Raw genomic sequence first — 112,091 nt, 5'->3', positions numbered from 1 at the left:
GGCGCTGAAATCGTTGCCCGTGCAGTAGCCGGCGAGATAGTCGAGGGCGTCCGCCTCGGACACGTTCCGGCACTCGCGGCCGAACACCATCACCAGCTCGGTCTCGTAGTCGAATTCCCGCGCCGCCTGGGTCGGCAGCGTGATCGTGCCGCCGTGGTGGTTCAGGGCGTTGTTGTACTTGTTGAACAGCGGCGGGTCCTTGGGGATCGGTGTGCCGGTCTCCTCCGCGTGGCGGCGGTAGTTGAAGCCCATCATGATGATCTTCTCGGGCCGCGTGACCACCGGCGCGTAGGCGATGCCGGATTCCGCCAGCATGAAGCGCCCGTCGGGGGCGGCCTCGACCGCGTCGATCAGCGCCCGCAGCGCCGGGCCGCGCCCGTTCTGGAGGAGGTCGTCCATGTCGGCGGGGGCCGGCATCCCGAGCGCCCGGCCGGCGGCTTCGACGTCGAGCACGCCGTCCCTGGTCTTCACGCCCAGGGCGTAGCCGTCGCCGCGGCGCATGTTGAGCAGGATCATGTCCCGAGGCATGCCGAAGGGCGGCGGCGCCGCCGGCGCGGTGTTGGGCGCGGTCTTCGGAGCCGCCGTGCGCTCCTCGGCGGCCCGGGCCGGCGCCGCGGCGGCGGCGAGGCCCGCGGCCGTGGCGGTCAGGAATTCGCGTCGGTTGCCCATGCTGCCTCTCCTCCGGTCGGCCCGTCTGGTCGCGGGCGTGATCCGGGCGGGAGCCTGCACGGCCGGCGGCGGCGCCGCCAGGACCCCGCGGCGGGGGCCGGTGACGGCTCAGGCCGCCTGTGAGGCGGCGCCGAGCCCCCAGGCCTGCGCCAGCAGCGCATAGGATTCGTGCCGGGCGGCCTGGTCGGGGATCGCCGTGACGATCATCAGCTCGTCGGCCTGCGTGCGCTGGACCATGTCGGCGAGCCGGGCCCGCAGGGTCTCGGGGCCGCCCACGTGCAGGCGGTCGCGGCCGCGCGCGATCTGCATCCGCTCGGCGTCGGAATACGGGTAGGCCAGCGCCTCGGCGAGGCTCGGCAGCGGCCGGTACTCGCCCCGCTCCCGCCGCAGCGTCGCCAGCCGCGCGCTGGAGGCCAGCCGCTCGGCCTCCGCATCCGTGGGGGCGCAGATCGCCGCCACCGCCAGGATCGCGTGGGGCTTCGCGCCGAGCCGCGTCGGCTGGAACCGGTTCCGGTAATCCAGCATCGGCGGCTCCGCGGGCATCGCGGAGAAGTGCTGCGCGAAGCCGAAGCCGCAGCCGATCTCGGCGGCGAGGCGAGCGCTGTAATCGGAGGAGCCGAGCAGGAAGATCGGCGGCAGCGGCACCCCCGCGGGGCTCGCCTCGATCCGCGCGAACGGATGCCCCTCCGGGAAGCCGCCGTCCCAGAACAGGAGCTCCTGCAGGCGGTCGAGGAAATCGTCCCCGCCGCCCTCCCCCGGCGCCTCCCGGCGGCGCAGCGCCCGGGCGGTGAGGCCGTCGGTGCCGGGCGCGCGCCCGAGACCCAGATCGATCCGGCCCGGGAACAGCGCCTCCAGCACCCGGAAGCGCTCGGCCACCATCAGCGGCGCGTGGTTCGGCAGCATGATCCCGCCCGAGCCGACCCGGAGGTCGCGGGTCGCGGCGGCGATCTGGCCGATCATGATCTCGGGGGCGGGGCTCGCCACGTTGGGCAGGGCGTGGTGCTCGGCGAGCCAGTAGCGCCGGTAGCCGAGGCCGTCGACGTGGCGGGCGAGCGCCAGGGTGTCGTGCAGGGCCTGCGCCGGGGTCGAATCGGCGCCGACGAAGGAGAGGTCGAGGACGGAGAGCGGAGTCATGGACAGGATCTGGTAACGACGATCCCGCAAAGCGAGAGCGGCCGCGCAGGCGAGACCTGCGCCGCGCGCCCGGCGCGAGATCCGGCTTCGTGCCGCGCACCGCCTTGCCGGCTCAGCGTCCCGGGCCTAGGGTCCGCCGCGCCGCAAAAAAGGGGCGGCGAACGGGCATTCCTCGCCCACGCAATCCGGAGCACCGCACGCCATGGCTCTCCTCGCCGACGTCCTCTCGCGGGTGAAGCCGTCCGCGACCATCGTGATGACCCAGAAGGCCCGGGACCTGAAGGCCTCCGGCGTCGACGTCATCAGCCTGTCGGTGGGCGAGCCCGACTTCGACACGCCCGAGCACATCAAGCAGGCCGCCATCGCGGCGATCCACCGGAACGAGACCCGCTACCCGCCGGTCTCCGGCATCGTGCCCCTGCGCGAGGCGATCGTGCGCAAGTTCAAGCGCGAGAACGGGCTCGACTACAAGGTCTCGCAGACCATCGTGGGCACGGGCGGCAAGCAGGTGCTGTACAACGCCTTCCTCGCCACCCTGAACCCCGGCGACGAGGTGGTGATCCCCCGCCCCTACTGGGTGTCCTACCCGGAGATGGTCGGCCTGTGCGGCGGCACGCCGGTCTTCGCCGACACCGACATGGCCAACGGCTTCAAGCTCCAGCCCGAGGAGCTCGACCGGGTCCTGACGCCGAAGACCAAGTGGATCGTCCTCAACTCGCCCTCGAACCCGTCCGGGGCCGCTTATTCCCGCGCCGAGATGAAGGCGCTGACCGACGTGCTGCTCCGCTATCCGGACGTGCACATCCTCACCGACGACATCTACGAGCACCTGACCTACGGCGATTTCGAATTCGTCACCCCGGCCCAGGTCGAGCCGGAGCTCGTCGAGCGGACGCTGACCATGAACGGCGTCTCGAAGGGCTACGCCATGACCGGCTGGCGCATCGGTTACGCGGCCGGGCCGGAGACGCTCATCAAGGCGATGGATTTCGTCCAGGGCCAGCAGACCTCCGGCGCCAGCACGATCGCGCAATGGGCCGCGGTCGCCGCCCTCGACGGCCCTCAGGATCACCTCGCCACGTTCCGGGCGGCCTTCCAGGGCCGGCGCGACCTCGTCGTGTCGATGCTCAACCAGACCAACGGCCTGACCTGCCCGACACCCGAGGGCGCGTTCTACGTCTACCCGTCCTGCGCGGCGCTGATCGGCAAGAAGACGGAGGCCGGCAAGATCATCGAGACCGACGAGGACTTCGTCATGGAGCTGCTCCAGGCCGAGGGCGTGGCCGCGGTGCATGGCTCGGCCTTCGGGCTCGGCCCGAACCTGCGCATATCCTACGCGACGTCGAACGCGGTGCTGGAGGAGGCCTGCCGGCGCATCCAGCGCTTCTGCGGCTCGCTGCGGTAGGGACCTCCGGGCGATCCTTCCCGGTCGCGGACCCCAGTCCGCGCTCGGCGTGACGGGGCTCGCGCCCGCGCTCTTGCCCGTGCTCTCGGGGGCGCCCTCCGGTCGGCCGCGGGGCCCGCTGATACGCTTCGCCGCGGCCGCGGCGGCGCACGGATCGCCGCGCGGGCCACCGAAACGGTCCCGCCTCTGTTGCCGGCTCGGCTGTCACCCTCTACACGGGCTGTCCCCAGCGGCCGATGCGCCTGAAGGTTTCGCGAGCCCGCTCGGGCCTGCATGGCAGCGGGGTCGGCAGTGACGGGGCGGTCCGGACCAGTTCTCTGGACCGTTCCTGTGAGGCTCAGTGGGCCGAGTCGCTGCAGGAGTGTCGGGAGCGCGGGGAACAGGAACCGCGGGTTCGGCGCAAGGCCCACAAGATTCCCCGTCGACCGAGCGCCGGAGCCGTCCCGACGCCGCGATCTGACCCGTTCCGGGACAGGGCCGAACGCGACGGTTGCGGCTTCGTTCACGCTCCCGCGCGATGATGCGTCCGGGCCGGGGATCCGGTTCCGCGTAACCGCGTTCTCTCGGGCCTGACGACCATGCGAGCCCTGCTCACCAGCGGCATCAAGGCGATCCTCGGCATCGCCGCGCTCTCCACCGCCGCCCACTGGACCTTGCGCGTGCAGCGCGAGTCCGCCGCGCCCGCCACCGCGACGGCGCGCCCGGCCGAACCGACCGTGACCGGCTCCATCGAGCCGCGCCGGGTCGAGCGGGCCGCCGCGCTGGTCCCCGCCTCGGTGCCGGCCCCTGCGGCGGCGGTTCCGGTGGCGGCCGCGCGCGCCGCTCCGGGGCTCGACCAGTCGCATCTGGCCGCCCTGATCGCCGGCGCCACGCCGCCCAAGCCGAAGCTCGCCAAGACCGCGACCAAGACGGCCTCCGCCGAGAAGACGGCCTCCGCCGAGAAGGCCGCGGTGAAGCGCTGAGCTCCGCCCCGGCCCGGGCGATCGTGCGGGCTGCATGGTTCCCCTGCGCGGCGGCGGATACCGGCGAAGCGCCGGGCGTGGCAGTGAACCGGCCTCTACCGAGATGGGTCAGGCATGAGCACGCAGGTCGCGACCTCCGTCCCCGATGACATCGGCGCGCCGCGCGCCGCTCCGGAGGTCGACCTCGCCGGCCGCCGACGGATCATCGGCATCGCGCTGATGTGCGGGGCCGTCGCCTTCTTCGCCAGCCTCGATGCCTGCGGCAAGACCCTGGCGCGGGCCGGCGTCGACCCGCTGGTCACCACCTTCATGCGCTACGCGGCCAGCGTCGCCATGATCTCCCTGTTCATCAACCCGGTGCGCACGCCGGGCGTGGTGAAGAGCCGGCGGCTGCCGTTGCAGATCGTCCGCTCGCTGCTGCTCTTCGCCTCCACGGCCCTGAACTTCCTGGCCCTGCGCTACCTGCAACTCGCCGAGACGATCTCGATCCAGTTCGCCGCGCCGCTCACCGTGGCGCTGCTCGCCGGGCCGCTGCTCGGCGAGTGGTCGTCGCGAGCGCGGCTCATGGCGATCGGCGTCGGCTTCCTGGGGGTGCTGGTGATCGTGCGCCCGGGCGTGGGCGGGATGCATCCGGCCGCGCTGCTGTGCGTCGCCAACGTCGTGGTCTACGCCTTCTACGCGATCATCACGCGCAAGCTCGCGGCCTACGATTCGACCGCCACGACCATGTTCTACACGGGGCTCGCGGGCCTCGCGCTGATGGCCCCGCTCCTGCCCTGGATCTGGACGAGCCCGGCGAGCCTGACCCACTGGGCCCTGCTGTTCGGGGTCGCGCTGTTCGGGACGCTGGGCCACTGGCTGCTGGTGATGGCCCATGCCCGGGCCCCGGCCAACGTGCTGGCACCGTTCATCTACACGCAGCTGCTCTGGTCGGTGACGCTGGGCTTCCTGCTGTTCGGCGACGTTCCGAGCCGCTGGACCGTGGCGGGCGCCATGATCGTCGTCGGCTCGGGCCTGTATCTCCTGGCGCAGGAGACGATCCGCCGGGACACGCGTCCGGCCGCCTGAGGCGGCCGGACGGTCCGGTGACGGATCGGGTCAGCGGCCCATGCGCTCCTGGCGCTCCATCCGCTCCTCGCGGCGGTTCTCGCGCGCACGCCGGGCCGGATCCGGATCGGTGCCGAGCACGCCGCCGACCGTGCCGGTGGCTGCGCCCACCGCGCCACCGACGACCCCGCCCACAGGACCGGCCGCAGCCGCGCCATCCTCGGCGCCCCGCTGGGCGCCGCGGGCCGTGCCCTGGGCCTGCGCGGCGCCGGCAAAGGCGAGGGGCGCGAGGGCGAGGGTCGTGATCAGTAGCTTCTTCATGGGTCTGCTCCGGTCATACGGTCTGGGAGTCTCCGCGCCGCCTCGGGGCGCGGAGGATGTGCCTGTTCAACGGTTCAGGCGCCGATTGGTCCCATCCGCGGTCACGGGCGCGTGATCCGCGCTGCCGCTGGCCTCGGGCCGGAGCGGCTGATAGAGAACGGGTCATGCACGCTTCGCGCGCCCTGCGCGGCTTCGGCCGCCCGATCCGAATTACCGGCCCGGCCTCCGCCTGAGGGCCCGCTTCGGCGCGGCCGCGCGGAGGTCCGGGATCCTCCTGCCGCCTGACCCGATTCCGCCGGCCTTTCGCCGGCCCGACCGCCGATGCGAGATCCGATGACGACCCCCGAGACCGCGCCCGCCCGCGACTATTCCAAGACCCTGTTCCTGCCGCAGACCGAGTTCCCGATGCGCGCCGGCCTGCCGGTGCGCGAGCCGCTGTTCATCGAGCGCTGGAAGCGGATGGACCTCTTCGGGAAGCTGCGCGCCGGCGGCCAGGGCCGGCCGAAATTCGTGCTCCACGACGGCCCGCCCTACGCCAACGGCAACATCCACATCGGCACGGCGCTCAACAAGATCCTCAAGGACGTGGTGGTCCGTTCGCAGACCGCCCTCGGCTTCGACGCCAACTACGTCCCGGGCTGGGACTGCCACGGCCTGCCGATCGAGTGGAAGATCGAGGAGCAGTACCGCGCCAAGGGCCGCAACAAGGACGACGTGCCGGTGATCGAGTTCCGGCAGGAATGCCGGACCTTCGCGGCCCACTGGCTCGACGTGCAGCGCGAGGAGTTCAAGCGGCTCGGCGTCACCGGCGACTGGGACCATCCCTACGCGACCATGGCCTACCCGGCCGAGGCGGTCATCGCCGACGAGCTGATGAAGTTCTCGATGAGCGGCCAGCTCTATCGCGGTTCGAAGCCCGTGATGTGGTCGGTGGTCGAGAAGACCGCGCTCGCCGAGGCGGAGGTCGAGTACGAGGAGCACGTCAGCGACACGATTTTTTGTGCTTTTCCGATCCGGTCCGGCGCCGAGGGTGATCTCACGCAGGCCCGGGTGGTGATCTGGACGACCACGCCCTGGACGATCCCGGGCAACCGCGCGGTCGCCTACTCCAAGAAGATCGCCTACGGCCTCTACCGGGTCACCGAGGCGCCGGCCGACAACTGGGCGACCCCCGGCCAGACCTATGTCCTCGCCGACAGCCTGGCCGCGACCGTGTTCAAGGCCGCCCGCGTCGAGGCGTTCGCGCGCGTCGGCGACGTGAGCCCGGCGATGCTCGCCGCCCTCACCCTGGACCATCCCCTGGCCCAGCGCGGCTACGGCTTCGCGGTGCCGATGCTCGACGGCGACCATGTCACGGACGAGTCCGGCACGGGCTTCGTCCACACGGCGCCGAGCCACGGCCGCGAGGATTTCGAGCTCTGGATGGCGAGCGGCCGGTCGCTGCGCGAGCGCGGCATCGACACGACCATCCCCTACACGGTGGATGCGGACGGCGTGCTCACCGAGGCGGCCCCGGGCTTCACCGGGACCCGCGTGCTCACCGCCAAGGGCGAGAAGGGCGACGCCAACAAGGCGGTCATCGCCGCGCTGACCGAGGCCGGGGCGCTGATCGCCCGCGGGGTGCTGCGCCACCAATACCCGCATTCCTGGCGCTCCAAGAAGCCGGTGATCTTCCGCAACACGCCGCAATGGTTCATCGCCATGGACCGGCCGGTGGATTCCCTCGGCGACCGGACGCTCCGCGAGGTGGCCCTTCAGGGTATCGACGACACCCAGTGGGTGCCGGCCCAGGGGAAGAACCGCATCACCGGCATGGTCGCCAACCGGCCGGACTGGGTGGTCTCGCGCCAGCGCGCCTGGGGCGTGCCGATCACCGTGTTCGTCCACCGGGAGACGGCCGAGATCCTGAAGGACGAGCGCGTCAACGCCCGCATCCGCGACGCCTTCGCGGCCGAGGGCGCCGACGCGTGGTTCCAGGACGACGCCGCCCAGCGCTTCCTGGCGCCGGACCACGACCCGGCCGCCTACGACAAGGTCACCGACGTCCTCGACGTCTGGTTCGATTCGGGCTCGACCCACGCCTTCGTGCTGGACGATCCCGAGGCCTTCCCGGGCCTCGCGGGCGTCACGCGCATCCGCGACGGCGGGCGGGACCGGGTCATGTACCTGGAGGGCTCCGACCAGCACCGCGGCTGGTTCCAGTCCTCGCTGCTCGAATCCGCCGGCACCCGCGGCCGGGCCCCCTACGACATCGTCCTGACCCACGGCTTCGTGCTCGACGGCAAGGGCCTGAAGATGTCGAAGTCGAAGGGCAACGTCGTCGCGCCGCAGAGCGTCATCAAGGATTCGGGGGCCGACATCCTGCGCCTGTGGGTCGCCGCCTCCGACTACACCGACGACCTGCGCATCGGACCGGAGATCATCAAGACCTTCGCGGAGACCTACCGGAAGCTGCGCAACTCCCTGCGGTGGATGCTGGGCTCGCTGGCCCACCGGGTTCAGGGCGACGACGTGGCCTACGCGGACATGCCGGAGCTGGAGCGGCTGATCCTGCACCGGCTCGCCGAGCTCGACGGCGAGATCCGCGAGGCCTACGCGGCCTTCGACACCAAGCGGGTGGTGGCGCTGCTCAACGGCTTCATGACCGGCGACCTGTCGTCCTTCTACTTCGATGTCCGCAAGGATGCCCTGTACTGCGATCCGATCTCCTCAGTCCGCCGCCGGGCGGCGCTGCAGGTGATCGACGAGGCCTTCCGGCGGGTGGCGATCTGGCTCGCCCCGGTGCTCGCCTTCACGGCCGAGGAGGCGTGGCTCGACCGCTACCCGTCCGAGGACGGATCGGTGCATCTCCAGACGCTGCCGGAGACCCCGGCCTCTTGGCTCGACGCCGGCCTCGCGGAGCGCTGGCACAAGATCCGGCGGGTGCGGCGGGTCGTGACCGGCGCCCTGGAGATCGAGCGCGCGGCCAAGCGCATCGGCGCGAGCCTGGAGGCGGCCCCGCACGTCTACGTGGCGGATCCCGAGTTGCTCGCCGCGCTGGAGGGTTGCGACTTCGCCGACACCTGCATCACCTCGGACATCACCGTGGTGGCGGGCGAGGGGCCGGCCGACGCCTTCCGGCTCGACGAGGTGCGCGGCGTCGCCGTGGTGCCGAGCCCGGCCGAGGGGCGCAAATGTGCCCGCTCCTGGCGGGTGAGCCCCAGCGTTGGCAGCGATCCGAACTATCCGGACGTGACCCCCCGCGACGCCCGGGCCCTGCGCGAGTGGGACGCGGCGCATCCGGAGGCGAGCGCGGCGTGAAGAGGCGCGCGACGGTGCTCTCCCTCTCCTCCCTGCGGGGGAGAGTGGCCCTCGCGTCCGCGAGGGTCGGCAGAGAGGAGCCCGGCTTCCGGTTGCGGCGCGACCGTCTTGAAGCCCACAGCCTTTCTCTGCGCCGTCGCTCCCCTCTCTCCCGCTGCTGCGCAGGGTACCCTCCCCCGCAGAGGGGAGAGGGCGATGCGCCCGCACGGCACGGGTCGCGGGGTCGGCGCCCGTGACCCCCTTCCGCGCTGGCCTTCTGGCCCTCCTCCTCACCCTGGTCCTCGACCAGGCCTCGAAGCTCGGCCTCTATTTCGGCACCGACCTCGTGCTGACCCAGCCCTGGCGGCTGGCGCCGTTCGTCGACTTCGTCGTGGTCTGGAACCGGGGCGTCTCCTACGGCCTGTTCCAGCAGGAGGGCGGGGTCGGGCGCTGGCTCCTCGTGGTCCTGTCGCTCGCCGCCGCGATCGGCCTCGGGATCTGGATGCGCCGGGCCGGCTCGCGGCTCCTCGGCGTCGCCCTGGGGCTCATCGTCGGCGGGGCGCTCGGCAACGCCATCGACAGGGCCGCCTACGGGGCGGTGTTCGACTTCGTCCACCTGCATGCCGGCGGCTGGTCCTGGTACGTGTTCAACGTCGCCGATGCGGCGATCGTGGCCGGCGTGATCGGCCTGATCCTCGACAGCCTGTCCCCGGACAGCCGCAAGGAGCGGCCGCTTCCGTCGCAGGGCGACCCCGCGCCGCGCCTGTGATCCGCGCAACACACAGGTCCACCTGCATGCCTGCCCTGGCGCAACGTGGCCAAGGCGCCATACGATCGCCGGAAACCGGTCTCAGGCCGGAACCCGTCGGATCAGGCCGCGCCGCGGTCATCCCACAGCCGGACGCTCCGTCCGGAACCCGTGAGGCAGCATGACCGGGCATAGCAGGCTTCGTCCCCTCCTCTCCGCCGCGGTCGTCCTGGCCCCGCTCTGCGCCGGCACCGCGCAGGCGCAGGAGCGCGGCGAATTCATGCGCGACGCGCTGTCGGGCATCGGCCTCTTGGAGAAGCGCCAGGATCCGATCGACTATCACGAGCGCCCGCCGCTGGTGATGCCGCCCAAGATCGACGGCAAGGCCCTGCCCCAGCCCCGGGCGCGCTCCACCAGCACCGCGTGGCCGAAGGATCCCGAGATCGTGGAGCGCGAGCGCGCCGCCGTGGAGCGGCGTAATCCCAGGGGCGCCCAGGCCCAGGGCCGCTACGACGACAACAACGCGACGCTCTCCGTGGATGAGATGCGCGGCGGCCGCCGCGCCGGGGCGGGCCTCACGACCACGGCCGAGCGGAAGCCCGGCGACAACAACCGCGACGACAGCCTGCTCAGCCCCTTCGAGCTCCTGAAGGGCAAGAGCGCCAATGCCGAGCCGTCCGACATCGAGCCGAGCCGCGACACGCTCACGGATCCGCCGACCGGATACCGCCAGTCGCCCAAGAAGCTGGCCCGCCCGCCGTCGAGCGACCCGATCAACAACGCCAGCCGCGAACGCGAAGAGGCGGATCCCGGCGCGTATCTCCGGAAGCGCGCGCAGCAGTGACGGGGGCGCCGTGTCGCCGTTGCAACGACGACGCGGCATGGCAACATGAGATGATCGTCCCGGTACGGCTCTTGCCCACCGGAGACCAGGACGGCCCCGAACCACGAACGCGTCCTGTCGTGGAACGCTTCGATCCGGGGCCGGCAGAAGGAAAGCGGAATGCACCTGTTCAGGAAGGCGACGCCCCACCTCTTCCCGCTGCGTCCGGGTTCGTCCTTCGGCGGCAGCGCCGGCCGGGGCGAGGCCGCGCCGTTCGGGCGTTCCGAGGCGGGCGGACCGGAAGTGACGGCCTTCACCCTCGACAACGGCCTCGACGTGGTGGTCGTCCCCGACCACCGGGCCCCCGTCGCCACCCACATGATCTGGTACCGCAACGGCTCGGCCGATGATCCCCTCGGCCAGTCGGGCATCGCCCACTTCCTCGAGCACCTGATGTTCAAGGGCACCGAGAAGCACCCCGTCGGGGCCTTCTCCAAGGCGGTGTCGGGCCTGGGCGGCCAGGAGAACGCCTTCACCAGCTACGACTACACGGCCTATTTCCAGCGGGTCGCCCGGGATCATCTCGGCACCATGATGGCGTTCGAGGCGGACCGGATGAGCGGCCTCGTCCTCGACGATGCCGTCGTGGCGCCTGAGCGCGACGTGGTGCTGGAGGAGCGCCGCATGCGGGTCGAGACCGACCCCTCCGCGCAGCTCTCCGAGGCGATGGCCGCCGGCCTGTTCGTGCACCATCCCTACGGCATCCCGATCATCGGCTGGATGCACGAGATCGAGGGCCTGAACCGCGAGCATGCGCTCGCCTACTACAAGCGCTTCTACACCCCCGAGAACGCCATCCTGGTGGTCGCGGGCGACGTCACCCCGGACGAGGTGCGTCGCCTCGCCGAGGACACCTACGGCCGCGTGACGCCCCAGGGCGCCCGGCCCGAGCGCCTGCGGGCGCGGGAGCCGGAGCCGAAGGCGCTGCGCCGCGTCGCCGTGGCCGACCCGAAGGTGGAGCAGCCGACCCTGCAGCGGCTCTACCTCACGCCCTCCTGCATCACCGCCCGCGACGGCGGCTGCCACGACCTGGAACTCCTCGCCGAGGTGCTGGGCGGCGGCTCGACCTCCTACCTCTACCGCAAGCTGGTCATGGAGAGCGGCCTCGCGGTGAATGCCGGCGCCTGGTACATGGGCTCGGCGATCGACGACACCCGCTTCTCCGTCTACGCGGTGCCCGCCGAGGGCGTGCCGCTGGAGAAGCTGGAGGAGGCCGTCGACAAGGTGCTGCGCCGCGCGCCCGCCGAGGCCCTGGACGCCGAGGCGATCGAGCGGGCCAAGACCCGCCTCGTGGCCGAGACCGTGTACTCCTCCGACAGCCAGTCGTCGCTGGCGCGCATCTACGGGTCTGCGCTCGCGATCGGCGAGACCATCGAGGAGGTCCGCCGCTGGCCGACCGATATCGAGGGGGTGACGCAGGATCGCCTCAAGACCGCCGCCGAGCGCTGGCTGACGCCGGCCCGCTCGGTGACCGGCTACCTGACCAAGGCGCAGGATCCGGACGCCCCGGTCGCGATGGCCGCCGAGTAGCCCCGGGCGCGTCCCGCCCGGCCCTCGGAGGGCCGGCACGGGGCGTGTGCCGAACGGGAGCCTTGGCCCGCTCCGCCGTCGCCCGAGAAAGAGACAAGAGGTTCCCATGAGCTTGGCCGAGACTCTGGTCGAGACCGCCGCCCCCGCCGCCACGTCGCCCACGACGGCGCTGCCGGTGACGACCGCCCCCGGCATCGAGGCGTGGCACGTCGAATCGCCGGTGGTGCCGATGATCGCCCTCGCCTTCACCTTCGAGGGCGGCGCCGCGCAGGACCCGGCGGGCAAGGCCGGCTGCGCCCAGATGCTGGCGCGGCTCCTCGATGAAGGGGCGGGCGACCTCACCTCCGATCTGTTCCAGGAGCGGCTGGCCGCCCGGGCCATCGAACTGTCCTTCCATGCCGGCGCCGACGCGGTCGGCGGCTCGCTGAAGATGCTGGTCAAGCATGCCGACGAGGGCATCGCCCTCCTCGCCCTGGCGCTGGCCAAGCCCCGCTTCGATCCGGACGCGATCGAGCGGGTTCGGGCCCAGATCATCGCCGGCCTGCGCTACCAGCAGAACGATCCGGGCGTCCTGGCCTCGCGGCGCTTCTTCAAGGAGGCCTTCGCCGGCCACCCCTACGCCCGACCCTCCTCCGGCACCGTGGAGAGCGTCGCGGCGATCACCCGCGAGGACCTGCTGGAGATGCATGCCCGCATCATCGGGCGCGGCCGGGTCAAGGTTGCGGCCGTCGGCGCCATCGGGGCGGAGCAACTCGCCGAGGGTCTGAACCGCGCCTTCGGGGCGCTCCCCGAGGCCGGGGCGCTGAAGGCGGTGCCGCGGACCGAGGTCCAGGATCTCGGCCGCCGCATCGTCGTCGACCTCGACGTGCCCCAGTCGGTGATCCGGTTCGGCATGGCCGGCGTGCCCTGGCGGGACCCGGATTTCATCCCGGCCTACGTGCTGAACCACATCCTCGGGGGCGGCGCCTTCACGTCCCGCCTGTTCCAGGAGGTGCGCGAGAAGCGCGGGCTGGCCTACTCGGTGGGGACCTCCCTGGTCAGCCACCGGTCCGCCGCGATGACCTGGGGCTACACCGCCACCAAGAACGAGCGCGTCGGCGAGGCGCTGTCGGTGATCGGCGACGAGATCGGCCGGCTCATCACCGACGGGCCGGACGACGACGAATTGCAGAAGGCCAAGGACTACCTCACCGGCTCCTACGCCCTGGGCTTCGACACCTCGACCAAGATCGCCCACCAGCTGGTGCAGATCGCCTTCGAGGAGCTCGGCATGGACTACATCGCCCGCCGCAACGCCATGGTTTCGGCCGTGACCCAGGCGGATATCCGCCGGGCCGCCGCCCGCACCTTCGCGGACGGCAAGATGCTGGTGGTCGCCGCCGGCCGTCCGGTCGGGCTCTGAGCTTTCGGAGCGGACCATCGCGGCGGTCGACCGCGAGGCCGTCCGCTCCAACCCTTCATCCTGGAGGCTGAACGATCGTCGATCGTTCAGCCTCCAGGTGTTGTCCAGGGCCCGCACGGCTGGCTGGAAGACCTGTCCCAGTCCCCGCGCACGGCGTCGGCATCTCCGGACCGGATTGCGCCCGGACGAGGCGCCTTCCGACGCGATGTCGATCGGCCCGGAAGCCTCGGTGCTCGCAGTGCCGGCGGGGATCCCTACCTGAGACGCATCGGCGTCAACCCCCGGATCGACATGCACCTCACCGGCCTCCATCACCTCACGGCGGTGACCGCCCGCGCGGCCGAGAACGTCGCCTTCTACACCGGGACGCTGGGCCTGCGCCTCGTCAAGAAGACGGTGAATCAGGATGACGTCTCGGCCTACCACCTGTTCTACGCGGACGGGCTGGCGAGCCCCGGCACGGACATCACCTTCTTCGACTGGCCGGCGCCCCCGGAGCGGCGGGGCTCCAACAGCATCACCCGCACGCATCTGCGTGTGCCCGGCGAGGGCGCGGTGGCCTGGTGGCACGCCCGGCTGCGCGAGGCCGGGATCGTCGAGGCCGAGCCCGCCCTGCGCGACGGGCGCCTCACCCTCGACTTCGAGGATCCGGAGGGTCAGCGCCTCGCCCTGGTCGATGACGGCGGGACCGGGCCGGAGCATCCCTGGGACGGCTCGCCGGTGCCGGCAGCCTACCAGATCCGCGGCCTCGGCCCGATCCGGCTCTCGGTGCCGGACCCGGCCCGCACCGCCGCGGTGCTGACCGAGGTGCTCGGCATGCGTCGGGACCGCGTCTTCGAGACGGGCGACGGGCCGGTGGCGGTCTACGCCATGGGGCCCGGCGGCCCGGCCGCGGAGGTCCAGCTCCTGGCCGATCGGTCCGCGCCGGCCCGGCAGGGCGCGGGCGCGGTTCACCACGTCGCCTTCCGCATCCCGGATGCGGATTACGGCGGCTGGGCCGACCGGCTCAAGGGTGCCCGGGTTCCGACCAGCGGGCCGGTGGACCGCTACTACTTCCGCAGCCTCTACTTCCGCGAGCCCAACGGCATCCTGTTCGAGATCGCCACGGATGGGCCCGGCTTCACCGCGGACGAGCCGCTGGAGACCCTGGGCGACCGCCTCGCCCTGCCGCCCTTCCTTGAGCCGCGCCGGGCCGAGATCGAGGCGGGATTGAAGCCGCTCCACCCCGGAACCGCCGGCTGATCGCGCCGCGCGAGGCCCGGCGGGCGGCAACCCTCCCATGTCCGGAGCGGTGCTGCAGACCTTCCGCGAAGACGCTAAATATTCGAACGATTCCAGGCCGTTCACTTCTTTCGCGAGTGTGATCCCGGCGCGCCTTGACGGGCGTGCTGCAACTGCGAAAGAAGCAGCGCGCGTGTGTCATCCGGATCCGGGCGGGCTCTCTCGTCGAGGATCCACCCCCGCCCGAGCGGGGCGGCGGGGATCCGCCGAACCACGGCCCCCGAATCGTCGGGACCGTGAGCCGAGCATCAGAGGATTCGAGGGCTGATCCGTCGATGAGCAAGTTCTACGAGGAGCGCGTCCTGTCGGTCCACCATTGGACCGACAATCTGTTCTCGTTCCGCACGACCCGCGACCCGGCGTTCCGGTTCCGCAACGGCGAGTTCACCATGATCGGCCTGGAGGTCGAGGGCCGGCCGCTGCTGCGCGCCTATTCCGTGGTCTCGGCCAATTACGAGGAGGAACTGGAGTTCTTCTCGATCAAGGTCCAGGACGGCCCGCTGACCTCGAAGCTCCAGCACCTCAAGGTCGGCGACCCGATCATCGTCGGCAAGAAGCCCACCGGCACCCTCGTGCTCGACAACCTCCTGCCGGGCAAGAACCTCTACTTGCTCGGCACCGGCACGGGGCTCGCGCCGTTCCTGTCGATCATCAAGGATCCGGAGGCTTACGAGCGCTTCGAGAAGGTCGTGCTGGTCCATGGCTGCCGGCAGGTGCAGGAACTCGCCTACGGCGAGACCATCACCGAGACGCTGCCCAAGCACGAATTCCTGGGGGAGATGATCTCGAACCAGCTGATCTACTACCCGACCGTGACCCGCGAGCCGTTCCGCAATCGCGGCCGGATCACCGACCTCATGGTCTCGGGCAAGCTGTTCGAGGATATCGGCCTGCCGGACATGTCGATCGAGAACGACCGGTTCATGCTGTGCGGCAGCCCCGACATGATCCGCGACACGCGCGAGCTGCTCTCGGGCCGCGGCTACGAGGAGGGCAACCACGGCGAGGCCGGTCACTACGTGATCGAGAAGGCGTTCGTGGAGAAGTAGCCCGCCGCGCAGGTCGGTTTCGGGTTCAGCCCGGTGCGGTCCGCCGCGCCGGGCTTTTCTGTGCCGGCCCGTCCCCGGATCCGGTCGCGGGGGCGGGGCGCAGGATCGCCCCGTATCCCTCCTGATCGTCGCCGACGAAGCGGATGCCCGCCCCTTCGAGGACCGTGCGGATCGCCGCGAGGGTCCGGTTGCGGGGCTGGACCTGTTCGCTCTCGATCATGTTCAGGGTGACGACGGAGACCGCGGCGCGGCTCGCGAGAACCCCTTGCGTCCATTTGAGAAGTCCGCGGCCGGCGCGGATCTGGGCGGCAGTGATCATGGCTCCGGCATCGCCCGAACTGAAAGAATTTTCAAGTTTCCGGTTGACGCAGGTCGAGCGCGGCCGTATCCACCCCGCCATCGGCCTGCCGGGCCGGTGATCCGAGGTTATCGCACCCTTGGGACGTCCGCGGCCGGCGAGCCGCGGGGGTGAAACGCCCAGTCCGCCTCGATCGGACATGACCGGCAGGCCCCTGACATTCACCGGCGCGGGCCGGAGACGCTCGGTTATCCCTGTCACGGATCCCCCCGAGCCTCATCGACACGCCCGCGTCACCCGCAGCCCCGTTCGGACGGAGCCTGGCATGAAACAGCACGACGGAATCGGCGTCGCGGCGTTCGCCCGTCCCGGGCTGATGCGACCGTTACGGTCGTATCGCGGGGCTCTCGGCCCGAGAGGCTGAGCGCGTCCGGGCGGAGCCCGGCGCCGCCGACGCGGTTCCCACGCGCGTCTCGAGGACCCTGCGGGCCGGCAGGGGACGGTTATCATCGGTAGAGCGCCGCGGGCTTGTCCCGCGGAGGTTGCGGGTTCGATCCCCGCCGGGGGCCGCGAGGTCGCCGGAGCTCATGCCCGTCCCCGACACCACGACCGCAGGGCCCCGCGAGACGACCGTGGAGCCGACCGTGCGCGGATCCCGACCGACGATGCGGGCCGGAGAGGAACGGTTATCCTGACGCAGGAGGAGGTCGCGGGTTCGAATCCCGCCGGGCCGCGAGGCCCGTAGCTCAGCCCGGATAGAGCGCCCAGACACCGTTCCTCACGCCACGACCGCATCGCCCGGACGCGGGCCGGAAGACGAAGGTTCTCGGGATCCGAGGGGTGCGGGTGCAAGTCCCGCCGGGCCGTCAGGCCCGTCGCTCAAGCAGAGCATCGGACAAGCCCTTCGTCGCCGCCACGCCCGCAGCCGGACGGAAACCCGCCCCCGATGACACGAGAGACCGGCCGCCCGGCAGCGGCGGAGGACGACGCGCTGCGGCCGCGTCCCCTGCCCGTCCGCGCGCGCCGAAACGCGCCACCGGCCGGCGATCGGCCGCGATGGAGAGAGGAGAGACAGAGAGGAGCCCGCCATGACGAAGCTTGCACAGATGTTCCGGCTCCGAGCCACCCCGCAGGCGGAGCCGATCCCCGGCACGGTGCCGAATGCCGCCGGGGGCCACGCCTTCGCGGTCGGCGACTGGGCGCGGTTCGACCGCTTCCTGGTGCTCGGCTCCGAGGGCGGCTCGTACTACGCGAGCCCGCGCGCCCTGACCGCCGAGAACGCGGCTTCCGTGCAGCGGTGCATCGCGCAGGACGGCGCCCGCGCGGTCGCCGCCATCGTGGCGGTGAGCGAGGGCGGCCGGGCTCCGAAGCAGGATCCGGCGATCTTCGCCCTGGCGCTGGCGGCCGCTTCGGCGGATCTGGCGACCCGGCGCGCGGCGCTCGCGGCCCTGCCCCGGGTCTGCCGCACCGGCACGCACCTGTTCCAGTTCGCCGCGTCCGTCGAGGCGATGCGCGGCTGGGGCCGGGGCCTGCGCCGGGCCGTCGGCGGCTGGTACTGCGCCAAGCCCGTGGAGGCCCTGGCCTTCCAGGCGGTGAAGTACCGGGCCCGTCAGGGCTGGTCGCACCGCGACCTGCTGCGGCTGGCCCATCCGGAGACGGAGGAGCCCGCCCGGAAGGCGCTGTTCGACTGGATCTGCCGCGGCACCGTGACCGAGGCCGCCCCCGGGATCGTCCACGCCTTCGCGCAGGTGCAGGTGGAGGGCATCGACGGGGCGGTGGCCGCCGCCCTTGTGCGCTCGCACGGCCTGCCCTGGGAGGCGCTGCCGACCGGGCTGATGGGCAGCCGCGCGGTGAACGAGGCCCTGATCGAGCGGATGCCGGTCGGAGCCCTCGTGCGCCAGCTCGGCCGCCTGACGGCCGCGGGTGTGCTCGCGCCCTTCTCGGAGGGCACCGAGCACGTCCGGTCGGTCCTGTCGGACCGGGAGCGCATCCTTCGGGCGCGCCTCCACCCGATGGCGCTGCTGCTCGCCCTCAAGACCTACGCCTCCGGGCGCGGTCAGCGGGGCACGCTCGCCTGGGAGCCGGTAGCCGCGATCGTCGAGGCGCTGAACGCCGCGTTCTACACGGCGTTCAGCGCGGTGGAGCCCACGGGCCGGCGCCTCGTGCTGGCGCTGGACGTCTCGGGTTCGATGGGCGCCAGCACGGTCGCGGGCTCGACGCTCACGGCCCGGGAGGCGGCCGCCGCGATGGCGCTCGTCACCGCGGCGGCCGAGGAGCACTGGCAGGTGCTCGGCTTCACCGACGGTCTGACGCCCCTGGCGATCGGCCCGTCGATGCGGCTCGATCAGGCGGTGCGGGCGACCGCCGACCTGCCGTTCGGCGCCACCGACTGCGCCCTGCCGATGCGCTGGGCGCTGGAGCGGGGCGTGAAGGCCGACGCGTTCGTGGTCTACACGGACTCGGAGACCTGGGCGGGGCCGGTCCACCCGGTCCAGGCCCTGCGGGCGTACCGGGAGAAGACCGGGATCCCGGCGAAGCTGGTGGTCGTGGGGCTGGTCTCCAACGGCTTCAGCATCGCCGACCCGGCGGATCCCGGCATGCTCGACGTGGTCGGCTTCGACGCGGCGGCGCCGGCCGTGATCGCGGAATTCATCCGCGCGTGAGACCGGGGCGGGCGGCTCTTCCGGGCTGCCCGCCCTATTGCTGCGGGACCCCCTGCATCCCGTCCGCGAAGGGGCCGCCGCCGGCGCTGAACAGCTTGCGCAGGAAGCCCGGGGCGATCGCCGAGAGCGGGTTCACGCTCACGTCCGGCGAGGCGAGCTTGCCGGAGACGCGGAAATTGACCGCGAACAGGCCCTCGTTGTGCCCGCCCCCGAGCAGCGGCCCGAGCAGGGGCAGCTGCGAGGCCACGTTGTTCAGGCCGTAGAGCGGCACGAAGGTGCCGGTCATGTCGGTGCGCTCGCGGCCGGTATCGAGCCAGCCCGACAGGGTGAAGCCCATGGCGGCGTTCGAGATCGCCGCGTCGCTGAAATCGACGCGGGTGCCGGTGCGCACGAAGTTTGCGCGCATGCGATCGAAGGTGACGTCGCCCGCCCCCCGGCCCGGGGCGACCCGGCGGCCGCGGGCCGTCTCCGTGTCGGTCGGCTCCGGGCCCTGCGCCATGATGCTCGACAGCGCCGGCTCGTTGCGCAGGATGAAGTCGCGGATCTGCACGACGCCGGATTGCGGACCGTCGTTGAGGCCGATCCCGGCATTGAGCCGGCCGCCATACATGCGCCGGTACACGTCGACGAACCGCAGCGTCGCGCCGGCATCGGCCGAGTCCACCGCGAGCGTCGGCACGCCGCGCTCGCCGCGGGTGACCGTGGCGGCGAAGGGCGCGGCGCGGAACCGCCCGGTGATGGTGGCGGCGCGCAGCGTCTTCCCGTGCAGGGCGAGCTTCAGGTTGGCGCCGGTCAGGGCCTCCTCGTTGAAGCCGGTGACGATGGGCACCTGGATGTCGGCATCGACATCCTTCGGGTTCGCGTCCTTCGCATCCCGGCCGCCCTTGGGATCGGGGGCGCCCAGGGATTTCAGGAACGGCCTTGCATCGACCACCGCGCCCCGGACCACGACCTTGTAGCCGCCGCCGGTCCGGTCGAGGCTCACGCGCAGGTCGTCGCCGGGGGAGAGCTTGACGTTGGTGAGATCCGCCCGCTCCAGGCCGCCCTCGGGCGTGATCGAGACGGTGCCGCGCGCGCTCGCGGGGGCCGCGTCGAGGGCGAAGTCGCGCAGGTCGAAGCTCTGGCCGCTGTCGACGAGGGTGAAGCTGAGCCGCCCCGGCTTGCCCGCGGGCTTCATGAGCCCCGGGATCAGCCCGTCGATCCCGGCCTTGGCCAGATCCGCCTCGACCCGGATTGGTGGCTTGCCGGATCCCGGCCGGCCGATCGGCACCACCGCGCGGACCGGGATCGTGCCGGTGAGCTGCGGCGCGGTCGGCAGGCCCTTGCGGCCGCGGACCGCCTCGTCGAGCGAGACGTTGACCACCGCCTCGCCGGGCTGCCCGACCTTCGGCTGGCGCAGGTCGACCGACATGGGGGCGCCCGCGACCCGGCCGTCGCCCTTCAGCGTGAAGGCGCCCCGGTCGTAGGCGAGGTTGAACTTGCCCGACTCGAGCCTGTCCCGGCCCATCACCTTGTCGACCGAGAGGTCGGCGAGCGTGCCGATCAGCGTCACCGGCAGGTCCGGCAGATCGGGGATGTGCTTGAGATCGAGGGGGAAGTCGACGCGCAGGTCGGCGCTGCCCTTGATCGTGGCGGGGTCGAGGTCGACGCTCATCACGCTCTTGAACAGCTTGGCCTGGAGCACGGAGGCCATGCCGTCGGCGCCGCCGGAGAGCCGCATCCCGATCTGCGCCACGACCCGGTCCGGCGTGATCTGCGGGATGACGAAGCTGCCGTCCGTGATGGCGAGCCCGCGCCCGTCCGGCCCGTGGACCTCGGCGGTCACGTTGCGCACCGTGGTCGAGCGCCCGGTGATGACGCCGGTGACGTTGCCCTTGGTCACCGGCGGAGCGTCCGCGGTGACGTCGATGGCCGCGTCCGAGACGTGGAAGTCGATATGGACCGCGTCGTCCGGGGCCGGGTCGCCCCGGGTCGCGGCGGCCAGGACCGAGCCCGACATCTTCACCTTGATGTCGACGGAATCGACCCGGCCCCGGCGGAGCTGGTCCACCAGGTAGGTGCGGGCCGGCGGCGCGATGTGCTCCGGCCAGAGCCGCAGCCCGGTGCGGACCTCGCCGTCGTGGCCGGCGAGGTGGAGCGTCAGGCCGCCGTCGTCGGCGGTGGTGCCGATCGTGCCGGTGATCGAGCCCTTCACGCCGGGGCCCGACAGGGTGAGCGCGTCGATGGCGATCCCGCCGTCGCGGCCGGAGAGCTGCGCGTCCAGGGCGTCGATCTTCACCGGCGCGTCCTGCGGGGTCGCCCCGCGTAAGGTCGCGTCGCGGCTCGCGAGGGTCGCGGTCCAGGCCGTGCTCGCGTCGGCGAGGTTGCCCTTCCACGTCCCCGTGAGGTGCACGGCGTTGCCGGCCCCGCGATAATCCAGGCCGGTGAGCGACATGACCCGGTTGGCCTCGTCCCAGTCCAGGGACGCGTCGAGGCTCTCGACGGTGACGGGGTTGAAGTCCTTCTCCTCGATCAGGAACGTGCCGTCGCCGGTATGGAGCTTGGCGTTCATGGTCCGGATGCGGCCGGCCGTCAGGCTCACGTCGGCGCGAGCCGAGACCTTCAGGTCCGTGGTCAGCGGCATGCCGGACTGGCCCGAGAGCAGCAGGAGATCCGTGACCGGCAGGTCGTCGAGGGTGATGACGCCCGAGCGCTCCTGCCCGTCCGCGCCATCGCGCAGCGTGCCGCCGAAGCGCCACTCGCCGTGCGGCCCGTCGAGCCGCAATTCGAAGTTCCGGGTCCCGTTGACCGGATCGCGCCCGAACAGGCCGTTGACCCGCGCGAAGACCGCGCGCTCGTGGCCGTCCTCGTCGATCAGCCGCAGGCGCGCGTCGGTGACGCGGGCGCGGTCGAGGGCGCCGACCACGCCGCCCGAATCGAGGACGACACCGAAGATCGACGCGATCGCGGCCGAGAGCGGCGAGACGGTGCCGCGCACCCCGTCCACGCTCGGCGGCGTGTGCGGCGCGATATCGACCGGATGGTTCGCCTCCGAGGCCGCGAAGGCGATGGAGCCGTCCCGATGCAGCAGCGCGGTGGTCTGCGTCTCGCGGAACTCGATCGAGCGCGGCTGCACGTTGAGCCGCAGGAGTCCCCAGAGGTCGAGGCTGACGAGCGCCAGGGGCGCACGGACCACGAGGTCGCCCTGCGGGTTGCGGATGTCGAGGCCGGAGAAGCGCAGGCTCAGGGCGTTCTCGCGGTCGAGCTCCAGGCTGCTGCCGCGCAGCCCGATGCTCCAGCCGGGCCCGATCCGCTCGGCCACGGCGGCGGCGACGCGGCGCGACAGGCCGTCGATCTGCAGCGGCCCGTTCGACAGGCGCAGGGCCACGAGGCCGACACCGGCGCCGAGGAGCAGCACCAGCGCGAGGGCGCTCACGAGGCAGAAGCCACCCACGCGCCGCGCCCGCCCCCGAGGCCTGCCTGCCGACGTTGTCTCGTCCGCCATCGGGACCCTTGTTCCGGGGGCTCTGCGCGCGGCACCCTCGGGCACCGCGGCCGGTGGATCGAAGCACGCCCGCGCTTTACAGCGGCGGCGACTCCGGGCTTGGCTCGGACGTGCGCGGCGCAATCGCTTGAGGCCGCGCACGAGATCGGTTGCACATCATCAATCGGCCGAAAGGAAGGCACGATGCCGCTGTCAGAGGGGGATCTCGCCCCCGATTTCGACCTTCCCGCCTCGGGCGGAGGGCGCGTCGGATTGTCCGCGCTCAAAGGTCACAAAGTCGTGCTCTACTTCTACCCGAAGGACGACACGAGCGGATGCACGCTGGAAGCGCAGGACTTCAACGGTCTCCTGCCGGCCTTCGCGGAGGTGGACGCCAAGGTCGTCGGCCTGTCGCCGGACCCGGTGAAGAGCCACGACAAGTTCTGCGGCAAGTACGGACTCGCCTTCCCGCTCGCCGCCGACGAGGACAAGGCCGTGCTCGAAGCCTACGGCGTCTGGGTCGAGAAGAGCATGTATGGGCGCAAGTACATGGGCGTGGAGCGCACCACCGTGCTGGTCGACCGCGAGGGGCGTATCGCGAAGATCTGGCCGAAGGTGAAGGTCCCGGGGCATGCCGAGGCCGTGCTGACGGCCGCCCGCGCCCTGCCCTGACCGGCCGGACGACCCGGCCCGCGACGGATCCTTAACCCTACTGAGGTCTGAATGGCGGCTCCCCCGGGGCCGTCCCGATGCATCCTCCGAAGTTCCACATGCTTCCCAGGCCGCGCCGGCCGGCCCCCTGGCTTGCCGCCGGCCTCGCCCTGGCGCTGGTCTGGGCGCTCGGCGCCTCCTACCTGATCGTGTTCCACGACGACGTGCTCGCCGGCTTCGTAGCCCGGCAGGCCGCCCTGCGCGACGCCTACGAGGCGCGCATCGGCGAGTTGCAGGACCGCCTCGACCGCGACCGGCGCGACAGGGTGGGCAGCGAGGCGGGACTGGCCGAACGGGTCGCGGCCGCCCTGGAGCGCCAGGCCGAGCTGGAGCGGCGCACCGCGGCTCTCGGCGACCTCGAGCGGCAGGCCCTGTCCGAGCCCTCCACCACCGGCGCCCTGCCCGACCGGTCCGACGGACCGCGCAGCGGCGGCTATGACGGGCTTCTCCTGCGACCGACCGAGGGGCCGGCTCCGGCGCGGTCCGCCATCGAGCCCCTGCCCCGCCGGAGCGCGCGCGAGGCGGAGACCGGGCTGATCCGGCTGGAGGCCCGGCTCGACGGCCTGCAGGCGGCCCAGGGCGAGCGCCTCGCCCGACTGGCCGCCCGGGCCGGGGACGCGGTGCGGGGGCTGCGCGGCCTGATCGGCCGCACCGGCCTCGATCCCGACCGCTTCGATGCGGCCGTGCCGGCCGCCGGACTCGGCGGCCCGCTGGTCCCCCTGAATGGCCGCTCCCTGGACGGCAGCGGCTTCGCGGAGGGCCTCGCGCTGGCCCGGCGGACGCTCGACGACGGCGAGCGCCTGCGCCGGGTCGCCGCGACCCTGCCCCTGGCCCGTCCGATCCGGGGGGCCTCGATCGTGTCGAGCCCGTTCGGCACGCGCCTCGACCCCTTCACCCGCGGCCTCGCCCTGCATACCGGGCTGGACCTGAAGGCGGAGTACGGCGAGCCCGCCCGCGCCACCGCGCCAGGCCGGGTCGTCACCGCCGAGGCTGCGGGCGGGTACGGCAACATGGTCGAGATCGACCACGGCCACGGCCTGACCACCCGGTTCGGCCATCTCGCCCGCATCGGGGTGCGCCCGGGGCAGCGCGTGGCCGCAGGCGACGTCATCGGCTCGGTCGGCTCGACGGGGCGCTCCACGGGGGCGCATCTGCATTACGAGACCCGCATCGACGGCGCGCCGGTGGATCCGCAGCGCTTCCTGGACGCCGGCGCGACCGTCGCGACGGCCCGGCTCGGAGCCGACTGAGTCCGCCCCCTGGAGGGCCGCATCGTGCGAGCCTCCGCGTCGCGCTCGGAGGCCGCCATGGCATTGGCCGTGAAGCGCGACGCGCGCATGGGCGTCGCCGAAGACATGCGATGGCTGAAGCCGTGCTGGGACGAGGGGCGCGGGGACGTCCTCGACGGTGCTGAGGGCGCCGCCGCGCGCGCGGCTGATCGTTCTCAACGGTCGCCCGAAGTCTCGACGCGATGGCCCGAGAACGGGGCTGCGGCGCCTATCCGGGGCTCGCGATCCGCAGCGCCGCGATCGACGATGACGCGCCCGGATGACCTTCTGAGCCGGCGCTGTTGCGGCCGGCCGCCCCGGTGCTACGATCGGGTCGGGATCGGGGATCGGCGATGGCTCTGACCGCGAAGCGCGACGCGCGGATGGATGTGTCCGAGTTCAGGCTCTGGGTGGAGAGCCGGCCCGCGCACGAGCGTCGGGAACTGCCCGACGGCGGACCCGTGCTGATGGCGCCGCCGCGGGAGCGGCATCGGGCGATCGTCGCCAACCTGATCCGACGAATCGGCGATCTCGCGGACGGCAGGGGCTGCCGCACCATGCCGGATCTCGGGATCCCCCGCGCCGCGAGGGACGATTTCGCGACGGTCCCCGATGTGGTGGTGCGGGCCGGGCCGCCCCTGCCGGAGGGCGATGCCACGGATCCGCTTCTCGTCGCCGAGGTGCTCCTTCCCGCGACCATGAGGCTCGACCGCGGCCGCAAGATCGATACCTGCCGGACCGTGCCGCGCCTCGCGGTGCTGCCGATCGTCTATTCCGACGCGGCACGGGTCGAGGTCTGGCGGCGCGCGGGGGACGACCGGAGCGTCGCGGCCCTCGGGCTCGACGGCACCGTGCCGCTGCCGGAACTCGACGGCGCGGTGCCGGTGCGCGACATCTACCGCGGCCTCGCCTTCTGAGCGCCCGCACCCCACCTGATCGAACGGCGACGCATCAAGGCACCGAGACTTGCCCCATTTCGAAGACTTCTACGCGGCCAAGCTGCGCGGCTCCCTCGGCGTGACCGACGCCGAGTCGGTGCTCGACCTGCGCGGCGCCAACCGGGCGACCGCCGAGGCCTCCCTCAAGGACATGCTGGAGCGCAGCCGCTTCGCCAAGGGCAAGACCGTGGCGATCCGGCTCGATCCGCCGCCGGAGGGCGGGGGCGAGACCCTGTTCCAGCCGGCCGGCCGCCTGCTCCTCGACGCGAAGCGCCGCGGCCTGATCGAGCGCCTGCAGACCCTCCCGGCCCAGGACGGGCTGGGCTTCTACGTGGCGCTCACGGGCCGGGCCGAGCGGACGCCGATGTAGGCGGCCGGAACTCTGCGCCGGCAACGGATCGCGCGCGGGCCGGCGGGCGTTGACGAGGCGCAGCGTCACCGGACGTCGCTCAGGACGTCGCTCATCGAGGCAGCCCGTGACGAACATCCGTATCCCGGCTTCCCAGGTCTGCCGATGAGGACGCTTCCCGGGGGCCGCAACACGATCGAGCGCATCGCCCGCTTCGGCTACGGCGCCCGCGGTGTCGTCTACATCGTGGTCGGCGGCCTCGCCTTGCTGGCGGCCCTGGGGCATGGCGGGCGGGCCGGGGACAGCAAGGACGCGCTCCGCGCCGTGATGGCCGGGCCGTTCGGCGCGGCCATCGTCGGCCTGATCGCTCTGGGCCTCGCCGGATTCGCCCTCTGGCGCCTCGTCGAGGGCATCACGGATGCCGACCGGCGGGGCACCTCGGCCAAGGGCCTCGCCGTGCGCGGCGCCCACCTGATCAGCGCCGTGCTCTATCTCGGTCTCGCCGCCAGCGCGGCCTCGCTCAGCCTCGGCCTGGGCATGAGCGGCGGCGACGGCGTGCATGACGGGACCGCGTGGCTCCTGAGCAAGCCCTTCGGCCGCTGGCTCGTGGCCCTCGTCGGCCTCGCGGTCGTCGGAGGCGGCTTCGGCTTCCTCGGCAAGGCCTGGCGCGGCGACGTCACCGACCGACTCGCCATCGACCCGCAAGCCCGTGACCGCTGGGCCGGCCCGATCGGCCGGTTCGGCTACGCGGCGCGGGGCCTCGCCTTCCTGATCATCGGCGGGTTCCTCGTGGCGGCGGCGTGGCACCAGCGCTCCTCGGATGCCAAGGGCTTGTCCGAGGCCTTCGCGCTGCTGCGGGCCCAGCCTTACGGCTGGGTGCTGCTCGGGCTCGCCGCGGCGGGCCACGCGGCTTTCGGTGCCTTCGGGCTGATTCAAGCGCGGTACCGGCATATCGAGGCCCCGGACATCGACCGTGTGGACGATGCGGCCGGCGCCGCGGCCCGGGCGCTGACCTAAGCCTGGCAATTCTGAGGCTGCTCCGATTGTAATCGGCTGGCCACACACCAAGTAAAACAGACCCTCCGCGCGATCCTGTGCCCTGGGCGATGTTGCGGAGGCGAAGATGGCTAGAATTCTGATCACCGGTCGGGCACAGACCGTGACCACGGAAGACTTCAATGAGCGCGTCAAAATTCTGATGGTCGACAAGGCCGACCCGGTGAAAGGGCGCACTTATCAGAAGAATTTCAAATCCGGGTTCGGCGGCAGTCTCGGCAGGTAATACGCCCAGCGGTCGCGCGTCCGTGTGGCGCGGGGCCGGAGCGGCGCGTTGACAGGGCCGGTGCCGCGGCGGATACCCCGCGGCATCCCATCCGGCACCCGATGCAGCAGCGCCTCTACAAGACCGCGGTGATGGTGACCCACGACCTCGCGGCGACCGCTGCCGCCGTGGTGCTCACCTTCCTGTTCCGCTTCCAGGGCGGCATGCTCGCCGAGCGCCTGCACGCCCTGCCCCTGCTGCTGCCGCCGTTCCTGGTCTTCGCAGGCCTCGTCTACGGCCGGTTCCGGCTCTACCGGACCAAGTGGCGCTTCGCCTCGCTGCAGGATCTCGCCGGCATCGTCCGGGCGGCCAGCGTCCTGGCGCTGGCGCTCCTGGTGACCGACTGGGTCCTGGTCTCGTCCGACCTGTACGGCTTCTACTTCTTCGGCAAGATCGCGATCCTGCTGTACTGGGTCCTGCAGATCTTCTTCCTGGGCGGTACCCGGCTCGCGTTCCGCTACCTCAAGGATACCCGCTCCCGGCAGACGAGCGCGCGGGCCGCCACCGTCCCGACCCTGCTCCTCGGCCGTGGCGCCGACATGGACGTGCTGCTCCGGGCGATCGAGACGGGCTCCGTGAAGAAGCTCGCGCCGCGGGGCATCCTGTCGCCCCGGGCGGACGAGCGCGGCCAGTTCATGCGCGGCGTGCCGGTTCTGGGCGGGTTCCCCGATCTCGAGCGCGTGGTCGCCGACCTCGCGAACCGCGGCGCGCCGGTGCGGCGGCTGGTGGCGGCCCCGAGCGCCCTCGTGCCCGAGGCGGCCCCCGACGACCTGATCGCCCGTGCCCGGCGCCTCGGCCTGCCCCTCGCCCGCGTCGTCGGTCTCGGCGAGGGCGTCCAGGGCCCGGAACTGGCGCCGCTCGAGATCGAGGATCTGCTGCTGCGGCCGACCGTCGCCATCGACCGCCCGCGCCTGGAGGCGTTCCTCGCCGGACGCCGGGTCGTGGTCACCGGCGGTGGCGGCTCGATCGGCTCGGAGATCTGCCTGCGGGCCGTGGCCTTCGGGGCCGCCGCCGTGCTGGTGCTCGAATCCTCCGAGCCGGCCCTCCACGGCATCCTCAGCCACCCCGCGATCCTGGCCGCGGAGGCGGACGTGACCGGCGTGCTGGCCGATATCCGCGACCGGGAGCGGACGCACGCGGTGATCGCGGCGTTCCGGCCGGACTACGTGCTCCACGCCGCCGCGCTCAAGCAGGTGCCCTACCTGGAGCGGGACTGGCAGGAGGGCATCAAGACCAACGTGTTCGGCTCGATCAACGTGGCCGAGGCCGCGGTGGCGGCCGGCGCCCGGGCGCTCGTGATGATCTCCACCGACAAGGCGATCGAGCCGGTCTCGCAGCTCGGCGTCACCAAGCGCTTCGCCGAGATGGTCGCCCAGGCCCTCGACGCCGAACAATCGGTCAGGCCGAATCACGCGACCCGGCTGATCGCCGTGCGCTTCGGCAACGTGCTGGGCTCCGCCGGCTCCGTGGTGCCGGTGTTCAAGGCGCAGATCGCCCGGGGCGGCCCGGTCACCGTCACCCACCCCGACATGGTCCGCTACTTCATGACCGTGCGCGAGGCCTGCGACCTCGTGCTGACGGCGGCCTCGCATGCCGACGGCGAGGCCCGGGCGGGCGCGGAGCGTGCCGCGGTCTACGTGCTCAAGATGGGTCAGCCGGTGCGGATCGCCGAGCTCGCCGAGCGGATGATCCGGCTGGCCGGCTTCGAGCCCGGCGCGGAGATCGAGATCGCCTACACCGGCGCGCGTCCCGGCGAGCGGCTCAACGAGATCCTGTTCGCCCGCGAGGAGCCCCGGATCGCCCTGCCGGGCATCGACGGGGTGATGGCGGCGCGGCCGGTCTTCGCCGACCGGGCCCGGCTCGACGGCTGGGTGGTGCGGCTGCGCGACGCCGTGGCGGCGGGCGACCGGGCCGCCGCCGAGGCCGTGTTCGAGGCGGCCATCCCGCATTTCCGCGAGCGCGCCGTCCTCCGTCCCGGGCCGCCCCAGGAAGCCGCGGAGCCGGCTGCGGAGCCGGCCGCGGAGCCGGTCGGCGACCCGCCGCGCGCCGCCGCCGCGCCCGCCGCCCTCGGCTGATCCGGTCGGCATCTGAGTCCGCCCCGATGCTCACACCGTGGCGATCGGCGTCGTCGGCGAGCCCACCGCGCCGGGCAGGCGCAGCGGCGGGGCTGTGAGCAAAAAGCGGCTCCGTCCATGGGCGCGCAGCCACGCGGCCAGCGGCGTCAGGTGCCACAGTTCGCCGAGATTGACCCCGAGCTTGAACAGGCAGTGCTCGTGGAGCGGCAGCGTCGCGCAGCAGGCGGGACCGGGTCCCGCCGGGTAGGCCTCCACGGCGTAGTTGTCGGCGATCAGCGCGCAGAGCCCGGTTCGGGTGATCCACTCGAGGAGCCGCGGGTCCCGCCCGTCGAGGCCGGCGCAGAGATTGTGGACCAGCTTCGGGTCCGGATCGCCGCCCATGACGATCAGCCGCTCGGCAAAGCCCGTATGCAGGCAGACCATGTCGCCGGGCTCGATCACGACGCCATCGGCCTCCAGGATCCGGGCGAGCTGGTCGTAACCCACCTTGGTCTTGGCGTCGCCGAGATGGGCGCGCAGGTCGATCATCACGGCGCGGCCCTGCATGCCGGTCTCGGCGAGGCGCTCGATCCCCAGGCGCTTCGCCCGGGACGGCTGATCCGCCGCCTCCGGCGCGCTCGGACCGACGATGTCCCGGCCGCCGCGGAAGCCGTTGTAGTAGGTCGGCGTCGCGCCCGTGCCGTCCGCGTCGAACAGTGACCCGACATGGGCGAGCGAGTCCCACTGCGTCGAGTATTGCAGGTGGATCAGCGCCCGGTCGTCGCAGATCACGTCGGTGGCGCCGTCGACCTCCTCGCAGACCGGGAAGTTCATGTTCGGCCGGCCGTCGGCGCGGCGGGTCGGGGTGATCTGGGGCGGGTGGCGGCGCGGGTTGAGGACGTTGCCGCCCGGCAGGTCCAGCGGCAGGCTGAGGCAGAAGGTCAGGCCCGCGCGCACCTCGGCGACGCCCTGCAGCACCTTCTCGGGGGTGAGCAGGTTCAGGCGCCCCAGCTCGTCGTCGGGGCCGAAATCCCCCCAGGTCGAGCCCTCGGGCCGCCGGGTCCAGCGCAGGGTCATGCCTGTGGTCCCCCTGCCCGCGCCGGCCGCTTCCCGAGGCTCCAGGGCCGCGGTCCGGGGCGAACCCCGGCCGCGGCCGAGCGTGCGTTCCTCACCAGACCGTGCCCTTCTTCGAGGCCGCCGGGCCCGCGCTTCGCAGGGCCGCTGCGAGCCTAGGACGCGGCGGCGCGCCGCGATACCCCGGGCGGAAAACGACTCGGTGCAAACGTCACCGGCCGGTCCCGATCGGCCCCTTGTGATCCGTCGGAGCGCGGGTACAGTCCCTCCCCAAGCCCGCGAATATAAAATTCGGGCACTGGGATGAGGAAGCGCCGATGTCCGAGACCGTGCGCGCCGCCGCTCGGGTTGCCCCCATTCGGCGCATGTTGCCCGCGCTGATCGCGGCGGGGCTGGTCGCCGCCGGGCCCGTCCGGGCCGCGGATCCGATCAAGATCGGGGTGATCGCCGAGGCGCAGTCGGTCGCCGGGGCCTCGATCCCGCAGGCGGTCCAGCTCGCCGCCGACGAGATCAACGCCAAGGGCGGGATCGACGGGCGCCAGATCCAGGTCGTCACCTACGACGACAAGTCCTCCGCCTCCGACGCGGTCCGCGCCTTCCAGCGGGCGGTCTCCGAGGACAAGGTCAACCTCGTCATCGCCAGCTACATCTCGGAGGTCGTGCTGGCGCTGATGCCCTGGGCGGCGCGGCTCAAGACGCCGATGATCACGCCCGGCGCGGCCTCCAACGAGATCAGCGTGAACGTCCATAAGGACTACGCCCGGAACAAGTACACCTTCCACGGCTACCTGACCTCCCACGCCCTGGCGCAGGCGGTCTGCGACTCGGCCAAGGAGGTGCTGGTCGGGACGCTCAAGGCCAAGACCGCCGCGATCATGAGCGAGGACGCCGCCTGGACCCGGCCGCTGGACGCCGCCTACCAGGAATGCCTGCCGAAATCCGGGCTCAAGGTGGTGGAGCATGTCCGCTTCTCGCCGGACACGGGGGACTTCACGCCGATCTACAACAAGATCGAGGCGGCCAAGCCCGACCTGATCGTCACCGGCATCGCCCATGTCGGCGTGCAGCCGACCGTGCAGTGGCAGAACCAGCAGGTGCCGATCGCCATGACCGGCATCAGCGGCCAGGCGACCTCCTCGACCTTCTGGGCCAACACCAACGGCGGCACGCAGGGCGTGCTGTTCGACAGCGTGGCGCTGCCGGGCGTGGCGCTCACCGAGAAGACGATCCCGTTCTCCGAGGCCTTCACCAAGCGCTTCGGCGGGGCGCCTTCCTACGCGGGCTTCATGGCCTACGACGCCGTCTACTACACCGCGGAGGCGATCAAGCGGGCGGGCTCCACGGAGGCCGACAAGCTCGTCGAGGCCCTGGAGAAGACCGACTATGTCGGCACGGTCGGGCATCTCAAGTTCTACGGCAAGGACGACCCGTTCACCCACTCGATCCAGTACGGCCCCGGCCTGATGACCAGCGTCCTCGGCCAGTGGCAGAACGGCAAGCAGGTGGCGATCTGGCCGGCGGCGACCGCCAACGGGACCATGATCCTGCCCCCTGCGGTGAAGGCGGCGGTCCCGTAGTCGGACAGGGAGAGCGCGATGATCGGCCTCCAGATCCTCGTTGACGGTTTCGCGATCTCGGCCCTCTACGCCCTCGGCGCGATGGGCTTCACCCTGATCTTCGGGGTCTCGGGCGTCCTCAACCTGACCCACGGCGCCCTGATGGTCATGGCCGCGGTGGCGGCCTGGGCGGCCTCGGCCCTGTTCGGGCTCGGCTCCTATGCGGGCGCGGCGATCGGCGTGCTGTGCGGGCTCGCGGGCGCCCTCGTCACCTATTTCGCCGTCGTGGCGCCGATCGAGCGCAGCCGGGCGATCCCGCGCGAAGAGAAGGAAATCTTCGTGCTCACCGGCACGCTGCTCTGGGGAATCATGATCCAGGAGCTGGTGGCCTACTTCTTCACCGACAACCCGAAGACCGTGCTGCCGCTCATCGAGGGCGTGGTCGAGATCGCGGGCGTCCGCACGCCGAAGAACGAGCTCTTCACCGCGCTGATCTGCTGGGTGGTGATCGGGCTGCTCTGGCTGTTCGTGAACCGGGCGCGGGCCGGCAAGGTCCTGCTCGCCGCCTCCATGAACCCGCGCGGCGTCACGCTGCTCGGCCACGACATGGCGAAGATCTACGTCGCGGTCTGGGCGATCTACGGGCTTCTGGCCGGCATCGCCGGGGTGCTGCTCGGGATGTTCCTCGGGGTGTCTTCGTATTCGGTGGGGCCGCTCACCGCGAGCGCCTTCTCGATCGTGGTGCTGGGGGGCTTAGGGAGCGTCACCGGCTCGCTGATCGCCGCCTACGTGGTCGGGTATCTGGAGACCGCCACCGCCTACCTGATCTCGCCGGCCTACCGGGTCATCCCGGCGCTGCTGCTGCTCGTCGCCGTCATGTACCTGCGCCCGCAGGGCCTGCTGGGGCGGCGCTGATGGCGGTCCTCGAGATCAGAGTGTCCGCCGGGCGCGTGATGAACGCCCTCCCCTGTGCTGGCTCCCGGATTCGAACGGCGTGTGCGCCGCCGCGGCGGCGGCAGGACGAGACGCGGGTCCCCTCTCCCGTGCGGGAGAGGGATAGGGTGAGGGGCGTGCGGCGCCCGGAGAAGGCGGGACGCGAACGCGCGTCGAGGACGTGCTCCAGCCTGACGCGTCCCGTCCCTCACCCCAACCCTCTCCCGCACGGGAGAGGGGGCGCGTCGCGTTCCCTCATCAGCGTTGAAGCCCTGATCATCAATCCTGGTGCGGCTCATCCATGAAGCTCCTCACCACCCCCGGCTTCTGGATCGCGATCCTCGCTGTCGCGGCCGCCGCCGCCCTCCCCTGGTATGTCTCCGGCTACATCCTGGGCCTGCTCACGATCGCCTACTATTTCGGCGTGTTCTCGATGGCCTGGGACCTCCTCTTCGGCTTCGCCGGGGAGGTGAATTTCGGCCCGACCTTCCTGATCGGGCTCGGGGCCTACGGCGCCGGCATCCTCAACAACCGCTACGAGCTGCCGATCCCCTACTGCCTCGCGGCCGGGACCGTGCTCGCCGTGGTCGGCGGCCTCGCCCTGGCGCTGCCGGCGCTGAAGGTCCGCGGCCCCTATTTCGGCCTGATCACCCTGGTGGCGGTCCTGCTCCTGCAGAACATGATCGTGGTCTTCTCCGACCTCACCGGCGGCGAAATCGGCCTGACCGTCCCCGACGTCATCTCCATCGACGCCGACACCAATTACTGGCTGGCACTCGGCTTCATGGCGGTCTCAGGCCTCATCCTCACGGCCATCGCCCGCTCGCCCGCCGGGCTGATCCTCCAGGCCGCCGGCCAGGATCCGGTGGTGACCGGGGCGCTCGGCTTCAACGTCGCCAAGCACAAGCTCGCGGCCTTCGCGGTGAGTGCCGCCTTCTCGGGCCTCGCGGGCGGGCTGGTGGTCTTCTACATGGGCACCGCCTCGGTCGGCACGCTGATCAACACGTCGGTGGGCGTGCAGGTGATCATCGCGGCGGTCCTCGGCGGCCGCCGCACCATCGTGGGCGCGGCGCTCGGCGCCGTGTTCCTGATCGCGGCGGGCGAGCTGCTGCGCCCGCTCGGTGGGCTCTCGACCTTCGTGGTCTCGGCGGTGGCGCTCCTCGTGATCCTGTTCGTGCCCTCGGGGCTTCTCGGCCTCGCGTCCTTCCGGAGCGCCCGATGACCGTCGCCGTCGCGCCCCCGCCGGCCGTGTCTCCCGTCCTGGCCGAGCCCTGCCTCACCGTGCGCGGCCTGACCAAGCGCTATGGCGGCCTCGTCGCCGTCAAGGAGGTCGATCTCGACCTGCGGCCCGGCGAGATTCTGGGCCTGATCGGCCCGAACGGCTCGGGCAAGTCCACCGTGATGAAGCTGATCATGGGGCTGGAGCGGCCGAGCGCCGGCTCGATCCGCCTCGACGGCGCCGAGATCGGCGGGATGCCGGCCCACCGGGTGGCGCGCTCCGGGATCGGCCTCGTGTTCCAGCACGCGCGGCCGCTCCAGCGGCAGACCGTGCTGGAGAATATCAGCCTCGCGCTACTGCCCGACAGCCTGATCCGATTGGTCGCGGATCCCCACGTCGCGCGGCGCGCGAAAGAAATCGCCGAGCGCGTCGGCCTCGGTGCCGTGGTCGACCGGCGGCCCGGCACCCTGCCCTTCGCGGATCTCCGCCGGCTGGAACTCGCCAAGGCCATCGCCCGCGATCCCCGGGTGGTGCTGGTCGACGAGCCCTTCGCGGGCCTGACCGGCGGCGAGGTCGCGGCCTTCTCCGAGCTGATCCGGGGCTTTCGCGACGAGGGCAAGGCCGTGCTCCTCGTCGACCACAACGTGAAGAGCGTCGCGGCCCTCGTGGACCGGGTGTTCGCCATGTATCTCGGCGAGCGCATCGCCGAGGGCTCGGCCGAGTCCGTGATGGCCGACCCGACCGTGCGCCGGGTCTATCTCGGCGGCAGCATCGAGACGGCGGCCCGGCCCGAGGCCGCGTTCAAGCCCGACTCGCTTCTGACGGTCGAGAACGTCGACGTCCTCTACGGCAAGGCGCAGGCCCTGCGCGGCGCCGCGATCCACGTGCACGAGGGCGAGTTCGTCTCGGTGGTGGGCCTGAACGGCGCCGGCAAGACCACGTTGTTCAACGCCATTTCGGGCCTCGTGCCGCATACCGGCACGATCCGGTTCGGCGGCCGGGATCTCGCGACGATGAAGCCCGCCGCCATCGCGCGCGCCGGCATCGTCCAGGTGCCCGAGACCCGCGAGCTGTTCGGCGACCTCAGCGTGCGCGAGAACCTCGACCTCGGCGGTCAGCATTTCCCGAAGGCCGAGAGCGCCAGGCAGCGCGACTGGCTCTACGAGCTGTTCCCGATCCTGAAGGCCCGCGAGACGCAGAGCGCCCGCACCCTGTCGGGGGGCGAGCAGCAGATGCTGACCATCGCCCGGGCGCTGATGATGCGGCCGCGCCTCCTGATCCTCGACGAGCCGACTTTGGGCCTCGCCCCGGTGATCCTGGAGCTGCTGTCGAAGGCCTTGGAGAAGCTGCGGCAGACGACGCCGATCACGGTGCTGCTCGGCGAGCAGAACGTCACCTTCGCGCTCCCGCACGCCGACCGGGTCTACGTGCTGGAGCAGGCCCGGATCGTCTGGGAAGGGCCGCCGCAGCGCTTCGCCAGCGAGATGGGATCGGCCTATCTGTGAGGGGTGGCGTGATCCGGGTCGATCAAGATCCACGTTCGATTCGGGTTGGAGCGCAGGTCCCCTCTCCCGTGCGGGAGAGGGACAGGGTGAGGGATCAGGTCTGTCCGGAGGCGGCGCGCCAGGGACGCGCGTCGCTGGGTTGCTTGATCCTGAGAGTTCTCGTCCCTCACCCCAACCCTCTCCCGCACGGGAGAGGGGGCCCGTCGCGCCGCGGGTGAAGGCAGTGGGACGGCGGGCAGCCGGCTCGCACAGCTTGGTGCGCTGGCCGGCAGGAAAACCCTAGGGAGCGGACACCGTGGACTTCAACCTCTCCCAGTCCCAGACGCACTGGCTGAACCGCGTCCGCGCCTTCATCGCCGCCGAGATCCTGCCGGCCACCGCCGCGGTCGCGGCGGAGCGGACGGAGAGCCGTGCCCCCTCGCCCACGATGGAGCGGCTGAAGGACCGGGCGAAGGCCGAGGGCCTGTGGAACCTGTTCCTGCCGCCCTCCCCCGAGCACGACACGGTAGAATACCGCGGCGCCGGCCTCACCAACCTCGATTACGCGCTCTGCGCCGAGGCGATGGGCCGGGTCGGGATCGCCTCGGAAGTCTTCAACTGCGCGGCGCCCGATACCGGCAACATGGAGGTGCTGCACCGCTACGGCAGCCCGGCCCAGAAGGAGGCGTGGCTCAGGCCCCTGATGGCCGGCGCGATCCGCTCGGCCTTCCTGATGACCGAGCCGGAGGTCGCCTCCTCGGACGCCACCAACATCGCGACGTCGATCCGCCGGGACGGCGACCACTACGTCATCGACGGCCGCAAGTGGTGGTCGACCGGCGTCGGCGACCCGCGCTGCAGGATCGCGATCCTGATGGGCAAGACCGACCCGGACGCCCCCCGCCACCGGCAGCAAACGCAGATCCTGGTGCCGATGGACACGCCGGGGGTGCGGGTGGAGCGGCTCCTGCCGGTCTTCGGCTACGAGGACGCTCCCAAGGGCCACGGCGAGGTGGTGCTGGAGCATGTCCGCGTGCCGGCCGGGAACCTGATCCTGGGCGAGGGCCGCGGCTTCGAGATCGCGCAGGGAAGGCTCGGGCCGGGCCGGATCCACCATTGCATGCGCACCATCGGGGCCGCCGAGGTAGCCCTGGAGGCCATGGCGCGCCGCCTCGTGTCCCGGGTCGCCTTCGGCAAGCGGATCTCCGAGCAGTCGGTCTGGGAGCAGCGGGTCGCGGAGGCGCGGATCGACATCGAGATGGCCCGCCTCCTCTGCCTGAAGGCCGCCGACATGATGGACAAGGTCGGCGCCAAGGGCGCCAAGCTCGAGATCGCCATGATCAAGGTCGCGGCGCCCCGGGTGGCGCTGAAGGTGATCGACGACGCGATCCAGGCCCATGGCGGGGCCGGCGTCTCGGAGGATTTCGGGCTCGCCAGGATGTACGCCCATATCCGCACCCTGCGGCTCGCCGACGGGCCCGACGAGGTCCACAACCGCTCGATCGCCCGGCTGGAATTCGGGCGCTACACCAATGCCCGGCCAGGAGCCCCGGAGGCCGAGCGCGCATGAGCGAGCCCGATGTCTTCTCCGGCGTGAAGCCGGTCGAGCCGCGCCACCGGATCGACGAGGCGAAGCTCGCCGCCTGGATGGTGGAGCATGTGCGGGGCTACGCCGGTCCGCTCACCGTCCAGCAGTTCCGCGGCGGCCAGTCGAACCCGACCTACCGGCTCGACACGCCCGCCCAGGCCTACGTGCTCCGGCGAAAACCCTTCGGCCCGCTCCTGCCCTCCGCGCACGCGGTGGATCGGGAGTTCCGGGTGATCGGCGCCCTCTACGGCGAGGGTTTCCCGGTCCCGCGGCCCTTCGCGCTGTGCGAGGATCCGGAGATCATCGGCGCGGCCTTCTACGTGATGGAGGCGGTGGACGGCGCCGTGCATTGGGACGGGGCGCTGCCGGGCCTCGACCGCCACGCCCGCCACCGCCACTACGCCGGCATGATCGCGACGCTCGCCCGCCTCCACGCCATCGACCCGGAGGCGGCGGGGCTCTCCGATTACGGCCGGCCCGGCAACTACTTCGCCCGGCAGGTCGACCGCTGGACCCGCCAGTACCGCGCCGCCGAGGACGGGCGCCTGGAGGACGTCGAGCGGCTGATCGCGTGGCTGCCTCGGACCGTGCCGGAGCAGCAGGGCGCCTGCGTGGTCCACGGCGATTACCGCCTCGACAACCTGATCTTTTCCCGCGACGGCGGCGTCAGCGCGGTGCTCGACTGGGAGCTGTCGACGCTCGGCGACCCGCTCGCCGATTTCAGCTACCTGCTGATGCAGTGGGAGTTGCCGGCCGACGGGCGCAGCGGGCTCGGCGGGCTCGACCTGCCGGCTTTGGGCATTCCCACACGGGACGAGGCGGTGGCGCTCTACTGCCGGGCGGCGGATCGGAAAAGCCTGCCCGACCTCGACTGGTACTTCGCCTACAACCTGTTCCGGCTGGTCGGCATCCTGCAGGGTGTGGCCGCCCGCGCCAAGGCGGGCAACGCCGCGAGCGAGCACGCCGCCGCCATGGCGGCACGCGTCCCGAAGCTTGCCGAAGCGGCCTGGGGCTTCGCCGAGCGGGCGGGGGCCTGAGCATGGAGCTTTCCGGCCGCGTCGTCGCCGTCACGGGGGCCGCCCGGGGCATCGGCCGGGCGCTCGCCGGGGCGGCCCGGGCCCGGGGCGCGACGGTGGTCGTCCTCGACCGCGACGGCGCCGGGGCTGAGGTCGTGGCGGCGGAACTCGGCGGGCGCGCCTACCCCCTCGACGTGGGCGACCCGGAGGCGGTCGCCGCTGCCCTCGCAGGCATCGAGGCCGAGATCGGTCCCGTCGCGCTCTACTGCTCCAATGCCGGCATCCTGGAGCGCGACCCCGATCCGGAGCTGGCCACCTCCGCCGATCCGGAGAGCTGGGCGCGGTCGTGGTCGGTGAACGTGATGGGCCATGTCCACGCGGCGCGGGTTCTGGTCCCGCTCTGGCGCGCCCGAGGCGGGGGCGCGTTCCTCGGCACCGTCTCGGCGGCGGGGCTCTTGAGCCAGATCGGCAGCGCCACCTACTCGGCCACCAAGCACGCGGCGCTGGCCTTTCTGGAGCATCTCGCCATCGCCCATGCCGCGGACGGGATCCAGGTCGCCGCCCTGTGCCCGCAAGGCGTCGACACCGCCATGCTGGGGGCCGCCAGCGCCGCGTCGCGCGACGGCGTGCTGTCACCCGAGGCCGTCGCCGAGGCCGCCCTGGATGGGCTGGCATCGGGGCGCTTCCTGATCCTGCCGCACCCGCAGGTGGCCGAATACGCCCGCCGCCGGGCCGAGGATCCCGAACGGTGGCTTGCCGGCATGGCGCGCCTGCGCCGGTCGATGCGGGCGGGGGCGTGAGGATGGGCGGCGTCCGGAGACACCAGCGGTGGCCGCGTGAGGCGCTGGTCCCCTCTCCCGTGCGGGAGAGGGACAGGGTGAGGGATCGGGTCTTTCCGGACAGCGCGCACCCCTCACCCCAACCCTCTCCCGTACGGGAGAGGGGGCGCGTCGCGACCGTCAGATCCCGCGGAACCAAGCTGGCGGGCGTGTCCGGCCCTGCGCAGCGCGGAGGCGAGCCATGTCCCTGTTCGATCTGACCGGCAAGGTCGCGCTCATCACCGGCTCCTCCCGGGGCATCGGGCGGGCGATCGCCCTGCGGATGGCCGAGCACGGCGCCCGGGTGGTGATCTCCTCGCGCAAGCGCGAGGCCTGCGACGCGGTGGTCGCCGAGATCGAGGCCGCGCACGGCGCCGGCCGCGCCGTGGCGATCCCGGCGAGCATCTCGGTGAAGGACGAGCTGGAAGCCCTGGTCACCGAGACCGAGGCGCGCCTCGGCCCGGTGGACGTGCTGGTCTGCAACGCCGCCAGCAATCCCTATTACGGGCCGCTGGCCGGCATCTCCGATGCGCAGTTCCGGAAGATCCTCGAGAACAACGTCCTGGCGAACCACTGGCTGATCCAGAGGGTCGCCCCCGGCATGGTGGCGCGGCGGGACGGCGCGATCGTCATCGTCTCCTCCATCGGGGCGCTCAAAGGGTCGCCGGTGATCGGCGCCTACAACGTCTCGAAGGCCGCCGACCTCCAGCTCGCCCGCAACTACGCGGTGGAGTACGGGCCCGCCAACGTGCGGGTGAACTGCCTCTGCCCGGGGCTGATCCGCACCGATTTCGCCCGGGCCCTGTGGGAGGATCCCGAGATGCTGGCCGCCACCACGGACGCCGCGCCCCTGCGCCGGATCGGCGAGCCCGACGAGATCGCCGGCGCCGCCGTGTTCCTGGCCTCCGCGGCGGGCCGGTTCGTGACCGGTCAGGCACTGGTCATCGACGGCGGCGTGACCATCGCCCGATGAGTCTCGACCCCCGCATCCCCGCCGGCTGGCCTTCCCTGCCCTTCCGCGAGGCCGAGGCGCGGCTCACCGCCCCGGGCGCACCCTTCGCCATCGCCACGGTGCCGATCCGGGGCGTGCCGACCCGGATCTGGGAGAAGGCCCCGCCGACCCTGCGCGACCTGTTCCGGATCGCCCGGGGGCACGGAGAGAAGACCTTCGTGGTCTATCAGGACGAGCGCGTGACCTTCACGGGCTTCGCCCGGGCGGCGACCACCCTCGCGCGGGCCCTGGTGGAGGCCGGCCTGCGCAAGGGCGACCGGGTCGCCATCGCGCAGCGCAACCTGCCCGAATGGCCGGTGAGCTATTTCGGCGCCCTGCTCGCCGGGGCGATCGCGACGCCGCTCAATGCGTGGTGGACCGGGCCCGAGCTCGCCTACGGCCTGCAGCATTCGGGCGCGCGGGTGCTGATTGCCGACGGCGAGCGCTTCGCCCGGCTCGCCCCGCATCTGGGCGAATGCCCGGCCCTGGAGCGGGTCCTCACCACCCGGATGGAGCCGGACCCCCGTGCGATGCCGCTCGCCGAGATCGTGGGGCCGGTCCGGGACTGGGCCGCCCTGCCCGACCTGCCCCTGCCCGACATCGCTCTCGATCCGGAGGACGACGCGACGCTGTTCTACACCTCGGGCACCACCGGCAAGCCCAAGGGGGCGGTCGGCACCCACCGGGCGGCCGCCACGACGGTGATGGTCTATCCCTACTCGGCGGCGCGCAGCGCCCTGCGCCGGGGCGAGAGCCCGCCCAAGCCCGACCCGTCCGCGCCGCAGCGGGCGGCGCTGCTGGTGATCCCGCTGTTCCACGTCACCGGCTGCCACGCGAGCCTCGGGGCGGCGCTCTACGGCGGCCACCGGCTGGTGATGATGCACCGCTGGGACGCGGACGCGGCCCTCGACCTGATCGAACGGGAGGGCTGCACCAGCGCGGGCGGCGTCCCGACCATTGCGTGGCAGCTCGCCACCGCCGCCCGGGAGGCCGGACGGCCGCTGCCGAGTCTCGAGGGCGTCACCTATGGCGGCGCCCCGGCCGCCGGCGACCTCGTGCGAACGCTCGGCGAGGCCTTGCCGAAGGTCGTCCCCGGGACCGGCTGGGGCATGACCGAGACCTCGGCGACCTTCACCCACCACCAGGGCGAGGATTACCTCGCGCATCCCGAGTCCTGCGGTCCGCCCCTGCCGGTCTGCGAGGTGCGGATCGTCGACCCCCTCGGGGACGTGCTGCCGCCGGGCGCGGTCGGCGAGCTCTGCGTGAAGGGCCCCAACGTGGTTCGCGGCTACTGGGACGACCCGACGGCCACCGCCGAGGCCCTCTCCGAGGGCTGGCTGCGCACCGGCGACCTCGCCCGCGCCGACGACGAGGGGTTCCTGACCATCGTCGACCGGATCAAGGACATGCTGATCCGCGGCGGCGAGAACATCTATTGCTGCGAGGTCGAGAACGCCCTCTACGCCCATCCGGACGTGATCGACGCCGTGGTGCTGCCGGTGCCCCATCCGACCCTCGGGGAGGAGCCGGGCGCCATCGTGGTTCTGGCGGAGGGGTCGAGTGCCGACGCCTCGGAGATCCGCGCCTTCGCGGCCGCGCGGCTCGCGGCGTTCAAGGTCCCGGTGCGGATCGTGATCCGGGACGAACTCCTGCCGCGCAACCCCGCCGGGAAGATTCTGAGGGCCCCCCTGCGGGCGGTGTTCGCAGGCGTGTCAGATCAGAACGGCTCACCCTCTGGGTCCGGGCGGTAGACCCGCAGGGTCCGGCCGTCGGGGAACTGCACCGTCCGGCGGCGGACCACGACGTAGCCGGCGGCCTGCGCGCTGCTCAGGCGATCGAGGCGGTCGTCGGTGTCGTCCGGCGCGTAGCCGTACCCATAGCCGGGCCCGTAATTGTAGGCGCGGTAGCGCGCGTAGCCCTCAGGCGGAGGCGGGGGCGCCGCGGCGATCTGCGGGCCGCTGCGGATCATGCGGGCCGGCGCCGCGGTGATGCGGGCCCGGCGCGGCGCGGCGGCGAACCGCTTGGCGGTCGATGATGGGCCGCGTGCCGCCTTCCGCTCCGGCTCGCGCCGCGCCGCGACGGCCGTCCGTTTGGCGGGCGTCGGCCGGGCCTTCGTCGCCGCCGCGGGGGTCGAGGCGGCCGTTGCCGGCGCCGCCGCCTTCTGATCCGCGGCCGGCGCCTTTTCGGTGGCCGGTTTGTGGGCCGGTGGGTCCGTCCAGGTCGTGGCCACGGATTCGGCGGATGCGCCGCCCAGGCCGAGGGCCAGGATGAGGGCGGCGAGGCTCGTTCGCGCACCGTGCAACATGGTGCCCTCCTGAAATCGCGGCGTTCCCGACTGATCCGCTAGGCGATGCAACAATAGATCGAACTGCCGCACAGGGGAATTCCGTCGCTGCATTTCCATGAAGATCGTCGAAGCACGTTTAATACCGATGACGCTCCGCTCGGGCGATCCGTGTCGGGGCGGCCGCGGTCCTGCCGGCCGGGAGCCGCTGCCGGACCGGCGCCATCGGAGCCTGCCGATCGATGACGGATCCTGGGGCCGGACAGGCTCGCGCTCGTGGCGCAGACCGGACTGATCGTCGGGCCGACCGCCTGCTCGCCCCTGCGGCCGGACACGGGCTGCTTCAGGCGGGTACACTACAGCGTGACCGGACAGCCGTGAACAGTTGAGTTGCTGTCCCGTCTCGAATAGAATTAGATACTAATCTATGTAAATTTACTGAGATAGGCTGATTTCACGGGGCGCCTCTCGACATCCGCCCTCATGGTTCCGGCTCTCGGTCGCGAATTTTTGCGATTTACTAACCCGATCGCGCGAAAGTGGCCCGATGCAGCGCCGACGGCGACCCTGTTCCGGCAGGCTGCAGGCGTCCTCTTCCGGTGCTCGGATGATTCCCAACCAGACCAGCCGCCCGTCCGCCGACCGTGCCGTGCCGTGGCACAGTCTCGCCAACCTCAAGCTCCGCCACAAGCTGGCGGCCGTGATGGTCCTGGTGCTCGTGGCCATCGGCGCCCTGAGCGCGCTGAGCTACGTCGACATGCGCAGCTCGGCGCTCGAGGATCGCGCCCTGATGACGAAGCGCCTCACCGAGGTCGCGCAGAGCCTGCTCGGCCATTACGAGGCGCAGGCCACCGCGGGCCAGATGCCCCTCGCCGAGGCGCAGAAGGCGGCCCTCGCGGCGATCACCGCCCTGCGCTTCGGCAGCGAGGACTACTTCTTCGTCCTCGATGCCCAGGGTCACCTGATCGCCAACGCCTTCAACGCCAAGAACGTCGGCAAGCGGGTGGTGGACCAGACCGACGTCCCCGGCGGAAAGCGCTACTTCGCCGAGATGGTCGAGACCGCCACGCGCGACGGCTCCGGCTTCGTCGACTACATGAAGCCGCGCGCCGGCGGGTCCGTGGCGGTGGAGAAGGTCGCGAGCGTGCAGATGTTCAAGCCGTGGGGCTGGATCGTCGCCACCGGCCTGTACCGGGACGATGTCCACGCGGCCGTACGCGACCGGGCGGTCACCATCGCCGTCTGGTCCGCCGGCCTCGCCCTGCCGATCCTGGCGCTGCTCCTCCTCGTCGGCAACAGCCTGGCGCGTCCGATCACCCGCCTGACCGCGGCGATGCGCGGCCTCGCGGACGGCGATCTCGCGGTGACGGTCGATGACCAGCGGCGCGGCGACGAGGTCGGCGCCATGGCCCGCGCGGTCCAGGTGTTCAAGGACGCCCTGATCGCCAAGCGCGCGGCCGACGCGGCCGCCGTGGCGGAGAACGACGCGAAGATGCGCCGCGCCCAGATGCTGGACGCGATCACCGCCCGGTTCGACACGCAGGTCGGCGCGCTGACGCAGGGGCTGTCCTCGGCCGCGGTGGAGATGGAAGCCACCGCCCGGGAGATGACGCGCACGGCCGCGCGGACCACCGACCAGTCCGTGCGCGTGGCCGCTGCCTCCGAGCAGACGTCGAGCAACGTGCAGACCGTGGCGGCGGCCAGCGAGGAGATGGCCGCCTCGATCCACGAGATCGCGGCCCGCGTCGCCCAGTCCTCCGCGATGGCCGACCGGGCCAGCACGGATGTGACCCAGACGAACGCCCTGATGCAGGTGCTGTCCCGCGGCACCGATCAGATCAGCGAGGTGATGGGCCTGATCGCCGGGATCGCCGGACAGACCAACCTGCTGGCCCTCAACGCCACCATCGAGGCGGCGCGCGCCGGCGAGGCCGGCAAGGGCTTCGCCGTGGTGGCGGGCGAGGTGAAGGCGCTCGCTTCGCAGACGGCCCGGGCGACCGAGACCATCGCGGCGCAGATCGCGGCCATACAGACCGAGACGCGGCAGGCGGTCGAGGCGATGCGGACGATCGGGGGCACGATCGACGAGATGCGCACGGTGGCGCTCAGCGTGGCCGCCGCCATGGAGGAGCAGGGCGCGGCCACCAGCGAGATCGTCCGGAACGTCACGCAGGCGGCGCAGGGCACGCAGGCGGTGAGCACCGATATCGCCGACGTCCGGCAGGCGGCCCGCGACACCGGGACGGCCTCCGGACAGGTCCTGAGCGCCGCGCAGGAACTGGCCCGCTACTCGGCGAGCCTCGGCGCGGAGGTCACGACCTTCCTCGCCGCCGTCAAGGCCGCCTGAGGGGCATCGTGCGCCGCCGCCCCGCCGGCCCGGCGGCGCCTCACGCGATCCCGTCGATCGCCACCCGCAGATGCTCGGGCCCGCGGAGCGCCGCGCCCGACCGGTAGGGCGGCGGGTCCTCGATCAGCCGGGGCGCCTTGAGCCGGCGGGCAAGGGCGGTCAGCGCCGCCTCGGCCTCGAACCGGGCAAGGGGTGCGCCGACGCAGTAATGCAGGCTGCCGCCGAAGCCGAGATGGCGGAGTCCGGCGCGGTCGGGGTCGAACCGGTCGGGATCCGGGAAGACGGCCCCGTCGCGGTTGCCGGAGGCCAGCAGCAGCACGAGGTCGGCGCCCTCGGGGATCGTCACGCCCGCGATGTCGATGGCCGAGAGCGTCCGCCGCGTCCGGAACTGCACCGGCGGCTCGTAGCGCAGCAGTTCCTCGATCAGCCGCGGGGCCCGGAGCGGATCCTGCCGCAGGCGCTCCAGCTCGTCGGGATGGCGCAGCAGGGTCAGCAGGCCGTTGGTGATCAGGTTCACGGTGGTCTCGTGGCCGGCCACCAGCATCAGGATCGAAGTGGCGATGAGGTCGTAATCGCCCATCTTCACCCCGGCCGGGGTCGCGTGGTTGGCAAGCCCCGACAGCATGTCGTCCCCCGGGTGCTTCCGCTTGTCCTTGATCAGGTCGGCCATGTAGCCGCCGATCGCGTCGAAGGTCCGGCTGTTCTCGGCGCGGATCTCGGGATCGGACAGGCTGTCGGGCTCCAGCGCGGTGGCGAGCTGCGTCGCCCAGCCGTGGAACTTCGGCTCGTCCTCCCGGGGCACGCCGAACAGCTCGCAGATCACCGTCACGGGCAGCGGGTAGGCGAGGTCGTCGACCGCATCGATCTCCCGGGCGCCGCATTTCTCGTCGAGCAGATCGGCGACTAGCCGGTCGGAGCGGGCGCGCATCGCCTGAACGCGCTCCCGGCTGAACTGGTGCATCACCGCGGAGCGCAGGGCATCGTGGTCCGGCGGGTCGCGGAAGATGAAGACCCGGTGCCGGTCCATCATCCAGTCCTTGAGCGGCTTCACGATCAGGTCGGTGAGGGGGTTGCCGGTGCGCGGCCGGTCGGCCGGGGGCAGGGTCTCGGAGCTGACCCGCGGGTCCTGCAGCAGGCTGGCGATGGTGCCGTGGGTCGCCGCAACCCAGGTGCCCTCCTCGGTGCCGTCGTCCTGGCGCGAGACGGGGTTCTCCCGCAGCCGCGCATAGATCGGATAGGGATTCGGCCGGTTGGCGAAATCCTTGACCTGATTGAGGAGGGTGGCGTCGGGCATGCGGGTTCCTTAGGGCAAGCCCGGCTCGAGGATCGTGACGGCCTTCGGCCGGTCGGTCGCGGCGCCGTGCGGCGGGAACGGGGCCCGGGCGGCGACCAGCTCGGCATGGGCCGGCAGCCAGCGGGCGGAATCCACCGAGACCGCCGCGATGCAGCGTCCTTCGCGGCCGTAGAGGGCGACGAAGCGGCCGGCGGCCGGATCGCCCTGCGTGATCGCCACGGCGTCGGCGCCCTCGGTCAGACCCGCGGATTTCACCACGAGGTCTCCTTGCGTCGACCAGAAGGTCGGCAGGGCGCCGTAGGGCACCTCGGGTCCCGCGCCGGCGAGCAGCCGGCCGGCATGGATGCCCTGCGCCACCGCGTGGCTCCAGTGCTCCAGGGCGACGCGCCGGCCCCCGTAGAGGGGATGGGGAAAGCGCGCCACGTCGCCGGCGGCGGCGATGTGCGGATCGGGCTGTCCGTCGGTGTCGAGGACATAGCCGCGCGCGTCGCAATCGACCCCGCCGCAATCCGCAGACAGGCCGGACCCTTCGAGCCAGTCGGTGTTGCGCACCGCGCCCAGGGCGATGACGGCGATGTCGGTCGCGATGCTGCCGCCGTCGACCAAGTGGGCCCGCACCAGCCGGCCGCCCTCCGCCTCCAGCCACTCGACTTCGCTGCCGCAGCGCACCGCGACCCCGTGGCCCGCGTGGATCGCGCCGATCAACCCTCCGACGGTGCTGCCGAGCACGCGGGACAGGGGCGTCGGGCCGGGCTCGACCAGGGTGACGGGAAGGCCGAGCTGCCGGCACAGGCTCGCGACCTCGCAGCCGATGAAGCCCGCGCCGATCACCAGAACGTGCCTCGGGCCGGCGGCCAGGGCGCGCCGCAAGGCGGCAGCATCGTCCCGCCCGCGCAGGGTGAAGACGCCGGAGAGCCGGCCCTCGTGGGGGTTCGGCCACGGTCGGGCGCGGGTGCCGGTGGCGATGAGCAGCCGATCGTACGGGAGGGCACGCCCGTCGGCGAGGCGGACCGTGCGGGCTTGCCGATCGAGGCTCACGGCCGCCATGCCGAGCTGCCAGTCGGCCGCGAGGCCGTGGCGTCCCGGCAGCGTCGTCGCGTCGGCCGCGACGGCACCGGTCAGGACATGCTTCGACAGCGGCGGCCTGTCGTAGGGAGGATGGGGCTCGTCGCCGACGATGGTGAGCGGGCCGGAGAACCCCGCCGCGCGCAGGGCCTCGGCACCGCGCAGAGCCGCGAGGCCGGCGCCCACGATCAGGGCCCGCCCGGGGGGCTGCGTCATCAGGTGCCCCGCTCCGGATCCTCGACCCGGATCGCCTGGACCGGACAGGCGACGCGCGCCCGCTCGATGTCGTCCCGGTCCTGCGCGGCGGGCGCGGGATCGTAGAACAGGGCCTCGTGCCCCTCGATGCGGAAGTGCCGCGGCGCCGCGTAGCAGCACTGGGCATAGGCCTGGCACAGGTTGAGATCGACGCTCACCCGCAGGCCGGACGGGGGACCGGAAGACGCATCGGCAGAGGGGGACATGGCGAGGCAACCGCGGGCGGGCGCTGCGGGTTCCGCGGGCCGTCGTCGCGGCCCGATTCGCCCGACCCTGGACGCCGATGCCTGGCAGCCTCTGGCGGCGTGGAGACGGCGGCCGCCCGCCGCATCGGCGCCCCGTCAGGGGATCGCCGTCCGCGACCGATGCCGCGCCTCAGCGCCCCCCGGCCACCCTTGCCCGGTGCCGCGTCGCCGCGGCCGTCCCGAAGGCCTCGAACAGGGCGCGGTTGAGCGGGTTGGTCGCCGGATCGTGCTCGGCGTGCCACTGGACGCCGAGGGCGAAGCCCGCCGCGTCGCGGACGCGGATCGCCTCGACCGTCTCGTCCTCGGCGACCCCCTCGATCACGATCCGTCCGCCCGGTTCGAGGATGCCCTGGCCGTGCAGGGAGTTCACCCGGATCGTCTCGCGTCCGAGGAGACGGGCGAAGGCGCCTCCGGGCGTCAGGCGGACCTCGTGACGGTCGGCGAAGATCACCTCCAAGTCCGGATGGATCTCGCCGTTCGGGAGGCGCGGCATGCGGTGGTTGAGCCGGCCCGGCAGGTCGCGGATCTCCGGGTGCAGGCTGCCCCCGAAGGCGACGTTCATCTCCTGAAAGCCGCGGCAGATGCCGAACAGCGGCACCCCGCGTGCCACGCAGGCCTCGATCAGCGGCAGAGCCACGGCGTCGCGGTCCTCGTCGTAGGGCTCGTGCGCCGCGCAGGGCTCGGTGTTGAACCGGGTCGGGTGGACGTTGGCGCGGCCGCCCGTGAGCAGGATGCCATCCACGGTATCGAGGAGGTCGCCGAGGTCGGTGATCGCCGGGGCGGCGGCGAACATCAGCGGCAGGGCTCCCGCCACCGCGGCCACCGCCCGCATGTTGTTCTCGCCGACGATCTGCGCCGGAAACCGATTGTCGATCAGGCGGGCATTGCCGATGACGCCGATCACGGGTCTCGCCATCGTCCCGGCTGCTCCTTGTGCTGGCTAATTGTGCTGTCTAAGCGGCAGGCCCTTGCGGCCCGCGGCAGGCTCTACGACCCACGCAAGGCCGACGCCAGTCCCGTCCGGGTCACGGCGGCGACAGAAGGCCCGCGTCCAAAGCCTCCGCGCGCAGCACCTCGGCCACGCGCTCCGGCGCCTCCTCGTGCGCGAGGTGGCCGAGACCCCGGATCAGGCGGACGCGGGCGTCGGGCAGGCGGTCGCGCAGGGCGAAGGCGGTGTCCGGCAGGATGGCCCTGTCGTCGCCGCCGACGATCAGCACGGTCCGGGTCGCGAGGCCGGGCAGCGCCCGGTGCAGGCCGGCCAGATCCCAGTTCGCCATCATCCCCAGCGCACCGCGGACATGGCCGGCCCGGGCGAAGAGCCGCCGGTAGAGATCGACGCCCTCCGGGTCGAGGCGCGAGCCGGTCCCCTCGATCAGCCGCTTGGCCGCGGCGCGGTCCGCCGTCCAGGCGAAGATCTTCGGGGTGAGCGGGTTGAGGAACAAGAGCCGCGCCATGCCGGGGAACAGCAGATTGGCCGCCCCCGGCAAGGGCGCCAGGGCGCCGTTGAAGGCCGCCAGCAGCCGCGGGGCGATGGCGCCGTCGAGGCACATCCGTGCCAGCACGGCCGCACCGGCCGAGTGGCCCGCCGCCAGGACGGGCGGCCGGCCGAGCGCCGCCACGAGGCCCGCCACGGCCCGGGCCATGCCGGGCAGGGACAGGTCGGCGTCGGGCAGGGGATCCGTGAAACCGTGACCCGGCAGGTCCGGGGCGATGACGCGGAAGTCACGGGCGTGGAGCGGCGCCAGCCCGCGCCAGGAATGCGTGGCCGCCCCCGTCCCGTGCAGGAGCAGCAGCGTCGGGGCATCCGGGGACCCGAATTCCTGGACGTGCCAGCGCAGGCCCGCCGCCTCCACGAAGCGGCTGGCCTCCCTATGGGGCCAGTCGCGACCCTCCACGGCCCAGTCCGGTCGGTCGGTCGCGACGCCGGTCAACATGCGTCCGCATCCCGCAATGCGGCATGACCGGAGAGGCCGGAGGGGCCAGAGGCGGCGGCGGTGCTATCGTTCATGGCCGGAAGTATTTCGTAGCACTGCATAATCCTATGCGGCGGCCGCATGCCACCGGTGAGAGGAAGCGGATTGCTGCGCCGCAACAACGGCGGCATATCACGGGCGAGCAAGAGCAACACGCGTCCCCGGACTTTGGAGAAGGCCATGATCCTGTTCACCTCCTCGACCCAGAACATCGCCGCCCCGGTCTCCGGCGGCTGGAGCCTCAAGGCTGTCATCCGCGAGATGCTGAACTCGTGGCTCGCCCATCACCAGCGCCTCGCCGACAGCGGCATCGGCGGCGACCTCTGAGACCCCGCCCCGGGGCTGAAGAGCGGGGCGCTCAGAGCGCCGCCCGCACCGCTGCGCTGAGCTGACCGGCCTCGGCCCGCGGCAGCTTCAGGTAACGGGCGCCCATCGCGTCCGCCACCGCCCGGGCGTCCTCGCCCCGGGTCCCCGTATCGACCACCAGGGCCGCCAGCCCGGCCGCCCGCAAGGTGCGGGCCGCCTGCAGGGCCTCCGCGGCCGCCCGGGCCCGTCCCCCCTCCCCCGACCGGGCGACGTTGGCGCGCCCGTCGGTCAGCAGCACGATCGCCGGCCGGCTGCCGCCGCGGCGCACGCCCAGCGCCACCGCGACCGCGGCATCGATCCCCGCCGCGAGCGGCGTGCCGCCCCCGCCGGGCAGCCCCGAGAGCCCGCGCTTGGCCCGGGTGAGCGAGCGGGTCGGCGGCAGCACCAACTCCGCGCCGGTGCCGCGGAACGCCACCAGCGCAACCCGGTCGCGCCGGACATAGGCCTCGGCCAGCAGCAGCTCGACCGCGCCCTTGGCTTCGGCCAGCCGCTCCAGGGCGGCCGAGCCCGAAGCATCGACACAGAACACCGTGGTGGTCTCGGTCCGCTGCTTGAGGATCCGGATCCGCAGATCGTCCCGCCGCACCACGATGCGGCGCGTCTCCTCCCCCGTGCGCCGCAGGGCCTGCCAGGGCGCGGCCGTTCGCAGGGTGGCGAGCAGGTCCAGGCGTCCCCGCCGCGGATCGCCCCGCCGGCAGCCCACCGGGCGCCCGGTGCGGGCGGCCGCCGCCTGCCCCACCCGGCCGGACTTCGCGGCCGTGAGCCGCCGACCCCCCGCCAGCAACTGGTCGAGGAGGTTCGGCGGGATGGCGGCGCGCACCGCCTCCAGCACGACGTCGTCGGGGGTTTCCGCGGCGGACGGATCCGTCGTCTCCGCCCTGGGCTGCTCCTGAGGCGCGTCCGCGGGTGGCGCCTCGGCGGTCTCGGGGCGCGGCTCTTCCGGTGCGGGCAGGCGCGTGGCGCGCGGCGCCAGGACGAGGCGCCCGGCCGCGACGATCTCCGCCCGGTCGATCGGCCCGTCGCCCGCGAGGGCGCGCGCGACCCGCACCGCCAGGATCGGGCCGCGCAGCGACGCGATCCCGAAGGCCTCGGCCAGGGCGCAGAGGCTCCCGACCGGATCGGGCTCCGGAGCGTCCGAGACGGGTTCCGGCTCAGCCGGGGGAGGCTCCGCGAGGCCGTTCAGGTCGATCCGGAAGGCGAGGCGATCGGCCAGCGCCTCGGCCACCGTCTCGTCCGCCTCGCCCTCGTCGAGGAGGATCAGGCCGAATCGGGCCGGCCGGTCCACCGCGGTGCCGGCATCCAGGGCGGCCGCGAGGCGGGACGCGGTGCCGGCCGGCAGGCGCTCGGCCATGGGGACGACGACGATCCCGCCATCGGCCTCCGCCAGCAGACCGGCCCGCGCGATGGGGCGGCCCGCCGCCAGGGTCGCGGCGAGATCCAGGCCGCCGAGAAGGCTGTCGTCGCCGATGCCGGGCGGAAGTCGCCGCCAGGGCGTTCCGGAGGGCAACGCGGACCGCAGGGTCTCGAGCCAGCGCTCGCGCTCCGGTCCGGGAGGGGCGCGGACCACCGCGCCACCGAGCCCATGCGGGTCGGCGGCGAGGAGCCGGGCGGCGCGATGCGCGTCGGTCCAGGGATGCGACGCGCTGAAGAGCCTGTCCTGCAGAGGCGCGTCCTCGCCCTGGGCGGCCGGTTCGGCCTGCCCGGAACGCGACGCGACGACCCCTGTCTCCCGTGCGGAAGAGGGTCGGGGTGAGGGAGGAGACCTTTCCGGATCGGGCACGTCCGTCACCCTGTCCCTCTCCCGCACGGGAGAGGAGACCCGCGCGCCATCCCGACCCGGTCGGGCGCGGTCCGTCCGGTCCACGACAGGCGGACCGGCAGCGCGACCGTCACGAAAACATCTCCGCCAGCGCCCGCTCCACCCGGGCGGTGGATCCGGATTCGTCCAGCGGGTTGCGGCGCAGCCGGTGGCGCAGGGCGGCCGGGGCGATGCGGCGGAGGTGGTCGTCGGTAACGGCTCCGGCGCCATCGAGGGCCGCGAGCGCCCGGGCGGTCCGCATCAGGGTCAGCTCGCCGCGCAACCCGTCCGTGCCCAGGGTGAGACAGAGCTGCGCCGCGCGCTCCAGGGCGGCATCCGGCACGGTGACCGACGGCAGGCGCTCCCGCGCCAGCAGGAGTCGCTTTCGAATCGCGGCCTCGTCCCGGGCGCGGGCGGCGCAGAAGCCCTCCGGGTCGCGCTCGTAGGCGTCGCGGGCACGCACCACCGCGATGCGGGTCGGGATGTCCTTCGGGGTCACGACCTCGCAGGCCAGCCCGAACCGGTCGAGGAGCTGCGGGCGCAATTCGCCCTCCTCCGGGTTGCCGGATCCGACCAGCACGAACCGCGCCGGATGGCGCAAGGACAGGCCCTCGCGCTCGACGGTGTTGACGCCGGAGGCCGCCACGTCGAGCAGCAGGTCGACGAGGTGGTCCTCGAGCAGATTCACCTCGTCGATGTACAGGAAGCCGCGATTGGCCCGGGCGAGCAGCCCCGGCTCGAAGGCCTTCACGCCTGCGCCGAGCGCCCGCTCCAGATCGAGGGTGCCGACCACGCGGTCCTCGGTGGCGCCGAGCGGCAGGTCCACCACCGGCACCGGTGTCTTGTGACTCTTTCGCGGGCCGCCTTCCGCGCAATGCGGGCAGGATGCGGCCGGGCTGTCGGGGTCGCAATTGTAGGGGCAGCCGGCCACCGCCCGCATCGGCGGCAGCAGGGCGGCCAGCGCCCGGATCGCCGTGGACTTGCCGGTGCCGCGGTCGCCGAAGACCAGCACGCCGCCGACGGACGGGTCCACCGCCGCGATCAGCAGCGCCTGGCGCATCTCGTCCTGGCCGACGATGGCCGAGAAGGGGAAGGTGGGCACGGGGTTCTGGCTCTGGCTCCTCTCCTCCCCGCGTGGGGAGGAGCCGGAGATGGGGGGTGCAGGATGGGTCGAGGCGGTGCCGTCTGCACCACCCCCACCCCTACCCCTCTCCGCAAGGGGGAGGGAAGAGCGCCTTACTCCGCCGCCTTCTGCCGAAGCCCGATCCGCCCCCAAATCGTGGTCAGGGCCTCGACGAGACGGGCGATGTCGGCATCCGTGTGCAGCGGCGACGGGGTGATCCGCAGGCGTTCGGTGCCGCGGGCCACCGTCGGGTAGTTGATCGGCTGCACGTAGATGCCGAACTCGTCGAGCAGGGTGTCGGAGATCCCCTTGCACAGCACCGGGTCGCAGACCATCACCGGCACGATGTGGCTGTCGTTGGGCATGGTCGGGATGTCGGCGGCCTCCAGCGCTTGACGGACCTTCGCCACGCGCTCTTGGTGCCGGGCGCGCTCTTCGCCGCTCGTCTTCAGGTGGCGGATCGACGCCGCCGCGCCCGCCGCCACTGCGGGTGGCAGGGAGGTGGTGAAGATGAAGCCCGACGCGAAGCTGCGCACGAAGTCGCAGAGCTTCTCCGAGGCCGTGATGTAGCCGCCGTGCACGGCGAACGCCTTGCCCAGCGTCCCCTCGATCACGTCGAGCCGGTGGGCGACGCCGTCCCGCTCCGAGATGCCGCCGCCGCGGGCGCCGTAGAGGCCGACCGCGTGGACCTCGTCCAGGTAGGTGAGCGCCCCGTGGGCCTCGGCCACGTCGCAGATCTCTCCAATGGGGGCGATGTCGCCGTCCATCGAGTATACGGATTCGAACGCCACGAGCTTCGGCCGGGCCGGATCGACCAGGGCGAGCTTGCGGTTCAGGTCCTCCGGGTCGTTATGACGAAAAATGTGGCGCTCGGCGCGGGAGAACCGGATGCCCTCGATCATCGAGGCGTGGTTCTCAGAATCGGAGAAGACCGCGCAGTTCGGCAGGCGTGAGGCCAGGGTCCCGAGCGCCGCCCAGTTCGACACGTAGCCGGAGGTGAACAGAAGGGCCGCCTCCTTGCCGTGGAGGTCGGCGAGCTCGCGCTCCAGGAGCACGTGGTAGTGGTTGGTGCCCGAGATGTTGCGGGTGCCGCCGGCGCCGGCGCCGCAGCGGTCGATCGCCTCGTGCATCGCGCCGGTCACGGCCGGGTGCTGGCCCATGCCGAGATAGTCGTTGGAGCACCACACCGTCACGGGACGCGTGCCGCCGGCATGGTGGTGCGTGGCGTGCGGGAAGTTGCCCGCGTGGCGTTCGAGGTCGGTAAAGACCCGGTAGCGCCCCTCCCGGTGGAGCCCGGCGATCTCAGCCCCGAAGAAGGTCTCGTAGTCCATGTCGCCTCTCCCCGAACAAATCCTGCGGGTTGATCCCGCCTGTGACACCGGACTTCGCACAAGACCAGTTCCAGATTGGTGGACGTGCGTCGCCCGTTCGTGATCCCTCGGCCTACACGTGATCCGGCGGTCCGGCCGCTTCCCCGGGCGCCCGGGCCGGCAGGCTCCAGCGCCACAGCTCCGCCGAGGGCAGCGGCAGCATCAGGAACCAGTGCTCCAGCGTGGCGAGCGCCGTGAGCGTCGCCAGGACCGTGAGGCCGATCAGCTCGTGCTCCAGCAGGTCCGTCCCCAGGGCCGCGCGTCCGAGCAGCGCCGCCGCGATGGTCCCAAGGCTCACGGAGACCGGGAACAGCAGGTTCATCGGCTTCCGGGACAGGTAGCAGGCGAGGTAGCCGAGATGGTCCGGGAGGAACTCGGCGTGGAGGTTGCGCACCCCCAGGAACAGGTTGAGCCGCGCCGAGAGGTTCATCACCACCAGGGTGCCGTAGGTCCACAGGGCGAAGCGGTTGGGGCTGCCCCAGACCAGGGCCAGGATCGCCAGACCCCCGATCACGATAGCGAATTCGTGCCACAGGCTGGTGGCGAGCGCCGCGAGGAACCGGTCGAACCCCCGCACCCCCGGCGCGCAGGCGGCCGGCTTGGGGCCGGACAGGAAGCCCATGTAGTAGCTCATCTCCTGCCAGCCCCAGACGACGAGCGCCGCCGTGAAGGCCGTGTAGGCCCCCGTGGCACTCGTGTCCGCGGCGCTGGACCGGATCGCCAACAGGGCGCCCGCGAGCAGCAGCGTCGCCCCGGCCATGCTCCACGCATGCGTCCGCCGCGGGGCGTGGTCGAGCAGCAGGATCAGCCCGGTGGAGAACCACCAGAGCAGGACCGCGTAGACCACCGGGGCGGCGTAGGTCCCCATGCTACCAGACCGGCTGGAGGCGGATGTCGGCCGGCAGGGCGTTGGCCTTGACGGGGAGGAGATAGAGCCGGGCGAAGGTCGTGGCCGCCCGCAGCACCTGCACGCCGTGCTGCACCGTGCCGACGACGCCGCCCCGCGCCTTGGCGTCGGCGATCGCCCGCGAGCAGGCAAGCAGCCGGTCGAGCCCCGCCTTGAACTTCGGGTTGTCGAGGTCGAGCTCCAGCGGGAAGGTCTGCCGGGAGATCTCCGAGGTGATCCGGAAGACCTTGAAGTCGTAGTCGGTGGGATCGACCCCGAGCGCCTTGTGGAAGGCCGGCCGGTGATGGTCGCGCACGTACATCGTGGCGAAGACCGCAAGCAGGAAGAACCGGATCCAGTAGCGGTTCACGCCGCTCGTCAGCTTCGGGTTCGCGCGCATCAGGAGCGCGAAGGCCTCCCCGTGGCGGAACTCGTCGTTGCACCAGAGTTCGAACCACTTGAAGATCGGATGGATGCGCCGCTCCGGGTGCCGCTCCAGCTCGCGGAAGATCGTGATGTAGCGGGCGTAGCCGATCTTCTCCGAGAGGTAGGTGGCGTAGAAGATGAATTTCGGTCGGAAGAACGTGTACTTCTTGGATTTGGTGAGAAACCCCAAATCCACGCCGATGCCGAAATCCTTGAGCGTATCGTTGATGAACCCGGCGTGACGCGCCTCGTCCCGGCTCATGAAGCCGAACAATTCCTTGATATCTTTGTTCTTTGCCCGCTTCCTCATCTCGGCATAGAGGACGCAGCCGGAAAACTCCGCCGTGATGGAGGAAACCAAAAAGTCCAAAAACTCCTTCCGCAATTCGGGCTCCATCTGCGACAGGTCGCAGTCGAACTCCTCGTTGCGGGTGAAGTGGCGCTTGTTCGGGTCGGCGCGCAGCTCGGCAATGAGCAGATCCCAGTCGCGGCGCACGGGCTCGACATCGGTGCGATCGAGCTCGTCGAAATCCGTCGTGTAGAAGCGCGGGCTGAGGAACGTCGTCTCCTGGGCGGCCCGCGTCGATTCGTTGACCGGGACCTTGGGGACAGGCTGGCCGGAGGGCGGCGGGACAGATGCGTTCACAGCTTCCTCCTCTCGGAAAAGCTGACCTCGTAGAGTTCGGTCAGCTCGAGATGGGCGATGAGTTTGGTCCAGGCCCGCTCCAGCGCCCCGGCCCGGGTGACCGTGGCGGTGCGGCGCACGGTCAGCCGCTCGCCGTAGGGCACCGAGGTCGGCGCGTCGTGGACCTGGACCTCGTCGCCGGGTTCGATCTCGAAGCCGGCATCGAGGGTCACGTGGGCGTGCAGGCTCTCGGGGGTCTGCTCGATCTCCACCGTGCAGGGTACGGTGACGGTGCGGCTGCCGAACAGGCCCATCACCGCGTCTCCGTGGCGGGTACGCCCGGCGCGGGCATCAGCCGGGCGAAGGCGCCGGCATTGGTCGGCCCGAAGGCCTCGAGCGGCACCCGGCGGCCGGTGGCCTCGTCGGCGAGCGCGAGCCGGCCGTCCTCGTAGCGGGTCAGGCTGAACGGTTGCTCGGGCCCCAGGCCTTCCCGTTGGCGGGCCTGGGCGAGGCCCCGCAGGGTCCCGCGCAGGAAGCCGTCCTCGCCGGGGCGGATCCAGGCGACGATGTGCCGGTCGGCGATGTCCCGGAGGGCGATCGAGCCATCGACCTGATCCTCGGCGCGGAATTCGAGCCGCGCCACCGCTTTGGCGGGCGGCAGTGCGACGAGGCCGACCTGCTCGCTCCGGCCGATCAGGACCGCCAGCATGGTGAAGCCCATGAGTGCGCCCGCACCGACCATCAGCAGCGCCGGTGCCGGTCCCGCCGGCCCCATCGCCCGGCCGGCGCCCTCCGCCCGCTCGCCCATCGTGCCCCTCCCTATTCGGCCGCGACGAGGCGACCGGAATTCTCGTCCGCGCGCTCGCGCTGCGCCACCCGAACCGGCGGCGCGGTGCCGTCGGCATGGGCCGCGAGGGCCCGTGCCAGCAGCGCCGCCGCGGCGTCGGCCTCCGGTACGGACCGCATCATGGGCTCGGTCCGGGCGAGACGCCAGGGCCGGACATGCGGCCAGATGTGAAGGTAGGCGATGCGGATACCCGGCCGCAACTGCAGAGGGAGATCGCCGCTGCCATCCGTGAAGGCGCGCAGGGCCGCAGTCTCGATCTGCGCGAAGGGCAGGTTGTGGGTCACCGGCAGGGCGATGCCGGCCTGCAGCACGACACGACGGTTGGTCACCGTGTAGAGCGTCGTCCGATGGGTGAGCCATGCGAGCAGCCAGAGCAGCGCGACGGCGCCCGCGCCGATCACCAGGGTCGGTCCCACCACCTTCAGGGCCGAGGCGGGCGAACCGGCCGCCAGGCCGAAGGCCAGGGCGCAGACCGCAAACCACGCAATCACCAGACGGGCGTGGAACACTCGGACCAACAGGCCCAAGGTGGTCGGCCTGCTCTGCCACAGGATGCGCTCGCCCGCCGGCAGAGGACCGGGCAGGCCCCGCGGGGTGCCCTCGGGGAGGAAGTCGCCGCTCATATCAGGGGCTCCGCCCGGGCCGGCGTCGCGTAGAGCGTGCCGGCGCCGAAATACGAGACGATCCGCTCCTCCTCCAGGAAGGTCACGCTGTCGGGATCGCGGGTGGTCGGGATGTCGGCGAACTGGCTGGCGAGCAGCGCCTCGGTCGTCACCGTCTTGGTGAAGCCGCCGGCCCGGCAGAAGGTGGTCGGCATCAGCCGGCGGCCGCCCGCCGGGAGTTCCACCTCATAGTAGCGGATCAGCGACTCGCCGCGGTCGACCCAGACGTCGCTGATCACGCCCGCCACGGCGTTGTCGGTGCCGAACACCGTCATGCCGATCGGGTTCGGGCCGCTTTCGTGGATGACGAAGTTCTTCGCCACCCGCAGGGGAACGATGCGGATCTCCTCGTCCCAGGTCCGGTCGTGGACGTCGTGTCGCAGCACCCAGGAGCCGGGGCCGACGCCGGCCTGGAGCGACGTGTCGGTGCGCTCGTAGGGAGCGCCGGGCCAGGGCTCGACCTTGCGGGCCGGGATGCCGGTCTCGATGTCGTCCCGGCCGTGCACCGCCTGCGGTGCGTAGGTGGTCTCGCCGCCGGGGAGATGGAAGGCCTTGGACCGGGGGATCAGGATCGGATCGTCCGCCTTGCGGCGGCCGACGGCCTCGTTCTCCAGCGGGTAGCCCTCCCGCCGGTCCTCGCGGCGCAGCCAGAAGACCAGCCCGGCGAAGAAGATGAAGAACGCGTAGAGCACGACCTGGGCGACGTCGACATAACCCGTAAGTGCGCCGGTTGGCATGGCTGTCCTCCCCGAATGTCAGGCCGTCCGGCCGGCAAGGCCGTTGGCGATGCGGTCTCGATCCTCTGTCCGTGCGTCCTCACGCACCAGCGGCCCCAGCGCGAGGAGCGCCGCGAACAGCAGGGCGATCTCAATGTGGTAGACGATGAGGTAGCCGATCGCGGGCTCGTTCATGCCCTCGCCGAGCACCCCCGACTGGGCGATGGCGCCGCCCACGTCGCGCACGAGGCCGCTCGCCGCGATCGACAGGCCCGCGGCGGTCGCCTGCACGGCGCCCCAGGCGCCGAGCGCCAGCCCCGTATCCTCGGGGCCGGCGCGGTTCATCGAGGCGGTGAGCGTGCCGTGGGCGAAGAGGCCGCCGCCGAGCCCGATCAGGCTGACGCCGGCGGCGAACAGGTCGGCCGAGGCCAGCGGCGCTGCGAAGACCACCGCCGAGAAGGCGAGGATGCCGATGCCGACGCCGACCGCCGACACCCGGAACGGATCGCCCCCGCGGCCGAGCCAGCGCGCCGCAACCAGCAGGCCCAGCCCGCCGCCCGCGGCGAGCAGCGCCGTGAGGGCCGTGGTCGCGCCCACGGAAAGGTGCAGGATCTGGCCGCCATAGGGCTCCAGCAGGATGTCCTGCATGGAGAAGCCCGCCGTGCCGAGGCCGATCGCCACGAGGCGACGGCGGGCGGTGCCCTCGCCCGCATAGGCCCGCCAGGACGACCGGAAGTCGCGCTGCGGCGCCGTCTGCGTCCGGTTGGGATCGCGCGGCTCCTGCTTCCAGAGGGCGAACCCGTTGAGGATGATGGTGACCAGGGCGGCGCCCTGGATCACCTGGATCAGGCGCACCGGCGAGAAATGGGCGAGGAACAGGCCGAACAGCAGAGCGCTCGCCATCATGCCGAACAGCAGGGCCGCGCAGAGCAGCGCCACCACCTTCGGCCTTGCATGCGCGGGGGCGAGGTCGGTGGCGAGCGCCAGCCCGACGGTCTGGGTCGTGTGCAGACCGGCACCGACCAGCAGGAAGGCCAGAGCCGCCGCAAGGTTGCCGACCCAGAGCGGCCCGGTGGTGTCGCCCGACAGGATCAACAGGGCGAACGGCATGATCGCGAGGCCGCCGAACTGAAGCAGCGTGCCGAACCAGATGTAGGGCACCCGCCGCCAGCCCAGCAGCGAGCGATGCGTGTCCGAGCGGAAGCCGACCAGCGCCCGCAGGGGCGCAAAGATCAGCGGCAGCGCCAGCATCACCGCGACGATCCAGGCCGGCACCCCCAGTTCGACGATCATCACCCGGTTCAGGGTGCCGATCAGCAGCACCGCCGCCATGCCGACGGTGACCTGGAACAGGGCGAGCCGAAGCAGGCGCCCGAGGGGCAGCTCGACGGTTGCGGCATCCGCGAAGGGGAGGATCGCCGGGCCGAGGCGCATCAGGGCGCGGGTCAGTTTCTGGGATGCGGCGTTCATGTCCGCATCCCCGGCGACGCCGCCCCCGATCCCGCAGAGGCGGACGGGCGCGCGCGCGTCAGCGCCACCGCGTTCGACAGGTAGAATCCGCTGTTGATCCGGTGGCTCCGCGCCCAGGTGAAGGCGTCGAGCGCTGTTTCAGAGGTCATCCGACGGCGCAGGCCGCCCTCGGTCACCGGCACGATCGCGGGCGAACGGTCGCTGCGGGGAAAGAACTTGCCCGCCGCGTGCATCACAGTCAGCAGGGCCGTGCGCGGCGCCACGGTGAACAGCACCGAGCCGTCGGTGCGCGCACCCAGCGCCGCCAGCGCCCGGGCGATGTCGGCAGCCCGGTAGTGAATCAGCGAATCCATCGCCACCACGTGGTCGAAGCGGCCGAGACCCGGATCGAGCATGTCGCCGACGCGGAAGTCGATGCGGCCCGCCCCGGCGATCGCCGGCAGCCGCTCCTGCGCCAGCCCGATCAGCGTCGGCGAGACGTCGATCGCCACCACCTCCGCCCCGCGGTGCGCCGCCTCGACGCTGAGCGCCCCGGTGCCGCAGCCGGCATCGAGCAGGCGCAGGCCGGTCATGTCGGCGGGCAGCCAGGAGAGGAGCGTCGCCCGCATGGCGTCGCGGCCTGCCCGCACCGTGGCGCGGATGCGGCTCACCGGCGCGTCCGAGGTCAGGCGCGACCACGCCTCGACCGCGGTGCGGTCGAAGTAGGTCGTCAACTCGCCCCGGCGGGCGTCGTAGCTGGCGCTGGCCATCGGTCGGACCCCAAACTCAATCGAAACCGAGGAACTCGAACAGGTCGCGATCCTTCATCGGGACCGCCTCGCAGGGCGGGGCGCCCGACCACAGCGTCTCGGCGAGCCGCATGTACTCCGCGGTCACGGCGTCGAGCTCCGGGGACGAGTCCATCTCGAACAGGGTGGACTTCTTGAGCCGCGAGCGGCGGACCACGTCGAGGTCGGGGAAATGAGCCAGCCGCTTCAGGCCGACCGCGTCGTTGAACCGGTCGATCTCGTCGGTCTTGGCCGAGCGGTTTGCGATGACGCCACCCAGGCGCACAGGGTAGTTCTTCGACTTGGCGTGGATCGCCGCCACGATCCGGTTCATGGCGAAGATCGAGTCGAAATCGTTGGCGGTGACGATCAGCGCCTGGTCGGCGTGTTGGAGCGGTGAGGCGAAGCCGCCGCAGACCACGTCGCCCAGCACGTCGAACACCACGACGTCGGTGTCTTCCAGGAGATGATGCTCCTTGAGGAGCTTCACCGTCTGGCCGACCACGTAGCCGCCGCAGCCGGTGCCGGCGGGCGGGCCTCCGGCCTCGACGCACATGACGCCGTTATAGCCCTCGACCACGAAGTCCTCGACGCGCAGCTCCTCCGAATGGAAGTTCACTGCCTCCAGGGCGTCGATCACCGTGGGGGCGAGGCGCTTGGTCAGGGTGAAGGTCGAGTCGTGCTTCGGGTCGCAGCCGATCTGGAGCACGCGCTTGCCGAGCTTGGAGAAGGCCACCGACAGGTTCGACGAGGTGGTCGACTTGCCGATGCCGCCCTTGCCGTAGACCGCGAACACCTTGGCGGTCTCGATCTTCAGGTCCGGGTCCAGGGCGACCTGGACGCTCCCTTCTTCCTTCCGGGCGACGACCGGATTGCGGATGGCGATGTTCATGCGGCGACTCCTGTGGTGACGCCTTCGAGACGATCCTCCAGCTCCTCCTCGGCCCGGTCGAGGGCGTCACGCATCTCTGCGTTGGGAGTCCAGAAACCGCGGCGGTGGGCCTCGATCAGCCGTTGGGCGACCTTGGCGGAGGCGGTGGGGTTGAGGGCCGCCATGCGCTCGCGCATGGCGGGGTCGAGGACGTAGGTCTCGGTGATCCGCTCGTAGATCCAGGGCTGGACCGCGTTGGCGGTGGCCGACCAGCCTACCGTGTTGGTCAGGTGGGTCTCGATCTGGCGGACGCCTTCGTAGCCGTGGCCGAGCAGGCCCTCGTACCATTTCGGGTTGAGCATGCGGGTGCGCGTCTCCAGCGCCACCTGCTCCTCGAGGGAGCGCACGCGCCCCTCCCCGCGGGTCTGGTCGCTGATGTAGATCGGCACCGCCTCGCCCTTGGCGCGGGCCACCGCCCGGCCCATGCCGCCGAGGCCGTCGAAGTAGTGGTCGACGGAGGTGACGCCGACCTCGACCGAGTCGAGGTTCTGGTAGGCCATGTCGACGGAGGCCAGCACCGCCTGCATCAGGGCGCGTTGCGGCGCCGGGCGGCCGGTGCGGCCATAGGCGAAGCTCTTGCGGCGCGAGAAGGTCTCGCACAGCTCGGCGTCGTCGTCCCAGCTCCCCGAATCGACAAGGTGGTTGACGTTCGCGCCGTAGGCGCCCTCGGCGTTCGAGAAGACCCGCAGGGCCGCCGTCTCCAGGTCGCAGCCCTGCTCGGCCTGGATCGCCAGGGCGTGCTTGCGGACGAAGTTTTGCTCCAGCGGCTCGCCCGCGGTGGCGGCGAGGTACGAAGCCTCCGCCAGGAGCTTCGTCTGGAGCGGAAGGAGATCGCGAAAGATGCCCGAGAGGGTGACCACCGCGTCGATGCGCGGGCGGCCAAGGGTCTCCAGTGGGATCAGCTCGGCGCCGCTCAGGCGGCCGTAGCCGTCGAAGCGGGGCGCGGCGCCGATCAGCGCCAGCGCCTGGGCGATCGGGCCGCCCTCGCTCTTGAGGTTGTCGGTGCCCCACAGGACCAGGGCAACGCTCTCCGGGCAGGGCTTTCCGTCGGCCGCGAAGCGTTCGAGGATGCGGGCCACCTGCCGGGCACCGTCCGCGACCGCGAAGGCGGAAGGCAGGCGGTAGGGGTCGAAGCCGTGGAGGTTGCGGCCCGTTGGCAGGATCGCAGGGTTGCGCAGCAGGTCGCCGCCCGCCACCGGCGAAACGAAGCGGCCGTCGAGGGCCCGCAGCAGCGCCGGCACCTCGTGGTCCCGGGCGAGCAGCCGGTCGGTCTCGGCCAGACTCGCGAAGGCGGCGCGGCTGGTCTCGTCGGCGGACAGGCCGGAGACCGTCAGCGCCGCCTCGACGCCGTGCCCGGCCACCAGGGCCTCGATCCCGGCCCGCTCCGGACTCACGCCGTGCGCCGACTCGGCGAGCGCCAGGAGCAGGTCGACCCGCTCGACCTCCGGCGTCCCCGCTCCGACCACGTGCAGCCCGTGCGGGATCAGGGTCTGCTCCAACTCCTGCACGGCGGACCAGAGGGCGCCGACCCGGGCGCCGAGATCGCCGGTCCAGGCCGGCTCGGCGGCCACGAGATCGAGGGCCGCGCCCTGGTCCTGGATCATCCGGGCGAGACTTTCCCGCTCCGTCCCGGCTTCGAGGTCGAGGCCGCGCCAGCGCTCCATCGAACTCTTCAGGTCGATCAGCCCGCGGTAGAGCCCGGCCGCCGCGAGGCTCGGGGTCAGGTAGCTCACCAGCGTCGCGGCCGAGCGGCGCTTCGCGAGCGTCCCCTCCGATGGGTTGTTGGCGGCGTAGAGGTAGACGTTCGGCAGCGCCCCGATCAGCCGCTCCGGCCAGCAGGCCTCGGACAGGCCGGTCTGCTTGCCGGGCATGAATTCGAGCGCCCCGTGGGTGCCGAAATGCAGCACGGCGTCGGCGGAGAAATCCTCCCGCAGGTAGCGGTAGAAGGCCGAGAAGGCGTGGGTCGGCGCGAAGCCGCGCTCGAACAGCAGCCGCATCGGGTCGCCCTCGTAGCCGAAGGCAGGCTGGACTCCGACGAAGACGTTGCCGAACTGTGCTCCGAGCACGAAGATCTCGGCGCCGTTGGTCTGATGGCGGCCCGGCGCCGGGCCCCACTGGGTCTCGATCTCGGCGAGGTAAGTCTCGCGCCGCAGATGGTCCTCGGCCGGAATGCGGGCGTGGACATTCGCCTGAGTGCCGTAGCGCTTGGCGTTGCCCTCAAGGATCGCTGCGCGCAGGGCATCGACGCTCTCCGGGACGTCGACGGTGTAGCCGTCGGCCGCCAGGCCCTTCAGGGTGTTGAGGAGCGAGGCGTAGACCGACAGGAACGCCGCCGTGCCGGTGGCGCCGGCATTCGGCGGAAAATTGAACAGCACCACGGCGAGTCGGCGCTCGGCTTTCTCGGTCCGGCGCAGGGACACCAGCCGTTCGACCCGCTCGGCGAGACGCGCGGCCCGCTCGGGATGGACCCGCATGTCGCGGGAATTGTCGCTGCCCGACGCGGCGGAGCGGCCCCCGAAAACCATCGGGGCGGTGGCGCCGTCGAGTTCGGGGATCGCGACCATCATGGTCGCCTCGACCGGCGACAGGCCGCGCTCACCCGCCTCCCACTGCTCCAGCGTCTGGAACTCCAGCGCCTGGGCGGCGAGGTAGGGCACGTCGAGCCGGGCCAGCATCGCCTCGGCGGAAGCGGCATCGTTGTAAGCGGGGCCGCCGACCAGGGAGAAGCCGGTGAGGGACACGAGGGCGTCGATGCAGGCGCGCCCATCCCGCATGAAGAACGAATCCACGGCCGGGCGGTTGTCGAGACCGCTGGCGAAGGCCGGCACCACGTCGAGGCCCTTGGCCTCCAGGGCCGCGATGACGCCGTCGTAGTGGGCGGTGTTACCGGCGAGCACGTAGCTGCGCATCACCAAGAGGCCGACGCGGCCCATCGCGTCCGCCCGGCGCGGCAGCCGAGACGGGTCCGCGCCGATTCGGCCGGGCAGGCGCGGGTGGTAGAGACCGGTCTCGGGGTAGTCGAGGGGAGCGGGGGCCGCCGGCCCGTCGCGCCACGCCGCCCGCTCGCCCGCCGCGTAGCGATGCACGAGGAAGCGCACCAGGGCTGCGACGTTCTCGTCGGAGCCCGCCAGCCAGTATTGCAGGGTGAGGAAGTAGGCGCGCACGTCCTGGGCCGAGCCCGGGATGAAGCGCAGGATCTTCGGCAGCTTGCGCACCAGGGCCATCTGCCGGCCGGCATTGCCCTGCTGGCCGGGCTTGCCGCGCAGCTTCTTCAGGAAGTCGAGGGCGCTGCGCTTGGTGCCGCTCATGTCGAAGCGGCCGAGCCGCGTCGTCTTCACCACGTCGCCCGCCGACATGCAGCCAATCATCGCGTCGCAGGCCTCGCGCCGGGCCGCGAGCGCCGGCAGGATCGCCCGGACATGCTCGTCCATGAACAGCATGGCCGAGAGCACGATGTCGGCCTGCGCGATGTCGGCCCGGCAGGCCTCCAGCGTCGCAGGATCGGTCTCCCACTCGGCTGCCGCGTGGAAGCCCAGCACCAGCCCCGGCATCTCGGACCGGAGGCGCAGGCGCGCCCGTTCCACCGCGCTCGCCAAATGATTGTCGAGCGTGACGATGATGACGCGGATCGGCGGCCTAGCGGCCGTAATGCGCTTTGGCATCGTAGAGGGTCTCGATCGTGATGAGCGGCAGGTGCCGCTCCCGGGCGAAGGTCTCGGTGTTGCTGCGGGCCTTGCCGCGCACGAAGAACGGGATCTTTCTCAGTTCCTTCTCGGCTTCCGGCGACCACGCGGTCGCCACCGCCCTGTCCAGCAGGATCGGAACGGGCGCCGACGTCGGAGGGGTGTCGGCCGGCGCCCGTTCTCCGGCCTCGAGCGCCCCGTCCGCCGGAGTCCCGAAGGACTTGCCGCCGAGATGCGAGGGGCCGACGCCGTCGTGGAATTCGGGATCCTCCCGGAACATGCCGAGGAGGTGCTCTTCGAGGCCCATCATCAGCGGATGGACCAGGGTGTCGAACAGGACGTTGGCGCCCTCGAACCCCATCTGCGGCGCGTAGCGGGCCGGGAAGTCCTGGACGTGGACCGGCGCCGAGATCACCGCGCAGGGGATGCCGAGCCGCTTGGCGACGTGGCGCTCCATCTGGGTGCCGAGCACCAGTTCCGGTGCCGCCGCGCGGATCGCCGCCTCGACGTCGAGGTAGTCGTCGGTGATCAGCGCCTCGATCCCGTGCTCGGCCGCTTCGGCGCGGACCTCGCGGGCGAATTCGCGGCTGTAGGTCCCGAGACCGACCACCGTGAAGCCGAGTTCGCGCGCCGCGACCCGGGCGATGCCAATGGCATGCGTCGCGTCCCCGAACACGAAGACGCGCTTGGCCGTCAGGTAGGTCGAATCGACCGACCGCGAGTACCAGGGCAGGCGCGAGCCCGGGCCGTCGAGCACGGGTGCCGGATCGATTCCCGCGATCTCCGCCACCTCGGCGACGAACCGGCGGGTGCCGCCGACGCCGATCGGCAGTGTCTGCGTGAATGGCTGCCCGAAGCTCTTCTTCAGGTACTCCGCGGCCGACCGAGCGGTTTCGGGGTAGAGCACGACGTTGAAATCGGCGTCCCCGAGGCGGCCGAGGTCGGCCGGAGAGGCTCCCAGCGGCGCGACAATGTTGACGGCGATCCCGAGGGAGTCGAGCAGGCGTCGGATCTCGATCAGATCGTCCCGGTGGCGGAAGCCCAAAGCCGTCGGCCCGAGGATGTTGCAGAGCGGCCGCCGACCGGGCTCGCGCGCCGGACGCGGGGCCGGCGGACCGGCGAGCGCCCGGACGAGGCGATAGAAGGTCTCCGAGGCGCCCCAGTTCTCCTTCTTCTGGTAGGCGGGCAGCTCCAGCGGGATCACCGGGATCGGCAGGTTGAGGGCCTTGGCGAGGCCACCCGGATCGTCCTGGATCAGCTCGGCGGTGCAGGAGGCGCCGACGATCATCGCCTGGGGTTGGAAGCGTGCGTGCGCGGCGGCGACCGCCTCCTTGAACAGCTCGGCGGTGTCGCGGCCGAGATCCTGCGCGCGGAAGGTGGTGTAGGTGACGGGCGGGCGGGCGTCCCGCCGCTCGATCATCGTGAACAGCAGGTCCGCGTAGGTGTCGCCCTGCGGCGCGTGCAGCACGTAGTGCAGGCCGGACATCGCCGTTGCGACGCGCATGGCGCCGATATGCGGGGGACCCTCGTAGGTCCAGAGGGTGAGCTGCATGGCGCTACACCTCCAGCAGGGCGCGGCGCCGGAGCGGGCGCACGAACAGCTCGGCGAGGTCGCCGGCCTGCTCGTAGCCCTGTACCGGCGTGAACAGCAGCTCGATCGACCACTTGGTCGACAGACCCTCCGCCTCCAGCGGGTTGGCGAGGCCGAGGCCGCAGACCGTGAGGTCCGGGCGCGCCGTCCGGCAGCGGTCCATCTGGTCGTCGAGGCTCTGGCCCTCGGTCACCCGCGTACCCTGGGGCAGCAGCTCGATCTCGGCGGCGAGATGCGCCCGGTGCAGGTAGGGCGTCCCGACCTCCACGAGATCCGCGCCGAGTTCCCGGGCGAGGAAGCGGGCGAGCGGCACTTCAAGCTGTGAATCAGGGAAGAAGAACACGCGCTTGCCTGCGAGCTTTTCGCGATGGGGCGCGAGGGCGGTCTCGGCTCGGGTGCGGCCCGGGGCCGTCGCCCGGTCGAAGACGGCCTCGGCGACGCCGAACGCCTCGGCCGCCGCCCGCAGCCATCCGGTCGTGCCCTCGGCACCGAGCGGGAACGGCGCCGGGAGCCGGCGGGCGCCGCGCTCTTCGAGGGCGCGGGCCGTGTCGGCCAGGAACGGTTGGGCCAGGAGGTAGCGCGTGTTGCGCCCAATCGCGGGCATCGTGTCGGCCCGGCGGGCGGGCAGGAACCGGACGTCGCCGATCCCCATCGCGGCAAAAATCCGAAGAAACTGGTCCTCCACCACGTCGGCCAGCGCCCCGACGACCAGGAGCGACGGCGCGGCCGTCTCGACCTCGCGGGGCAGGTCCGGCACCAGGGCGGCGAGGCAGGCATCCTCGCCCTGCGTGAACGTCGTCTCGATGCCGGAGCCGGAGTAGTTCAGGACCCGCACGGGGGCGAGGCGCCCCGACAGCCGTTGCGCCGCCCGGGACAGGTCGAGCTTGATCACCTCCGACGGGCAGGAGCCCACCAGGAACAGGAGCTTGATATCCGGCCGCCGCTCGATCAGCCGGGTCACGACCCGGTCGAGTTCCTCGTTCGCGTCGGCGATCCCGGCGAGGTCGCGCTCGTCGATGATCGCGGTCGCGAAGCGCGGCTCGGCGAAGATCATCACCCCGGCGGCGGACTGAATCAGATGCGCGCAGGTCCGTGAGCCGACCACGAGGAAGAAGGCGTCCTGGATCTTCCGGTGGAGCCAGACGATGCCGGTGAGGCCGCAGAACACCGCCCTCTGCCCCTGCTCTTGGTGCAGGTCGATGCCGCCGCAGGGAGGCTGGTGGATCAGGGGAGCGTTCATGACAGCGCCTCCGCGAGGCGCGGTGCGCGGCTGCCGGTGCCCTCGAGACGGGCGGCGCGGAGCTTCATGAGGAACTGGCCGGCATTGACCACGTAGGTCGCGTAGGCCGCCAGCGCGAGCAGCAGCAGCGCCTGCCCGCTGAGTGCGCCCGTGATGAGAGCCGCGAGATAGGCTGTGTGAAGGGCCAGCACGAGCATGCTGACCACGTCCTCCCAGAAGAACGCCGGTGCGAAGAGCCACCGCCCGAACACCGCCTTTTCCCAGATCGAGCCGGTGACCATGATCGCATAGAGCGCCAGGGTCTTCACGACGACCGAGATCTCAGCGGCGAACTGACCTGCACCGGTGGCGAGGGTGCGCAGCACCAGGACGAGACTGATCAGGAAGATCGCGAATTGCAGAGGCGCCAGCACTCCCTGAACCAGGGTCCAGGGCGAAGAGTCGCGCTTTCGCCGTTCGACAGGCGTGTAGAGCGGTCGTGCCGGCCGGTCCTCGGGACCCATGCATCCGCTCCCTGGTGCTCGGCGGCGCCAAAGGCTCCGTCGTTGACAGAGGCTAGGGCGAGGGTCCCAGAAGTGTCAAGTGCGCTTGACGGTTTCGGAACATGACAGGTGAGAGATATTTTTTCTTCGAATAAGATCATTGCCAAGATCGCCAGGAAGCGTATCGTCGGGCTCGACGGCTGGAGACTGCCGCAGTTTCACTTGTCAGATCCGGGACTGACGAACGCGAAGAATAGACAGGCGAGCAACGCCGCACCCAGGACACGAGCGGTGCCGCTGGTCCTCCCGGGCCAGGGCCGACTCAGGGAGGGATGCCGATGGGAGACTGGAGGCATTTCGGCGATCGCCTGGATCACGGCCAGCCCGCGGCCGGCTGTAACCCTGTGAGCGATGGTCGTTCCGTGTTCCGCGATAGCCCCGTCGGTTGGTCCGATCTGCGCCGGCCCGTTCCGGACATGCTCGCCCGCGTGGTCGAGGCGGAGATCCTGCCCCGGCTGATGCTCGCGCACCGGCCCGCCGGCCGCGGCCGCCCGGCGAATCGCGCGCCGAGTCCCCGGGAGATCGCCGAGTTCAGCGCCCTGCTCCTGGAGGCCGGTCCGGTCGATCTCGACGCCCGGGTGGAGGTCCTGCGCGACGGCGGCCTGCCCCTGGCCCGCCTGCTCCTCGATCTGCTCGCCCCGGCGGCCCGCCACCTCGGCGCGCTGTGGGAGGAGGATGCCTGCGACTTCCTGGCGGTGACGGAGGCGCTCGGGCGGCTCCATGCGGTGAGCCGACGCCTCTGCGCCGAGCTGGAGGACGAATCGATCCCGGCCAACGGGCGCAGCGTGCTGCTGCTGCCCTGTCCCGGCGAGACGCATGTCTTCGGCCTGTCGATCGTCGCGAGCTTCTTCCGGGAGGCCGGCTGGGACGTGACCACGGCGGTGCCCGGTCCCGAGGTCGATCCCCTGACGCTGCTCCGCACCGACTGGTTCGACGTGGTCGGCCTGTCGCTCTCCTGCGACGTGCTGCTGCCGGCCCTGACGAAGGCCGTGGCGGAGGTGCGCCGCGACTCCCGCAACCGGGAGATCCGCGTTCTGGTCGGCGGCCCCTATTTCGCGCGCTACGGCGGCGAGGCGGGGATCGTCGGGGCGGATGCCTGCGTGTCGGACGCCTGCCTGGCGCCCGCCGCGGCGGAAGCTTTGCTGGACAGACAGGCATTGGCCTGCTGAAAGGGTTGGTATCCGAATATCACATTGCAATCACATTGCGGTGACCGTGACGCCCCAGCCTCGCCACACCTCGCAGTCGCCGCCCGCGGCCCTGCAGCAGGTGGCCGGCCTCCTCGAAGGCGAGGCGGTCGGCCGCATCGTCGCGGCATCGACGGACCTGTCGCTGGTGATCGATGCCGACGGGGTGATTCGGGACGCGACGGTCGGCGCCGATCTCAAGGCCGAGACGGTGGCGGGCTGGCTGGGCCGGCGCTGGATCGACACGGTCACGGTGGAGAGCCGCCCGAAGGTCAACGCCCTTCTGCGGGATGCCCGGGCCGAGGGCATCACCCGATGGCGCCAGGTGAACCATCCCTGCCCCGACGGGATCGACCTGCCGATCCGCTACGCCTCGATCCGGCCGGCGGGGGACGGTCCGATCCTCGTGCTCGGGCGCGACATGCGGGCGGTGGCGGCCCTTCAGCGCCGGCTGATGGAGACGCAGCAGGCCCTCGAGCGGGACTACGACCGCCTGCGCGCCGCCGAGACCCGCTACCGGCTGCTGTTTCAGATCTCCGGCGAGCCGGTGCTGGTGGTCGATGCCGGGACGCGCCGGGTGGCCGAGGTCAATCCCGCCGCGGCGCGCCTGCTCGGGCGGCCCGCACGGCGCATCACCGGCCAGGACGCCGTCGACCTGTTCGACGCCTCCAGCGCCCGGGCCCTGGAGGCGCAGTTCGCCGCCCTGCGGGCGACCGGGCAGGCCGGGGCGATCCGGGCGTCCCTGCCGCACGAGCGGGGCGAGGTCACGGTGTCGGCCTCGCTGTTCCGGGGCGAGGGCGGCGCCAGCGCCCTGCTGCAGCTGGCCGCCGACCCGGCGGCGGCGGCGGCCGGGCCCGATCAGGAGGCGCCCACCGCCGCCGTGCTGGCGGCGATGCCGGAAGGATTCGTCGTCACCGACCCGTCGCGGCGCGTCCTCATGGCGAACGCCGCCTTCCTGGAGCTGGCCCAGCTCGCCACCGAGGGGCAGGCCCGCGGGCGGACCCTCGACCACTGGCTCGGCCGCGACGAGATGGAGGCGCAGGCCCTGTTCGCGACCCTGGTCGACCACGGCGCCGTGCGCCGCTTCGCCACCGTCGTCCGGGGCGCCTATGGCGGCCTGGAGGATGTGGAGGTCGCCGCCGTGTCGGTGGCCGGCCCCCGCCCCTGCCTCGGCTTCGCCATCCGGTCCGGCCCGCGGCGGATCGCCGAGGGGCGCTCCGCCTCGGCGATCGGGCGGGGGCTGCCCCGCTCGGTGGAGCAGATGACCGAGCTGGTGGGCCGGGTCTCGATGAAGACCCTGGTGCGCGAGACCACGGACCTCATCGAGAAGCTCTGCATCGAGGCGGCGCTGCGGATCACCCGGGACAACCGGGCCTCGGCGGCCGAGATGCTGGGCCTCAGCCGGCAGGGCCTCTACGCCAAGATGCGCCGCTACGGCGTCGGCGATCTGGACGGCCCGGCCGACGACGCCTGAGGCGGGCGCCGGACTCCCTTTCGGCCCTCGGCGGACTGCCGCGCGCCTGACCGCGCCCGACGCGCGAGGATGGCCGCGTTCCGCGCGCACGTCCGCCGGATCGCGCGCGCAGGACCGCCGCCGCACCGGTAAGACTGGCCGCCGCCGAGGCGCTGCGCCCCGCGACTTTCCGGTGTGCCGGATAATGTATTCCTGACGTGGGGGTTGTATTCGCTGGACAAACGCCGCGCACATTCCGCCGCGTGGTGTAAATCTGCCTTGACACTTCGGCGGGGCCCGGTAGCCTCCCGCCATGGCCGCTACGCCCGCCCCGAGCGCAGTCATCGAGCTGCTCAAGCCGCTGACGTGGTTCGCGCCGATGTGGGCGTTCGCCTGCGGGGTGATCTCCTCCGGGCAGCCGGCCAGCGGCCAATGGCCGGTGATCGCCGCCGGGGTGCTGCTCGCCGGGCCGCTGGTCTGCGCCACCAGCCAGGCCGCCAACGACTGGTTCGACCGCCACGTCGACGCGATCAACGAGCCGAACCGGCCGATTCCCTCCGGGCGGATCCCGGGCCGCTGGGGGCTCTACCTCGCTCTGGGCTGGACGCTGCTGTCGCTGGTGGTGGCCGCCGCCCTGGGGCCCTGGATCCTCGGGGCCGCCCTGTTCGGGCTGGTGCTGGCCTGGATCTACTCGGCGCCGCCGGTCCGGCTGAAGCGGAACGGCTGGTGGGGCAACGCCGCGGTGGCGCTCTGCTACGAGGGGCTGCCCTGGTTCACCGGCGCCGCCGTCATGGCCGCGGCCCTGCCGGACCGGCGGGTGCTCCTGGTGGCGCTGCTCTACGCAGCCGGCGCCCACGGCATCATGACGCTCAACGATTTCAAGTCGGTGGAGGGTGACCGGCGCATGGGTCTGCTGTCCCTGCCCGTGCAGATGGGCTCGCAGCGCGCCGCGCGCTTCGCCTGCCTCGTGATGGCCCTGCCGCAGGTGGCGGTGATCGCGCTCCTCGTCGGCTGGGAGCGGTACTGGCATGCCGGCCTCGTCGCGGCGCTGCTCGCCGGCCAGGCCGCCCTGATGGTCCGGTTCCTCGAGAACCCCCGGGAGCGGGCGATCTGGTACAACGGCACCGGCACCACCCTCTACGTCCTGGGCATGCTGGTCTCGGCCTTCGCGCTGCGCCCGCTGGTGGGAGGGGCGTGATGGCGGGCGGCTCGCGCACGGAACGGCCGGGCGCCCTCCCGTCCCCCGCGAAGGCGGGCGGGCGAGCGGTCGCGCCCGACGGGTATCTCGGTTGGCCCCAGATCGTCCGCCTCGGCCTCGTCCAGACGGCGCTGGGCAGCGTCGTCGTGCTGATGACCGCCACCCTCAACCGGGTGATGGTGGTGGAACTGGCGCTCCCCGCCATCGTGCCGGGCCTGCTGGTCGCCCTGCACTACGCCGTGCAGGTCCTGCGCCCGCGCTGGGGCTACGGGTCCGACCGCAGCGGCCGGCGCACCCCCTGGATCGTCGGCGGCATGGTGGCCCTCTGCCTCGGCGGGTTCGGCGCCGCCTGCGGCACCGCGCTCGCCGCCGAGAACCTCGCCCTGGGCCTCGCCCTCGCGGCCCTCTCCTTCCTGTGCGTCGGGATGGGCGTCGGCGCGGCCGGGACCTCGCTCCTCGTCCTGCTGTCGGGGGGCGTCGCCCCGGCCCGGCGGGGCGCGGCCGCCACCATCGTCTGGGTGATGATGATCGTCGGCTTCGCCGTCACGGCGCCGCTCGCCGGGCATTTCCTGGATCCGTTCTCCGGTCTGCGGCTCGTGGCGGTGTCGGGCACGGTCTCGCTCGTCGCCTTCTGCGTGGCGGCGCTGGCGGTCGCCGGCATCGAGCGCCGGCTGCCGGTCCGCGCCCCGGAGCCCGCGGAGGCGCGCCGGCCGTTCTTCACCGTGCTGGCCCAGGTGCTGGCCGATCCCGTGGCCCGGACCTTCACGATCTTCGTCTTCGTCTCGATGCTGGCCTACAGCGCCCAGGAACTGATCCTGGAGCCCTATGCCGGCCTGGTCTTCGCGATGAGCCCCGGCGCCACCACCAAGCTCGCCGGGTTGCAGCACGGCGGGGTGCTCGCCGGCATGCTGCTGGTGGCGGGGGTGACCCTCGCCGCCCGCGGCACCGCCCTCGCCTCCCTGCGGCTCTGGATCGGGATCGGCTGCGCCGGCTCGGCGGCCGCCCTCTTCACCCTGGCGAGCGGCGTGGCGGCGGGCTCGGACTTCCCCCTGCGCGCGACGGTGTTCGCCCTGGGCGTCGCCAACGGTGCCTACGCGGTGGCCGCCATCGGCTCGATGATGGCGCTGGCCGGCCGCGGCGACGCACGGGAGCGCGGCACCCGCATGGGCGTCTGGGGCGCCGCGCAGGGCGTCGCCTTCGGGGCCGGCGGATTCCTGGGGGCGGCGGCGGTGGATGCCGTCCGGCTCGTCACCGCCGAACCGGTCCAGGCCTACGCGGCGGTCTTCGCCGCGGAAGGCGTGCTCTTCCTCGTCGCGGTCGTCCTGGCGGCCCGGCTCGACCCCGCTCCGGCACCCGATTCGGTGCCGCTCGATCCTGCCTTCAGCGCGAGGTGAGGCCATGGCTCGGTTGGACGAAGGCGGCTCCGGTCGCGAATCCTACGACGTCGTCGTGGTCGGCGGCGGGCCGGCCGGGGCCACGGCGGCCACCGACCTGGCCCGGGCCGGCCACGCGGTTCTGCTCCTCGACAAGCCCGGCCGGATCAAGCCCTGCGGCGGCGCGATCCCGCCGCGGCTGATCCGCGATTTCGCGATCCCCGATGCGCTCCTCGTCGCCAAGATCCGGTCCGCCCGGATGGTGGCGCCGAGCGGCAAGGCCGTCGACATGCCGGTGGGCGAGGGCTTCGTCGGCATGGTCGACCGCGAGCATTTCGACCCGTGGCTGCGCGCCCGCGCGGAAGAGGCCGGCGCCGACCTGCGCGACGCCGCCTACGACCGGATCACCCGGCCCGACGACGGGGTGCCGCTCGTCCACTTCACCACCGGGACCGGCGCGGATCTCGCCCGCCACGCCGTCCGGGCCCGCCTCGTCATCGGCGCCGACGGCGCCTGCTCGCCGGTCGGCCGGGCGGAGGTGCCGGGCCACGCCAAGATGCGGCAGGTCTTCGCCTATCACGAGATCCTGCGGGTGCCGGAGGCCGGCACCCCCGGGGCCGAGGCCGTCGAGGCGACCCGCTGCGACGTCTACTACCAGGGCCGCCACTCGCCGGATTTCTACAGCTGGATCTTCCCCCACGGGGATACGCTCAGCATCGGCACCGGCAGCGCCAGGAAGGGCTTCTCGCTCCGCTCCTCGATCCGGGCCCTGCGCGCGGCGACCGGCCTCGACCACGCCGAGACCGTCCGCCGCGAGGGCGCGCCGCTGCCGCTGAAGCCCCTGAAGCGCTGGGACAACGGCCGGGACGTGCTGCTCGCGGGCGACGCCGCGGGCGTCGTGGCGCCGGCCTCCGGCGAGGGCATCTACTACGCGATGCTCGGCGGCCGGCTCTCGGCCGAGGCCGCCGCCGCCTTCCTGCGGACCGGGGACGCGCGCGCCCTGGCCGGGGCGCGCAAGGCCTTCATGAAGCTGCACGGGCGCGTGTTCTGGATCCTCGGGATGATGCAGTGGGTCTGGTACCGCAGCGACGGGCTGCGCGAGCGCTTCGTCTCGATCTGCCGGGACAAGGACGTCCAGCAGCTCACCTGGGACAGCTACATGAACAAGGAGCTGGTCCGGGCGAAGCCCGCCGCCCACGCGCGGATCTTCTTCAAGGATCTCGCCCACCTGTTCCGCTGGGTCTCCCCGTGAGCCTCGCCGTCGACCTGGGGCCGCCCGCGGTGGCCGCCGCCGCCGCCGTGCTGGTGGCCGTGGCCGGCGGCCTCGCGACCACCACGGACGGCTGGTACCGGCGCCTGCGGGTCCCGGCCTGGAAGCCGCCGGACTGGGCCTTCGGCCCGGTCTGGACGGTGATCTTCGCGCTCACCACCACCGCCGGTGTGCTCGCCTGGAACGGCGACGCCGATCCCGCCGCGCGGGGTGTCCTCCTGGCCGCCTACGCGGTGAACGGGGTTCTCAACATCGCCTGGAGCGTGCTGTTCTTCCGGTTCCGGCGGCCCGACTGGGCGCTGGCCGAGGTGGCGGCCCTGTGGCTGTCCATCGCCGTGCTGATGCTGGTCACCGGCCGGGTCAGCCTCGGCGCCGGGCTGATGAACCTGCCCTACCTCGCCTGGGTCAGCGTCGCCGCCTGCCTGAACCTGCGGATCGTGCGCCTCAACGCGCCCTTCGGGCAGCCGGCGTGATGGAGGGTCTTCTGGCCCCCCTGTTCGCCTCGGGCCGGATCGTCGACGGCATCCTCCTGCTGGTCGCCGGGGAGGCGCTCGTCCTCGCGTGGCTCGTCCGCCGCCGGGGCGGCCCGCCGCTGCCGTCCCTTCTGGCGAACCTCGCCTCCGGGGCCGCCCTGATGCTGGCCCTGCGGGCGGCGCTGGTGGGCGACGGCTGGATCGCGGTCGCCGCCTGGATGCTCGCCGGGCTCGTCGCCCATCTCGCCGATCTCGGCCTGCGGTTCCGGACGGCCACGGCACAACGCCGCAGCCCGGCGCCGGCCGGAACAACGCCGGGAACGGCCGCGTTCACGCGCGGCACACGAATCTGAATTACTCTAAGTTCGGGATGGGAGACGCGGCATGCAGCGCACGAGAGCCCTCTCCTCCGGCCGCGTGTCGGCCCCGATCCTGGCGAGCCTGTTCCTGGCCGCGCCGGCGCTGGCGCAGGACGGGTCGGCCGACCAGATCGAGCGGGGCAAGTACCTCGTGACCATGGGCGATTGCGCGGCCTGCCACACGGCGCCGGGCGGCAAGTACCTCGCCGGCAACTATGCCCTGAACATGCCCTTCGGCGTGATCATGACCCCCAACCTCACCCCCGACAAGGAGACCGGGCTCGGCAACTGGAGCTACGCCGACTTCGACCAGGCGTTCCGGCACGGCTACAGCAAGAATGTCGGCTACCTCTACCCGGCCTTCCCGTTCGGCTGGTTCACCAAGGTCACCGACGACGACACCAAGGCGATCTGGGCCTATCTCCAGTCGGTCCCGGCCGTGAACGAGAAGCGGCAGGAGAGCCAGATCCCGTTCCCGTTCAGCGTCCGCACGGCGCTGGTGACGTGGCGGACGGCCTTCTTCACCGATGAGCGCTTCAAGCCCGACCCGAACGCCAGCGCCGAGGTGAACCGCGGCGCCTACCTGGTGGAGGGCCTGGGCCACTGCGCCATGTGCCACAACGAGAACAAGCTCGTCGGCAATTCGAGCTTCGCCGGGCGCTTCGGCGGCGGCGTGATCGACGGCTGGTACGCCCCCAACATCACCCCGGACGGCCACCAGGGCATCGGCGCCTGGACCGACGAGCAGGTGGTCACCTACCTCAAGACCGGCACCGCGCCCGGCGACCGCCCCGGCGTCGCGGCGGGCCCGATGCGCCAGACCATCATGGAATCCCTCTCCAAGGTGAAGGAGGAGGACCTGAAGGCCATGGTCGCCTACCTGCGCACGGTCCCGGCCAAGCAGACCTACAAGCCGAAGGATCTCGCCGCCTTCGACACCGCCGACGCGCCGGGCGCCTCGACCTACCTGACCTACTGCTCCTCCTGCCACCAGCCCAACGGCAAGGGCATCGAGGGCGCGGTCCCGGCGCTCGCCGGCAACACCTCGGTGATGTCGGAGGGGCCCGAGACGGTGCTGCGGGTGATCTATGGCGGGCTCGCGGCCCAGAGCGGCCTCGCCCCGATGGTGGCGATCGGCCAGCAGATGACCGATGTCGAGGTGAGGAACGTCACCGACTACATCCGCAACTCCTGGGGCAACAAGGCGCCGGTGGTAACCGGCGACAAGGCCTCCGAGGCGCGCGCCGCCACCAAGACCATGCTGGCCGGCACCGCCCCCTGCGCGGAGATCGAGCAGGACAAGCTCAAGGCCGCCTTCGACAAGATCGGCATCCAGGAGAGCCTGAAGGGGTTGAAGCAGCAGGACTTCGTCCCGACGCTCGTCCGGCTGGTGCAGCAGGTGAAGGCGGAGCCCACGGGGGTCACGGACGACGACATCGTCAACGGCCTGACCACGGCGTTCTGCAAGGTCGGCCGCGACGACCCGCAATACGGCAACCCGAGCTGGCCCGCGGTGATCGGCACCTTCGCCAACGTCGCCTACAGCCAGGTGAAGCATCCGGAGAAGCAGGCGGCCAACGTGCCGTCCGCGACGACGCCGCCGCCGGCGAAGAACTGAGGCGCCACGCCTCAGGCCGCCGCTCCGGGCTCCGATACGGGGCACCGGAGCGGCGCGAACAGTCCCGGGAACGGAGAGGCGCGCCCGTCGTTTGAGCGAGGATCCCCTCAGGAACCTCGTCCGGGAGTGTCCGTGTCCAGCCTCGTCCGCATCCTGCTCGCGATCTTCTTTCCGCCGATCGCGGTTCTCGTCACCACGGGCTTCGGCCTGCAGTTCCTGCTGAACATCCTGCTGTGGATCCTCGGCTGGCTGCCCGGCACGGTCCACGCCCTGTGGCTGATGAACCGCGACCGGCCGCTGGTCTGAGCCGTCAGGGCTTCCGGCCCTCGGGCTCGCCCTTCCGGAGGGCGGGCTTCGCCTCGGCCTTGCCGTCGATCTTGCCCTCGACCTTGGCGGTCTTCACCGCATGGGCCTTGGCGGCCTTCGGCGCGACCTTCTCGGCGGCGTGGGCGAGCTTCACCGGCTCCGGCACCACCGCGGCGTCGACCGCCGGGGTCGGGGGTGCCGCCGGGGCCGGCTTGTCCTTGGCGAAGAGCTGGCCGAACAGCTTCTGGTAGCTGCTCGGGTCGCCGTCCGCGTCGGCGACCGCGATCCGCGCGGGCTTCTCGGGCAGGGCCGCCGTGGTCTCGACCTGCGCGTTGGGATCGGCGCGGTTCGCCATGAGCGTCGTGACCGCCGGCTTCGCGGGCTCCCGCCCGCGCCCCTTGCCGTCGGCCTTCGCGGCCCGGGCGGGGGCCGCCGGCTCGGCGCCGGCCAGCATCACCGGCTGGCCCTTCGGCGTGACCTCGATCTCCTGCGGGCCCGCCGCCAGGGTCTCGGGCCGGCTCACGTCGCCGAGATTGTGCCGTCCGTATTCCTTGGCGTCGTAGGGCAGGACCGTCTCGGTCCCGCCGAGGCTCGCGAAGGCGCTCGTATTCTGCGGGCGGAAGACCGGGTTCTGGCCGCCGTCCTGGTAGACGACCCGCACCGCCGGCGTGCCCTTGGCGACGAGGTCGGCGACCGCGCGGGCGTCGTGCGCGCTCTTCTCCGCCACCAGCGGGTCGACATGGGGCTTGCACGAGCCGGCCGCCGCGTCGGCCCCGCCGAACACGTATTTGGTCCCGCACTGGCCGACCTTCGGCTCCTCGTGCAGGGCCTCGAAATAGTCGGACCCTTCCTTGAGGTTCTGCCAGAAGGCGATGTTCGGGTCGTTGCGGAACTTGGCCATGTTCTCGGCCGTCATCCGGAACGGGTAGGACTGGAACTGGAAGCTGCGCTGGCCGCCGATGAACGCCTCGCGGGCGACGGCGTAGATCTCCGCGATGGTGGCGTCGGTCATGGCGAAGCAGCCCGCCGACGAGCAGGTGCCGTGCACCATCAGGTACTTGCCGGTGCGCCCGTTGGCCCGGTCGACGGCATTGGGGAAGCCGGTATCGAACGAGAGATAGTACGAGGAATTCGGGTTCATCAGGCCCGGGGTGATCGTATAGAAGCCCTCCGGCGCCTGCCGGTCGCCCTCGCGGGTCTTGGGGCCGAGCTGGCCGGACCAGCGGCAGATCGGGTAGGTCTTCAGCAGGGCGTAACGGCCGTCGCCGCCCCGCTTCCAGATCTCCATCTCCGCTTCCTTCTTGAAGGTGCGGATCAGGATCGGGTCGGATTGCTGCATCCCCTTGGATTGCATCAGGGCGACCGTCTGGGGGGCGACCGGCGCGAGGCTGCGCGCGCTCGGGCCGTTGATCCCGGAGCCGTCCTGGCAGGCGGCGAGCGACAGGGCCAGCAGGGACGCTGCCGCCAGCAGTCGCGCGGTCGCGAGACGCGCCGTCATGGGGAACCTCGATCGTCTTACGCGCGCCCGCGGGCCTTGCTGGCCGCGTCGGGTGCCACTCCCCAACCCAATAGGCTCGTTAAGCTTGCGCCTTCCTTACCGCAAGGACGCGGGTGCAACACTGGATTGTTATCCGGTGTGGAGAGCCTGCGGCGCAGGCCCTATCCACAGGCGGCCGGGACCGCGGCGGGGCGACCCAGCCAGAGCACGAGGACGAGGCCGGCCAGCGCCAGGGCGGCGCCGGCCAGGGACACCGCCGGGTAGCCGAGCCCGGTATCGATCGTGGCGCCGCCGACGGCCGCCCCGACCGCGTTGCCCAGGTTGAAGGCGCCGATATTCATCGCCGAGGCGAGGCTGGGCGCGTCCGCCGCCTGCGCCATCACCCGCATCTGGAGGGGGGCCACGCTGGCGAAGCTCGCGACACCCCAGAGGACGATCAGCAACGCCGCGGCGGCGGCCCCGTGCATGCCCCAGGCGAACAGCACGAGGACGACGAGCTGCGCCGCCAGCGCGCCGATGATCGTGCCGTCCACCGAGCGGTCCGCGAGCCGGCCGCCGAGCCAGTTGCCCACGGTCAGGCCGAGCCCGAACAGGACCAGCATCGCGGTGACGAACGGCGCCGTCGCGCCGGTCTCGGTCCGCAGGATCGGCGCGATGTAGGTGAACACCGTGAACATCGCGCTGAAGCCCACCATGGTCAGCGCCAGGGCCGCCAGGACGGGGCCGCGGCCGAGGACGCGCAGCTCGGACCACAGGTCGGCGCCCGCTTCGGCCTTGAGTTCCGGCAGGGCGAGCCGCAGCGCCAGCATGGCGACGGCGCCGATCGCGGCGATCCCCCAGAAGGCCGCGCGCCAGCCGAGCATCGCGCCGGTCCAGGCGGCGAGCGGCACGCTGCCGATCGTCGCGATGGCGAGGCCCGAGAACATGGCCGCCACCGCGGCGGCGCGGCGCTCCGGCGGCACGAGGCCGGCGGCCACCACCGCGCCGACGCCGAAGAAGGCCCCGTGGTTCAGCGCGGTGACGAGCCGGCCGGCGACCAGCATGGCGTAGCTGTCGGCGAGGGCCGCCATCAGGTTGCCGAGGGTGAAGATCGCCATCAGCCCGACCAGCAGGCGCCGCCGGGGCAGGCGTGCGGTGGCGAGGGTCACGAGCGGCGCGCCGATCACCACGCCCAGCGCGTAGGCGCTGACGACGAGGCCCGCCGCCGGGATCGACACCTTCAGGTCGGCGGCGATCAGGGGCAGCATGCCCATCGGGGTGAACTCGGTCACGCCGATGCCGAAGGCGCCGATCGCGAGGGCCAGCAGGGGTGGGTTGAGCGCCATGGGGTCCGCATCTCCGTTCGTTCCGGGGAGGCAGGTGGCGGATTCGTCTCCAGGGCAGTAGTCCCCGCTCGGGACCAGGATCTGTGCGCCGACGGCACGAATGCGGGCTTGCCGAAAGACGGGAGACGGGGGCAGAGTCTCGGCCGGAATGGCCCGCGGGACCCGCTGACCGGACGGGAGGGCGTGCAGGTCCCCTCTCCCGCGCGGGAGAGGGATCGGGTGAGGGGCGTGCCCTGTCCGGAGAGTTCTCCTCCCTCACCCCAACCCGCTCCCGAACGGGAGAGGGGGCAGGTTGTGTTCCGAAGAGTGGTGCGCCGGCTCGGACGCGCGCACCGCCTTCAAGCGGCCGCGAACAGCCGGAAGCGCCTCCGGCTCTCGAGGGGACGGGCACCATGCTGCGCGACAAGGTCGACCGGGCGGGCGAGATGGCGGTGTTCGTGGCGGTGGCGGAGGCCGGCAGCCTGTCGGGGGCGGCGCGCCGGCTCGGGCTGACGCCCTCCGCGGTCAGCCGGATCGTCGCCCGGACCGAGGCGCGGCTCGGCGCGCGGCTCCTCGTGCGGACGACCCGGACCCTCCGGCTCACCGCCGAGGGGGAGACCTACGGGCGCGCCGCGCGCCGCATCCTGGCGGATCTCGACGAGACCGAAGCCGCGCTCGCCGACCGGGGCTGCCCGCGCGGGCGGGTCCGGGTCAGCGCCGCCACCGCCCATGGCCGGCTCGTGATCGTGCCGCTGCTCGCCGCCTTCGTCGAGCGCCATCCCGGCATCACGGTGGAGATCGACCTCAGCGACGAACTCGCCGATGTGCTCGGCGGCCGGGCCGACGTGGCGATCCGGTTCGGCCCGCTCGCCGACAGCCCGCTCACCGCCCGGCGGCTCGGGGAGACCGGCCGGACGGTGGTGGCCTCGCCGGCCTACCTCGCCCGGGCCGGCACGCCGCGGCGGCCCGCCGACCTCGCCGGCCACAACTGCCTGGATTTCAGCTTCCGCCGCTCCGAGCCCGGATGGCCGTTCCGCATCGACGGGCACGACAGCGTCCTGCCGGTGGGCGGCAACGTCGCCGCCAACAACGGCGAGACCCTGGTCCAGCTCGCCCTGCAGGGCACCGGCATCACCCGGGTGGGCAACTTCCACATCGCCGAGGATCTCGCCGCCGGCCGGCTGGTGCCGCTGCTGGAGCCGTTCAACCCGCAGGACCGCGAGGCGATCCACGCGGTGTTCGTGGGCGGCCCCGCCATGCCGGCCCGGGTGCGCGTGCTGGTGGATTTCCTGGCGGAGCGGATGCGCGGGGTCGCCTTCGGCGCTCACCCGTGAGGGAATTGCCTCGCGCCCGTCCGCGTCGGCGCGATCGTCGCCCTGTCGCGCGCCACGCAGTTCGGGCTTGGCGCCCGCTCAGCCGAACAGCGCCGGCCGCCGCGCCGCCTCGGCCCGGATGATCTCCACCAAGGCCGCGTCGTCGGCCGGGTCGGCCAGCCGCAGGCCGACGGGCTCCGAGGGCGTGTGCACGGTGAGCCAGCGCAGGGATGTCCGCAGGTCGACCGCCTCGGCGACCGCCATGCGCGGATGCCCGGTCTCCAGCTGCAGGAAGGTCAGGTGGTTGCGGCTGGCGCGCTGCCCGAGCAGGTCGTCGATCGCCTCGACCACGTCCCGGGGCGTGTGGAGATGGGTCATCATCCAGAGGCGGTTGTCGGTGCCCGGCGTGTCGAGGGCCCGGCGCAGCCGGCGCACGCCCTCGGTGAGGAAAGCGTAATCCGCCTCGCTCGTCGCCGGGTCGTGGTGGTTGAACACGCATTCGAGGCCGTGCCGCTCCCGGTAGAGGCGGTGGCGCCCCCGCCAGATGCCGGGGCCGCGCCGCTCGGATTCCGGGATGCTCTCCAGCTGGCTCCGGTCGACGAGCGCGGAGAAATCGTCGGCGAGGCAGTCCCGGGCCATGCCGGGCATGGAGAAGATCCAGTCGAGGGGCCCCGACCATTGGCGCAGGTCGAGCGTCTTGAGGACGTGCGCCATCTGGCAGTTGCAGCCGAGGGAGATATGGTTGTGCCGGTCCGGCTCCCGCGCGTCGCGCCGGCCCAGCAGCCGGCCGAGCGCGCCGAACAGCCCCCCCGACGCCCCGGGCTCGCTCACAGGGTCCGGCCGATCGCCAGGAACTTCTCCGCGCGCCGGTCGCGGATCTCGACGGCCGTCAGGCCGTCGAACTGGGCGAGGGCGTCGGCGACGGCGTCGCCCGCGGCCCGGATCGCCGCCTCGCGGTCGCGATGCGCCCCGCCGGTGGCCTCCGGGATGATCCCGTCGATGACGCCGAGGCGCAGCAGGTCCTGGGCGGTGATCTTCATGGCGGTGGCGGCGTCGGCGGCGCGGCCCTGGTCGCGCCACAGGATCGAGGCCGCGCCCTCCGGCGAGATCACCCCGTAGATCGCGTGCTCCAGCATCAGGACCCGGTTGGCGGTGGCGAGCGCGATGGCGCCGCCCGAGCCGCCCTCCCCGATCACCACGGCGACGTTGGGCACGCCCAGCGCGAGGCAGGCCTCGGTGGAGCGGGCGATGGCCTCGGCCTGGCCGCGCTCCTCCGCCTCGATGCCTGGATAGGCGCCGGCGGTGTCGACGAAGGCGAGGACCGGCAGGCCGAACCGGTCGGCGGTCTCCATGAGCCGGACCGCCTTGCGGTAGCCCTCGGGGCGGGCCATCCCGAAATTGTGGCGCAGCCGCGCCTCGGTGGTGGCGCCCTTCTCCTGGCCGAGCACCAGGACCGGCCGTCCGCGGAACCGCCCGAACCCGCCGAGGATCGCCTCGTCCTCGCCGAAGTTCCGGTCGCCGGCCAGCGGGGTGAACTCGGTGATCAGCCCGTCGCAATAGTCCACGAAGTGCGGCCGCTGCGGGTGGCGCGCCACCTGGGTCTTCTGCCAGGGGGTGAGGTTCGCGTAGATCTCCGCCAGCGCCTGGCCGGCCTTGGCCTCGAGCCGGCCGACCTCCTCGGCGATGGAGACCGCGCCGTCGCGCGCGCTCACGGCGCGCAGTTCCTCGAGCTTGGCCTCCAGCTCGGCCACCGGCTTCTCGAAGTCGAGGTAGGTGCGCGTCACCGCCATCGTATCACAGATCTTCCCGGGGTCCGCCGCGCGGGGGCGGCGGGCGCGAGGTGTTGGCGATGGCGGGAGTGGTGTCAACCGGCCTGTTGCCGGACCGGGCCGCCGGCCGGCGGTCCGGGCCCTCGGCCGGCGGCCCGGACAGGCCGCGGCCGGAGGGTCAGGCCGCCTGCGACTCGACCCGGTTCCGCCCGGCCGCCTTGGCCCGGTAGAGGGCGAGGTCGGCGCGCCGGAGCATGTCGGCGGCGCAGAGATCCTCGCCGCGGCGCACGGCGACCCCGATCGAGACGGTCACGGGCACCGTCCGGGTGGCTCCCAGCACCGAGAACGGCACCGCCTCGACCCGCTCGCGGATGCGCTCGGCGATGCCCTGGGCCTCGCCGAGCCCCGCCTCCGGCAGGATCACCACCACCTCCTCGCCGCCGTAGCGCGCCACGATGTCGATGGGCCGGGTGTGCTGGCGGACCCGCTCGGCGAAGCCGCGCAGCACCTCGTCGCCGGCCTCGTGGCCGAAGCTGTCGTTGATGCCCTTGAAGTGGTCGATGTCGAGGATGAGCACGGAGAGCTGGGCCCGGCGGGCGGCCTCGTCGCCGAACAGCGTGCCGAGATGGTTGTCGAGGTAGCGCCGGTTGTGCAGTCCGGTGAGCGCGTCGATCACGGCCATCTGGAGCGAGGCCTGCATCGCCCCCCGGAGCGCCTCGGTGAAGCGCTTGCGCTTCACCTGGGTGCGGACCCTGGCCATCAGCTCGTTGCGGTCGACCGGGCGCATCAGGAAGTCGTGCACGCCGAAATCGAGGCCGCGGACGACCCGGGCGCGGTCGTGCTCCTCCGCCAGCATGATCAGCGGCATCGTCCGGGTCCGATCCAGCGACCGGAGCTGGCTGCACAGGCGCAGGCCGTCGAAGCCCGCCAGATCGAGGCTGACCAGGGCGAGATCGAAGGGCGCCTCGGCGGCGAGGTGCAGGGCCGCCTGCGGATCGGGCTCGACCGTGACGACGTGGTGCTGGCGCAGGGCCCCGGCGAGGCGCTCGGCCGATCCGGGGCGGTCCTCGATGAGCAGGATCCGGGCATCGAGGCCGGTCTCGGCGGTGGCCAGCGCCAGGGGATCGCCGATCCCGAATTCGCGCGAGGCGAGCGCGCGCTGGCGCAGCTCGTCGGTCACCGCCTTGAGGCGTACGAGGCTGCGCACCCGGCTGAACAGGGCGGTGTCGTCCACGGGCTTGGTCAGGAAGTCGTCGGCCCCGGCGTCGAGGCCGCGCAGGCGGTCCGCGGGCTGGTCGAGGGCCGTGACCATCACCACCGGGATATGGGCCGTGAGCGGGTTGTTCTTGAGGTGCCGGCAGACCTCGAACCCGTCCATGCCGGGCATCATCACGTCGAGCAGGACGAGGTCGCAGAGGCCCTTCTCGCAGATCGCGATCGCGTCCCGGCCATTCATGGCCGCGAGCGTGTCGAAATATTCCAGGCCGAGCTTCGTCTCTAGAAGCCTGACGTTCGGGAACAGATCATCGACGATCAGGACACGGGCCGACATGCTTCCTCGTAGGGGCGCGGTGGAGCGGCCCGGACCGGGCACCGTGTGCCGTGGCGCGCGCCGCCGGTCAGCCGCAGGGGCCTGGGCGGATACGACAGGACGGACGGTTGAACCGGTCACCCGACCCGGACGGATCGGGTGACCGGTTCAACGGCGCGCCTCGCCGGCGTGGTCACGGCTCAAGATAGGCCCGAACCGTTGCCAAAAACTTCGCAACCGAGATCGGCTTCGACAGGTAGGCCTCGCAGCCGCCCTCGCGGATCCGCTCCTCGTCGCCCTTCATGGCGAAGGCCGTGATGGCGATGACCGGAATGCCCTTGAGGTCGTCATCCTCCTTGAGCCATTTCGTCACCTCGAGCCCGGAGACCTCGGGGAGCTGGATGTCCATGAGGATCAGGTCGGGATGATGGGCGCGGGCCAGTTCGATCGCCTCGATGCCGTGGGCGGTCTTCAGGGTCGCGTAGCCGTTCGCCTCCAGCAGGTCGTTGAACAGCTTCATGTTCAACTCGTTGTCCTCGACGATCAGCACCGTCTTCTTCATGATCCGATGTCCCGGTGCGCGCCGATCATGATTAGTGGGCGGTGAAGCCCCTCCGTCACCTTTGTAGCGTTCACATGTTGATGAATGGCAAACCTCTTCAAGGGGATGAGTCCGCCGAACGGCTCGCCCTGGACGTTCTGTTGTGGATCGCGGGGGACGAGGACCGGCTCCTGCCCTTCCTGGCGGCGAGCGGATTGAGCCCCGACACGCTGCGCGAAAGCGCCCGCGAGCCGGCTTTCCTGGTGGGCGTCCTCGACCACGTGATGGGCGACGAGAACGTCCTCGTCGCCTGCGCGAACGGCCTCGGCGTCAAGCCGGAGCGGATCGCCGCGGCGTGGCAGCGGCTGTCGCCGCGGCCGGATGACGAATGGGCGTGAGGCCTCCGGCGCGACGCGGACCGCTGCGCGCGTCCCGCCCGCGGATCCCGGGCTTGCCCGCGATCCGCGCCCGGCCTGGCCCAGCCCCATGAGCCCCATGAGGGACGGGGCCCGGGCGCTGGTCTCTCACGCGGCGGAGCGCAGGCGGACGACGTGGGGATCGGCGAGCCCGCGCACAGGGGGGGCGCGACCCAACGCGCGACCCGCCCCCCGATCGGATCGGCGGGCCCGCGAGCCCGGGAGCATGGTCGGAACGGTGCGCGCCCTCTGCCCACCGGCGCTCAGGGCGTGCAGCCCTTCCCCGCGTCCTTGTCGCTCCGCCCCGCCTTGGCGTCGATGTCGAGGGCGGTCATGTCGCCCAGGATGGCGAAATCGCCGTAATCGAGCTTGAGCGCGCCGCTGACGCCGTTCTCGTACAGGTCGAAGCCGAGGGTGTAGATCGGCGTGCGCTCCCCGGCGCCCTCGGTGTAGTAGCTCAGGCGGACCGGCCAGTGCGGCATGCCGGCGAGCGAACCGTCGCGCAGCGGCTTGTCCCGGTCGGAGCCCGCGGCCGAAGCCGGGCCGGTCTCCGTGTGGCCGATCACCGCGAAGGTGTCGTAGATCTTCTTGCCGTCGTCCGAGCCGTCGTAGACCTTGACCGAGAGGGTCGACTGGCCGGCCCGCGCCGCCGCGATCAGGCGGCGCATGTGCTCGCTCGGGAACAGGACCGGCCCCTCCACGGTGAACGGCTTCGGGCCGCCCTTCAGCTTCACCGTGAGGGCGTCGCCCTGCTCGGAGGCGGTCCCGTCCACCGGGGCGGCGGCCTTGTTGTTGGTCAGCGTCGTCGTCTTGAACCGGAACTCGCGCCCCTGTCCGCCCTCGAAGGTGGTGCTGCGCATGTCCGACAGGCGCGTGCCGGTCTCCCCGGAGGACAGCTCCGTCACCTGGCGGGTCAGCATCGTGTAGCCCCGGCAGGCATCCCCCCGGAAGTCGATGACGATGCGCCCGCGGGCGCTCTCCACCGAGCGGGTGCCTCCGCCCTCGGCCAGCGACAGGTCGTAGACCGCCCGATGGTTGGCCAGGACGATCTCGGGCGACGGGGTCGCCGCCTCGGGCTTGGCCGCCGGTTCGGGCCCGGCGGGCGGGGCCGCCTGGGCGTTCCCGGCGCAGACGAGAAGGCCGGCCGTCAGCAGTCGGAAGAGGCGCAGGCGCATGGACAACCTCGATTCGGTCCGCCGCAGATAGCAGGCTCAGGGAATCGGGCAATGCTTGGGCCGGGCCGCGGGGGCGTCCCGAGGGCCCCGCCCCCGCTTTCCGGCTCCCCTACCGGTAGCCCTCAGCCTGCAGGGTGAACAGCTCGGCGTAGCGGCCGCGCCGCTCCATCAGGGCGGCGTGGCCGCCCTCCTCCAGGACCCGGCCGCCCTCCAGGACGAGGATGCGGTCGGCCATGCGCACGGTGGAGAAGCGGTGCGAGATCAGCACCGCCGTCCGCCCGGCCGACAATTCCCGGAACCGCGCGAAGACGTCGTGCTCGGCCCTCGCGTCGAGGGCCGCGGTCGGCTCGTCCAGGATCAGGATCTCGGCCTCGCGCATGTAGGCCCGGGACAGCGCGACCTTCTGCCACTCGCCCCCGGAGAGGTCGAGGCCGCCGGCGAAGCGCTTGCCCAGCGGCTGGGCGTAGCCCTCGGGCAGGCGCTCGATCACCGGCGCCGCCAGCCCCCGGGCCGCCGCGGCCGCGATGCGCTCCGCGTCCCCGGCGGCCTCGATCCGGCCGACCGCGACGTTCTCGCCCGCCGTGAGGTCGAAGCGGACGAAGTCCTGGAAGATCGCCCCGATCCGCGCCCGCAGCTCGTCGAGGTCGTAGGCGGTGAGCGGCACCCCGTCGAGGAGCACCCGGCCCTCGTGCGGGTCGTAGAGCCGGGTCATCAGCTTGACGATCGTGGTCTTGCCGGCGCCGTTGCCGCCGACCAGCGCCACCGTCTCCCCGGCGCGGATCGCGAAGGAGAGGTGGCGCAGCGCCCAGGCCTGCGTGCCCGGATAGCGGTAGCCGACATCCTCGAAGACCAGCCCCTCCCGGATCGGGCGCGGCACCGGCACGGCCTGCGCGGGCGAGCGGATCTGCGGGCGGATCGCGAAGAAGGAGTAGAAGTCGTCGAGGTACTGCGCCTGGCCGGTGATCTGGGTCAGCCCGAGGAGCAGCCCCTCCAGGCCGCCGCGCAGGCGCTGGAAGGCGCCGGCCAGGAAGGCGAGATCGCCGACCGAGAAGGTGCCCGCCACCGTCCGCCAGACGATCACCGCGTAGGCGGCGTAGTAGGCGAGCGTCCCGAGGCTCGCGAAGGCGAAGCCCCAGCCGGCCCGGGCGACGGCGAGGCTGCGGTTCTCGGCGAGCAGCCGGCGCGCCGCCGTCCCGTAGAGGCCGGTCAGGTAGTCCGAGAGGCCGAAGAGCTTGATCTCCTTGGCGGTCTCGACGCTGGCGCCGAGGTAGCGCAGGTAGTCGATCCGGCGGCGCTCCGGGCTGCGGATCCAGGCGAGGCGGTAGCCGGCCTTGGTGAAGTGCCACTCGTTGAGGACCGCCGGGACCAGGGCGGCGGCGATCAGCACCACGAGCCAGGGCGTGAAGGCCGCGACGCCGATCGCCAGGGTCGCGAGGGTCAGGAGCCCCTGCAACTGGCCGAACACCGTCCCGATGAGCCCGGTGCGGCCGCTGACCTGCCGGCGCGCCCGCTCCAGCCGGTCCTGCTGGGCGCTGTCCTCGAACTGCGCGAGGTCGAGGGCGGCGGCGTGCGCCATCAGCCGCAGGGAGGCGGCGTTGGCGTAGAGGTCGCCGATCAGGGTCTCGGTGAGGTTCGCGAGACGGCCGGTGAGGTCCGAGACCAGGGCGAGGCCGAATTCGGCCGCCACCAGCCCGGCGAGCCGGGCCCGGCCGGGATCGGCGAGCCAGTCCGCCAGCCCCACCGCTGGCGCCGGCCGGGCATGCTCGGTCACGATCCCGTCGAGGATCAGCTTGGCGAGATACAGCATCAGGACCGGCAGGCAGGCCGCCACGAGGCGCAGCGACAGGCTCGCCGCGAGCAGGCGCGGGCTGGCGGCGGCGATCTCCCGGAACAGGGTCGGCAGGTAGCGCAGGGCGCCCAGGCGCTCCCCGAGCCGCTCGCCGAGCCTCGTCCGCGCGCTCATCCCCTGGGGATTGCTCACCGGATTTCGGACGTGGATTGGACGACGCGCAAAGACAGCATTAACTGTAGATGCATATAGTTTTAATCCTCGTCGAGTGGTGCGTGCTCAGCGGTCCTGCAATCCTCAGAATTTCGGTCCTCCTCATCATTGCCGGCATACTCGCGGCGGTGGTGCAGGTCCTGTTGCCGGGCCCGGCGCCCGGACCGGTATCCCCGCCTGCGCCCTCGGCACCGGCGGTTCCCGAACCCTCGACGGCCCCGCCGCCCGCGCCGGCACCCGCCCCGTCCGCGACGGTCGAGCCCGCGCCTTCGCAGCCCGCGCCTGCGCAGCCCGGCAAGGCCCCGGCGCCCGCCGCGCCGTTACAGATGCCGTCCGACGCGATGGCGGTTCCCGCCGACCCTCCGGCTCCGCAGGCGGCGCCTCAACCGCAGGGCGAGGACGCGGCCGGTCAGGCCGAGGTCGAGCGGGCGGAGGACAGCGCCGGGCCCCGGGCCCTGGCCGTGGTCGATCTCAACACGGCCTCCGTGGCGGATCTCAACCGCCTGCGCGGCGGCGGCGCCATCGGCCGGGCGATCGTCGCCAAGCGGCCCTACACCGCGGTGGAGCAGCTGCTGTCGAAGCGGGTGCTCAGCCGGGCGGTCTACGAGAAGATCAAGGATCAGGTGACGGTGCGGTGAGCGGCCGCGGCCCCGCGACCCGCTCCCCTTGCGGCGTCCGAGTATATAAATTAGCGCTGTGCGGGATATCCCAGGGGTCCGCGCATGCCGCTCTACGTCAAGGATCCGCAGGTCGACGCGCTCGCGGCCCAACTCATGACGCTGCTGGGCACGAGCAAGACCGACGCGGTGCGCCGCGCGCTTCAGAACGAGATCGCCCGCCAGACGAACCGGCCTGATCTCGTCGAGCGGACGGCCGACTTCGTCCGTGCCCTTCACGAGCGTGCCGGGCCGGACCGGAAGCCCGCCGACGCGGCGTTCATCGACAGTCTGTACGAGCGCACCTGAGGCGGGACCCGATGTTCGTAGATGCGTCGGCCCTCACGGCGATCCTCACCGACGAGACGGATGCGGCCACTCTGGCGGCCCGGCTTCAGCGGGCGCTGCGCCGCGTGACGTCGCCCCTGGCGGTCTGGGAAACCGTCGTCGCCGTGGCGCGCCACCTCGATCTCCCGGTCCCGACCGCCCGCGAGGCGGTGAACGCCTATCTCGACATTGCCAGCATCGAGATCCTGGCCGTCCCGCCGGAGGCCGCTGCGGGCGCGCTGGACGCCTACGACCGCTTCGGCAAGGGCCGGCACCCGGCCGGCCTGAACTTCGGCGACTGCTTCGCCTATGCCTGTGCCCGCGCCCACGGCGTGCCGCTGCTCTACAAGGGTAACGACTTCCCGCTCACGGACATCGAGACCGCCTGACGCCGACGAACCGCGTGCGGGACAGGCAGGGCGCGGCGGGCGGAGGACCGCCGCCGTGTGCCCTCAGAGCGTCGTCCCGAAGATCTCCGCCACCTGCGGGATGTCCTTGTCGCCGCGACCGCAGAGATTGATCACCATCAGGTGTTCGGCCGGGCGCTGCGGCGCCAGTTCCAGAACCTTGGACAGGGCGTGGGCCGGCTCAAGGGCCGGGATGATGCCCTCCAGCATCGAGCAGAGCTTGAACGCCTCGAGGGCTTCGGTATCCGTCGCCGAGATGTAGGTGACGCGACCCGTCTCGTGCAGCCACGCGTGCTCGGGCCCGATGCCGGGATAGTCCAGCCCGGCCGAGATCGAGTGCGCGTCGGCGATCTGTCCGTCCGCGTCCATCAGCAGGTAGGTGCGGTTGCCGTGCAGCACGCCCGGCTTGCCGCCGGTGAGCGAGGCCGCGTGCAGGCCGGAATGAACCCCGTGGCCGGCCGCCTCGACCCCGAAGATCTCGACCTCGCGGTCGTCCAGGAACGGGTGGAACAGGCCCATGGCGTTGGAGCCGCCGCCGATGCAGGCGACCAGCGAATCCGGGAGGCGGCCCTCCTGGGCGATCATCTGCTCCCGGGTCTCACGCCCGATCACCGACTGGAAGTCGCGCACCATGGCCGGATAGGGGTGCGGCCCGGCGACGGTCCCGATGCAGTAGAACGTGTCGGCGACGTTGGTGACCCAGTCGCGCAGGGCCTCGTTCATGGCATCCTTGAGGGTCCGGGTGCCGGATTCCACCGGGATCACCTCGGCGCCGAGCATCTTCATGCGGAAGACGTTGGGCGCCTGCCGGGCGACGTCGACCGCGCCCATGTAGACGACGCACTTGAGGCCGAAGCGCGCGCAGAGCGTCGCGGTGGCGACGCCGTGCTGGCCCGCGCCGGTCTCGGCGATGATCCGCGGCTTGCCCATGCGCCGGGCCAGCAGGATCTGGCCCAGCACGTTGTTCACCTTGTGGGAGCCGGTATGGTTCAGCTCCTCGCGCTTGAAATAGACCTTGGCCCCCTGCCCGGCCGGAGCCTTGGCGCGCAGGTGCTCGGTCAGCCGCTCGGCATAGTAGAGCGGGCTCGGCCGGCCGATATAGTGGGTGCCGTAGCTCGCCATGTCGGCCGCGAAGGCCGGATCGACCTTGGCGGCCTCGTAGGCGGCTTCCAGCTCCAGGATCAGCGGCATCAGCGTCTCGGCGACGAAACGGCCGCCGAAGATGCCGAAGCGGCCGCGCTCGTCGGGACCGGTGCGGAAGGAGTTGGGCTCGGGGGCGATGGTCACGGGACGGGTCCTGCGGTCGCTGGGGTCGATCTGTTGCGGGTGCGTAGACCCATGCGGGCGCGGCTGCAATGCGGCGTCCCGCCCGCGTAACCGGTTCGGGCCACGGGGCGAACGCCCTGTTGGTTTCCGGCAGGAGGATAGAATGGCACATCGCGATCGAATCCGCACGCTTCTCGGGGCCGCCCTCGGGCTCGGACTCGCAGGGGCCGTCCTGCTCCCCCGGCTTCCGGCCTTCGCCGAGGAAGCGCCCCGGCGCCTGCCGGAGGCCGCGACCCGCTCCGCCGAGCCGCCGGGGCCGCGCGTCGCGGTCTTCGCCGGCGGCTGCTTCTGGGGCGTGCAGGGGGTGTTCCAGCACCTGCGCGGCGTGAGCAATGCGGTGTCGGGCTATGCCGGCGGCACCCGCGCGGAGGCCGATTACCGGATGGTGAGCGGCGGCGGGACCGGCCATGCCGAGGCGGTCTCGGTCACCTACGACCCGGCCGCGATCCGCTACGACGAGCTCCTGCGGATCTTCTTCTCGGTGGCCCTCGACCCGACCCAGGTCGATCGCCAGGGGCCCGATACCGGGCACCAGTACCGCTCGGCCCTGTTCCCGCAGGATGCCGAGCAGGCGCGGGTGGCGAAGGCCTACATCGCCCAGCTCGACGCGGCCAAGGCCTATGCGCGGCCGGTCGCCACCCGGATCGAGCCGGCGGCCGCGTTCTACCCGGCCGAGGGTTACCACCAGGACTTCATGGCCCTGCATCCCGGCCACCCGTACATCGCCGCCAACGATGCGCCGAAGCTGGAGGCGCTGCGCAGCCTGTTCCCGGAGCGGACGGCGGCGCAGCCGGTTCTGGTCAACCGCCCGCCGGCCTGAGCGGGCGGCCCGGCGCGGTCCGCTATTCCTCCGGCGGCCGCGGCCGGCCGAAATCCGGCGCCGCGGTCTCCTGGCCCTGCGCCACGATGCTGCGCCGGATCGCCCGGGTGCGGGTGAACATCGCGTGGAGCGCGTCGCCGTCACCCCAGCGCACCGCCTTGGCGAGCGCCGACAGGTCCTCGTTGAACCGTCCGAGCATCTCCAGCACCGCCTCGCGGTTGTTGAGGAAGATGTCCCGCCACATGGTCGGGTCGGAGGCGGCGATGCGGGTGAAGTCGCGGAATCCGCTGGCCGAGAACTTGATCACCTCGGACTGCGTCGCCGATTCGAGGTCCGCGGCGGTGCCGACGATGTTGTAGGCGATCAGGTGCGGCAGGTGGCTGGTGATCGCCAGCACGTGGTCGTGGTGCTCGGCGCTCATCGTCTCGACATTGGCGCCCATCCCCGCCCACAGGGCGCGGACGGTCTCGACCGCCGCCGGATCGGTGCCCTCGGGCGGGGTCAGGATGCACCAGCGGCCCTGGAAGAGGGTCGCGAAGCCCGCATCCGGCCCCGAAAACTCGGTTCCGGCGATCGGGTGGCCGGGGACCAGGGCGACGCCCTCGGGCAGGTGCGGCCGGATCGCCGCCACCACGGCGCCCTTCACCGAGCCGACATCCGACACGATCGCGCCGGCTTTCAGATGCGGCATCATCTCGGCCGCCGCGGTGCCGATGGCGCCCACCGGCACGCACAGGATCACGAGGTCGGTGTCGGCCGCGCCCTCCGCCGGGTCGCCCGTGACCGCGTCGGCGATGCCGAGTTCGCGCACCCGGTCGCGCACGGCCTCGTCCCGGTCGACGGCCACGATGGTGCGGGCGAGCCCGTAGCGGCGCGCCGCCCGGGCGATCGAGGATCCGATCAGCCCGAGGCCGACGATGGCGAGACGGTCGACGGCGGGCCTCTCGGCCTTGAGCGCCTCAGGCATGGGTGCTCCCCTGGGCGCCACGCACGAAGTCGCCGAGCGCCGCCAGGAAGGCCGTGTTCGCCTCGGCGCCGGCCACCGTCACCCGCAGGGCGTTGGGCAGGCCGTAGGCGGTGACCCGGCGGGTGATGAGGCCGCGCTCGGTCAGGAACGCGTCGGCATCCGCCGCCGAGCGGCCGGGCGCGTCGGGGAAGTGGATCAGCAGGAAGTTCGCGACGCTCGGCGTGACCGTGAGGCCGAGCGCCCGGGCGCCCTCGGTGAGCTTCGGCAGCCACTCGGCGTTGTGGGCGGCGGCGGCGGCCATGTGCGCCTCGTCGGCGATGGCGGCCGAGCCTGCGGCGATCGCCGGCCCCGAGACGTTGAACGGCCCCCGGATCCGGTTGACCGCGTCCGCCACGTGCGACGGCGCGACCATCCAGCCGATCCGCACGGCGGCCAGCCCGTGGATCTTCGAGAAGGTGCGGGTCATCACCACGTTCTCGGCTTCGAGCGCGAGTTCGAGCCCGGCCGAGTAGTCGTTCGCCCGGACGTATTCGGCATAGGCGCCGTCGATCACCAGCAGCACGTGCGGCGGCAGGCCGGCGTGGAGGCGGCGGATCTCGTCGAAGGGCAGGTAGGTGCCGGTCGGGTTGTTGGGGTTCGTGACGTAGACGATCCGCGTCCGGTCCGTGACCCGGGCCAGGATCGCGTCGACGTCCACGGTGAGGTCGCGCTCGGGCGCCACCACCGGCTCGCCCCCCGAGGCCAGGATGGCGATCCGGTACACGAGGAAGCCGTGCTCCGAGTAGATGCCCTCGGTGCCCGGCCCGGCATACGCGTAGGCCAGCAGCGAGAGCAGCTCGTCCGATCCCGCCCCGCAGACGATCCGCTCGGGATCGAGCCCGTAGCGCCTGGCGATGGCGGTGCGCAGCGCCGTGGCGCGCCCGTCCGGGTAGGTCTCGAGCTTGGCGGTCGCCGCGTGGAGGGCGGCGAGCGCCGCGGGGCTCGCGCCGAGGGGCGTCTCGTTGGAGGAGAGCTTGTAGACCGTGCCGCCGCCGGGCCGCCCGCTCTTGCCGGGCACGTAGGTGTCGATCGCCAGGACGCCGGGGCGCGGTTCCGGACGGGCGGGGCGGAGGGCGGACATTGCGGTGCGACTCGGGATGCGCGGGGTTCGGTCGGTTCCGCGTCCGTCTACAGCATTTCCTTTGCCGGTGAACCCGGGCCCGCTTCAGGGGCGCCGGTCCCGGTGAGTGCGCCCGGACGTCCTGAGGCGCAATCACGCAGCCCGGGGCGCCACGCCGGTCGCGCGCCGCCTCGGTCCGATCCCGGCGGGACTCGTGGTCCGGGTTCGAGGCTGCACGCCGCGGCGAGGGAAGGCGCGTGGCGTGGCCATTGGTCATGGGATGCGCCGGTCCCGCCGCGTCCGGCAGACCGAGTTCCGCAGGCCGGGGCCACCCGATCCGAGCCCTGTCCCGACCCGGGCGGTCCCGACCGCGCCGACGATTCGAGACGGACCCGATCCGGGATGGATCGGACGGCGCTGCGGCGTCTTGTACGCCCGCACGAAGTCATGGCTCAATGCCGGCGCTCCGCCGGCAGGCGCCCCACGCGAAGGACCCCATTCATGCCCCTCGAACGATACCTGGACGGCGGCGCCCACATCCTCCCCGCCGACGACACGCTGATCCGCTTCGGCATGACCAACGGCCAGCGGGTGATCGCGGTCGAGGTCCCGATCCCCGTGCTGCGTCAGCGATTCGGCGGCGGGGCCGACCTCGCGCCCCTGGAGCTGTTCGCCCGCAACCAGGCGGTGATCGAGGCCGCGGCGAGCCAGGCCTACGACCGGACCGAGACCCCGAACGATCTCCTGGATCTGGGGCCCGAGGATTTCGACACCCGGCCCGCCTCGGCCAAGCTCTGAACGGCAAGCTCTGACGGGCAAGCCCCGATCCGCAAGCTCTGACGGGCTCGATCCATCCGGGCACGCCGCGGCAAATCGGCGACGCGCAAATGCCGCGGGGCACTCGCCACGTTTCGGCCTGTTGAACCCGGAGAACGGGGGCGCGTCGGGCGTGCCGCGCCCTGCATGCGCCTGGATGGATCGACGATGCCCGGTGACCTGATCCCCTGCAGCCTGTTCCTGATCGGGATCCTCGTTTCGCTCGCCGCGGATTGTCGCCTGCGCCGTGTCGAGCCGGCGCCCTGGGCCAACGGCTGCATCACGGCCGCCGGGGCCGCCCTGGTCTTCGCGGCCTGCGCGGCTGCGATGCGCTGAGGAACCGCCAGCCCCAGGACGCACTTTCCCACCGGCAATCAGGCGCCGCGCCAGGACGTGCGGCCGGCTGGGCGAGGGATTCATGGTTTCGATGCAGGCCCTGATCGGCTGCGGTCTCGTTCTCACCGGGATATTGATCGAAAGTGCTGCGAGCCGTCACTGGCGGGCGGGCGTCGGCGCGGATCGGCTGGATGCCCGCGCCGCCCTCGCCCTCGGCCTTCCGGCCCTGGGACTGGCCGTGATGGCCGCGCCGCTCGCGTGAGCGGCATCCGCTGCGGCGGCACGGCCCCGTTCCCGGGAACCTGCGTGTCCGGGCGCACCGTCGCGGCCGCCTGCCCGCCGTAGACCTGCGCCATCGCGACGACAGCGCGCGATGGAGGTGTCGAGATGAGCGTCGTTCTCAACTTCGTCCTGGACGGTGCGGCCGGCTTGGTCGAACCCGCATGGCTGCGCGCGCAACGCGCCGTGACCGGCGCCTCGGCGACCGAGATCCGGACGCGCGCGTCCGGTTGGACATCCGGCGTCCCCGACGGGCAAGACCCCGCCTGAGTGACCCGGCCTGGGTAACCCGGCCTGAGTGACCGGGCCTGCGTGATCCCGGCGGCGGCCGCCGGCCTGCGCGCGTTGACGCTCGGGCCCCCGCGCATTACCTCCGCAGGGCTGGCCGCGTCGGGCGAGTGCGGCGCGTCTGGCGGCACGATGCTCTCCCGGTTCGGATCCGAACGGATACACGGTCGTCGCGACCCGCCATGGACACCCAACCGGACACGGCCCTGAGGCCGGACCCGATCGACGAGCCGGCACGGCGCGCGTCCGAGCGCTCGCAGGCGCTCGACCCGAAGAGCCCGGTGGCGCGGTTTTCCGCGGACACGCCGCTGCTCACCGATGCGGGCATCGAACTCGCCCCGTTCCAGATCGCCTACCAGACCGCCGGCACGCTCAACGCCGCGCGCTCGAACGCGGTCCTCATCTGCCACGCGCTCACCGGCGACCAGTATTTCGCCCACACCCACCCGGTGACCGGCAAGCCCGGCTGGTGGGAGACCCTGGTCGGCCCCGGCAAGCCGATCGACACGGACCGCTACTTCGTCGTCTGCTCGAACGTCATCGGCTCCTGCATGGGCTCCACCGGGCCGGCCTCGATCGACCCGGCGACGGGGCGGCCCTACGGGCTGAACTTCCCGCTGGTCACGATCCGCGACATGGTCCGCGCCCAACTGATGCTGCTGGAGCACCTGGGCATCCACGACCTCTTCCTGTGCATCGGCGGCTCGATGGGGGGGATGCAGGTGCTGCAATGGGCGGCCCTCTATCCCGAGCGCGTCTTCGCCGCGATGCCGATCGCCACGGGCCCCCGCCATTCGGCGCAGAACATCGCCTTCCACGAGGTCGGCCGGCAGGCGATCATGGCCGATCCGGCCTGGGCGGACGGGCGCTACCTCGAGGCGGGCACGCGGCCCGCCAAGGGCTTGGGCGTCGCCCGGATGGGCGCGCACATCACCTATCTCTCCGAGCCGGCGTTGCATCGCAAGTTCGGCCGCCGCTTCCAGGGCGGATCGGCGCCGACCTTCTCGTTCAACGCCGACTTCCAGATCGAGAGCTATCTGCGCCACCAGGGCCTGAGCTTCGTCGAGCGGTTCGACGCCAACGCCTACCTCTACCTGACCCGGGCGATGGACTATTTCGACCTCGCCGAGGACCATGGCGGCGTGCTCGCCAACGCCTTCCGGGGGACGAAGACGCGCTTCTGCGTGATCTCCTTCACGTCGGACTGGCTGTTCCCGACCCGCGATTCCCGGGCGATCGTCCATGCGCTGAACGCCGCCGCGGCGCCGGTCGCCTTCGTGGAGGTCGAGAGCGACAAGGGCCACGACGCCTTCCTGCTCGACGAGCCGGCGATGTTCTCCGCCGCCCGCGGCTTCATCGACGCCGCCGCCCGGGCGCGCGGCCTGTGAGCGGCGGGTCCGGCAAGATGATGTTCGGCAAGCTGCCCCTGGGCAAGCACGCCCTCGGCAAGCACGCCCTGGGCAAGCATTCCCTCGGACAGGCCCCGCACGGCGCACCCTGGGAGAGCGCGGACGCCCTCCCCCATGCCGGCGAGGGCAACGGCGCCCGGGTCGACCATATCGTCGTGCTCGGCCTCGTGCCGGCGGGCGCCCGGGTCCTCGACATCGGCTGCGGCGACGGCTCGCTGCTGGCGCTGCTGCGCGACCGCCGGGGCATCGACGGGCGCGGGATCGAATTGTCCCGCGAGGGCGTGAATGCGTGCCTCGCCCGGGGTCTGTCGGTGATCCAGGGCGACGCCGACACCGACCTCGCCAACTACCCGGACGGCGCCTTCGACGTGGTGGTCCTGTCCCAGACCATCCAGGCGACCCGCAACCCCCGGGTGGTGCTGGAGCACCTGCTGCGCATCGGCCGGCAGGTGATCATCTCGTTCCCGAATTTCGGGCACTGGCGCGTGCGGTCCGAACTCGCCTTCCGCGGGCGCATGCCGGTCACCGAGATCATGCCGGACGCGTGGTGGGAGACCCCCAACATCCACCATTGCACGATCCGCGACTTCGTCGGCCTGTGCCGCCTGATCGGCGCGCGGATCGAGCACGCGACGGCGCTCGACGCCCGCGGCAGGCCGATGCGGTTCTCCATGCCCTGGTGGGTCTGGAACCTGTTCGGCGCGCAGGGCGTGTTCCTGCTCCGCCGCGAGGACGCCGGAAGCTAGCGCCGCTCCCGATCGCGTCGCGATGGTCTGGATGGACGGCGATTCCGGTCGAGACAGTCACACCCTGCCCCCTCTCCCGTGCGGGAGAGGGTTGGGGTGAGGGACTGGACGTTTCGAGGTCGAGCGCGCCATCAAGGCTCGGCCAGAGGACGCCTCGTCCGGACAGACCTGATCCCTCACCCTGTCCCTCTCCCGCGCGGGAGAGGGGACCCGCGCCTCGCGCGGCATGGGCCCGGCGATTGCTTCCGTCCCAACCCGATCGGGAGCGGCTCTCGCATCGCGCTGCTGTCCGGGCGGTGAGGGGCGCCGCACGGCGCCTTCCGGCCCGGCGATGCCGCTGTCGGTCCGAAATAGAGCAGAAACGGAGCTTGGCTATTTCTGGTCGCGTTCCCGTGATCGGACCGTGATTACGGATTCGTTTGGCGTTTTCCCGAGACGTGCGCGTCCACGAGGGGTCGTGGACTGTGTCCGGCTGTGCGGAAGACTTGCCGCAATCACGAAATCCAGCAGGGTCGACAGGACACGTGCGCCGCGCGATCGTTCACATCGGGATGCCGCGAACCGGCTCCACTGCGTTTCAGGAGGTGCTGGCCCGCCTGCGCCCCCGCCTCGCCTCGGTCGGGATCTGTTACCCGAACCTCGCCCCGCCGGGCGCCCCCGGCAGCGACGACGTCAATCACTACCGGCTCGGCCAGGCGCTGGACCGCCGCCGCGGCGCCGCGGAGCGCCGCGAGGCCCTCGCGCGGCTCGACGCGATCCTCGCCGCCACGCCGGCCGACACGGTCGTGCTCTCCTACGAGGATTTTTCCGTCCAGCGCCCGCTCTGGCGCGTGCCCGAGATCCTGTCCGACCTCTTCGCGCGCCGCGGCTTCGCCCTGGAGGCGGCGCTCGTGGTCAAGCCGCAGGGTGAGCAGCTGGCCTCGGCCTATGCCCTGCGGGCTCAGGTCGTCGCCGAGGGCCGCACGTTCCGCGGGTTCCTGCGCTCCGAGGGCGCGTCCGGGCGCTACGACTACGCGGCCCGGCTCGAGCCCTGGCTGCGTGCCGCCGCAGGGCGCGTCACCGCCCTGCCGTACCGCGACCGCCGGTCCGACGCCCCGCTGCTGGCGCGGCTGGTCGACGGGCTCGGCCTGGGCGCGCGCCTCGCGCCGCTCCTCGGTCCCGCCGACCTGGAATACCGCACGAACCGGAGTTCCGGACCCGTCGCGGTCGAGGCGTCGCGCCGCCTGTACCGGCTCGGGGTCCACCGTCAGGTGACCGGGCATCCCCGCCTGCTCGGCCATGTCCTCGACGAGTGGGCCTGGGCGCGGGGGCTCGATGCCGAGCGGTTCCGCGGCGATGCGCCGGACGGTCTGGCCCGCGTCGCGGCGCGCTACGCGGCCGCAAACGCGCGCTTCGCCGCCGCCTGCTGGGGGCAGTCCTGGGACGCGGTCATCGATCCCGCCCCCGCGGCACCGCCGAACGAACTCGCCGCCGGGCCGATCGCGCCGGAGACGGAGGCGGCGGTCGATGCGCTGGTGCGGGCGGCGACGGCGCAGGCCGCCTTCCGGTCCCCGCCCGCGTGGTGGTGGCGGACGGCCCACATCCTGGAGGAATGCCAGGCGCGGCTCGGCGAGGCCGTCGGCTGCCCGGTCTGGCGCGTGCCCTGACGGCCCGCGCCGGCCCCCCGATCCCGTGTCGATGTCCAAAGACCGGCAGCCGCCTCCGCGCACGCTGCCCCAGGCGGTGGATATGTGCGTCTTGCAGAAGATCCCGACCGGCCTCCCTCCGGGCCCCGTGACCTGGCACCCCCTCCAGGCCCGGGAGGCGCGCTGGGCGCGCCTCGGCCAGGTCCCGGTGATCGCGTGGCTCACCGGCCTGTCGGGGGCCGGGAAGTCGACCCTCGCGGTCGAGGCCGACCGGATCCTCGTGGCGGGCGGCCGGCACAGCGCCGTCCTCGACGGCGACAACCTCCGCCACGGGCTGAACGCCGACCTCGCCTTCTCGCCGGAGGACCGCGCGGAGAACGTCCGGCGCACCGCCGAGGTGGCGCGGCTGATGGCCGAATCGGGCGCGGTGGTGATCGTCTCGCTGATCTCGCCCTACCGGGCCGACCGGGCGCTGGCGCGCCGGATCGCCGGCGACATCCCGTTCGTGGAGGTGTTCGTCGATACGCCGCTGGGCCTGTGCGAGGCCCGGGATCCGAAGGGCCTGTACCGGCTGGCCCGCGCCGGCCGCATCCCGGGCTTCACCGGCATCTCGGCGCCCTACGAGGCGCCGGAGCAGCCGGACCTGACGATCACCACGGAGGGCCGCAGCACGGACGCCTGCGCCCGCGCCTTGGGCGCGCGGCTGATGCGGCTGAGCCGGGCCGCCGAGGCGGCGAAGCCGCGGGGGTGAGCGGCGCGACCGGGATCATCCGACGCCGCTCGCGGCCTGTCGAGCGGCGGACGGGCCGACGATCCGAAACCGGGCGCGGGTCCCCTCTCCCGTGCGGGAGAGGGGGCAGGTCGCGCCCGCCAGCGGCTCCGGGTGTCCCTACGCGCCCGGCCAGCTCAGCTCCGCCCGCAGGCCCCCCATCTCCGACCGCCCGAACTCGAGCTGGGCGCCCGCGGCCTCGGCGACGTCGCGGGCGATGGCGATGCCGAAGCCGGTGCCCGGCCGGCTCTCGTCCCAGCGCTGGCCGCGGCCGATGCCGGCGATCGCCGCCGGGCTCATGCCGGGGCCGTCATCCGCGACGGCGAGGCTCGGGCGGCCGGCGATCGTCCCGGTGACGCGGACCCGGCGGTGCGCCCATTTGCGGGCATTGTCGAGGAGGTTGCCCAGCACCTCCATCAGCTCGCCCTCCTCGCCCGGATAGGCGAGGGTCTCGGGCACCGCCACGTTCCATTCCAGGGAGTCGGCCTCCGGCAGCCGGCGCAGGGTCGCGACCAGGCGCTCCGCCACCGGGGCGACCCGGCAGCTTCTCCGGCGCAGGTCGCCCGCGGCGGCGATCCGCGCCCGGGTCAGCGCCCGCTCCACCTGCCCGCCCATGGCCCGCGCCTGCTCGGCGATCTCGGCCGCCAGCGCCGGGTCGGCCGGCCCCGTCCGGCGCGCCAGGGCGTCCAGCACCGCCAGCGGGGTCTTGAGGCCGTGGGCCATGTCGGCGGCGGCGTCGCGGGCGCGGACCAGGGCCCGCTCCTGCGCGTCGAGCAGGCGGTTGAGGTCGGTGACCAGCGGCCGGACCTCCTCGGGGAACTGCTCCGGCAGCCGCGCCCGCCGCCCGGAATGGACCGCCAGGAGCTCCGCCTGCAGCACCCGGAACGGGCCGAGCGCCCGGCGCACGAACAGGCCCATCGCCAGCGTCAGGACGACGAACAGGGCGACGAGGGCCGGGACGAGCAGGCGCAGGAAGGTGGTCCGGCTCGCCGCGAGGCTGCGCCGGTCCTCCGCCACCGCGACCCGCAGCGCGGTCTCGGAGCCCTGCGCGCCGATCTGGACCGGCCGCACCACCGCGATGAGCCGTCCGCCATCGGGCCCGGTCGTGTCGAGGGTGGCGGGGGTCTGCGCACCCGCTCCGGCCCGGCCGAGGTCGAGGCTCTTGTCCCAGAGGGAGCGCGAGCGCAGCAGGTGCGATCCCGCCTCCACCTGCCAGTACAGGCCGCCATAGGGCGTGGCGAAGCGCGGGTCCGGCAGGTCCCGGGACAGCGTCGGCGCCCCGTCCGGCGCGAGGCCGACCCGCCCGGCGATGAGCTTGGCGGTCCGGTCCAGCTCCGCGACGGTGCGGGCGTCGAGCACCCGGTCGAGGATCACCGTGAGGCCGATCCCGGCGAGCACCAGCGCCAGGGCGATCAGGGCGGCCGCCGCGAGGCCGAGCCGGAGGCGGAGGGAGTCGCGCCTCACGATCCACCCGGCCCGGGGACCAGATAGCCGTGGCCCCGCCGGGTCTCGATCACCCCCGGCCCGAGCTTACGGCGCAGGCGCGTCAGGAGCGCCTCCAGGGCGTTCGCCTCGCGCTCGGTCCCGACCCCGTGGAGGTGGTCGAGCAGCTCCCCCGCCGGCACGACCTGTCCCTGGCGGTGCAGCAGGAAGGCGAGGAGCCGGTATTCCAGGGCGGTCAGCTCCGTGGGCCGTCCGTCGACGCTGACCGCGCGGGTGCGGGTGTCGAGCTCCACCGCGCCGACGCGCAGCACCGGCGAGGCGTGGCCGGCGGTGCGCCGCAGGATCGCCCGGAGCCGCGCCACCAGCTCCTCCATCCGGAACGGCTTGACGAGGTAGTCGTCGGCGCCGGCGTCGATGCCCTCGACGCGCTCGCGCCAGCCGTCCCGGGCGGTGAGGATCAGGACCGGCAGGGCGACGTCGGCGGCGCGCAGGCGGCGCAGCACGCCGAGCCCGTCGAGCCGCGGCAGGCCGAGATCCAGCACCATCGCGTCGTAGGGCTCGGTCTCGGCGCGGAACCACGCCGCCTCGCCGTCCGCCACCACGTCGGCGACGTAGCCGGCCATCTCCAGCCCCTGCCGGATGTCGGCGGCGATGCGCGGCTCGTCCTCGACGATCAGGACGCGCACGGCCCGGCCTCCTCAATCATCGTCGTCCTCGTCCAGGATCTTCAGCGTGCCGGCATCGACCTTCACGGTCCGGCGCTTCCCGTCGGCCCCGAGGATGCGCAGCTTGTACAGCCAGTGCCCCTCGTCGTGCTTGAGATCGACCGACACGACGTCCCCCGGAACCGCCGCCCGGGCCGCCTCCAGCACCGCGTCGAGGGGGCGGATCTCGCCCCGCTCCAGGGCCCGGCGGGCGCGGTCGGCATCCTCGGAGGCGTGCAGGGGCCCGCCCGCGAGGGCGGCCAGCAGGCCGAGGGCCAGGACGCGGCCGACGAGGCGGTGGAGGCGGCGGGGCGGGAACGGGCTCATGCGGGCAGCAGGCTTAAGCCGTGCCGCCTGACGGGACGCTGACAGGCGGTGTCAGGGTCGTGGGGCGGCGCTTCGGCACAAGGGCGGCCATAGCCCTTCCGGAGACCTGAGACCATGTCGCTCTTCGTCGGTATCCTCCTCGCCTGCGCGGCCGGCCTCGCCGGCACCCTCCTCTGCCCGGACGACAAGGCCGGCCGCTCGCGCCTGCCGCTCCTCGCCGCGCTGCTGGCGGGCGGCCTGTCCTGGCACGCCCCCGCCCGGGCCGGCGAGATCCTGCGCGGCCCCGCCCAGGTCATCGACGGCGGGACGCTGCGCGTCGGCACCCGCGCGGTCAGCCTGTTCGGGATCGCCGCGCCGGAGGCCGACGCGACCTGCGCGGACGCCCAGGACCGGCCCTACCCGTGCGGCCGGGACGCCGCCCGGGCGCTGGCCGAGCGGATCGGCGGGGCGGCCGTCGCCTGCGAGCCGCGGGGCCATGGGACCGGGGACGCGGCGACGGCGCTCTGCCGGGTCGGCGACGCGGATCTCGGCGCCTGGATGGTGGCGCAGGGCCTCGCCCTGCCCGATCGGGACGTGGCGCCGGATTATGCGGCGGCGGCGGACCGCGCCTGGGGGCGCCGCCTTGGCCTGTGGTCGGGGGTGTTCCAGGATCCCGCCGAGCGGCGGGCCCGGCGCGCCGCCGCGTCTCTCGGCGCCGCCGGGTGACAACCGGCCGACGACCGGCCCTCCCCCGGGAACGCGCCCGGCTGTGCCCGGTTGGACCCGTAGGCCCGTCCGGGGCGCACCTGGAATGGCGCACCTGAAATGGCGCACTTGGACTTGCGGAGGCCCCATGAGGATCCTGAACGCGACAATCCTGCTCGCCGTCCTGCTCACCGGCGCGGCGGCCGCCGCCGAGGGGCAAGGCGGCAAGGCCGACGGACGCACGGATGCCGGCGCGTCCACGACCAGCATGGGTGCCGGCGGCCTCAGCGGCACGGGGGCCATCCGGGACGGCGCCCGCACGGGCTCGGTCGAGAGCAAGGGGCGGACCGGGGACGCGAAGGCGCCGCCCGCCCCGGCGGACGGGACGAGCCGCTGATCCGGGGCGGATCGAGGGGGGCGTCCGCCCACCCCCGGACCTTATCCTGAGGTGACCGCGTCAGCGGGCCTCGACGGCGGGCTCCAGGGATCGCGCGACGGGCCGGAGGCCGCCTTCGGGGCCGTTTTCGGGGCCTCCGCCGCGCTCCGGCACCGCAGCATGAGGCCGCGGGTCCGGGATCCCCATCCGGCCGGGCCGCCCTACTGCGAGCGGCGGCTGAACGAGACCGCGTAGGCCTGGACGCGGGCATCGATCAGCGGATCGTCCGAGACCTCGATCCCGTCGGTCAGGTTGTTGGGCATGAACAGCAGCGCCTTCTCGGCCTCGGCGCTGTCGGGCACCACCGTGCTCACCGTCACGGTGCCGAGATCGACCGTCTTGCGGTCGTCCGGCCAGGGCTTGGTGGCGTCGTTGGTCGGGTCGCCCGGCTCGGCGAGCTGGGCCAGCATCCTGAATTTCGCCGGCGTCTTGGCGACCCGCGGGCCGATCTCGGCCATCAGGAAGTTCGGATCGCGCTTGGCCGCCTCCTCGGGCGGGAGGATCTCCTCGCCCTCCACGGGCACGAAGCGGAACCGGAACGGCTGCCGCTTGCCGGCGGAATCCACGAAGATGAAGGCGTTGACGCCGTTATAGGTCTGCCGGGCGAGGCTCGACGGGGTCTTGGCCGTGCCACCCGCCGTGGCGGCGGCCGGGTGGGCGGCGGCGAAGCGCTCCAGCGCGGTGGGATGGGCCGCCTTCGGGCCGCTCTCGGCGACGGCCTTCAGGAGGTCGCGGAAGTCCTCGCCCGTGGCGACGGGGAAGTACTTCAGCGCATTGGTGACGACGTCCATCTCCGAGCCGTCGCTCAGCTTGAACTTGAGCGCGAGGCCGTGCGGGTTGGCGTTGGCCGCCCCGTCCGGGATGGTCGGGACGCCGGTGGCGTCCGAGAACCGGATCGTGACCGGCACCGCCGGGCCCTTGAACAGGGAGGCCTTGCTGATCCTGGCCGCCTCGGGCGACGGGGTGAAGCTGCCCTCGGCCACCACGCCCTTGGCGTGGTTGGCCCGCGCCCCGGGATGCTTGCCGAACAGCGTGTTCATCACGTCGATCGTCTGCTCGGCGGTGGAGGCCTCCTGGGCCAGGGCCGGAGCGCCGGCCGCGAGCACGGTGCTCAGCAGCAGGGCGAAACCCAATCTCGGATGCAGCATGGGGATCCTCTCGGCGGTGCGGGCTCTCGGGAGCCGGTCAAGGCGGACCGGCCCATCTTCTAGGGAGCCAAGCACGGGAGGCACAACCAAAAGCTATGCCGCGGCGGAGCGGAATGCGGGAAAATCGAGTGTCGGTATCGGAGGGCCGCGGCGCGAACGGGAGAGTCTCGTGGGTCGATCGGGTGTCGACTCTCCGCGCGCCGTGATGGTCAGCCGCGTGCCGGAGGGGGCGCGCCTCATTCCGGGACCCTACCGCGCCCCACGGTGGAGGTCGCCGTCGATCAGCAGGGCGCTGCGGCTGTCGAGCCGCGAGCGGTAGACCTGCAGGTTCTCCATCACCCGCTGCACGTAGTTGCGCGTCTCGGTGAAGGGGATGCGCTCCACCCAGTCGATCACGTCGACGTCGCCCCGGCGCGGGTCGCCGTAGGCGTCGATCCACTTCTTCACGTTGCCGCCGCCGGCATTGTAGGAGGCGAAGGCGAGCACGTAGGAGCCGCGCCAATCCTCCATCAGCTCGCCGAGATGGGCTTGGCCGAGCTTCGCGCAATAGGCGGGATCGCTGGTCAGGCGGTCGACGTCGAACGCGGCCGAGACCCGGCGGGCGGTGCGTTGCGCCGTGGCCGGCATCATCTGCATCAGGCCCCGCGCCCCCACGCCCGATTGCGCCCGCGGGTCGAACTGGCTCTCCTGCCGGGCGATGGCGTAGACCATGGCCCGCTCCACCTGCGGCACCGCCGTGAAGGTCTCGTAGGTGGGGATGCCGATCGTCGGGTAGGCGTGGGCGTCCAGCGGCAGGCCGCGCTGCACCGCGAGCTTGCCGATCGCCACCAGGGCGCGGGGATCCTTCATGTCGGTGGCGAGGTCGCCGAGCGCCTGGAGCTCGCGCGGGTCGGAGAGGTCCCGGGCGGCGTCGATGTAGAGCGGCAGGGCCAGCTCCTTGATCCCGGCCTCGCCGAGGAGGCGCAGGGCGCGGATGGAGAGCCGGCCCTCGAAGGCCTGCCGTTCGGCCCCCTCGAGGTCCGCGGGCGCCCGCAGGGGCAGGCTCGTCTGGCCGAGCCGCGCCCGGGCCACCTGGCCGTAATAGGCGATCGGCTGGAGGGCCGCCCGCTCGTAGAAGCGCTTCGCCTCGTCCTTTTGCCCGAGCGCCTCGGCCGCCCGACCCTGCCAGTAGGCGGCCCGCGCCAGCGAGATCGGGCTCTCCGCGACCGTGGCCATCCGGGCGAAGTGCTGCGCGGCGCTCGCCGGATCGCCGGCGAAGCGCAGGGCGATCCAGCCGGCGTGGAACTCGGCCTCGATCCGCTTCTCCGGGCTGCGCGCCGCCGGGGCGCTGGCGACCGCGTAGGCGGTCTTGGCATCGCCGAGGTCGAGGAGCTTGCGCGCCACGATCCGGCGCTCGATCCACCACTCGTCGCCGTCGACCAGCACGTCCGGATTGGTCGGCGCCGTGGCGAGCACGGCGGCGGCGGCCTCGGGCTTGTCGGCCCGGCGGAAATACTGTGCCCGGGAGAAGATGTAGGAGGCGTCCCCGCGCAGGGACGGCGGCACCGCGGCGAGCGCGGCCGCGGCGCCGGAGGACTTGTCCTCCACGGCCCGGCGGGCGCGCACGAGGCTGGCATAGCCACCGCCCGCGTAGCCGGCCGCCCGGCCGGCGCTCTCCCAATCGTCCTTCAGGAGCGCCCGCTCCATCCGGTAGCGATGGTCGATCCGGGTGAGCACGTCCGGGAAGGCGTCGAGCACCTTGGCCTCCAGGCTGCGCCCGAAGCTCTCGGTGCGCCAGAGGTCGCGGACCATCTCGGCGGCGTCGGCCTCGCAGCCCTCGGCGCGCAGCGCCAGCGCCAGGGCGAACTTCCCCGGCGCGCTGGCCGGCTTCGCCGTGGCGAAATAGGCCCGGACGATCGCGGGGGATTTCCGCTCGGAGAGCAGCGCCTCCTCGGCCCGGCGGCGCAGCAGCGGGCCGGCCGGCCAGTCCGGATTGGCCCGGACGAAGGCGACCGTGCGGTTGAAGCCGATCCCGGCGCCCGCGCGGATCGCCACCCATTCGAGCAGCGCCTTCGCGGCCGGATCGGTGAAGGTGTCGCGCATCCGGTCGCCGTCCGCGACCCGGCCCTTGCGGTAGAGGTCGATGGCGCCGCGCAGCAGCGTCGGGTCGGTGTCGCCGGAGATCTTCGGCCGCGCGGGATCGGGCACCTCGGGCACCGGGGCCGCCGGGGTGACGGCGGCGTCGGGCAGCGGGAAGGCCACCGGGGCATCCGGGTCGGCGGAGGCGTAGGCCGAGGCCGCGGCCGGCAGCGGCCGTGCGGGTTCCTCGCCCTTGTCGTCGCCGCCGGAGGCGTGGACCGGGTCGAGCTTCAGGGCATCGGCGGCGACCGGGTCGGCGGCCTTCACGGCCTGCATGCCCTGGACCTGGCCGGTGGGGAGGAGCGCGTCGCTCGCCGGCGGTGTGGGTTGCGAGGCCGGGGACTGCGAGGCTGGGGGCTGCGAGGCGGGGGGCGTCGCGGACGGCTTGGGGCCGACCGGGCCGGCGAGCGCGACGCCGACGGTGGCGACGAGCGCCGCGGCGGCGAGGGACGTGCGCTTCGAGGCCGGATGCGAGGCCGCGGATCGGGTCACGATTCCCCCCTTCTGATCACCGGAACGGGAAAGGTCGAGGATGAGGCCGCGACCATTAAGATCGCGTTAACCGTCGCGACGATCTGTTTGCGCGCCGTGGCGCGACCGCCTATGTCTGCCCGTCCGCGCCCGTACGATGCGGACCGCGTGCGGCGCCGAGACCGCCGAAATCCCAACTGGGACCCTTTGGGACGCCTGAGATGACCGAGATGACCGGGAGCCGCCTGCGGGGCTCGCTCACCGCGCTTGTGACGCCCTTCCGCGACGGGGCCTTCGACGAAGCCGCCTTCCGGAAATTCGTGCGCTGGCAGATCGAGCAGGGCAGCCACGGCCTCGTGCCGACCGGCACCACCGGCGAGAGCCCGACCCTCACCCATTCCGAGCACGACCGGGTGGTCGAGGCCTGCATCGACGAGGCGGGCGGGCGCGTGCCGGTCGTGGCGGGTGCGGGCTCCAACTCCACCGCCGAGGCGGTCGAGCGGGCGCAGCACGCCGAGCGCGCGGGGGCCGACGCCGTCCTCGTGGTGACGCCGTACTACAACAAGCCGACGCAGGCGGGCCTCTACGCCCACTTCAAGGCCGTCAACGATGCGGTCGGCATTCCGATTATCATCTACAATATCCCGCCGCGCTCCGTCATCGACATGAGTGTCGAGACGATGGCCCGGCTCTTCGAATTGAAGAACATCGCCGGCGTGAAGGACGCGACCGCCAAGATCGACCGCGTCAGCCAGCAGCGACAGGCCATGGGTGCGAGCTTCATCCAGCTTTCAGGCGAAGATGCGACGGCGCTCGGCTACAACGCCCAGGGCGGCCACGGCTGCATCTCGGTGGTGGCGAACGTCGCCCCGCGTCTCTGCGCCGACCTCCAGGAGGCGACGCTGTCGGGGGACTACGCCAGGGCGCTGACCCTCCAGGACAAGCTGTTCCCGCTCCAGACCGGCCTGTTCGCCGAGGCCAACCCGGCTCCGGTGAAGTACGCGCTCGCCCGGCTCGGCCACATGCAGGAGGAGCTGCGCCTGCCGCTCGTGCCGGTGACGGAGCCCACGAAGCGCATCGTGGACGACGCCCTGCGGCATGCCGGGCTCCTGGTCGACTGAGAGGCACCCGCATGGCCCCGAAACCGGAGCCCAGCCGGCGGATCGTCGCCGACAACCGCGCCGCGCGCTACCACTACACCATCGAGGACACCCTCGAGGCCGGCATCGCGCTGACCGGCACCGAGGTGAAGTCCCTGCGCGGCGGCAAGGCGACGATCGGCGAGGCCTATGCCGGTCCCTCCGGCAACGACCTGATGCTGTTCAACGCCTACATCCCGGAATACCTGGAGGCGAACCGCTTCAACCACGACACCAAGCGCCCCCGCCGGCTGCTGCTGCACCGCCGCCAGATCAACAAGCTGATCGGCGCGACCCAGCGGCAGGGCTACACGGTGGTGCCGCTCAAGATCTACTTCAACGACCAGGGGCGGGCGAAGGTCGAGCTGGGCCTCGGCAAGGGCAAGCAGGCCCACGACAAGCGCGAGGCGGTGAAGGAGCGCGACTGGCAGCGCGACCGGGCCCGGCTGCTGCGCGACCGGGGCTAGGTTCCGGGCCTAGGTTCCGGGGCCGGCGTGTCTGAGCCGGATGCGCCGGGGGCGCGGACAGGATCGCCTTGGCGACGATCCCGCGCCGTCGCATGATCCCGCCTCCGCCGGTGCGGCGGCCCGGACTCGCGCATACGAGGTGCGGCCCATGCCATCCAGCCACGACGTCCTGCCCGACGACCTGCCCGTTCCCGTCGACGACGGCGCGGCCGCCCATCTCCGCGGGATGCGCCTGCCCGACGTGGCGCTCACCGCAACGGATGGACGCACCGTCTCGCTGGCGCGGCTCTCCGGGCGCACGGTCGCCTACGCGTATCCGCGCACCGGCGAGCCGGGGAAGCCCGGCCTCACCCCCGACTGGGACGCGATCCCGGGTGCCCGGGGCTGCACGCCGCAGGCCTGCGATTTCCGCGACCACCACGCCGAGCTGAAGGCCCGGGGCGTCGCCCAGGTCTTCGGCCTCTCGACCCAGACGAGCGCCTACCAGCGGGAGGCGGCCGAGCGCCTGCACCTGCCCTTCCCGCTCCTCGCCGACCCGCACCGGGCCTTCGCCATCGCGGCGCGCCTGCCGGTCTTCGAGGCCGGCGGCGCGGTGCTGCTGCGCCGCCTGACCCTGGTGATCGACGACGGCGTGGTGAGCGCGCTGTTCTACCCGGTCTTCCCGCCGGACCAGAGCGCCCGGCAGGTTCTCGCCTGGCTCGACCGGCCGGGCGCCTGAGGGCCTACTCCTCGGCTTCCGGCTGGCGGATGCCGTAGCGGTTCTCCAGGCCCGGGTTCGTCCGGCCCTCCCCGCGGTAACGGCTCGGCGCCTCGCCGGGCGCCCGGACCGGACGCTCGCCCGGATCGCGCCCGATCCGGCCCGCGAGGCTCGCGAGGTCGACGAACTCGTCGGCCTGCCGCCGCAACTCGTCGGAGATCATCGCCGGCTGGGTCTGGATCGTGGAGATCACCGTCACCTTGACGCCCCGCCGCTGCATCGCCTCGACCAGCGAGCGGAAATCGCCGTCGCCCGAGAACAGGATCATGTGATCGATATGCGTGCTGAGTTCGAGGGCGTCGATCGCCAGCTCGATGTCCATGTTGCCCTTGTACTTCCGCCGGCCCATCGAATCCGTGAACTCCTTCACGGGCTTGGTCACGACGCGGTAGCCGTTGTAGTCGAGCCAGTCGATCAGGGGGCGGATCGATGAATATTCCTGATCCTCGATCATGGCGGTATAGTAAAAGGCGCGCAGAAGGTTCTCGCGCGATTGAAATTCCTTGAGCAGCTTCTTGTAATCGATGTCGAAACCGAGGGCCTTGGTGGTGGCATAGAGATTGGCGCCGTCGATGAAGATGGCGCTGCGTTGGGTTGTGGGCATGAACAGGTCAGATCCCGGAAAATCGTGGGTGACAGGAAATCGTCTAATCAAACGGCCAGGGTCCGCCGACGGCGGCTGGCCGGGGCGGTGCTCCGCGATCGGGGGCGCCAAGCTTTGCAATCCAGCGCGTAACGACGCGGTCCGTGTGCGTGCGGCCGCCGCTCTGGCGACTGGACCATTCGTTTCAAACGCGTCCGTGTCAAGCAGAGCACGGAGATGTGCGGCTCTGGAAACCTGGATCAATGGCTCGGGTGATTGATCGAATGGGCTTCTGCGCTGAAGAAAGAGGTTTACGGAAGTCGATCCCGTAAACCTCAGATGCGTCGGGGCCCGGCCGTGCGCGGGCACCCGGCCTCAGCCGTTCACGCGCTCCACGCTGTTGACCGGGCGCTTGCCGCGCAGCTCGGCGATGATCGCGTTGAGATGCTGGAGATCCCAGACCGACAGGTCGATCGTGATGTCGGTGAAATCCTGGGTGCGCCGCTTCATCGAGATGTTGTCGATGTTGCCGTCGTGGTCGGCGATCACCTGGGCGATCTGGGCGAACACGCCCGGCTCGTTGATCGACTTCAGCGCCAGCCGGGCGGGGAAGCGCTCGCCGCCCAGCGCCTCCGTGTCCCAGCGGACGTCCAGCCAGCGCTCCGGCTCGTTGTCGAAGGCGGCGAGGGCCGCCGACTGGATCGGGTAGACGGTGACCCCGACGCCGGGGGTCAGGATGCCGACGATGCGATCCCCCGGGACCGCGCCGCCATTCGGCGCGAAGGTCACGGGAAGGTCGCCCGCGAGGCCCCGGATCGGGATCGCGTCGCTGCGATCCTCGGCGCCCTCCTTGCCGTCGGCGCCCTGGAAGGTGAGCCGCATGGTCTGGTCGGCCGAGCGGACCAGCCGGCCGGCGCCGTTGGCGGCCCCCTGCGCGGGGGACGGCCGGCGCTCGTCGCGGTGGTCGGGATAGACGGCGCGGACGACGTCGCCCGAGAACATCTCGCCCCGCCCCACGGCGGCGAACACGTCCTCGGTGGTGGCGCGGGCGAGCCGCGGCAGGGCGCCGCGCAGCTTGTCCTCCGAGAAGGTCTTGGCGGCGCGCTCGAAGGCCCGGTCCAGGATCTGGCGGCCGAGGCCGGCATATTGCCGGCGCACGGCGGCCCGGGTCGCCCGCCGGATCGCCGCCCGCGCCTTG

The 112,091-nt window shown here is 72.3% G+C and carries 103 protein-coding genes and 2 tRNA genes (2 of these 105 cut by a window edge); 59 read left to right on the top strand and 46 right to left on the bottom strand.

Annotated features, from left to right (window positions below; all coding sequences use genetic code 11):
* Together ABC766_RS31430 and ABC766_RS31425 are read right to left on the bottom strand one after the other, a co-directional pair.
* On the bottom strand, positions 1–669 hold the 5' portion of the coding sequence (locus ABC766_RS31430; RefSeq protein ID WP_345820355.1) for a fumarylacetoacetate hydrolase family protein. The gene continues 372 nt to the left of window position 1, outside the view; 669 of the gene's 1,041 nt are visible here — the first part of the coding sequence; the start codon lies at positions 667–669; the stop codon falls past the left edge of the window.
* A 108-nt stretch (positions 670–777) separates the two neighbouring features.
* Positions 778–1,803: an LLM class flavin-dependent oxidoreductase gene (locus tag ABC766_RS31425; protein WP_345820354.1), complete on the bottom strand. Its 1,026-nt coding sequence runs from the start codon at positions 1,801–1,803 to the stop codon at positions 778–780.
* A gap of 202 nt (positions 1,804–2,005) precedes the next feature.
* Here ABC766_RS31425 and ABC766_RS31420 point away from each other — a divergent pair, with 202 nt between their 5' ends.
* From ABC766_RS31420 to ABC766_RS31410, 3 genes are all read left to right on the top strand, one after another.
* Positions 2,006–3,208 carry a pyridoxal phosphate-dependent aminotransferase gene (locus tag ABC766_RS31420; RefSeq protein WP_345820352.1) on the top strand — a complete coding sequence of 401 codons (1,203 nt, stop codon included), beginning with the start codon at positions 2,006–2,008 and terminating at the stop codon, positions 3,206–3,208.
* Positions 3,209–3,786: 578 nt separating this feature from the next.
* On the top strand, positions 3,787–4,170 hold the full coding sequence (locus tag ABC766_RS31415; RefSeq protein ID WP_043386864.1) for a hypothetical protein: 384 nt from the start codon (positions 3,787–3,789) through the stop codon (positions 4,168–4,170).
* 114 nt (positions 4,171–4,284) lie between these two features.
* Positions 4,285–5,238 (top strand): DMT family transporter, encoded by a 954-nt coding sequence (locus tag ABC766_RS31410; RefSeq protein ID WP_345820350.1) that lies wholly within the window; start codon positions 4,285–4,287, stop codon positions 5,236–5,238.
* A gap of 30 nt (positions 5,239–5,268) precedes the next feature.
* On the opposite strand, the gene ABC766_RS31405 is transcribed toward ABC766_RS31410, so the two are convergent.
* Positions 5,269–5,538 carry a hypothetical protein gene (locus ABC766_RS31405; RefSeq protein ID WP_043346930.1) on the bottom strand — a complete coding sequence of 90 codons (270 nt, stop codon included), beginning with the start codon at positions 5,536–5,538 and terminating at the stop codon, positions 5,269–5,271.
* Between the two features lie 333 nt (positions 5,539–5,871).
* Here ABC766_RS31405 and ileS point away from each other — a divergent pair, with 333 nt between their 5' ends.
* From ileS to ABC766_RS31370, 7 genes are all read left to right on the top strand, one after another.
* Entirely contained in the window at positions 5,872–8,838 is a 2,967-nt protein-coding gene (ileS, locus tag ABC766_RS31400; RefSeq protein WP_345820349.1) for an isoleucine--tRNA ligase, read from the top strand.
* Positions 8,839–9,070: 232 nt separating this feature from the next.
* Positions 9,071–9,586, top strand: coding sequence for a signal peptidase II (gene lspA / locus ABC766_RS31395; protein ID WP_182592216.1), 516 nt, complete (start codon positions 9,071–9,073; stop codon positions 9,584–9,586).
* Between the two features lie 160 nt (positions 9,587–9,746).
* Positions 9,747–10,409, top strand: a complete 663-nt coding sequence (locus ABC766_RS31390; RefSeq protein ID WP_043346925.1) for a hypothetical protein — start codon at positions 9,747–9,749, stop codon at positions 10,407–10,409.
* A 159-nt stretch (positions 10,410–10,568) separates the two neighbouring features.
* Positions 10,569–11,978 (top strand): M16 family metallopeptidase, encoded by a 1,410-nt coding sequence (locus ABC766_RS31385; protein ID WP_043346924.1) that lies wholly within the window; start codon positions 10,569–10,571, stop codon positions 11,976–11,978.
* Between the two features lie 106 nt (positions 11,979–12,084).
* Complete coding sequence (locus tag ABC766_RS31380) at positions 12,085–13,380, top strand: M16 family metallopeptidase (RefSeq protein ID WP_043756983.1); 1,296 nt, start codon at positions 12,085–12,087, stop codon at positions 13,378–13,380.
* Between the two features lie 291 nt (positions 13,381–13,671).
* Complete coding sequence (locus tag ABC766_RS31375; protein WP_342142593.1) at positions 13,672–14,622, top strand: ring-cleaving dioxygenase; 951 nt, start codon at positions 13,672–13,674, stop codon at positions 14,620–14,622.
* Between the two features lie 314 nt (positions 14,623–14,936).
* Positions 14,937–15,710 (top strand): ferredoxin--NADP reductase, encoded by a 774-nt coding sequence (locus ABC766_RS31370; protein WP_043346916.1) that lies wholly within the window; start codon positions 14,937–14,939, stop codon positions 15,708–15,710.
* A gap of 25 nt (positions 15,711–15,735) precedes the next feature.
* Here ABC766_RS31370 and ABC766_RS31365 read toward each other — a convergent pair whose 3' ends face one another.
* Positions 15,736–16,029: a helix-turn-helix domain-containing protein gene (locus ABC766_RS31365; protein ID WP_043346915.1), complete on the bottom strand. Its 294-nt coding sequence runs from the start codon at positions 16,027–16,029 to the stop codon at positions 15,736–15,738.
* 646 nt (positions 16,030–16,675) lie between these two features.
* Between ABC766_RS31365 and ABC766_RS31360 the strand changes: the two genes are divergently transcribed.
* The 3 genes from ABC766_RS31360 (at position 16,676) to ABC766_RS31350 (ending at position 18,671) form a co-directional block, all read left to right on the top strand.
* Positions 16,676–16,743: transfer RNA gene (locus tag ABC766_RS31360), tRNA-Ser, on the top strand.
* Positions 16,744–16,875, top strand: a tRNA-OTHER gene (locus ABC766_RS31355).
* Between the two features lie 221 nt (positions 16,876–17,096).
* On the top strand, positions 17,097–18,671 hold the full coding sequence (locus ABC766_RS31350) for a TROVE domain-containing protein (protein WP_345820345.1): 1,575 nt from the start codon (positions 17,097–17,099) through the stop codon (positions 18,669–18,671).
* Between the two features lie 34 nt (positions 18,672–18,705).
* Here ABC766_RS31350 and ABC766_RS31345 read toward each other — a convergent pair whose 3' ends face one another.
* Positions 18,706–22,155 carry a hypothetical protein gene (locus tag ABC766_RS31345; RefSeq protein WP_345820344.1) on the bottom strand — a complete coding sequence of 1,150 codons (3,450 nt, stop codon included), beginning with the start codon at positions 22,153–22,155 and terminating at the stop codon, positions 18,706–18,708.
* A 183-nt stretch (positions 22,156–22,338) separates the two neighbouring features.
* On the opposite strand from ABC766_RS31345, the gene ABC766_RS31340 reads away from it, so the two are divergent.
* The 7 genes from ABC766_RS31340 (at position 22,339) to ABC766_RS31310 (ending at position 28,796) form a co-directional block, all read left to right on the top strand.
* Positions 22,339–22,806, top strand: a complete 468-nt coding sequence (locus ABC766_RS31340) for a peroxiredoxin (protein WP_342142588.1) — start codon at positions 22,339–22,341, stop codon at positions 22,804–22,806.
* Positions 22,807–22,883: 77 nt separating this feature from the next.
* The gene (locus tag ABC766_RS31335) at positions 22,884–24,095 is read left to right on the top strand and encodes a M23 family metallopeptidase (protein ID WP_426315365.1); all 1,212 of its coding nucleotides are present in this window, start codon (positions 22,884–22,886) and stop codon (positions 24,093–24,095) included.
* A gap of 371 nt (positions 24,096–24,466) precedes the next feature.
* Positions 24,467–25,030, top strand: a complete 564-nt coding sequence (locus ABC766_RS31330) for a Uma2 family endonuclease (RefSeq protein WP_287090269.1) — start codon at positions 24,467–24,469, stop codon at positions 25,028–25,030.
* A 49-nt stretch (positions 25,031–25,079) separates the two neighbouring features.
* Positions 25,080–25,421: a hypothetical protein gene (locus ABC766_RS31325; RefSeq protein WP_043345965.1), complete on the top strand. Its 342-nt coding sequence runs from the start codon at positions 25,080–25,082 to the stop codon at positions 25,419–25,421.
* Positions 25,422–25,565: 144 nt separating this feature from the next.
* A complete protein-coding gene (locus tag ABC766_RS31320) occupies positions 25,566–26,417 on the top strand; it encodes a DUF1206 domain-containing protein (RefSeq protein WP_043345966.1) in 852 nt (283 codons plus the stop codon).
* 106 nt (positions 26,418–26,523) lie between these two features.
* A complete protein-coding gene (locus ABC766_RS31315; RefSeq protein WP_164706392.1) occupies positions 26,524–26,682 on the top strand; it encodes a hypothetical protein in 159 nt (52 codons plus the stop codon).
* Between the two features lie 101 nt (positions 26,683–26,783).
* A complete protein-coding gene (locus ABC766_RS31310; RefSeq protein WP_182592221.1) occupies positions 26,784–28,796 on the top strand; it encodes an SDR family NAD(P)-dependent oxidoreductase in 2,013 nt (670 codons plus the stop codon).
* Positions 28,797–28,826: 30 nt separating this feature from the next.
* On the opposite strand, the gene ABC766_RS31305 is transcribed toward ABC766_RS31310, so the two are convergent.
* Positions 28,827–29,852, bottom strand: coding sequence for a cyclase family protein (locus ABC766_RS31305; RefSeq protein WP_342142579.1), 1,026 nt, complete (start codon positions 29,850–29,852; stop codon positions 28,827–28,829).
* Positions 29,853–30,166: 314 nt separating this feature from the next.
* Here ABC766_RS31305 and ABC766_RS31300 point away from each other — a divergent pair, with 314 nt between their 5' ends.
* From ABC766_RS31300 to ABC766_RS31260, 9 genes are all read left to right on the top strand, one after another.
* Entirely contained in the window at positions 30,167–31,426 is a 1,260-nt protein-coding gene (locus ABC766_RS31300; protein ID WP_182592222.1) for an ABC transporter substrate-binding protein, read from the top strand.
* An 18-nt stretch (positions 31,427–31,444) separates the two neighbouring features.
* Positions 31,445–32,320, top strand: coding sequence for a branched-chain amino acid ABC transporter permease (locus tag ABC766_RS31295; RefSeq protein ID WP_043386828.1), 876 nt, complete (start codon positions 31,445–31,447; stop codon positions 32,318–32,320).
* Positions 32,321–32,639: 319 nt separating this feature from the next.
* Positions 32,640–33,560: a branched-chain amino acid ABC transporter permease gene (locus tag ABC766_RS31290; protein WP_345820340.1), complete on the top strand. Its 921-nt coding sequence runs from the start codon at positions 32,640–32,642 to the stop codon at positions 33,558–33,560.
* Positions 33,557–35,062 (top strand): ATP-binding cassette domain-containing protein, encoded by a 1,506-nt coding sequence (locus ABC766_RS31285; RefSeq protein ID WP_345820339.1) that lies wholly within the window; start codon positions 33,557–33,559, stop codon positions 35,060–35,062. The genes ABC766_RS31290 and ABC766_RS31285 overlap by 4 nt, the downstream gene beginning before the upstream one ends.
* 295 nt (positions 35,063–35,357) lie before the next feature.
* Complete coding sequence (locus ABC766_RS31280; protein WP_345820338.1) at positions 35,358–36,611, top strand: acyl-CoA dehydrogenase family protein; 1,254 nt, start codon at positions 35,358–35,360, stop codon at positions 36,609–36,611.
* Positions 36,608–37,666 (top strand): phosphotransferase family protein, encoded by a 1,059-nt coding sequence (locus tag ABC766_RS31275; RefSeq protein WP_345820337.1) that lies wholly within the window; start codon positions 36,608–36,610, stop codon positions 37,664–37,666. The genes ABC766_RS31280 and ABC766_RS31275 overlap by 4 nt, the downstream gene beginning before the upstream one ends.
* 2 nt (positions 37,667–37,668) lie before the next feature.
* Positions 37,669–38,445, top strand: a complete 777-nt coding sequence (locus ABC766_RS31270) for an SDR family NAD(P)-dependent oxidoreductase (RefSeq protein ID WP_345820336.1) — start codon at positions 37,669–37,671, stop codon at positions 38,443–38,445.
* A gap of 220 nt (positions 38,446–38,665) precedes the next feature.
* On the top strand, positions 38,666–39,436 hold the full coding sequence (locus tag ABC766_RS31265) for an SDR family NAD(P)-dependent oxidoreductase (protein WP_043757020.1): 771 nt from the start codon (positions 38,666–38,668) through the stop codon (positions 39,434–39,436).
* Positions 39,433–41,205 (top strand): class I adenylate-forming enzyme family protein, encoded by a 1,773-nt coding sequence (locus ABC766_RS31260; RefSeq protein WP_345820335.1) that lies wholly within the window; start codon positions 39,433–39,435, stop codon positions 41,203–41,205. The genes ABC766_RS31265 and ABC766_RS31260 overlap by 4 nt, the downstream gene beginning before the upstream one ends.
* On the opposite strand, the gene ABC766_RS31255 is transcribed toward ABC766_RS31260, so the two are convergent.
* The gene (locus tag ABC766_RS31255) at positions 41,172–41,759 is read right to left on the bottom strand and encodes a hypothetical protein (protein ID WP_342142569.1); all 588 of its coding nucleotides are present in this window, start codon (positions 41,757–41,759) and stop codon (positions 41,172–41,174) included. The genes ABC766_RS31260 and ABC766_RS31255 overlap by 34 nt on opposite strands.
* A 586-nt stretch (positions 41,760–42,345) precedes the next feature.
* Here ABC766_RS31255 and ABC766_RS31250 point away from each other — a divergent pair.
* Positions 42,346–44,085, top strand: coding sequence for a methyl-accepting chemotaxis protein (locus tag ABC766_RS31250; RefSeq protein WP_043354008.1), 1,740 nt, complete (start codon positions 42,346–42,348; stop codon positions 44,083–44,085).
* Between the two features lie 40 nt (positions 44,086–44,125).
* Here the strand turns inward: ABC766_RS31250 and ABC766_RS31245 are convergent, their stop codons facing one another.
* From ABC766_RS31245 to bchO, 5 genes are all read right to left on the bottom strand, one after another.
* Positions 44,126–45,379 (bottom strand): cytochrome P450, encoded by a 1,254-nt coding sequence (locus tag ABC766_RS31245; RefSeq protein WP_345820334.1) that lies wholly within the window; start codon positions 45,377–45,379, stop codon positions 44,126–44,128.
* A 9-nt stretch (positions 45,380–45,388) separates the two neighbouring features.
* Complete coding sequence (locus tag ABC766_RS31240) at positions 45,389–46,660, bottom strand: FAD/NAD(P)-binding oxidoreductase (protein WP_345820333.1); 1,272 nt, start codon at positions 46,658–46,660, stop codon at positions 45,389–45,391.
* Entirely contained in the window at positions 46,660–46,905 is a 246-nt protein-coding gene (locus ABC766_RS31235) for a ferredoxin (protein WP_345820332.1), read from the bottom strand. The genes ABC766_RS31240 and ABC766_RS31235 overlap by 1 nt, the downstream gene beginning before the upstream one ends.
* Positions 46,906–47,074: 169 nt before the next feature.
* Complete coding sequence (locus ABC766_RS31230; RefSeq protein WP_043354002.1) at positions 47,075–47,860, bottom strand: gamma-glutamyl-gamma-aminobutyrate hydrolase family protein; 786 nt, start codon at positions 47,858–47,860, stop codon at positions 47,075–47,077.
* Positions 47,861–47,969: 109 nt separating this feature from the next.
* Positions 47,970–48,878, bottom strand: a complete 909-nt coding sequence (bchO, locus tag ABC766_RS31225) for an alpha/beta fold hydrolase BchO (RefSeq protein ID WP_043383113.1) — start codon at positions 48,876–48,878, stop codon at positions 47,970–47,972.
* 219 nt (positions 48,879–49,097) lie between these two features.
* On the opposite strand from bchO, the gene ABC766_RS31220 reads away from it, so the two are divergent.
* The gene (locus tag ABC766_RS31220; RefSeq protein WP_164706391.1) at positions 49,098–49,244 is read left to right on the top strand and encodes a hypothetical protein; all 147 of its coding nucleotides are present in this window, start codon (positions 49,098–49,100) and stop codon (positions 49,242–49,244) included.
* 31 nt (positions 49,245–49,275) lie between these two features.
* Here ABC766_RS31220 and ABC766_RS31215 read toward each other — a convergent pair whose 3' ends face one another.
* The 16 genes from ABC766_RS31215 to bchF all read right to left on the bottom strand — a co-directional run bounded on the left by ABC766_RS31215 (position 49,276) and on the right by bchF (position 67,921).
* A complete protein-coding gene (locus ABC766_RS31215) occupies positions 49,276–50,946 on the bottom strand; it encodes a magnesium chelatase subunit D (protein ID WP_345822859.1) in 1,671 nt (556 codons plus the stop codon).
* A gap of 226 nt (positions 50,947–51,172) precedes the next feature.
* The gene (gene bchI / locus ABC766_RS31210; protein WP_053608298.1) at positions 51,173–52,183 is read right to left on the bottom strand and encodes a magnesium chelatase ATPase subunit I; all 1,011 of its coding nucleotides are present in this window, start codon (positions 52,181–52,183) and stop codon (positions 51,173–51,175) included.
* 134 nt (positions 52,184–52,317) lie between these two features.
* Positions 52,318–53,535: a 5-aminolevulinate synthase gene (gene hemA, locus ABC766_RS31205; RefSeq protein WP_043383104.1), complete on the bottom strand. Its 1,218-nt coding sequence runs from the start codon at positions 53,533–53,535 to the stop codon at positions 52,318–52,320.
* A gap of 112 nt (positions 53,536–53,647) precedes the next feature.
* A complete protein-coding gene (gene puhE, locus ABC766_RS31200; protein ID WP_345820331.1) occupies positions 53,648–54,442 on the bottom strand; it encodes a putative photosynthetic complex assembly protein PuhE in 795 nt (264 codons plus the stop codon).
* A 1-nt stretch (position 54,443) separates the two neighbouring features.
* Positions 54,444–55,532: a magnesium-protoporphyrin IX monomethyl ester (oxidative) cyclase gene (acsF, locus tag ABC766_RS31195; protein WP_043383098.1), complete on the bottom strand. Its 1,089-nt coding sequence runs from the start codon at positions 55,530–55,532 to the stop codon at positions 54,444–54,446.
* Positions 55,529–55,825, bottom strand: a complete 297-nt coding sequence (locus tag ABC766_RS31190) for a hypothetical protein (RefSeq protein ID WP_020095258.1) — start codon at positions 55,823–55,825, stop codon at positions 55,529–55,531. Before ABC766_RS31190 ends, acsF begins: the two co-directional genes overlap by 4 nt.
* Positions 55,825–56,319: a photosynthetic complex assembly protein PuhC gene (puhC, locus tag ABC766_RS31185; RefSeq protein ID WP_052083600.1), complete on the bottom strand. Its 495-nt coding sequence runs from the start codon at positions 56,317–56,319 to the stop codon at positions 55,825–55,827. Before puhC ends, ABC766_RS31190 begins: the two co-directional genes overlap by 1 nt.
* 11 nt (positions 56,320–56,330) lie before the next feature.
* Positions 56,331–56,981 (bottom strand): photosynthetic complex putative assembly protein PuhB, encoded by a 651-nt coding sequence (puhB, locus tag ABC766_RS31180; protein ID WP_053608300.1) that lies wholly within the window; start codon positions 56,979–56,981, stop codon positions 56,331–56,333.
* Positions 56,978–57,757: a photosynthetic reaction center subunit H gene (gene puhA, locus ABC766_RS31175; RefSeq protein ID WP_043757045.1), complete on the bottom strand. Its 780-nt coding sequence runs from the start codon at positions 57,755–57,757 to the stop codon at positions 56,978–56,980. The genes puhB and puhA overlap by 4 nt, the downstream gene beginning before the upstream one ends.
* A gap of 18 nt (positions 57,758–57,775) precedes the next feature.
* Complete coding sequence (locus ABC766_RS31170) at positions 57,776–59,206, bottom strand: BCD family MFS transporter (protein WP_043383090.1); 1,431 nt, start codon at positions 59,204–59,206, stop codon at positions 57,776–57,778.
* Complete coding sequence (gene bchM / locus ABC766_RS31165; protein ID WP_342143451.1) at positions 59,203–59,955, bottom strand: magnesium protoporphyrin IX methyltransferase; 753 nt, start codon at positions 59,953–59,955, stop codon at positions 59,203–59,205. The genes ABC766_RS31170 and bchM overlap by 4 nt, the downstream gene beginning before the upstream one ends.
* A gap of 16 nt (positions 59,956–59,971) precedes the next feature.
* Positions 59,972–60,865 carry a ferredoxin:protochlorophyllide reductase (ATP-dependent) iron-sulfur ATP-binding protein gene (bchL, locus tag ABC766_RS31160; protein ID WP_043346558.1) on the bottom strand — a complete coding sequence of 298 codons (894 nt, stop codon included), beginning with the start codon at positions 60,863–60,865 and terminating at the stop codon, positions 59,972–59,974.
* The gene (locus tag ABC766_RS31155) at positions 60,862–64,566 is read right to left on the bottom strand and encodes a magnesium chelatase subunit H (RefSeq protein ID WP_345820330.1); all 3,705 of its coding nucleotides are present in this window, start codon (positions 64,564–64,566) and stop codon (positions 60,862–60,864) included. The genes bchL and ABC766_RS31155 overlap by 4 nt, the downstream gene beginning before the upstream one ends.
* A complete protein-coding gene (gene bchB, locus ABC766_RS31150; protein ID WP_342143455.1) occupies positions 64,541–66,139 on the bottom strand; it encodes a ferredoxin:protochlorophyllide reductase (ATP-dependent) subunit B in 1,599 nt (532 codons plus the stop codon). The genes ABC766_RS31155 and bchB overlap by 26 nt, the downstream gene beginning before the upstream one ends.
* Before the next feature lie 4 nt (positions 66,140–66,143).
* On the bottom strand, positions 66,144–67,418 hold the full coding sequence (locus ABC766_RS31145; protein WP_342143457.1) for a ferredoxin:protochlorophyllide reductase (ATP-dependent) subunit N: 1,275 nt from the start codon (positions 67,416–67,418) through the stop codon (positions 66,144–66,146).
* Positions 67,415–67,921, bottom strand: a complete 507-nt coding sequence (bchF, locus tag ABC766_RS31140; protein WP_342143459.1) for a 2-vinyl bacteriochlorophyllide hydratase — start codon at positions 67,919–67,921, stop codon at positions 67,415–67,417. Before bchF ends, ABC766_RS31145 begins: the two co-directional genes overlap by 4 nt.
* Positions 67,922–68,238: 317 nt before the next feature.
* Between bchF and ABC766_RS31135 the strand changes: the two genes are divergently transcribed.
* The 9 genes from ABC766_RS31135 to ABC766_RS31095 all read left to right on the top strand — a co-directional run bounded on the left by ABC766_RS31135 (position 68,239) and on the right by ABC766_RS31095 (position 77,197).
* Positions 68,239–69,129: a cobalamin B12-binding domain-containing protein gene (locus ABC766_RS31135; RefSeq protein WP_182592234.1), complete on the top strand. Its 891-nt coding sequence runs from the start codon at positions 68,239–68,241 to the stop codon at positions 69,127–69,129.
* A gap of 40 nt (positions 69,130–69,169) precedes the next feature.
* Positions 69,170–70,621 (top strand): transcriptional regulator PpsR, encoded by a 1,452-nt coding sequence (gene ppsR / locus ABC766_RS31130; protein ID WP_342143461.1) that lies wholly within the window; start codon positions 69,170–69,172, stop codon positions 70,619–70,621.
* Positions 70,622–70,913: 292 nt separating this feature from the next.
* Complete coding sequence (chlG, locus tag ABC766_RS31125; protein ID WP_043353924.1) at positions 70,914–71,798, top strand: chlorophyll synthase ChlG; 885 nt, start codon at positions 70,914–70,916, stop codon at positions 71,796–71,798.
* The gene (locus ABC766_RS31120; RefSeq protein ID WP_345820328.1) at positions 71,798–73,192 is read left to right on the top strand and encodes a BCD family MFS transporter; all 1,395 of its coding nucleotides are present in this window, start codon (positions 71,798–71,800) and stop codon (positions 73,190–73,192) included. The genes chlG and ABC766_RS31120 overlap by 1 nt, the downstream gene beginning before the upstream one ends.
* A gap of 4 nt (positions 73,193–73,196) precedes the next feature.
* Positions 73,197–74,423: a geranylgeranyl diphosphate reductase gene (locus ABC766_RS31115; RefSeq protein ID WP_043353930.1), complete on the top strand. Its 1,227-nt coding sequence runs from the start codon at positions 73,197–73,199 to the stop codon at positions 74,421–74,423.
* Positions 74,420–74,914, top strand: a complete 495-nt coding sequence (locus ABC766_RS31110) for a TspO/MBR family protein (RefSeq protein ID WP_043383069.1) — start codon at positions 74,420–74,422, stop codon at positions 74,912–74,914. Before ABC766_RS31115 ends, ABC766_RS31110 begins: the two co-directional genes overlap by 4 nt.
* Complete coding sequence (locus tag ABC766_RS31105; protein ID WP_345820326.1) at positions 74,914–75,267, top strand: hypothetical protein; 354 nt, start codon at positions 74,914–74,916, stop codon at positions 75,265–75,267. Before ABC766_RS31110 ends, ABC766_RS31105 begins: the two co-directional genes overlap by 1 nt.
* A 31-nt stretch (positions 75,268–75,298) precedes the next feature.
* The gene (locus tag ABC766_RS31100) at positions 75,299–76,891 is read left to right on the top strand and encodes a c-type cytochrome (protein ID WP_345820325.1); all 1,593 of its coding nucleotides are present in this window, start codon (positions 75,299–75,301) and stop codon (positions 76,889–76,891) included.
* Positions 76,892–77,023: 132 nt separating this feature from the next.
* Entirely contained in the window at positions 77,024–77,197 is a 174-nt protein-coding gene (locus ABC766_RS31095) for a YqaE/Pmp3 family membrane protein (protein WP_012318839.1), read from the top strand.
* A gap of 4 nt (positions 77,198–77,201) precedes the next feature.
* On the opposite strand, the gene ABC766_RS31090 is transcribed toward ABC766_RS31095, so the two are convergent.
* On the bottom strand, positions 77,202–78,695 hold the full coding sequence (locus ABC766_RS31090; RefSeq protein ID WP_075380131.1) for a L,D-transpeptidase family protein: 1,494 nt from the start codon (positions 78,693–78,695) through the stop codon (positions 77,202–77,204).
* A gap of 161 nt (positions 78,696–78,856) precedes the next feature.
* Positions 78,857–80,020 (bottom strand): MFS transporter, encoded by a 1,164-nt coding sequence (locus ABC766_RS31085; RefSeq protein WP_345820323.1) that lies wholly within the window; start codon positions 80,018–80,020, stop codon positions 78,857–78,859.
* 392 nt (positions 80,021–80,412) lie between these two features.
* Here ABC766_RS31085 and ABC766_RS31080 point away from each other — a divergent pair, with 392 nt between their 5' ends.
* Entirely contained in the window at positions 80,413–81,333 is a 921-nt protein-coding gene (locus tag ABC766_RS31080) for a LysR family transcriptional regulator (protein WP_345820322.1), read from the top strand.
* Between the two features lie 78 nt (positions 81,334–81,411).
* On the opposite strand, the gene ABC766_RS31075 is transcribed toward ABC766_RS31080, so the two are convergent.
* The 4 genes from ABC766_RS31075 to ABC766_RS31060 all read right to left on the bottom strand — a co-directional run bounded on the left by ABC766_RS31075 (position 81,412) and on the right by ABC766_RS31060 (position 85,174).
* Positions 81,412–82,143 carry a DUF1796 family putative cysteine peptidase gene (locus ABC766_RS31075; RefSeq protein ID WP_043353944.1) on the bottom strand — a complete coding sequence of 244 codons (732 nt, stop codon included), beginning with the start codon at positions 82,141–82,143 and terminating at the stop codon, positions 81,412–81,414.
* Positions 82,140–83,102 carry an acetyl-CoA carboxylase carboxyltransferase subunit alpha gene (locus tag ABC766_RS31070; protein WP_043757075.1) on the bottom strand — a complete coding sequence of 321 codons (963 nt, stop codon included), beginning with the start codon at positions 83,100–83,102 and terminating at the stop codon, positions 82,140–82,142. Before ABC766_RS31070 ends, ABC766_RS31075 begins: the two co-directional genes overlap by 4 nt.
* A 157-nt stretch (positions 83,103–83,259) precedes the next feature.
* A complete protein-coding gene (locus ABC766_RS31065) occupies positions 83,260–84,633 on the bottom strand; it encodes a PleD family two-component system response regulator (protein WP_043383055.1) in 1,374 nt (457 codons plus the stop codon).
* 172 nt (positions 84,634–84,805) lie between these two features.
* Positions 84,806–85,174 (bottom strand): response regulator, encoded by a 369-nt coding sequence (locus ABC766_RS31060; RefSeq protein WP_043353956.1) that lies wholly within the window; start codon positions 85,172–85,174, stop codon positions 84,806–84,808.
* An 80-nt stretch (positions 85,175–85,254) separates the two neighbouring features.
* Here ABC766_RS31060 and ABC766_RS31055 point away from each other — a divergent pair, with 80 nt between their 5' ends.
* Positions 85,255–85,551, top strand: a complete 297-nt coding sequence (locus tag ABC766_RS31055) for a DUF3572 domain-containing protein (protein WP_043353976.1) — start codon at positions 85,255–85,257, stop codon at positions 85,549–85,551.
* A 281-nt stretch (positions 85,552–85,832) separates the two neighbouring features.
* Here the strand turns inward: ABC766_RS31055 and ABC766_RS31050 are convergent, their stop codons facing one another.
* Entirely contained in the window at positions 85,833–86,744 is a 912-nt protein-coding gene (locus ABC766_RS31050) for a cell envelope integrity EipB family protein (RefSeq protein ID WP_043353960.1), read from the bottom strand.
* A gap of 109 nt (positions 86,745–86,853) precedes the next feature.
* Positions 86,854–88,707, bottom strand: a complete 1,854-nt coding sequence (locus tag ABC766_RS31045) for an ABC transporter ATP-binding protein (protein WP_345822858.1) — start codon at positions 88,705–88,707, stop codon at positions 86,854–86,856.
* Positions 88,708–89,087: 380 nt separating this feature from the next.
* Here ABC766_RS31045 and ABC766_RS31040 point away from each other — a divergent pair, with 380 nt between their 5' ends.
* The 3 genes from ABC766_RS31040 to ABC766_RS31030 all read left to right on the top strand — a co-directional run bounded on the left by ABC766_RS31040 (position 89,088) and on the right by ABC766_RS31030 (position 90,118).
* Positions 89,088–89,384, top strand: coding sequence for a helix-hairpin-helix domain-containing protein (locus ABC766_RS31040; RefSeq protein WP_345820321.1), 297 nt, complete (start codon positions 89,088–89,090; stop codon positions 89,382–89,384).
* A gap of 84 nt (positions 89,385–89,468) precedes the next feature.
* Positions 89,469–89,711 (top strand): type II toxin-antitoxin system VapB family antitoxin, encoded by a 243-nt coding sequence (locus tag ABC766_RS31035; RefSeq protein WP_342142210.1) that lies wholly within the window; start codon positions 89,469–89,471, stop codon positions 89,709–89,711.
* An 11-nt stretch (positions 89,712–89,722) separates the two neighbouring features.
* Entirely contained in the window at positions 89,723–90,118 is a 396-nt protein-coding gene (locus ABC766_RS31030) for a type II toxin-antitoxin system VapC family toxin (RefSeq protein ID WP_287089915.1), read from the top strand.
* Between the two features lie 63 nt (positions 90,119–90,181).
* Here the strand turns inward: ABC766_RS31030 and trpB are convergent, their stop codons facing one another.
* On the bottom strand, positions 90,182–91,423 hold the full coding sequence (gene trpB / locus ABC766_RS31025; protein WP_043353967.1) for a tryptophan synthase subunit beta: 1,242 nt from the start codon (positions 91,421–91,423) through the stop codon (positions 90,182–90,184).
* A gap of 142 nt (positions 91,424–91,565) precedes the next feature.
* Here trpB and msrA point away from each other — a divergent pair, with 142 nt between their 5' ends.
* Positions 91,566–92,282, top strand: a complete 717-nt coding sequence (gene msrA / locus ABC766_RS31020; protein ID WP_279897903.1) for a peptide-methionine (S)-S-oxide reductase MsrA — start codon at positions 91,566–91,568, stop codon at positions 92,280–92,282.
* 22 nt (positions 92,283–92,304) lie between these two features.
* Here msrA and ABC766_RS31015 read toward each other — a convergent pair whose 3' ends face one another.
* Both ABC766_RS31015 and ABC766_RS31010 read right to left on the bottom strand, forming a co-directional pair.
* Positions 92,305–93,249, bottom strand: coding sequence for a prephenate/arogenate dehydrogenase family protein (locus ABC766_RS31015; RefSeq protein WP_345820320.1), 945 nt, complete (start codon positions 93,247–93,249; stop codon positions 92,305–92,307).
* On the bottom strand, positions 93,242–94,369 hold the full coding sequence (locus ABC766_RS31010; protein WP_043383046.1) for a pyridoxal phosphate-dependent aminotransferase: 1,128 nt from the start codon (positions 94,367–94,369) through the stop codon (positions 93,242–93,244). The genes ABC766_RS31015 and ABC766_RS31010 overlap by 8 nt, the downstream gene beginning before the upstream one ends.
* A gap of 480 nt (positions 94,370–94,849) precedes the next feature.
* Between ABC766_RS31010 and ABC766_RS31005 the strand changes: the two genes are divergently transcribed.
* The 8 genes from ABC766_RS31005 to cysC all read left to right on the top strand — a co-directional run bounded on the left by ABC766_RS31005 (position 94,850) and on the right by cysC (position 100,598).
* Positions 94,850–95,146, top strand: a complete 297-nt coding sequence (locus ABC766_RS31005; protein ID WP_075380134.1) for a hypothetical protein — start codon at positions 94,850–94,852, stop codon at positions 95,144–95,146.
* A gap of 186 nt (positions 95,147–95,332) precedes the next feature.
* On the top strand, positions 95,333–95,500 hold the full coding sequence (locus ABC766_RS31000) for a hypothetical protein (RefSeq protein ID WP_164706390.1): 168 nt from the start codon (positions 95,333–95,335) through the stop codon (positions 95,498–95,500).
* A gap of 82 nt (positions 95,501–95,582) precedes the next feature.
* A complete protein-coding gene (locus ABC766_RS30995) occupies positions 95,583–95,762 on the top strand; it encodes a hypothetical protein (protein WP_043355901.1) in 180 nt (59 codons plus the stop codon).
* Positions 95,763–95,887: 125 nt separating this feature from the next.
* A complete protein-coding gene (locus ABC766_RS30990; RefSeq protein WP_182592239.1) occupies positions 95,888–96,049 on the top strand; it encodes a hypothetical protein in 162 nt (53 codons plus the stop codon).
* A 200-nt stretch (positions 96,050–96,249) separates the two neighbouring features.
* A complete protein-coding gene (gene metX / locus ABC766_RS30985; protein WP_043355903.1) occupies positions 96,250–97,455 on the top strand; it encodes a homoserine O-acetyltransferase MetX in 1,206 nt (401 codons plus the stop codon).
* Positions 97,456–97,472: 17 nt separating this feature from the next.
* On the top strand, positions 97,473–98,222 hold the full coding sequence (gene metW, locus ABC766_RS30980; RefSeq protein ID WP_345820318.1) for a methionine biosynthesis protein MetW: 750 nt from the start codon (positions 97,473–97,475) through the stop codon (positions 98,220–98,222).
* 524 nt (positions 98,223–98,746) lie between these two features.
* Entirely contained in the window at positions 98,747–99,868 is a 1,122-nt protein-coding gene (locus ABC766_RS30975; protein WP_287089924.1) for a hypothetical protein, read from the top strand.
* Between the two features lie 82 nt (positions 99,869–99,950).
* Positions 99,951–100,598, top strand: a complete 648-nt coding sequence (cysC, locus tag ABC766_RS30970; RefSeq protein WP_345822857.1) for an adenylyl-sulfate kinase — start codon at positions 99,951–99,953, stop codon at positions 100,596–100,598.
* A gap of 138 nt (positions 100,599–100,736) precedes the next feature.
* Here cysC and ABC766_RS30965 read toward each other — a convergent pair whose 3' ends face one another.
* Genes ABC766_RS30965 through ABC766_RS30955 form a run of 3 tightly spaced genes read right to left on the bottom strand, consistent with a single transcriptional unit; the run spans position 100,737 to position 103,090 of the window.
* Complete coding sequence (locus ABC766_RS30965) at positions 100,737–102,080, bottom strand: sensor histidine kinase (protein ID WP_345820317.1); 1,344 nt, start codon at positions 102,078–102,080, stop codon at positions 100,737–100,739.
* Complete coding sequence (locus ABC766_RS30960; protein ID WP_043355909.1) at positions 102,077–102,745, bottom strand: response regulator transcription factor; 669 nt, start codon at positions 102,743–102,745, stop codon at positions 102,077–102,079. The genes ABC766_RS30965 and ABC766_RS30960 overlap by 4 nt, the downstream gene beginning before the upstream one ends.
* Before the next feature lie 12 nt (positions 102,746–102,757).
* On the bottom strand, positions 102,758–103,090 hold the full coding sequence (locus tag ABC766_RS30955; protein ID WP_043355911.1) for a PepSY domain-containing protein: 333 nt from the start codon (positions 103,088–103,090) through the stop codon (positions 102,758–102,760).
* Between the two features lie 114 nt (positions 103,091–103,204).
* Here ABC766_RS30955 and ABC766_RS30950 point away from each other — a divergent pair, with 114 nt between their 5' ends.
* On the top strand, positions 103,205–103,795 hold the full coding sequence (locus ABC766_RS30950; protein ID WP_345820316.1) for a thermonuclease family protein: 591 nt from the start codon (positions 103,205–103,207) through the stop codon (positions 103,793–103,795).
* Positions 103,796–103,922: 127 nt separating this feature from the next.
* A complete protein-coding gene (locus tag ABC766_RS30945; RefSeq protein ID WP_345820315.1) occupies positions 103,923–104,171 on the top strand; it encodes a hypothetical protein in 249 nt (82 codons plus the stop codon).
* Between the two features lie 200 nt (positions 104,172–104,371).
* On the opposite strand, the gene ABC766_RS30940 is transcribed toward ABC766_RS30945, so the two are convergent.
* Both ABC766_RS30940 and ABC766_RS30935 read right to left on the bottom strand, forming a co-directional pair.
* On the bottom strand, positions 104,372–105,358 hold the full coding sequence (locus ABC766_RS30940) for a catalase family peroxidase (protein ID WP_043383032.1): 987 nt from the start codon (positions 105,356–105,358) through the stop codon (positions 104,372–104,374).
* 249 nt (positions 105,359–105,607) lie between these two features.
* Positions 105,608–107,968 carry a transglycosylase SLT domain-containing protein gene (locus ABC766_RS30935; protein ID WP_345820314.1) on the bottom strand — a complete coding sequence of 787 codons (2,361 nt, stop codon included), beginning with the start codon at positions 107,966–107,968 and terminating at the stop codon, positions 105,608–105,610.
* A gap of 200 nt (positions 107,969–108,168) precedes the next feature.
* On the opposite strand from ABC766_RS30935, the gene dapA reads away from it, so the two are divergent.
* From dapA to ABC766_RS30920, 3 genes are all read left to right on the top strand, one after another.
* Positions 108,169–109,068 carry a 4-hydroxy-tetrahydrodipicolinate synthase gene (gene dapA / locus ABC766_RS30930; RefSeq protein WP_043383024.1) on the top strand — a complete coding sequence of 300 codons (900 nt, stop codon included), beginning with the start codon at positions 108,169–108,171 and terminating at the stop codon, positions 109,066–109,068.
* Between the two features lie 11 nt (positions 109,069–109,079).
* Positions 109,080–109,553 (top strand): SsrA-binding protein SmpB, encoded by a 474-nt coding sequence (gene smpB, locus ABC766_RS30925; protein WP_043355930.1) that lies wholly within the window; start codon positions 109,080–109,082, stop codon positions 109,551–109,553.
* A gap of 148 nt (positions 109,554–109,701) precedes the next feature.
* Positions 109,702–110,271 carry a peroxiredoxin gene (locus tag ABC766_RS30920; protein ID WP_345820313.1) on the top strand — a complete coding sequence of 190 codons (570 nt, stop codon included), beginning with the start codon at positions 109,702–109,704 and terminating at the stop codon, positions 110,269–110,271.
* Between the two features lie 4 nt (positions 110,272–110,275).
* On the opposite strand, the gene ABC766_RS30915 is transcribed toward ABC766_RS30920, so the two are convergent.
* Both ABC766_RS30915 and ABC766_RS30910 read right to left on the bottom strand, forming a co-directional pair.
* On the bottom strand, positions 110,276–110,914 hold the full coding sequence (locus tag ABC766_RS30915) for an NYN domain-containing protein (protein WP_043383019.1): 639 nt from the start codon (positions 110,912–110,914) through the stop codon (positions 110,276–110,278).
* Between the two features lie 354 nt (positions 110,915–111,268).
* Positions 111,269–112,091, bottom strand: partial view of a RelA/SpoT family protein gene (locus ABC766_RS30910; RefSeq protein ID WP_043355937.1) — the final stretch only. It continues 1,433 nt past the right edge of the window; the window shows 823 of its 2,256 coding nt (coding positions 1,434–2,256); the start codon falls outside the window, past its right edge; its stop codon occupies positions 111,269–111,271.

The organism is Methylobacterium fujisawaense (genome assembly GCF_039619325.1).
In the GTDB taxonomy this organism is placed as follows: Bacteria; Pseudomonadota; Alphaproteobacteria; order Rhizobiales; family Beijerinckiaceae; genus Methylobacterium; species Methylobacterium fujisawaense.
The sequence above is the reverse complement of the archived record's forward strand: the minus strand, read 5'-3'. Positions and strand labels throughout refer to the sequence as shown.

Bases quoted from the DNA above. Each gene is read 5' to 3' on its own strand.
- ABC766_RS31005 (WP_075380134.1), top strand. From the start codon at position 94,850: ATGCCCCTCGAACGATACCTGGACGGCGGCGCCCACATCCTCCCCGCC.
- hemA (WP_043383104.1), bottom strand. From the start codon at position 53,535: ATGGACTACGAGACCTTCTTCGGGGCTGAGATCGCCGGGCTCCACCGG.
- ABC766_RS31270 (WP_345820336.1), top strand. From the start codon at position 37,669: ATGGAGCTTTCCGGCCGCGTCGTCGCCGTCACGGGGGCCGCCCGGGGC.
- ileS (WP_345820349.1), top strand. From the start codon at position 5,872: ATGACGACCCCCGAGACCGCGCCCGCCCGCGACTATTCCAAGACCCTG.
- ABC766_RS30955 (WP_043355911.1), bottom strand. From the start codon at position 103,090: ATGAGCCCGTTCCCGCCCCGCCGCCTCCACCGCCTCGTCGGCCGCGTC.
- bchF (WP_342143459.1), bottom strand. From the start codon at position 67,921: ATGGGTCCCGAGGACCGGCCGGCACGACCGCTCTACACGCCTGTCGAA.
- dapA (WP_043383024.1), top strand. From the start codon at position 108,169: ATGACCGAGATGACCGGGAGCCGCCTGCGGGGCTCGCTCACCGCGCTT.
- puhE (WP_345820331.1), bottom strand. From the start codon at position 54,442: ATGGGGACCTACGCCGCCCCGGTGGTCTACGCGGTCCTGCTCTGGTGG.
- ABC766_RS31010 (WP_043383046.1), bottom strand. From the start codon at position 94,369: ATGTCCGCCCTCCGCCCCGCCCGTCCGGAACCGCGCCCCGGCGTCCTG.
- ABC766_RS31190 (WP_020095258.1), bottom strand. From the start codon at position 55,825: ATGGGCCTGTTCGGCAGCCGCACCGTCACCGTACCCTGCACGGTGGAG.
- ABC766_RS31275 (WP_345820337.1), top strand. From the start codon at position 36,608: ATGAGCGAGCCCGATGTCTTCTCCGGCGTGAAGCCGGTCGAGCCGCGC.
- ABC766_RS31015 (WP_345820320.1), bottom strand. From the start codon at position 93,249: ATGCCTGAGGCGCTCAAGGCCGAGAGGCCCGCCGTCGACCGTCTCGCC.
- ABC766_RS31070 (WP_043757075.1), bottom strand. From the start codon at position 83,102: ATGGCGGTGACGCGCACCTACCTCGACTTCGAGAAGCCGGTGGCCGAG.
- ABC766_RS31305 (WP_342142579.1), bottom strand. From the start codon at position 29,852: ATGACCCTGCGCTGGACCCGGCGGCCCGAGGGCTCGACCTGGGGGGAT.
- ABC766_RS31320 (WP_043345966.1), top strand. From the start codon at position 25,566: ATGAGGACGCTTCCCGGGGGCCGCAACACGATCGAGCGCATCGCCCGC.
- ABC766_RS30915 (WP_043383019.1), bottom strand. From the start codon at position 110,914: ATGCCCACAACCCAACGCAGCGCCATCTTCATCGACGGCGCCAATCTC.
- ABC766_RS31405 (WP_043346930.1), bottom strand. From the start codon at position 5,538: ATGAAGAAGCTACTGATCACGACCCTCGCCCTCGCGCCCCTCGCCTTT.
- ABC766_RS31350 (WP_345820345.1), top strand. From the start codon at position 17,097: ATGACGAAGCTTGCACAGATGTTCCGGCTCCGAGCCACCCCGCAGGCG.
- puhA (WP_043757045.1), bottom strand. From the start codon at position 57,757: ATGCCAACCGGCGCACTTACGGGTTATGTCGACGTCGCCCAGGTCGTG.
- ABC766_RS31100 (WP_345820325.1), top strand. From the start codon at position 75,299: ATGCAGCGCACGAGAGCCCTCTCCTCCGGCCGCGTGTCGGCCCCGATC.
- ABC766_RS31260 (WP_345820335.1), top strand. From the start codon at position 39,433: ATGAGTCTCGACCCCCGCATCCCCGCCGGCTGGCCTTCCCTGCCCTTC.
- bchO (WP_043383113.1), bottom strand. From the start codon at position 48,878: ATGTTGACCGGCGTCGCGACCGACCGACCGGACTGGGCCGTGGAGGGT.
- ABC766_RS31240 (WP_345820333.1), bottom strand. From the start codon at position 46,660: ATGACGCAGCCCCCCGGGCGGGCCCTGATCGTGGGCGCCGGCCTCGCG.
- ABC766_RS30945 (WP_345820315.1), top strand. From the start codon at position 103,923: ATGAGGATCCTGAACGCGACAATCCTGCTCGCCGTCCTGCTCACCGGC.
- ABC766_RS30940 (WP_043383032.1), bottom strand. From the start codon at position 105,358: ATGCTGCATCCGAGATTGGGTTTCGCCCTGCTGCTGAGCACCGTGCTC.
- ABC766_RS31085 (WP_345820323.1), bottom strand. From the start codon at position 80,020: ATGGCGCTCAACCCACCCCTGCTGGCCCTCGCGATCGGCGCCTTCGGC.
- msrA (WP_279897903.1), top strand. From the start codon at position 91,566: ATGGCACATCGCGATCGAATCCGCACGCTTCTCGGGGCCGCCCTCGGG.
- metW (WP_345820318.1), top strand. From the start codon at position 97,473: ATGATGTTCGGCAAGCTGCCCCTGGGCAAGCACGCCCTCGGCAAGCAC.
- ABC766_RS31315 (WP_164706392.1), top strand. From the start codon at position 26,524: ATGGCTAGAATTCTGATCACCGGTCGGGCACAGACCGTGACCACGGAA.
- ABC766_RS31135 (WP_182592234.1), top strand. From the start codon at position 68,239: ATGGGAGACTGGAGGCATTTCGGCGATCGCCTGGATCACGGCCAGCCC.
- ABC766_RS31115 (WP_043353930.1), top strand. From the start codon at position 73,197: ATGGCTCGGTTGGACGAAGGCGGCTCCGGTCGCGAATCCTACGACGTC.
- ABC766_RS31310 (WP_182592221.1), top strand. From the start codon at position 26,784: ATGCAGCAGCGCCTCTACAAGACCGCGGTGATGGTGACCCACGACCTC.
- ABC766_RS31145 (WP_342143457.1), bottom strand. From the start codon at position 67,418: ATGAACGCTCCCCTGATCCACCAGCCTCCCTGCGGCGGCATCGACCTG.
- puhC (WP_052083600.1), bottom strand. From the start codon at position 56,319: ATGGGCGAGCGGGCGGAGGGCGCCGGCCGGGCGATGGGGCCGGCGGGA.
- ABC766_RS31170 (WP_043383090.1), bottom strand. From the start codon at position 59,206: ATGAACGCCGCATCCCAGAAACTGACCCGCGCCCTGATGCGCCTCGGC.
- ABC766_RS31345 (WP_345820344.1), bottom strand. From the start codon at position 22,155: ATGGCGGACGAGACAACGTCGGCAGGCAGGCCTCGGGGGCGGGCGCGG.
- ABC766_RS31365 (WP_043346915.1), bottom strand. From the start codon at position 16,029: ATGATCACTGCCGCCCAGATCCGCGCCGGCCGCGGACTTCTCAAATGG.
- ABC766_RS31230 (WP_043354002.1), bottom strand. From the start codon at position 47,860: ATGGCGAGACCCGTGATCGGCGTCATCGGCAATGCCCGCCTGATCGAC.
- ABC766_RS31285 (WP_345820339.1), top strand. From the start codon at position 33,557: ATGACCGTCGCCGTCGCGCCCCCGCCGGCCGTGTCTCCCGTCCTGGCC.
- ABC766_RS31375 (WP_342142593.1), top strand. From the start codon at position 13,672: ATGCACCTCACCGGCCTCCATCACCTCACGGCGGTGACCGCCCGCGCG.
- ABC766_RS30995 (WP_043355901.1), top strand. From the start codon at position 95,583: ATGGTTTCGATGCAGGCCCTGATCGGCTGCGGTCTCGTTCTCACCGGG.
- ABC766_RS31415 (WP_043386864.1), top strand. From the start codon at position 3,787: ATGCGAGCCCTGCTCACCAGCGGCATCAAGGCGATCCTCGGCATCGCC.
- ABC766_RS31370 (WP_043346916.1), top strand. From the start codon at position 14,937: ATGAGCAAGTTCTACGAGGAGCGCGTCCTGTCGGTCCACCATTGGACC.
- ABC766_RS31120 (WP_345820328.1), top strand. From the start codon at position 71,798: ATGGCGGGCGGCTCGCGCACGGAACGGCCGGGCGCCCTCCCGTCCCCC.
- ABC766_RS31335 (WP_426315365.1), top strand. From the start codon at position 22,884: ATGCATCCTCCGAAGTTCCACATGCTTCCCAGGCCGCGCCGGCCGGCC.
- ABC766_RS31255 (WP_342142569.1), bottom strand. From the start codon at position 41,759: ATGTTGCACGGTGCGCGAACGAGCCTCGCCGCCCTCATCCTGGCCCTC.
- ABC766_RS31250 (WP_043354008.1), top strand. From the start codon at position 42,346: ATGATTCCCAACCAGACCAGCCGCCCGTCCGCCGACCGTGCCGTGCCG.
- ABC766_RS31065 (WP_043383055.1), bottom strand. From the start codon at position 84,633: ATGTCGGCCCGTGTCCTGATCGTCGATGATCTGTTCCCGAACGTCAGG.
- ABC766_RS31330 (WP_287090269.1), top strand. From the start codon at position 24,467: ATGGCTCTGACCGCGAAGCGCGACGCGCGGATGGATGTGTCCGAGTTC.
- ABC766_RS31265 (WP_043757020.1), top strand. From the start codon at position 38,666: ATGTCCCTGTTCGATCTGACCGGCAAGGTCGCGCTCATCACCGGCTCC.
- ABC766_RS31245 (WP_345820334.1), bottom strand. From the start codon at position 45,379: ATGCCCGACGCCACCCTCCTCAATCAGGTCAAGGATTTCGCCAACCGG.
- ABC766_RS31410 (WP_345820350.1), top strand. From the start codon at position 4,285: ATGAGCACGCAGGTCGCGACCTCCGTCCCCGATGACATCGGCGCGCCG.
- ABC766_RS31380 (WP_043756983.1), top strand. From the start codon at position 12,085: ATGAGCTTGGCCGAGACTCTGGTCGAGACCGCCGCCCCCGCCGCCACG.
- ABC766_RS31000 (WP_164706390.1), top strand. From the start codon at position 95,333: ATGCCCGGTGACCTGATCCCCTGCAGCCTGTTCCTGATCGGGATCCTC.
- ABC766_RS31080 (WP_345820322.1), top strand. From the start codon at position 80,413: ATGCTGCGCGACAAGGTCGACCGGGCGGGCGAGATGGCGGTGTTCGTG.
- ABC766_RS30990 (WP_182592239.1), top strand. From the start codon at position 95,888: ATGAGCGTCGTTCTCAACTTCGTCCTGGACGGTGCGGCCGGCTTGGTC.
- ABC766_RS31425 (WP_345820354.1), bottom strand. From the start codon at position 1,803: ATGACTCCGCTCTCCGTCCTCGACCTCTCCTTCGTCGGCGCCGATTCG.
- smpB (WP_043355930.1), top strand. From the start codon at position 109,080: ATGGCCCCGAAACCGGAGCCCAGCCGGCGGATCGTCGCCGACAACCGC.
- ABC766_RS31300 (WP_182592222.1), top strand. From the start codon at position 30,167: ATGTCCGAGACCGTGCGCGCCGCCGCTCGGGTTGCCCCCATTCGGCGC.
- ABC766_RS31090 (WP_075380131.1), bottom strand. From the start codon at position 78,695: ATGACGGCGCGTCTCGCGACCGCGCGACTGCTGGCGGCAGCGTCCCTG.
- ABC766_RS31055 (WP_043353976.1), top strand. From the start codon at position 85,255: ATGAATGGCAAACCTCTTCAAGGGGATGAGTCCGCCGAACGGCTCGCC.
- metX (WP_043355903.1), top strand. From the start codon at position 96,250: ATGGACACCCAACCGGACACGGCCCTGAGGCCGGACCCGATCGACGAG.
- ABC766_RS31060 (WP_043353956.1), bottom strand. From the start codon at position 85,174: ATGAAGAAGACGGTGCTGATCGTCGAGGACAACGAGTTGAACATGAAG.
- chlG (WP_043353924.1), top strand. From the start codon at position 70,914: ATGGCCGCTACGCCCGCCCCGAGCGCAGTCATCGAGCTGCTCAAGCCG.
- ABC766_RS31155 (WP_345820330.1), bottom strand. From the start codon at position 64,566: ATGCCAAAGCGCATTACGGCCGCTAGGCCGCCGATCCGCGTCATCATC.
- ABC766_RS31035 (WP_342142210.1), top strand. From the start codon at position 89,469: ATGCCGCTCTACGTCAAGGATCCGCAGGTCGACGCGCTCGCGGCCCAA.
- ABC766_RS31235 (WP_345820332.1), bottom strand. From the start codon at position 46,905: ATGTCCCCCTCTGCCGATGCGTCTTCCGGTCCCCCGTCCGGCCTGCGG.
- ABC766_RS31040 (WP_345820321.1), top strand. From the start codon at position 89,088: ATGGCGGTTCCCGCCGACCCTCCGGCTCCGCAGGCGGCGCCTCAACCG.
- ABC766_RS30950 (WP_345820316.1), top strand. From the start codon at position 103,205: ATGTCGCTCTTCGTCGGTATCCTCCTCGCCTGCGCGGCCGGCCTCGCC.
- ABC766_RS31030 (WP_287089915.1), top strand. From the start codon at position 89,723: ATGTTCGTAGATGCGTCGGCCCTCACGGCGATCCTCACCGACGAGACG.
- ABC766_RS31220 (WP_164706391.1), top strand. From the start codon at position 49,098: ATGATCCTGTTCACCTCCTCGACCCAGAACATCGCCGCCCCGGTCTCC.
- bchL (WP_043346558.1), bottom strand. From the start codon at position 60,865: ATGAACATCGCCATCCGCAATCCGGTCGTCGCCCGGAAGGAAGAAGGG.
- cysC (WP_345822857.1), top strand. From the start codon at position 99,951: ATGTGCGTCTTGCAGAAGATCCCGACCGGCCTCCCTCCGGGCCCCGTG.
- ABC766_RS31290 (WP_345820340.1), top strand. From the start codon at position 32,640: ATGAAGCTCCTCACCACCCCCGGCTTCTGGATCGCGATCCTCGCTGTC.
- ABC766_RS31105 (WP_345820326.1), top strand. From the start codon at position 74,914: ATGGAGGGTCTTCTGGCCCCCCTGTTCGCCTCGGGCCGGATCGTCGAC.
- puhB (WP_053608300.1), bottom strand. From the start codon at position 56,981: ATGAGCGGCGACTTCCTCCCCGAGGGCACCCCGCGGGGCCTGCCCGGT.
- ABC766_RS31045 (WP_345822858.1), bottom strand. From the start codon at position 88,707: ATGAGCGCGCGGACGAGGCTCGGCGAGCGGCTCGGGGAGCGCCTGGGC.
- bchB (WP_342143455.1), bottom strand. From the start codon at position 66,139: ATGCAGCTCACCCTCTGGACCTACGAGGGTCCCCCGCATATCGGCGCC.
- ABC766_RS30920 (WP_345820313.1), top strand. From the start codon at position 109,702: ATGCCATCCAGCCACGACGTCCTGCCCGACGACCTGCCCGTTCCCGTC.
- ABC766_RS31050 (WP_043353960.1), bottom strand. From the start codon at position 86,744: ATGCGCCTGCGCCTCTTCCGACTGCTGACGGCCGGCCTTCTCGTCTGC.
- ABC766_RS31295 (WP_043386828.1), top strand. From the start codon at position 31,445: ATGATCGGCCTCCAGATCCTCGTTGACGGTTTCGCGATCTCGGCCCTC.
- ABC766_RS31390 (WP_043346925.1), top strand. From the start codon at position 9,747: ATGACCGGGCATAGCAGGCTTCGTCCCCTCCTCTCCGCCGCGGTCGTC.
- ABC766_RS31385 (WP_043346924.1), top strand. From the start codon at position 10,569: ATGCACCTGTTCAGGAAGGCGACGCCCCACCTCTTCCCGCTGCGTCCG.
- ABC766_RS31420 (WP_345820352.1), top strand. From the start codon at position 2,006: ATGGCTCTCCTCGCCGACGTCCTCTCGCGGGTGAAGCCGTCCGCGACC.
- bchM (WP_342143451.1), bottom strand. From the start codon at position 59,955: ATGGCCAGCGCCAGCTACGACGCCCGCCGGGGCGAGTTGACGACCTAC.
- ABC766_RS31340 (WP_342142588.1), top strand. From the start codon at position 22,339: ATGCCGCTGTCAGAGGGGGATCTCGCCCCCGATTTCGACCTTCCCGCC.